The organism is Paenibacillus sp. CFBP13512 (genome assembly GCF_005233705.1).
In the GTDB taxonomy this organism is placed as follows: Bacteria; Bacillota; Bacilli; order Paenibacillales; family Paenibacillaceae; genus Saccharibacillus; species Saccharibacillus nuruki.
In genome coordinates this window covers 115,343-230,685 of sequence record NZ_QGAD01000006.1, presented here as the reverse complement: position 1 = coordinate 230,685, position 115,343 = coordinate 115,343, and the positions used below count along the sequence as shown (strand labels likewise).

109 protein-coding genes and 1 riboswitch (2 of these 110 running past the window's edge) are annotated in these 115,343 nt (G+C 40.2%); of the genes, 72 read left to right on the top strand and 37 right to left on the bottom strand.

Going from position 1 to position 115,343, the window contains the following annotated elements; genetic code table 11:
* Window positions 1–74, top strand: the end of a protein-coding gene (gene hcp, locus PaeCFBP13512_RS11450; RefSeq protein ID WP_137223168.1) for a hydroxylamine reductase. 1,213 nt of this gene lie to the left of the window's left edge; 74 of the gene's 1,287 nt are visible here — the last part of the coding sequence; the start codon falls outside the window, past its left edge; its stop codon occupies window positions 72–74.
* Here the strand turns inward: hcp and PaeCFBP13512_RS11445 are convergent.
* From PaeCFBP13512_RS11445 to PaeCFBP13512_RS11430, 4 genes are all read right to left on the bottom strand, one after another.
* Window positions 71–1,105, bottom strand: coding sequence for a methyltransferase domain-containing protein (locus tag PaeCFBP13512_RS11445; protein WP_137223166.1), 1,035 nt, complete (start codon window positions 1,103–1,105; stop codon window positions 71–73). The two genes, hcp and PaeCFBP13512_RS11445, sit on opposite strands and share 4 nt — an antisense overlap.
* A gap of 61 nt (window positions 1,106–1,166) precedes the next feature.
* Window positions 1,167–1,619 carry a DUF4385 domain-containing protein gene (locus PaeCFBP13512_RS11440; RefSeq protein WP_069328054.1) on the bottom strand — a complete coding sequence of 151 codons (453 nt, stop codon included), beginning with the start codon at window positions 1,617–1,619 and terminating at the stop codon, window positions 1,167–1,169.
* 141 nt (window positions 1,620–1,760) lie between these two features.
* Entirely contained in the window at window positions 1,761–3,263 is a 1,503-nt protein-coding gene (gene nagE / locus PaeCFBP13512_RS11435) for an N-acetylglucosamine-specific PTS transporter subunit IIBC (protein ID WP_137223164.1), read from the bottom strand.
* 124 nt (window positions 3,264–3,387) lie between these two features.
* The gene (locus PaeCFBP13512_RS11430) at window positions 3,388–4,248 is read right to left on the bottom strand and encodes a PRD domain-containing protein (RefSeq protein ID WP_069328057.1); all 861 of its coding nucleotides are present in this window, start codon (window positions 4,246–4,248) and stop codon (window positions 3,388–3,390) included.
* A 418-nt stretch (window positions 4,249–4,666) separates the two neighbouring features.
* Window positions 4,667–4,766, top strand: a riboswitch (purine riboswitch).
* 117 nt (window positions 4,767–4,883) lie between these two features.
* Between PaeCFBP13512_RS11430 and PaeCFBP13512_RS11425 the strand changes: the two genes are divergently transcribed.
* The 3 genes from PaeCFBP13512_RS11425 (at window position 4,884) to PaeCFBP13512_RS11415 (ending at window position 7,908) form a co-directional block, all read left to right on the top strand.
* Entirely contained in the window at window positions 4,884–6,062 is a 1,179-nt protein-coding gene (locus PaeCFBP13512_RS11425) for an MFS transporter (RefSeq protein WP_069328058.1), read from the top strand.
* Between the two features lie 200 nt (window positions 6,063–6,262).
* The gene (locus tag PaeCFBP13512_RS11420; protein ID WP_137223162.1) at window positions 6,263–6,868 is read left to right on the top strand and encodes a DUF1349 domain-containing protein; all 606 of its coding nucleotides are present in this window, start codon (window positions 6,263–6,265) and stop codon (window positions 6,866–6,868) included.
* A 260-nt stretch (window positions 6,869–7,128) separates the two neighbouring features.
* Window positions 7,129–7,908, top strand: coding sequence for a DUF2087 domain-containing protein (locus PaeCFBP13512_RS11415; RefSeq protein WP_137223160.1), 780 nt, complete (start codon window positions 7,129–7,131; stop codon window positions 7,906–7,908).
* 118 nt (window positions 7,909–8,026) lie between these two features.
* Here PaeCFBP13512_RS11415 and PaeCFBP13512_RS11410 read toward each other — a convergent pair whose 3' ends face one another.
* From PaeCFBP13512_RS11410 to PaeCFBP13512_RS11400, 3 genes are all read right to left on the bottom strand, one after another.
* Window positions 8,027–8,491 carry an AbrB/MazE/SpoVT family DNA-binding domain-containing protein gene (locus PaeCFBP13512_RS11410; RefSeq protein WP_069328061.1) on the bottom strand — a complete coding sequence of 155 codons (465 nt, stop codon included), beginning with the start codon at window positions 8,489–8,491 and terminating at the stop codon, window positions 8,027–8,029.
* Between the two features lie 515 nt (window positions 8,492–9,006).
* Entirely contained in the window at window positions 9,007–9,687 is a 681-nt protein-coding gene (locus PaeCFBP13512_RS11405) for a CidB/LrgB family autolysis modulator (protein ID WP_137223158.1), read from the bottom strand.
* The gene (locus PaeCFBP13512_RS11400) at window positions 9,684–10,055 is read right to left on the bottom strand and encodes a CidA/LrgA family protein (protein WP_137223156.1); all 372 of its coding nucleotides are present in this window, start codon (window positions 10,053–10,055) and stop codon (window positions 9,684–9,686) included. Before PaeCFBP13512_RS11400 ends, PaeCFBP13512_RS11405 begins: the two co-directional genes overlap by 4 nt.
* 130 nt (window positions 10,056–10,185) lie before the next feature.
* Between PaeCFBP13512_RS11400 and cidR the strand changes: the two genes are divergently transcribed.
* The 4 genes from cidR to PaeCFBP13512_RS11380 all read left to right on the top strand — a co-directional run bounded on the left by cidR (window position 10,186) and on the right by PaeCFBP13512_RS11380 (window position 14,899).
* Window positions 10,186–11,070 (top strand): cidABC operon transcriptional activator CidR, encoded by an 885-nt coding sequence (gene cidR, locus PaeCFBP13512_RS11395; RefSeq protein ID WP_069328064.1) that lies wholly within the window; start codon window positions 10,186–10,188, stop codon window positions 11,068–11,070.
* 239 nt (window positions 11,071–11,309) lie between these two features.
* Entirely contained in the window at window positions 11,310–11,696 is a 387-nt protein-coding gene (locus PaeCFBP13512_RS11390; protein WP_137223154.1) for a hypothetical protein, read from the top strand.
* Between the two features lie 262 nt (window positions 11,697–11,958).
* Window positions 11,959–12,306 carry a hypothetical protein gene (locus tag PaeCFBP13512_RS11385; RefSeq protein WP_137223152.1) on the top strand — a complete coding sequence of 116 codons (348 nt, stop codon included), beginning with the start codon at window positions 11,959–11,961 and terminating at the stop codon, window positions 12,304–12,306.
* Between the two features lie 298 nt (window positions 12,307–12,604).
* Window positions 12,605–14,899: an ATP-dependent DNA helicase gene (locus PaeCFBP13512_RS11380; protein ID WP_137223150.1), complete on the top strand. Its 2,295-nt coding sequence runs from the start codon at window positions 12,605–12,607 to the stop codon at window positions 14,897–14,899.
* A gap of 118 nt (window positions 14,900–15,017) precedes the next feature.
* Here the strand turns inward: PaeCFBP13512_RS11380 and PaeCFBP13512_RS11375 are convergent, their stop codons facing one another.
* The gene (locus PaeCFBP13512_RS11375; protein ID WP_137223148.1) at window positions 15,018–17,516 is read right to left on the bottom strand and encodes an S-layer homology domain-containing protein; all 2,499 of its coding nucleotides are present in this window, start codon (window positions 17,514–17,516) and stop codon (window positions 15,018–15,020) included.
* Window positions 17,517–17,656: 140 nt separating this feature from the next.
* Between PaeCFBP13512_RS11375 and PaeCFBP13512_RS11370 the strand changes: the two genes are divergently transcribed.
* The 4 genes from PaeCFBP13512_RS11370 to PaeCFBP13512_RS11355 all read left to right on the top strand — a co-directional run bounded on the left by PaeCFBP13512_RS11370 (window position 17,657) and on the right by PaeCFBP13512_RS11355 (window position 22,459).
* Window positions 17,657–18,175, top strand: coding sequence for a MarR family winged helix-turn-helix transcriptional regulator (locus PaeCFBP13512_RS11370; RefSeq protein ID WP_069327657.1), 519 nt, complete (start codon window positions 17,657–17,659; stop codon window positions 18,173–18,175).
* A gap of 194 nt (window positions 18,176–18,369) precedes the next feature.
* Window positions 18,370–18,873 (top strand): MarR family winged helix-turn-helix transcriptional regulator, encoded by a 504-nt coding sequence (locus PaeCFBP13512_RS11365; RefSeq protein WP_241669351.1) that lies wholly within the window; start codon window positions 18,370–18,372, stop codon window positions 18,871–18,873.
* Window positions 18,873–20,606 (top strand): ABC transporter ATP-binding protein, encoded by a 1,734-nt coding sequence (locus tag PaeCFBP13512_RS11360; RefSeq protein ID WP_137223146.1) that lies wholly within the window; start codon window positions 18,873–18,875, stop codon window positions 20,604–20,606. The genes PaeCFBP13512_RS11365 and PaeCFBP13512_RS11360 overlap by 1 nt, the downstream gene beginning before the upstream one ends.
* Window positions 20,603–22,459, top strand: a complete 1,857-nt coding sequence (locus PaeCFBP13512_RS11355) for an ABC transporter ATP-binding protein (protein ID WP_069327659.1) — start codon at window positions 20,603–20,605, stop codon at window positions 22,457–22,459. The genes PaeCFBP13512_RS11360 and PaeCFBP13512_RS11355 overlap by 4 nt, the downstream gene beginning before the upstream one ends.
* A 320-nt stretch (window positions 22,460–22,779) precedes the next feature.
* On the opposite strand, the gene PaeCFBP13512_RS11350 is transcribed toward PaeCFBP13512_RS11355, so the two are convergent.
* Entirely contained in the window at window positions 22,780–23,646 is an 867-nt protein-coding gene (locus tag PaeCFBP13512_RS11350; RefSeq protein WP_069327660.1) for a YitT family protein, read from the bottom strand.
* Window positions 23,647–24,005: 359 nt separating this feature from the next.
* On the opposite strand from PaeCFBP13512_RS11350, the gene PaeCFBP13512_RS11345 reads away from it, so the two are divergent.
* From PaeCFBP13512_RS11345 to PaeCFBP13512_RS11300, 10 genes are all read left to right on the top strand, one after another.
* Entirely contained in the window at window positions 24,006–24,908 is a 903-nt protein-coding gene (locus PaeCFBP13512_RS11345) for a diacylglycerol/lipid kinase family protein (RefSeq protein WP_137223144.1), read from the top strand.
* Window positions 24,909–25,072: 164 nt separating this feature from the next.
* Window positions 25,073–26,026, top strand: coding sequence for a nucleoside hydrolase (locus tag PaeCFBP13512_RS11340; RefSeq protein ID WP_137223142.1), 954 nt, complete (start codon window positions 25,073–25,075; stop codon window positions 26,024–26,026).
* A 327-nt stretch (window positions 26,027–26,353) separates the two neighbouring features.
* Complete coding sequence (locus PaeCFBP13512_RS11335) at window positions 26,354–26,701, top strand: DUF2294 domain-containing protein (protein ID WP_137223262.1); 348 nt, start codon at window positions 26,354–26,356, stop codon at window positions 26,699–26,701.
* A gap of 229 nt (window positions 26,702–26,930) precedes the next feature.
* Window positions 26,931–28,007, top strand: coding sequence for an ABC transporter substrate-binding protein (locus PaeCFBP13512_RS11330; protein WP_137223140.1), 1,077 nt, complete (start codon window positions 26,931–26,933; stop codon window positions 28,005–28,007).
* Window positions 28,008–28,091: 84 nt separating this feature from the next.
* The gene (locus tag PaeCFBP13512_RS11325; RefSeq protein ID WP_137223261.1) at window positions 28,092–29,084 is read left to right on the top strand and encodes a nucleoside hydrolase; all 993 of its coding nucleotides are present in this window, start codon (window positions 28,092–28,094) and stop codon (window positions 29,082–29,084) included.
* A 180-nt stretch (window positions 29,085–29,264) separates the two neighbouring features.
* The gene (locus PaeCFBP13512_RS11320; RefSeq protein ID WP_069327666.1) at window positions 29,265–30,086 is read left to right on the top strand and encodes an ABC transporter permease; all 822 of its coding nucleotides are present in this window, start codon (window positions 29,265–29,267) and stop codon (window positions 30,084–30,086) included.
* Window positions 30,087–30,093: 7 nt separating this feature from the next.
* A complete protein-coding gene (locus tag PaeCFBP13512_RS11315) occupies window positions 30,094–30,885 on the top strand; it encodes an ABC transporter permease (RefSeq protein WP_069327667.1) in 792 nt (263 codons plus the stop codon).
* Between the two features lie 16 nt (window positions 30,886–30,901).
* Entirely contained in the window at window positions 30,902–31,978 is a 1,077-nt protein-coding gene (locus PaeCFBP13512_RS11310) for an ABC transporter ATP-binding protein (RefSeq protein WP_137223138.1), read from the top strand.
* Window positions 31,975–33,747 carry an adenine deaminase gene (locus tag PaeCFBP13512_RS11305; RefSeq protein WP_441343329.1) on the top strand — a complete coding sequence of 591 codons (1,773 nt, stop codon included), beginning with the start codon at window positions 31,975–31,977 and terminating at the stop codon, window positions 33,745–33,747. Before PaeCFBP13512_RS11310 ends, PaeCFBP13512_RS11305 begins: the two co-directional genes overlap by 4 nt.
* A 211-nt stretch (window positions 33,748–33,958) precedes the next feature.
* Window positions 33,959–34,396, top strand: a complete 438-nt coding sequence (locus PaeCFBP13512_RS11300) for an Imm63 family immunity protein (protein ID WP_137223136.1) — start codon at window positions 33,959–33,961, stop codon at window positions 34,394–34,396.
* 11 nt (window positions 34,397–34,407) lie between these two features.
* On the opposite strand, the gene cobA is transcribed toward PaeCFBP13512_RS11300, so the two are convergent.
* From cobA to nirB, 3 genes are read right to left on the bottom strand one after another with little or no spacing between them, the layout of a single operon-like run.
* Window positions 34,408–35,232 (bottom strand): uroporphyrinogen-III C-methyltransferase, encoded by an 825-nt coding sequence (gene cobA, locus PaeCFBP13512_RS11295; protein ID WP_137223134.1) that lies wholly within the window; start codon window positions 35,230–35,232, stop codon window positions 34,408–34,410.
* Between the two features lie 17 nt (window positions 35,233–35,249).
* A complete protein-coding gene (gene nirD, locus PaeCFBP13512_RS11290) occupies window positions 35,250–35,561 on the bottom strand; it encodes a nitrite reductase small subunit NirD (RefSeq protein WP_069327780.1) in 312 nt (103 codons plus the stop codon).
* 18 nt (window positions 35,562–35,579) lie between these two features.
* Complete coding sequence (gene nirB, locus PaeCFBP13512_RS11285; RefSeq protein WP_137223132.1) at window positions 35,580–38,030, bottom strand: nitrite reductase large subunit NirB; 2,451 nt, start codon at window positions 38,028–38,030, stop codon at window positions 35,580–35,582.
* 449 nt (window positions 38,031–38,479) lie between these two features.
* On the opposite strand from nirB, the gene PaeCFBP13512_RS11280 reads away from it, so the two are divergent.
* Complete coding sequence (locus PaeCFBP13512_RS11280) at window positions 38,480–39,073, top strand: ANTAR domain-containing response regulator (protein WP_137223130.1); 594 nt, start codon at window positions 38,480–38,482, stop codon at window positions 39,071–39,073.
* A gap of 21 nt (window positions 39,074–39,094) precedes the next feature.
* Window positions 39,095–40,153 (top strand): anthranilate phosphoribosyltransferase, encoded by a 1,059-nt coding sequence (locus PaeCFBP13512_RS11275; RefSeq protein ID WP_137223128.1) that lies wholly within the window; start codon window positions 39,095–39,097, stop codon window positions 40,151–40,153.
* Between the two features lie 91 nt (window positions 40,154–40,244).
* Here PaeCFBP13512_RS11275 and PaeCFBP13512_RS11270 read toward each other — a convergent pair whose 3' ends face one another.
* The 3 genes from PaeCFBP13512_RS11270 to bacA form a co-directional block, all read right to left on the bottom strand.
* Entirely contained in the window at window positions 40,245–41,579 is a 1,335-nt protein-coding gene (locus tag PaeCFBP13512_RS11270) for a hemolysin family protein (protein ID WP_137223126.1), read from the bottom strand.
* A 102-nt stretch (window positions 41,580–41,681) separates the two neighbouring features.
* On the bottom strand, window positions 41,682–42,056 hold the full coding sequence (locus PaeCFBP13512_RS11265; RefSeq protein WP_137223124.1) for a hypothetical protein: 375 nt from the start codon (window positions 42,054–42,056) through the stop codon (window positions 41,682–41,684).
* A 136-nt stretch (window positions 42,057–42,192) separates the two neighbouring features.
* Window positions 42,193–43,029 carry an undecaprenyl-diphosphate phosphatase gene (bacA, locus tag PaeCFBP13512_RS11260; RefSeq protein ID WP_069327676.1) on the bottom strand — a complete coding sequence of 279 codons (837 nt, stop codon included), beginning with the start codon at window positions 43,027–43,029 and terminating at the stop codon, window positions 42,193–42,195.
* Window positions 43,030–43,386: 357 nt separating this feature from the next.
* Between bacA and PaeCFBP13512_RS11255 the strand changes: the two genes are divergently transcribed.
* The 3 genes from PaeCFBP13512_RS11255 to PaeCFBP13512_RS11245 all read left to right on the top strand — a co-directional run bounded on the left by PaeCFBP13512_RS11255 (window position 43,387) and on the right by PaeCFBP13512_RS11245 (window position 46,808).
* Window positions 43,387–43,869: a Dps family protein gene (locus PaeCFBP13512_RS11255; RefSeq protein ID WP_069327677.1), complete on the top strand. Its 483-nt coding sequence runs from the start codon at window positions 43,387–43,389 to the stop codon at window positions 43,867–43,869.
* A 440-nt stretch (window positions 43,870–44,309) separates the two neighbouring features.
* Complete coding sequence (locus PaeCFBP13512_RS11250; protein WP_137223122.1) at window positions 44,310–45,440, top strand: nitric oxide synthase oxygenase; 1,131 nt, start codon at window positions 44,310–44,312, stop codon at window positions 45,438–45,440.
* A gap of 39 nt (window positions 45,441–45,479) precedes the next feature.
* Window positions 45,480–46,808 (top strand): TrkH family potassium uptake protein, encoded by a 1,329-nt coding sequence (locus PaeCFBP13512_RS11245; protein ID WP_241669350.1) that lies wholly within the window; start codon window positions 45,480–45,482, stop codon window positions 46,806–46,808.
* Window positions 46,809–46,824: 16 nt separating this feature from the next.
* Here the strand turns inward: PaeCFBP13512_RS11245 and PaeCFBP13512_RS11240 are convergent, their stop codons facing one another.
* The 3 genes from PaeCFBP13512_RS11240 to PaeCFBP13512_RS11230 all read right to left on the bottom strand — a co-directional run bounded on the left by PaeCFBP13512_RS11240 (window position 46,825) and on the right by PaeCFBP13512_RS11230 (window position 49,147).
* On the bottom strand, window positions 46,825–47,478 hold the full coding sequence (locus PaeCFBP13512_RS11240) for an amino acid ABC transporter permease (RefSeq protein WP_069327679.1): 654 nt from the start codon (window positions 47,476–47,478) through the stop codon (window positions 46,825–46,827).
* A gap of 76 nt (window positions 47,479–47,554) precedes the next feature.
* Window positions 47,555–48,415: a basic amino acid ABC transporter substrate-binding protein gene (locus tag PaeCFBP13512_RS11235; RefSeq protein WP_137223118.1), complete on the bottom strand. Its 861-nt coding sequence runs from the start codon at window positions 48,413–48,415 to the stop codon at window positions 47,555–47,557.
* Between the two features lie 195 nt (window positions 48,416–48,610).
* Window positions 48,611–49,147 carry a cysteine hydrolase family protein gene (locus PaeCFBP13512_RS11230; protein ID WP_137223116.1) on the bottom strand — a complete coding sequence of 179 codons (537 nt, stop codon included), beginning with the start codon at window positions 49,145–49,147 and terminating at the stop codon, window positions 48,611–48,613.
* A 168-nt stretch (window positions 49,148–49,315) separates the two neighbouring features.
* Here PaeCFBP13512_RS11230 and PaeCFBP13512_RS11225 point away from each other — a divergent pair, with 168 nt between their 5' ends.
* From PaeCFBP13512_RS11225 to PaeCFBP13512_RS11200, 6 genes are all read left to right on the top strand, one after another.
* Window positions 49,316–50,263: an aminopeptidase gene (locus PaeCFBP13512_RS11225; RefSeq protein WP_137223114.1), complete on the top strand. Its 948-nt coding sequence runs from the start codon at window positions 49,316–49,318 to the stop codon at window positions 50,261–50,263.
* A 146-nt stretch (window positions 50,264–50,409) separates the two neighbouring features.
* Window positions 50,410–51,714 (top strand): ABC transporter substrate-binding protein, encoded by a 1,305-nt coding sequence (locus PaeCFBP13512_RS11220; protein WP_137223112.1) that lies wholly within the window; start codon window positions 50,410–50,412, stop codon window positions 51,712–51,714.
* 96 nt (window positions 51,715–51,810) lie between these two features.
* Window positions 51,811–52,743 (top strand): carbohydrate ABC transporter permease, encoded by a 933-nt coding sequence (locus tag PaeCFBP13512_RS11215; protein ID WP_069327684.1) that lies wholly within the window; start codon window positions 51,811–51,813, stop codon window positions 52,741–52,743.
* Window positions 52,743–53,615 carry a carbohydrate ABC transporter permease gene (locus tag PaeCFBP13512_RS11210; RefSeq protein ID WP_069327685.1) on the top strand — a complete coding sequence of 291 codons (873 nt, stop codon included), beginning with the start codon at window positions 52,743–52,745 and terminating at the stop codon, window positions 53,613–53,615. Before PaeCFBP13512_RS11215 ends, PaeCFBP13512_RS11210 begins: the two co-directional genes overlap by 1 nt.
* Before the next feature lie 136 nt (window positions 53,616–53,751).
* Window positions 53,752–55,290, top strand: a complete 1,539-nt coding sequence (locus PaeCFBP13512_RS11205; RefSeq protein ID WP_137223110.1) for a PucR family transcriptional regulator — start codon at window positions 53,752–53,754, stop codon at window positions 55,288–55,290.
* Window positions 55,291–55,515: 225 nt separating this feature from the next.
* Entirely contained in the window at window positions 55,516–57,222 is a 1,707-nt protein-coding gene (locus PaeCFBP13512_RS11200) for a methyl-accepting chemotaxis protein (protein ID WP_137223108.1), read from the top strand.
* A 104-nt stretch (window positions 57,223–57,326) separates the two neighbouring features.
* On the opposite strand, the gene PaeCFBP13512_RS11195 is transcribed toward PaeCFBP13512_RS11200, so the two are convergent.
* Entirely contained in the window at window positions 57,327–57,911 is a 585-nt protein-coding gene (locus tag PaeCFBP13512_RS11195) for a TIGR00730 family Rossman fold protein (RefSeq protein ID WP_069327688.1), read from the bottom strand.
* Window positions 57,912–58,052: 141 nt separating this feature from the next.
* A complete protein-coding gene (locus PaeCFBP13512_RS11190) occupies window positions 58,053–58,772 on the bottom strand; it encodes a 3-ketoacyl-ACP reductase (protein WP_069327689.1) in 720 nt (239 codons plus the stop codon).
* A gap of 183 nt (window positions 58,773–58,955) precedes the next feature.
* On the opposite strand from PaeCFBP13512_RS11190, the gene PaeCFBP13512_RS11185 reads away from it, so the two are divergent.
* Window positions 58,956–59,420, top strand: a complete 465-nt coding sequence (locus PaeCFBP13512_RS11185) for a hypothetical protein (protein ID WP_137223106.1) — start codon at window positions 58,956–58,958, stop codon at window positions 59,418–59,420.
* Window positions 59,421–59,535: 115 nt separating this feature from the next.
* A complete protein-coding gene (locus tag PaeCFBP13512_RS11180) occupies window positions 59,536–60,108 on the top strand; it encodes a dihydrofolate reductase family protein (protein WP_137223104.1) in 573 nt (190 codons plus the stop codon).
* Here PaeCFBP13512_RS11180 and PaeCFBP13512_RS11175 read toward each other — a convergent pair.
* A complete protein-coding gene (locus PaeCFBP13512_RS11175) occupies window positions 60,065–61,357 on the bottom strand; it encodes a homocysteine synthase (protein WP_137223102.1) in 1,293 nt (430 codons plus the stop codon). The two genes, PaeCFBP13512_RS11180 and PaeCFBP13512_RS11175, sit on opposite strands and share 44 nt — an antisense overlap.
* Window positions 61,358–61,624: 267 nt before the next feature.
* On the opposite strand from PaeCFBP13512_RS11175, the gene PaeCFBP13512_RS11170 reads away from it, so the two are divergent.
* Entirely contained in the window at window positions 61,625–61,972 is a 348-nt protein-coding gene (locus tag PaeCFBP13512_RS11170) for a YrhK family protein (RefSeq protein ID WP_069327693.1), read from the top strand.
* 172 nt (window positions 61,973–62,144) lie between these two features.
* Here PaeCFBP13512_RS11170 and PaeCFBP13512_RS11165 read toward each other — a convergent pair whose 3' ends face one another.
* On the bottom strand, window positions 62,145–63,713 hold the full coding sequence (locus PaeCFBP13512_RS11165) for an FAD-dependent oxidoreductase (protein WP_137223100.1): 1,569 nt from the start codon (window positions 63,711–63,713) through the stop codon (window positions 62,145–62,147).
* Between the two features lie 178 nt (window positions 63,714–63,891).
* On the opposite strand from PaeCFBP13512_RS11165, the gene PaeCFBP13512_RS11160 reads away from it, so the two are divergent.
* A complete protein-coding gene (locus PaeCFBP13512_RS11160) occupies window positions 63,892–64,548 on the top strand; it encodes a hypothetical protein (RefSeq protein ID WP_137223098.1) in 657 nt (218 codons plus the stop codon).
* A gap of 48 nt (window positions 64,549–64,596) precedes the next feature.
* Here the strand turns inward: PaeCFBP13512_RS11160 and PaeCFBP13512_RS11155 are convergent, their stop codons facing one another.
* Window positions 64,597–65,058: a pyridoxamine 5'-phosphate oxidase family protein gene (locus PaeCFBP13512_RS11155; RefSeq protein ID WP_137223096.1), complete on the bottom strand. Its 462-nt coding sequence runs from the start codon at window positions 65,056–65,058 to the stop codon at window positions 64,597–64,599.
* A gap of 156 nt (window positions 65,059–65,214) precedes the next feature.
* Here PaeCFBP13512_RS11155 and PaeCFBP13512_RS23210 point away from each other — a divergent pair, with 156 nt between their 5' ends.
* Both PaeCFBP13512_RS23210 and abc-f read left to right on the top strand, forming a co-directional pair.
* On the top strand, window positions 65,215–65,379 hold the full coding sequence (locus PaeCFBP13512_RS23210; RefSeq protein WP_161594256.1) for a hypothetical protein: 165 nt from the start codon (window positions 65,215–65,217) through the stop codon (window positions 65,377–65,379).
* Window positions 65,380–65,643: 264 nt separating this feature from the next.
* Window positions 65,644–67,281: a ribosomal protection-like ABC-F family protein gene (abc-f, locus tag PaeCFBP13512_RS11150; RefSeq protein WP_137223094.1), complete on the top strand. Its 1,638-nt coding sequence runs from the start codon at window positions 65,644–65,646 to the stop codon at window positions 67,279–67,281.
* Between the two features lie 116 nt (window positions 67,282–67,397).
* Here the strand turns inward: abc-f and PaeCFBP13512_RS11145 are convergent, their stop codons facing one another.
* The 4 genes from PaeCFBP13512_RS11145 to PaeCFBP13512_RS11130 all read right to left on the bottom strand — a co-directional run bounded on the left by PaeCFBP13512_RS11145 (window position 67,398) and on the right by PaeCFBP13512_RS11130 (window position 72,375).
* The gene (locus PaeCFBP13512_RS11145) at window positions 67,398–68,813 is read right to left on the bottom strand and encodes a DNA-binding protein (RefSeq protein WP_137223092.1); all 1,416 of its coding nucleotides are present in this window, start codon (window positions 68,811–68,813) and stop codon (window positions 67,398–67,400) included.
* A 386-nt stretch (window positions 68,814–69,199) separates the two neighbouring features.
* A complete protein-coding gene (locus PaeCFBP13512_RS11140) occupies window positions 69,200–70,561 on the bottom strand; it encodes a DNA-binding protein (RefSeq protein ID WP_161594255.1) in 1,362 nt (453 codons plus the stop codon).
* 30 nt (window positions 70,562–70,591) lie between these two features.
* Window positions 70,592–71,890, bottom strand: a complete 1,299-nt coding sequence (locus PaeCFBP13512_RS11135) for a DNA-binding protein (protein ID WP_137223088.1) — start codon at window positions 71,888–71,890, stop codon at window positions 70,592–70,594.
* A gap of 248 nt (window positions 71,891–72,138) precedes the next feature.
* Window positions 72,139–72,375, bottom strand: a complete 237-nt coding sequence (locus PaeCFBP13512_RS11130; RefSeq protein WP_137223086.1) for a helix-turn-helix domain-containing protein — start codon at window positions 72,373–72,375, stop codon at window positions 72,139–72,141.
* Window positions 72,376–73,066: 691 nt separating this feature from the next.
* Between PaeCFBP13512_RS11130 and PaeCFBP13512_RS11125 the strand changes: the two genes are divergently transcribed.
* From PaeCFBP13512_RS11125 to PaeCFBP13512_RS11055, 15 genes are all read left to right on the top strand, one after another.
* Entirely contained in the window at window positions 73,067–73,291 is a 225-nt protein-coding gene (locus PaeCFBP13512_RS11125) for a hypothetical protein (protein WP_137223084.1), read from the top strand.
* Window positions 73,292–73,774: 483 nt separating this feature from the next.
* The gene (locus tag PaeCFBP13512_RS11120; protein ID WP_069327704.1) at window positions 73,775–74,221 is read left to right on the top strand and encodes a tellurite resistance TerB family protein; all 447 of its coding nucleotides are present in this window, start codon (window positions 73,775–73,777) and stop codon (window positions 74,219–74,221) included.
* 97 nt (window positions 74,222–74,318) lie between these two features.
* Complete coding sequence (locus PaeCFBP13512_RS11115; protein ID WP_069327705.1) at window positions 74,319–74,918, top strand: TerD family protein; 600 nt, start codon at window positions 74,319–74,321, stop codon at window positions 74,916–74,918.
* A gap of 61 nt (window positions 74,919–74,979) precedes the next feature.
* Window positions 74,980–75,555 (top strand): TerD family protein, encoded by a 576-nt coding sequence (locus PaeCFBP13512_RS11110; protein WP_069327706.1) that lies wholly within the window; start codon window positions 74,980–74,982, stop codon window positions 75,553–75,555.
* Window positions 75,556–75,818: 263 nt separating this feature from the next.
* On the top strand, window positions 75,819–76,397 hold the full coding sequence (locus tag PaeCFBP13512_RS11105) for a TerD family protein (RefSeq protein ID WP_069327707.1): 579 nt from the start codon (window positions 75,819–75,821) through the stop codon (window positions 76,395–76,397).
* Window positions 76,398–76,551: 154 nt separating this feature from the next.
* Window positions 76,552–77,880 carry a TerD family protein gene (locus PaeCFBP13512_RS11100; RefSeq protein WP_137223082.1) on the top strand — a complete coding sequence of 443 codons (1,329 nt, stop codon included), beginning with the start codon at window positions 76,552–76,554 and terminating at the stop codon, window positions 77,878–77,880.
* A gap of 135 nt (window positions 77,881–78,015) precedes the next feature.
* Window positions 78,016–78,747, top strand: coding sequence for a TerC family protein (locus PaeCFBP13512_RS11095; RefSeq protein WP_137223080.1), 732 nt, complete (start codon window positions 78,016–78,018; stop codon window positions 78,745–78,747).
* 117 nt (window positions 78,748–78,864) lie between these two features.
* Entirely contained in the window at window positions 78,865–80,073 is a 1,209-nt protein-coding gene (locus tag PaeCFBP13512_RS11090; protein WP_137223078.1) for an HpcH/HpaI aldolase/citrate lyase family protein, read from the top strand.
* On the top strand, window positions 80,015–81,451 hold the full coding sequence (locus PaeCFBP13512_RS11085; RefSeq protein WP_241669349.1) for a phosphoribosyltransferase family protein: 1,437 nt from the start codon (window positions 80,015–80,017) through the stop codon (window positions 81,449–81,451). Before PaeCFBP13512_RS11090 ends, PaeCFBP13512_RS11085 begins: the two co-directional genes overlap by 59 nt.
* Window positions 81,438–82,589: a cysteine protease StiP family protein gene (locus tag PaeCFBP13512_RS11080; protein ID WP_137223076.1), complete on the top strand. Its 1,152-nt coding sequence runs from the start codon at window positions 81,438–81,440 to the stop codon at window positions 82,587–82,589. The genes PaeCFBP13512_RS11085 and PaeCFBP13512_RS11080 overlap by 14 nt, the downstream gene beginning before the upstream one ends.
* Window positions 82,586–83,416, top strand: coding sequence for an HAD family hydrolase (locus tag PaeCFBP13512_RS11075; protein WP_069327712.1), 831 nt, complete (start codon window positions 82,586–82,588; stop codon window positions 83,414–83,416). The genes PaeCFBP13512_RS11080 and PaeCFBP13512_RS11075 overlap by 4 nt, the downstream gene beginning before the upstream one ends.
* Window positions 83,406–84,446 carry an ATP-grasp domain-containing protein gene (locus tag PaeCFBP13512_RS11070; RefSeq protein ID WP_137223074.1) on the top strand — a complete coding sequence of 347 codons (1,041 nt, stop codon included), beginning with the start codon at window positions 83,406–83,408 and terminating at the stop codon, window positions 84,444–84,446. Before PaeCFBP13512_RS11075 ends, PaeCFBP13512_RS11070 begins: the two co-directional genes overlap by 11 nt.
* A 74-nt stretch (window positions 84,447–84,520) precedes the next feature.
* On the top strand, window positions 84,521–85,228 hold the full coding sequence (locus PaeCFBP13512_RS11065; protein ID WP_069327714.1) for a hypothetical protein: 708 nt from the start codon (window positions 84,521–84,523) through the stop codon (window positions 85,226–85,228).
* Between the two features lie 64 nt (window positions 85,229–85,292).
* Entirely contained in the window at window positions 85,293–86,444 is a 1,152-nt protein-coding gene (locus tag PaeCFBP13512_RS11060) for a toxic anion resistance protein (RefSeq protein WP_137223072.1), read from the top strand.
* A 233-nt stretch (window positions 86,445–86,677) separates the two neighbouring features.
* Window positions 86,678–89,590, top strand: a complete 2,913-nt coding sequence (locus PaeCFBP13512_RS11055) for a glycoside hydrolase family 3 protein (RefSeq protein WP_137223070.1) — start codon at window positions 86,678–86,680, stop codon at window positions 89,588–89,590.
* Window positions 89,591–89,840: 250 nt separating this feature from the next.
* On the opposite strand, the gene PaeCFBP13512_RS11050 is transcribed toward PaeCFBP13512_RS11055, so the two are convergent.
* The 5 genes from PaeCFBP13512_RS11050 to PaeCFBP13512_RS11030 all read right to left on the bottom strand — a co-directional run bounded on the left by PaeCFBP13512_RS11050 (window position 89,841) and on the right by PaeCFBP13512_RS11030 (window position 94,527).
* Window positions 89,841–90,647: a TraX family protein gene (locus tag PaeCFBP13512_RS11050; RefSeq protein WP_275094488.1), complete on the bottom strand. Its 807-nt coding sequence runs from the start codon at window positions 90,645–90,647 to the stop codon at window positions 89,841–89,843.
* 149 nt (window positions 90,648–90,796) lie between these two features.
* On the bottom strand, window positions 90,797–91,552 hold the full coding sequence (pstB, locus tag PaeCFBP13512_RS11045) for a phosphate ABC transporter ATP-binding protein PstB (protein WP_069327717.1): 756 nt from the start codon (window positions 91,550–91,552) through the stop codon (window positions 90,797–90,799).
* Between the two features lie 44 nt (window positions 91,553–91,596).
* Window positions 91,597–92,526 (bottom strand): phosphate ABC transporter permease PstA, encoded by a 930-nt coding sequence (pstA, locus tag PaeCFBP13512_RS11040; RefSeq protein ID WP_069327718.1) that lies wholly within the window; start codon window positions 92,524–92,526, stop codon window positions 91,597–91,599.
* Entirely contained in the window at window positions 92,523–93,449 is a 927-nt protein-coding gene (gene pstC / locus PaeCFBP13512_RS11035; RefSeq protein ID WP_069327719.1) for a phosphate ABC transporter permease subunit PstC, read from the bottom strand. Before pstC ends, pstA begins: the two co-directional genes overlap by 4 nt.
* Window positions 93,450–93,597: 148 nt before the next feature.
* Window positions 93,598–94,527, bottom strand: a complete 930-nt coding sequence (locus tag PaeCFBP13512_RS11030) for a phosphate ABC transporter substrate-binding protein (protein WP_069327720.1) — start codon at window positions 94,525–94,527, stop codon at window positions 93,598–93,600.
* A 220-nt stretch (window positions 94,528–94,747) separates the two neighbouring features.
* On the opposite strand from PaeCFBP13512_RS11030, the gene PaeCFBP13512_RS11025 reads away from it, so the two are divergent.
* Window positions 94,748–95,632 (top strand): DMT family transporter, encoded by an 885-nt coding sequence (locus PaeCFBP13512_RS11025; RefSeq protein WP_137223066.1) that lies wholly within the window; start codon window positions 94,748–94,750, stop codon window positions 95,630–95,632.
* 92 nt (window positions 95,633–95,724) lie between these two features.
* Here PaeCFBP13512_RS11025 and PaeCFBP13512_RS11020 read toward each other — a convergent pair whose 3' ends face one another.
* Together PaeCFBP13512_RS11020 and PaeCFBP13512_RS11015 are read right to left on the bottom strand one after the other, a co-directional pair.
* Window positions 95,725–96,405: an ArsR/SmtB family transcription factor gene (locus tag PaeCFBP13512_RS11020; RefSeq protein ID WP_137223064.1), complete on the bottom strand. Its 681-nt coding sequence runs from the start codon at window positions 96,403–96,405 to the stop codon at window positions 95,725–95,727.
* 74 nt (window positions 96,406–96,479) lie between these two features.
* Window positions 96,480–96,923: a MarR family winged helix-turn-helix transcriptional regulator gene (locus PaeCFBP13512_RS11015; RefSeq protein ID WP_137223062.1), complete on the bottom strand. Its 444-nt coding sequence runs from the start codon at window positions 96,921–96,923 to the stop codon at window positions 96,480–96,482.
* A gap of 106 nt (window positions 96,924–97,029) precedes the next feature.
* Here PaeCFBP13512_RS11015 and PaeCFBP13512_RS11010 point away from each other — a divergent pair, with 106 nt between their 5' ends.
* Together PaeCFBP13512_RS11010 and PaeCFBP13512_RS11005 are read left to right on the top strand one after the other, a co-directional pair.
* Window positions 97,030–97,779 (top strand): SDR family NAD(P)-dependent oxidoreductase, encoded by a 750-nt coding sequence (locus PaeCFBP13512_RS11010; RefSeq protein WP_137223060.1) that lies wholly within the window; start codon window positions 97,030–97,032, stop codon window positions 97,777–97,779.
* 51 nt (window positions 97,780–97,830) lie between these two features.
* Window positions 97,831–98,661 carry an SDR family oxidoreductase gene (locus PaeCFBP13512_RS11005; protein WP_137223058.1) on the top strand — a complete coding sequence of 277 codons (831 nt, stop codon included), beginning with the start codon at window positions 97,831–97,833 and terminating at the stop codon, window positions 98,659–98,661.
* A gap of 102 nt (window positions 98,662–98,763) precedes the next feature.
* On the opposite strand, the gene PaeCFBP13512_RS11000 is transcribed toward PaeCFBP13512_RS11005, so the two are convergent.
* Complete coding sequence (locus PaeCFBP13512_RS11000) at window positions 98,764–99,081, bottom strand: YtxH domain-containing protein (RefSeq protein WP_069327726.1); 318 nt, start codon at window positions 99,079–99,081, stop codon at window positions 98,764–98,766.
* A gap of 151 nt (window positions 99,082–99,232) precedes the next feature.
* Here PaeCFBP13512_RS11000 and PaeCFBP13512_RS10995 point away from each other — a divergent pair, with 151 nt between their 5' ends.
* Window positions 99,233–99,658 carry a MarR family winged helix-turn-helix transcriptional regulator gene (locus PaeCFBP13512_RS10995; protein ID WP_137223056.1) on the top strand — a complete coding sequence of 142 codons (426 nt, stop codon included), beginning with the start codon at window positions 99,233–99,235 and terminating at the stop codon, window positions 99,656–99,658.
* Window positions 99,659–99,721: 63 nt separating this feature from the next.
* Window positions 99,722–100,309 (top strand): NAD(P)H-dependent oxidoreductase, encoded by a 588-nt coding sequence (locus PaeCFBP13512_RS10990; protein WP_137223054.1) that lies wholly within the window; start codon window positions 99,722–99,724, stop codon window positions 100,307–100,309.
* 99 nt (window positions 100,310–100,408) lie between these two features.
* Here the strand turns inward: PaeCFBP13512_RS10990 and PaeCFBP13512_RS10985 are convergent, their stop codons facing one another.
* The gene (locus tag PaeCFBP13512_RS10985; RefSeq protein ID WP_137223052.1) at window positions 100,409–101,539 is read right to left on the bottom strand and encodes an AI-2E family transporter; all 1,131 of its coding nucleotides are present in this window, start codon (window positions 101,537–101,539) and stop codon (window positions 100,409–100,411) included.
* Window positions 101,540–101,790: 251 nt separating this feature from the next.
* Here PaeCFBP13512_RS10985 and PaeCFBP13512_RS10980 point away from each other — a divergent pair, with 251 nt between their 5' ends.
* The 5 genes from PaeCFBP13512_RS10980 (at window position 101,791) to PaeCFBP13512_RS10960 (ending at window position 106,968) form a co-directional block, all read left to right on the top strand.
* Complete coding sequence (locus tag PaeCFBP13512_RS10980; protein ID WP_137223255.1) at window positions 101,791–102,732, top strand: aldo/keto reductase family protein; 942 nt, start codon at window positions 101,791–101,793, stop codon at window positions 102,730–102,732.
* A 615-nt stretch (window positions 102,733–103,347) separates the two neighbouring features.
* Window positions 103,348–103,743: a Fur family transcriptional regulator gene (locus PaeCFBP13512_RS10975; RefSeq protein ID WP_069327730.1), complete on the top strand. Its 396-nt coding sequence runs from the start codon at window positions 103,348–103,350 to the stop codon at window positions 103,741–103,743.
* Window positions 103,719–104,543, top strand: a complete 825-nt coding sequence (locus tag PaeCFBP13512_RS10970) for a winged helix-turn-helix transcriptional regulator (RefSeq protein ID WP_137223050.1) — start codon at window positions 103,719–103,721, stop codon at window positions 104,541–104,543. The genes PaeCFBP13512_RS10975 and PaeCFBP13512_RS10970 overlap by 25 nt, the downstream gene beginning before the upstream one ends.
* 150 nt (window positions 104,544–104,693) lie before the next feature.
* A complete protein-coding gene (locus PaeCFBP13512_RS10965) occupies window positions 104,694–106,166 on the top strand; it encodes a catalase (protein ID WP_137223048.1) in 1,473 nt (490 codons plus the stop codon).
* A 337-nt stretch (window positions 106,167–106,503) separates the two neighbouring features.
* On the top strand, window positions 106,504–106,968 hold the full coding sequence (locus PaeCFBP13512_RS10960; RefSeq protein WP_137223046.1) for a hypothetical protein: 465 nt from the start codon (window positions 106,504–106,506) through the stop codon (window positions 106,966–106,968).
* Window positions 106,969–107,123: 155 nt separating this feature from the next.
* Here the strand turns inward: PaeCFBP13512_RS10960 and PaeCFBP13512_RS10955 are convergent, their stop codons facing one another.
* Window positions 107,124–107,756, bottom strand: a complete 633-nt coding sequence (locus PaeCFBP13512_RS10955) for a hypothetical protein (RefSeq protein WP_137223044.1) — start codon at window positions 107,754–107,756, stop codon at window positions 107,124–107,126.
* A gap of 319 nt (window positions 107,757–108,075) precedes the next feature.
* On the opposite strand from PaeCFBP13512_RS10955, the gene PaeCFBP13512_RS10950 reads away from it, so the two are divergent.
* From PaeCFBP13512_RS10950 to PaeCFBP13512_RS10915, 8 genes are all read left to right on the top strand, one after another.
* Window positions 108,076–108,492, top strand: coding sequence for a BlaI/MecI/CopY family transcriptional regulator (locus PaeCFBP13512_RS10950; RefSeq protein ID WP_137223042.1), 417 nt, complete (start codon window positions 108,076–108,078; stop codon window positions 108,490–108,492).
* A complete protein-coding gene (locus tag PaeCFBP13512_RS10945; RefSeq protein WP_137223040.1) occupies window positions 108,474–109,352 on the top strand; it encodes a M56 family metallopeptidase in 879 nt (292 codons plus the stop codon). Before PaeCFBP13512_RS10950 ends, PaeCFBP13512_RS10945 begins: the two co-directional genes overlap by 19 nt.
* 80 nt (window positions 109,353–109,432) lie before the next feature.
* The gene (locus tag PaeCFBP13512_RS10940) at window positions 109,433–109,849 is read left to right on the top strand and encodes a DoxX family protein (RefSeq protein ID WP_193555951.1); all 417 of its coding nucleotides are present in this window, start codon (window positions 109,433–109,435) and stop codon (window positions 109,847–109,849) included.
* Between the two features lie 199 nt (window positions 109,850–110,048).
* Entirely contained in the window at window positions 110,049–112,037 is a 1,989-nt protein-coding gene (locus PaeCFBP13512_RS10935) for a methyl-accepting chemotaxis protein (protein WP_161594254.1), read from the top strand.
* Window positions 112,038–112,201: 164 nt separating this feature from the next.
* Complete coding sequence (locus tag PaeCFBP13512_RS10930) at window positions 112,202–112,903, top strand: pirin family protein (RefSeq protein WP_069327739.1); 702 nt, start codon at window positions 112,202–112,204, stop codon at window positions 112,901–112,903.
* Window positions 112,904–112,917: 14 nt separating this feature from the next.
* Entirely contained in the window at window positions 112,918–113,247 is a 330-nt protein-coding gene (locus PaeCFBP13512_RS10925) for a hypothetical protein (RefSeq protein ID WP_137223036.1), read from the top strand.
* Window positions 113,248–113,389: 142 nt separating this feature from the next.
* Window positions 113,390–114,562 (top strand): TerD family protein, encoded by a 1,173-nt coding sequence (locus PaeCFBP13512_RS10920; RefSeq protein WP_137223034.1) that lies wholly within the window; start codon window positions 113,390–113,392, stop codon window positions 114,560–114,562.
* A gap of 60 nt (window positions 114,563–114,622) precedes the next feature.
* A protein-coding gene (locus PaeCFBP13512_RS10915; RefSeq protein ID WP_137223032.1) for an NAD-dependent epimerase/dehydratase family protein crosses the window boundary here: on the top strand, window positions 114,623–115,343 show its 5' portion. 35 nt of this gene lie beyond the right edge of the window; the window shows 721 of its 756 coding nt (coding positions 1–721); the start codon lies at window positions 114,623–114,625; its stop codon lies off the right edge, out of view.

Sequence of the window (115,343 nt, the reverse complement as noted above, 5' to 3'; positions counted from 1 at the left end):
ACGTTTTACAATCGACATTTGGATTAAAATTAATTGGTGATGCGGCAACCGATATGGCAGATATGCTTTCTTAATGTAAAGAAACCGCAAGCAGACAACCTACTTCTTGTTCTATCGTATAATAGTTGGTCATATAAAAGTGTTCTTCAAACCATTCCAGTACAGCAGGATGTTGTAATTCATGATATGTAGATTGCAGTCCAAGATCGCTTGCAGACGATGTACTTAATGAATCATCGGTAATCGCGGAATGCACAACAATACGGTCTGTCAGACAAAGCCGTCCATGTGGCTTGAGTACTCGATGAATCTCAGTCAATGCAAGCAATTGCTGTTGTGGATTCAAATGGTTAAAGGTAAAACTGGATACGACAAAATGGAAATGGTTATCTGGATAAGGGATGGCAAGCACATTACCTATTCGTGTATCGATCATAGGGAACTTGTTCTGGCACTGCTTCAACATTTCCTGCGATTGATCGACACCCGATAGATGAGCGCCTGAGGTTAATAATCGACCGGCAAGATTGCCTGTACCGATCCCTAGATCCAGTCCATGTTCACCTGAAGTCGCATGAATCAATTCTGCTGTATACGTTAGTGCTTGCTCATAATGCGGATAATCTTCGCTACGGGTCTGTACGTCTTCATCATGCGTCTGAGCACGCTGATCAAAGTTCCATTGGTCTTGCCAGTTCTGACGCAATTCACGCAAATGTTTGGCTTGATCCGCCAGATGATAAATCTCTTGAATCGGCAAAGTCTGCTGAGTCTGTAATAAATCAATCATCTGCTCGGTCGTTTCAGCCATACGTTTCATTTCTAACCACTGTGTTGTCAGCAGAGAACGTTGTAGTTCCAGATAATAACGTAATCGCTGACTATCCGGTACTCCTTGTGGTTCTAACGCTTGCTTAATCTCTTTGATCGCCATACCTGCTTCACGAAGCGCTATAATCGTCTGCAAGCGCCAGATATCTTCTTCGACAAAGATACGATACTGATTGTGTTCACGCTGTACAGAAGGCAACAGACCGTTTTGTTCGTAAAAGCGGATCGTACGTGTCGAGATACCCAGACGTTTGGAAAGTTCATTGATTTTCAAAAAATCATCGTCCTTTTGTGTGAAATTATACTCCATCATATCATGAACGATCAGAAGAACATCAACCGTATTTTTGCTGATGTTCTTTTTTCATGCGAATATAATCAGGATCGACTTTGGCTTCATCCCATTTTACTTTGAAAATACGAGCGGCTTCCGCTTTGATAGGATCGTCGGTATAAGGAAGAACTTCGCCATTTTCATCATATTTACGACCGCCTTTGTGATTGGTATAACGGCGTGCACGCGTATAACCCATTTGTAGAAATTTACGAGCCATATCCATCCCGATAAAATCTTCTTTTTCTTTATAGTCTAGAAACATCGCATAGATTTTCTCAGAAGATTCGGTAGCAATCTCTGGTGTTTTGAAGCGCCAGTGAGGTAAGATTTCGCCCTTATAAGGTTCAACCATTAACACACCTTGTTCCCCTTTACCGACTCGATATAATTCGGGTTGTTGGCGTAGATCTAGCTTTGTATAGTCTAAGGTATAATCAAATTTTTCAGGCATACTAAGAACTCCTTTGTATAGATAAGTAACTCTCTATTACCCGATTTGTCGTTTTTTATGTCAGTTTGCAAATAACAAAAAGCAGATACTCTATCAAAAGAGAATATCTGCTTTTTGTTGTACTGAATTAGGATCGCAACATTACGAATGATCACCCATAATATCTTTAATTTCATCTTTGAGTGCATCTGATTTGGTTCCGAAAATAACCTGTACAGCGCCTTGTCCTAGTCGCATCACACCTGCTGCTCCAAGCTTACGGAGTTCACTATCGTTGACTTGACGATCGTCTTTGACGACCAGACGTAGACGAGTGATACAAGCATCAATACTCTCGATATTTGGAGAACCTCCTAGTTGATGCAACACTTGAGCCGCTTGACTATCATTAGCGCTAATCGTTGGCTGTGCACTGATTGCCGCAGATGGTGTTAACGGATCAGAAGATGTTTTTTGGAGATCTACTACAGCTTCGTCATCTTCACGACCCGGCGTTTTGAGATTGAATTTCACGATCAAGAATCGGAATAGAGCATAGTAAACGACTGCAAAAGCAAGTCCCACTGGGATCATAATCAGTGGATGCGTAGCTAATTTCATATTCACAAGGTAATCGATTAGACCTGCTGAGAAACCGAATCCTAATTTAACATTCAATAGATACATTACCAGACCGGATAATCCTGTCAAAATAGCATGTACCAGATACAACCCTGGTGCTACGAACATAAATGCAAATTCTAAAGGTTCTGTAATCCCTGTTAAAAAGGACGCTATCGCAGAACCGATAAAGATTGAAGCTACGGCTTTACGTTTTTCAGGACGAGCGGTATGAATAATCGCAAATGCCGCCGCTGGTAAAGCAAACATCATAATCGGGAAGAAGCCAGACATAAACATTCCTGCTGACGGATCGCCTGCGAAAAAGCGTGTTAAATCGCCATGTACCACTTCACCAGCAGCATTGGTGTAATCACCAATTTGGAACCAAGCAATCGAGTTCAATACATGATGTAGTCCGATCGGAACGAGCAAGCGGTTCGCCATCCCGAATATAAAAGCACCAAGCCCGCCAAGCCCTACAACCCATGTACCAAAAATCGCAATCCCATCTTGAATAGGACTCCAGATCATACCGAACAATGTAGCAAGAATGATTGTAGTAAATGCAGTAATCATCGGTACAAAGCGTTTACCTGCAAAGAAACCTAACCAGTCTGGTAATTTAATATTGTAAAAGCGTTGGTATAGATATGCTGACCATAGTCCGACCAGTATCCCGCCGAGCACGCCCATATCTAATTTCACATCATCGCCAATATAGCCGAATATCGTAGGTACAATACTTAATATTTTGACTAAGATTAGATATGAAATGACTGCGGATAGCGCTGCTACTGCATCACGAGCAATACCGATCGCTACCCCGATCGCAAAGATCAAAGCCAGATTACCAAAGATCGCACCTGCGCCTGCTGTCAAAAATGGAGTAATATAATGATTAATAAATCCACCGACTGTTGATCCTAACGGAATATCAGTCTCATAATTTAACAATCCCAACCCTTGTAAAATAGCTGCGGCAGGAAGTGTAGCGACTGGAAGCATTAAAGAACGTCCAATCTTCTGCAAAAATCCTAACATAGATAATCCCCCTTAAATAGATGTAATGAGTGTACTTTGTATACATCATGCACAACCAAAATAGAAAGAAATTCTATATCTTGGCTGTGCAAGATAGCTGATTATACGGTCTTGCAGATACGGATTAGGGTTGATACGTTCGAAATAATCGGTATAAATGCATGGTCAAAAAGCAAACCTCATCTTCAGGTATTGAGACGTTAAGTTCTTTCTCCATCACAACTTTCATTTGATTGGCTAGTATATATTCTTCGGCATACTGTTCTCGTATCGGCTGAATCAACAGATTTTCAACCAGTGATCCTTGTACGATACGTTCTAAAGAAAAGCGTAAGTGAATCATTAAGCGTACTTGATTCATACTGCCTTGCTGAAAGGTAATCTGTTTCTCTTGCTCGATCATCTTTTGCAATTTGCCGAGTAATGTAGACATTTTCACCAATTGTCCAACAGGCACATGACTGACAGCTGAATGAATATGATACGTTAGAAACCCTGCTTCATCTTCAGGAATCGTAATATCAAAAGCACTACAGATCATCTGCAACGCTTGTAGAGCAACTTCATATTCTTGCGGAAAACAGACTTGAGTCTCATACAGAAAAGGATTCGTAATCTCCATATGGTGGCGTATCCGATAGACAGTGAACTGAATATGGCTCGGTAATGCCAAATAGATTTTGTTATGAAGCGTTTTGTTGAACCGCTTTTCGATCATTTGAATAATCTGATCCGAGACTTCCATCGCTTTATGATCAATATCTTCAAAAAAGCTAGGATGATTCATCAGTTGTTCACGATCTTCCAACCGAAATCGCTTTTCGATGCGATCATCGTCAGTGGAAAGGGTCGTTAGATTTTTAGCAGCAAAGCCCAGTCCTTTACCGAGCAAAACATATTCTATATCTGTTGTTTCATCAAAAGCCATCACGATGTTATTGCCAACTACCCTCTGCACAGATAGCCATATACTCTCTTTACTCATAGATGAAGCCCCCTTTAAATCCCGCTAAGCTTATAGATTCAATCCGGCAAATAATGAATACGCAAAAAAGAGCCAAGTCACGAATAATAAACGTGTAGAATGGTCTACAGCATCTGATATTCGTTGCTTGGCTCATGCCCATAATATGGTAACACGCCGATAGATTTTAAAGTTTTGAATGCGATTTCATCATGTAGCATATAACGATCGCAAATGATCGTCAAGGTTATATTTTACGGAAAATCTCGAATATTTTCCAAAAGTACAGGATTATTCAATAAAATAAAGTTTATTCATCATATTTTGCATAAAAACCTTAAAAAATGCCCAAATCTTGAAGAATAGGGGTTGAAATTTCTTCTATAATCAATTACAGTAGTAGACGTTGTTATATGTTCGTTAGCTTTACCCTAACTAAATAAAATTCATTGATGTATAATGTATAACCTCAATAATATGGTTTGAGGGTCTCTACCAGGAACCGAACAATCCTGATTACAAAATTAAGTGTGCTCGTCGCACCCATCTTTTGTAGTCAGGATTTTTTTGCGTCTTTACGAGCATAAACTTCTACGGACTATGATGGAATAGACGCAAGTCACTTGCTGACATCAAGAACAAAGGAGAAGATAGATATGAATTTCAAAGTATTAATATTGACGATTGCTACATTTACGGTCGGTCTGATTGAATTGATTATCGGTGGTGTATTGCCACAGATCGCATCCGACTTGAATGTATCTGTAAGTACAGCAGGGCAATTGATTATGATCTATGCCTTGGTCTACGCCATCTCTGGCCCAACACTACTTGCAGTAACGGCTAAGGTGGAGCGGAAAAAGTTATACCTATGGTCGATGCTTATCTTTACACTGGGTAGTCTGGTTGCGTTCTGGAGCCCAACGTATGGTATCTTATTCTTATCTCGTATTATCACAGCGGCAAGTGGTTCGCTGATTGTAACGTTATCATTGACGATTGCTGTCAAAATCGTAGCTCCAGAATATCGGGCACGCGTAATCGGTATTATTTCGATGGGTATCAGTTCTTCCATCGTACTTGGATTGCCTTTCGGCGTATTAGCGGAAGAAGCATTCGGCTGGCGTGTATTGTTCCTTGCGATTGCTGTATTGACACTGGTTGCTATGGTGGTTGTACATCTATTTATGGATCATGTTCCTTTAGAAAAGATGCAGACATTGAAGCAACAACTGGCTTCACTTAAAGATATCAAAATTATTAGTGCTCATCTAGTAACGATGCTTACTTTGGCAGGGCACTATACATTATATGCGTACCTTACGCCTTTCCTTGAAACCATGATGGGTCTAAATTCCAACTGGATCAGTATCGTATACTTCGTATTCGGTCTTGCAGCAGTAAGTGGCGGTATGATCGGTGGAGCATTATCAGATCGTCTAGGTAGTAAAAAGAGTATTTTGCTAGTAGTAAGTGTGTTCGCTGTTATTATGTTCACTTTGCCGATGGCTAGTCAGTACGTTTATATATTCCCAATTGCACTATTTATCTGGGGTGCACTAAGCTGGGCGCTTGCTCCGGCTCAACAAAGTTATTTGATCCAATATGCACCGGAATCTTCGGATATCCAACAAAGCTTTAACTTCTCAGCATTGCAAATTGGTATTGCTGTAGGTTCTGCTATGGGCGGTGTATTGATCAAAAATACAGGCAATATCGCTATTAATGCTTGGGTAGGTGGCGGAATTATCGTGGTTGCTTTTGGAATCGCCTTGTTCTACTTATTGTCCAAGCCTGTAAGATCTCGTAATGTAGCGAATACGATTACTCGCTAAAATAAATATCACTATGTATGGTTTTAATATAGGGTGAATTAAAAAACACGGATATGATCTGCGTCTAAGATCTTATCGGTGTTTTTTTGATTAGTACAGGTAATAAACAACTGCTATCTTGATGCAAAAATACAGTGACATGGACTATAGATCATGCTATCTTAGCAATGAAAAACCAATACATATCAGAGGAGACAATAATGTCAAAAACAGATTTCGCAAACTTTAATTGGCTTAATGAAAATGCTATACGTTTTGAAGAGGACAACGTTATTTTACATGCACCTGCTCAAAGTGATTTCTTTTGCAATCATGGGGGCGTATCAGAAGAAGGAATTACACCTGAATCGTTGACCAATGCTCCTTTCTTTTTTACAGAGGTAGCCGGTGACTTTGTGATGCGTGTACAAGTGAATCATGATTTCAAAGATGTCTATGATTCTGCTTCGATTATGGTGATGCAAGATGAAAAGCTATGGGCGAAATTATGTTTTGAATATACTGATTTTTATACACATTCGATTGTAAGCGTGATCACCAATACATTCTCAGATGATGCTAATGGCAACAATGTAGAAGGCAATACGGCATGGCTTCAAGTGGCACGTGTTGGGCAGTCATTTGCTTTTCATTATTCGTTAGATGGTGTTCGCTTTGATATGGTTCGATTCTTTTATTTACCTGTCGATCAACAAGTGAAAGTAGGATTACTACCCCAAGCCCCTACAGGTCAAGGTGGAGAACGAACATACTCGCATTTTTCGTTAGAACAAAGAACAGTCAAAAATATTAGAGTGGGCAAATAAGCAGTCGATTCCGTTCTATTGAAGTGTGTATGTTTTGGATGAGTTTTTTGATTGATTGTACAAGCTACCTGATTGTTATAAGGTAGCTTTTTTTGTTGTTCTAATTGGAGTGAATCATCATTTATCTCTAGATCGTTTTGTATATTCAATTATAAAATCATAGACAAAATCAAAAATCGTTTGCTTTTAAATAAACATAATTATATAATATCTATGAAATGAATAGATAAAATCAAATTTGTCTAGAAGGAGATAAAGATATGGAAAAAAATCAAGAAATATCAGATCGATTCTGGAAAGCAGCGTTATCCGATCTGAAGCGTGGTTATGTATTCGAAGAAGATACTCATTCATTAGGTCGTTTTATATGCTTGATTGATGGGAAGACGTGTGAAAAGGGAGTAATTTATCAAGAAGAAGGGGTCTTTTACGAAGCAGAACGTTATATGCAACATTATATTCAGCAACAGCACACATCTATGTTTTCTTATTTGTTGGAGCTAGATAAAAAGTGGACAGGGCTCACGGATATCCAAAGTGGAATGGTGCAATCTTTTTATCAAGGGCATTCAGATACGGAGATTGTGGCTGAAGTGGGCGGTAGCAAATCAACAATTCGTAATCACCGCTTTGCGTTACGAGAGAAGACCAAGCAAGCCAAAGTATTTCTAGCGATTATGGAATTATTAGAAGAACAGCAAAATGATCCAGCTCCATTAGTGTCTGTGCATCGTACAGCAACGATGGTGGATGAGCGTTATGCTGTGACTGAGAAAGAAAGTAAAGATATTTTAAATCAATATTTCCCGGATGGATTAGAAGGTTCACTAACCAATTTTCCGCGTAAAGAAAAGCGCAAAATTGTTATTTTACGCCATCTGATGAATGGCTTCGAACTTGGTAAAAAGTATACAGAAAAAGAAGTTAATGAGGTTCTGAAGCGTTCTTTTGCAGACTATGTTACCCTACGCCGCTATATGATCGAGTATGGATTTATGGATCGATTAGATGATGGAAGTCAGTACTGGGTAAAACAATAAGTGCTAGCAAGCATAAGTACACAGAATTTAATATTAAAAAGTGTGATATGTAAGTTAGTTATCAGAATAGATCAAAAACCTCTCTGACACTCAAAGCACAGAGAGGTTTTTGATCTATTTATTTAGCACGTAGTTCTTTTTGAATCTGACAGATACGACTTTGAGAAATACCTAGAATACGAGCCAATTCATTTTGCGTCGCTTCTGGATTAGCTTTCATCGTATCTTCTACTTTCGTCAGCATTTCCCCCCGTTTACTCCGTGATTTACGTAAAGATGATTGTAGGTTGCGATTAGGCGCGGGTGCACTAGGCATATCTTCTAAAGCGATATGTTGAGTCTCATCGCCCATCTGCTCGGTACAATCTCCACAAATAAATTGATCTTTATAATAGATTAGATTGTCAAATGTTCCGCAAAAGATACATTGAATTCCTTTATGTTTCCGAAAAATAATTTCTTTTTCTGTGATAAAGAATTCCATAGGATCGCTGACACCAATTTCCATCGTATCGCGTATTTCTTTCGGAATAACGATGCGTCCTAGACTGTCCAATTGACGGACCATACCGGTTTTTTTCATAAGAGTTCCTCCGCTTGGTCAAATTTATAAAAGAGAAAAATAAAAGTAACTAGAAAAGTAAGGTTATTTACTTTCTAATCCCTTATTTGCATAAATTCATAGTAACATCGAATATACAGATAAGGAACAAATTTAATGCAAAAAATATAACTTCTATATTTAGTTAACTACATAATTATGCATTAAAGCAATTGAAGATGCTTATTTTCTATCTTGAAAATATAAATTTTCATTATGATTTAGATCTAATTAGTATGATTTAAGCATGAAAATGGATAAATACAAAAAATATCAAATTTGAATAATTTGTATAAAAATTCATTTAAATATATAATTGTTTATTTCAATATTAGGAATCATTTAGCCGTAAAATCACCTGCTTATCGATTGACATTAAGCGTTTTAAAGCAATATGTAACATCTACTTTGTTATCATACACCCATCTGCGAATAGATTCAAATTTCAGATATACATACGATACTATAAACATATCTGAAATAAAAAAAGCTACCTGTTAAGGTAGCATAACCATCATCAATACAGGAGTAGCAGCGAGTGTGAATAACGCCGCCAAAATCATCGAAATACTGGAAATCGTACCGGTTAAAGAACTAAGCTCAAATGCTTTGGATGTACCTGTTCCGTGTGCCGCTGTACCAAATAAAATGCCTCGTGCAATCTCGCCGTCGATCCGTAACCATTTCACAATAAAAGGACCTACAATCGTACCGATCAGTCCGGTCATAATCACAAATACCGCTGTTACTGTAGGTACACCGCCAATCGCTTGAGAAACGTTCATAGCGATCGGTGTAGTAATCGAGCGCGGAATAATACTGCTCATCAGACCACTATCCAAATGCAAAAGCTTCGCTAATAATGCAGACGAAGTTACCGCTACAATCGAACCGAATAGAACACTGGATACAATCTCAACTGCATGCTTTTTGAGGGTTTGGATATTTTTGTACAATGGAATAGCAAAAGCAATCGTTGCCGGCTGTAGTAAGCGAGATAACCATTGTCCACCTTGATTATAAGCAGTGTAAGGCACATGAATAGTCAGCAAAAGAATCACTAGAATCAGTGGCGTAATCAGCAGTGGAGATAGATAGACACGCGGAAAGCGGCGATATATTCTTTTGGTGACCATATAGATTAACAATGTTAGTAGTAAGAATAATACAGTATTCATCCTGCGTGACGCTCCTTCCGCTTGGCCATCGTTCCAGCAAGTAATCCTGAACTGACCATCACTAATATCGTGCTGAGTATAACAATAACGACAATTCGTACCCCATCATGTTCTAACATCGGGATATAATTCATAATACCGACCGCTGAAGGAATAAAGAATAATAACAGTTCAGCCAGTAACCAGTTCGCTCCAAGCTCTACCCATTCAAGCTTGATCACTTTGGTCTGTAACAATATAAATACAAGAGCAATGCCGATAATACTACCCGGTACAGGTAGGTGTAACCAGCGCACCAATACATTTAACAGTTCAGAAAAGCCCATCAGTACAGCAACCTGAAGTATTCCTTTCATGATATTTCTCATCTATGTTAAACCTTCTCTCTTATTAACTCCGAATGATTGTCTATATGAAAATTTTACATCTGTTTCTTTCATAGGTAAAATTCATATATGGCATGAAATGTATTCCATCTGTCTATAGGAGGAAAGTGACATGGATATTCGGCATTTGCAGTATTTTATGGAAGTTGCGAGGTTAGGAAGCTTTACCAAAGCGGCAGAAGCGCTGTTTATTACACAACCTACGATCAGCAAAACGATCCGTTCATTAGAAGATGAATTAGGTGCCAAGCTGTTTAATCGAATCGGGCGTACCGTCGAATTAACCGATGCAGGCAAAGTGATCCAGCATCAAGCTCGCATTATTGTAAAGTCTTTTCAAAATTTATCCTCCGAGTTAGACGATCTACGGAATCTCAAAACAGGGCATTTACGTATCGGATTACCACCAATGATCGGTTCACGATTTTTCCCACAGATTATTGGAAAGTTCCATCAGTTGTATCCAGATGTAACGATTCAGCTTTTTGAAAATGGTGGGAAAAAGGTAGAACAAGATGTTGCAAACGGTGCGCTAGATATTGGAGTCACTGTATTACCTGTGACCGAGAATGTATTGAACCATTTCTCCTTTACCGAGGAAAAATTGAATCTACTTGTACCGAACCATCACCGATTCGCGCACCAAGATTGTGCTGAGTTAAGTACACTCGCAGAAGATTCATTTATTATTTTTAGCGAAGACTTTACCTTGCATGGTCGTATTATCGATGCGTGTATCCGAGCAGGATTTCAACCGAAAGTGATCTATGAAAGTTCGCAGTGGGACTTAATTAGTGAAATGGTTGGAGCAGGCTTGGGAGTAGCTCTTTTACCTGAGACCATCTGTCAGCAGATTAGCCGGGATCATGTGCATATCCTGCCACTGGTGAACCCGTCTATCCCTTGGCAACTGGGCATGATCTGGCATCAAGACCGCTATTTATCTTTCGCCGCTCGCGAATGGCTTCGATTTACAAGAGAGTTTTTGGGGAAATAAAGGCTGGCTGTGGAAGTCATTAGAGATTGGTGAATAAGGGTATGCCTATTTGAGGGTGTATCCTTTTTTTAGTAGTCTGAGTAGATATGTAATCTAATAAAACTTATATCAGTAATTTTTAAATTATATAGTATGAAATTAAAGCATGAGCATCTAAGATAAAGAGAATTAATATATAAATGTATATATTTAAAATTGCTTAAAGGTAGTATCAAAATAATATTAGAGGAGCTTTAGGTGTGGAAAGATATGAAGTAGAACAAGTAGTCAAAGAGCTAAATAAATATATTGAAAAAGAGCTATGGTTTGATTTTACAGTTATAAGTTTGCTTCAAGATGAAATGATTATCCATGGTGGACTTAGTCTTAGTTATCCAGACATCGAGATCAAATTCAAAGGGATTTTCTTTACTTCTTTATTAATGGACTGGCATACAAATACAAGTCACAGGTCTCTATTTCTACTAAATGCAGAAGAAGAAAGACAAATGAATTTGAAATTAAAAGTAGAACATTCACATTACATTTTTAAATTTTTAGCTGAAGAATATTCTGAAGAGGTCGAATTTTTGATTGTAGCAAAACAGATTTCATATCGTTTGTTAACAGCTAAGAAGAATATATGATGTACTAATAAGCGAACTGACTATTGATGGGATAGGTACGTTAGAAGGGTTCACAGAACCTCATAAAGTTGGTGATCATATTACAAATCCATGTCCTGACATGATCATCGCATATATTTTATATTGGATACCTGATCAAGCAGAAGATTTCTACAAAGTACTTGTAAACGACTATATCATCTTAGATTTAGCAGTCGCTATAGATTTATATCAAGAAAAGAGACGATATTATGATCTTGTATAACATAGGAGAGTATAGAGTATGAGAACATCAAAAGAACGTATAGCTGAATTTGGTCAACAACATAGAGCATTTCCTAATCTAGAATCTCTACATGCTTATCGTGATCTGAGCAAAGGAAATCGTTCAGAATACAATATAGAGGTTATTTTATGTAATACTTTTGTTGAAGGAAATAGTAAAATGCGAATCACCTTTCTACATGCAAGAGATATTAACATAGGTAGCTTGGAAGGAATACTAGCATTAATGATTAAAATAAATGATGTATCCAAAGACCAAATGGAAGATATCAATTACAGAATTGTTGAAGAAGAAAATCTTACCTTCTCATTTTATTGCAAAGATTTTGATTTCGAAATGATATAGTTTTAAATCAACACTAATTTTGTTACATATCAAAAAAATTGAGGGAACATATTATTATATCAGTAGCTATCTGTTATTTTATAGAATAATGGATAGCTTTCTTTATCATTTAACTGAAGTTAAACTTACTAATTAACTTTTTATTACATATAAAATGCTCACTTGTATAATCTACCCTTCTGTTTTATTAGATATGAATGCTTTTGGTAAAATAAAGAGATTACAGTACAATAGAAATGATGCTTACTCAACAAACTCAACAATCAAAGAAACAACCAATAGAGAGAAGGTGCGGAAGGTGACGACCGTTATCGATATTTCAGTACGGACTTTAGTGGAATATGTGTATCGGACAGGTAGTATCGAATCAGGCTTCCGTGTCGCCCAGTCGATGCAAGAAGGAACACGTATTCACAAACAGATTCAAGAAGGGTACGGCGAACACGGGGAAAAAGAAGTCCATCTCAAAACCGAAATCGCTTATCATGATCTGCTCTTTCGGATCGAAGGGCGCTGCGATGGATTATGGGTGGATGAACAAGGGCTACTCACTGTCGATGAGATCAAGTCCACTTCGATTTCAGCAGAGGATATTGGAGACGGGCGAGAGGTGCACTGGGCGCAAGCACAGATGTACGGTTATATCCTCGCACAAGATCGTCATCTGGAACAGGTGAGAATCCAATTAACGTATGTACACAAAAGCAGTGGCAAAGAGACCAAGCTTGAACGTATACAGACCCGTGCACAACTACAACAGTTTGCTAACGATACGGTAGCTGAATATGCACCTTATGCGGAAATGATCGCCAAGCACCGTCAGAAGCGTAACGATAGTATTGAGCAGTTAGCGTTTCCTTTTGCCGGTTACCGATCCGGTCAACGTAAATTTGCAGGAGCAGTCTACAAAACAATCGGTGAGAAACTGAATTTATTTGCCGAAGCACCGACAGGAACAGGTAAAACGATTTCGACGTTATTTCCAGCGATCAAATCGATCGGAAGCGAACAAGCAGAACGATTGATGTATGTGACTGCCAAAACGGTCACCAGAGCCAATGCGGAAGAAGCATTGCAACGGATGGAAAACAGTGGCTTGAATCTACATGGAGTGACGATTACTGCCAAAGACAAAGTCTGCTTCTGTTCGGCAAATAGTACAGGCGGACGTGATAATTGCGAATATACAGAAGGTTACTATGACCGTATTAATGGCGCTATTCTCGATATGATGAGTAATGAGACGCTAATGACCCGCACAGTGATCGAACAATATGCGCAAAAGCATCATCTATGTCCATTTGAATTATCAATTGATGCTTCGTATGCGTCAGATGCTGTGATTTGCGATTATAACTATGTATTTGATCCGAAAGTCTCTTTCAAGCGTCTATCCGATGATATGCGTAAAAAAACGATTTTATTAGTCGATGAAGCCCATAATCTGGTCGATCGTGGACGCAATATGTTTTCGGCAGCATTGAACAAATCTGCTTTTCTGGATTTGAAAAGAGATTATAAAGACTCGGCGGAATCGTTAGCCAAAATCTCCAGTGCGATCAATGCGTACTTTATTCGTTTACGGAAGCAAGGCGAAGATGGCAAGTTGATCCAGCGACAACAAGCACCAGAAGAGATTTTCCCACTGTTAGAAGAGTTTGTGATTCGAGCTGAAGTTACCTTGCTAGAGCAAGGAGATCAGGGGGATATCCAGTTGTTGCTGGAAACGTATTTTGCGGTGCAGGCTTTTCTACGAATTGGGCGATTGTATGATATGGAGAGTCATATGACGTATGCGGAAGTGCAGGGTAGTGATGTGCATTTATGGATGTTCTGTATTGATCCTTCGCTACAACTTCGACAGACGGCTAAAGGATATCGCTCAGTGATTCACTTCTCAGCGACATTATCTCCAATTCGGTATTACCGCGATATGTTAGGGGCAGAGGAAGAGGATTATAATATTTCGATTCCATCTCCTTTTTCACGAGAACAATTGGAGGTACAGATTGTACCGTTGTCTACACGTTATCGGGATCGGGAGCGTACACGAACAGAACTTGCGAATGTACTGGCTCAACTGATCAATAAGCGACCAGGCAATTATTTAGCTTTTTTCCCTTCTTATCAATATATGCAAGATGTGATTGATATTTTTGAGACATTAGATGTAGAAACAGATGTATTGATTCAGCAGTCTGGAATGGCAGAAGAAGAACGAGACCGTTTTCTAAATGCTTTTCAAAGTGATAATCCGCGTACCTTAACAGGGTTTGCGGTGATGGGTGGAATATTCAGTGAAGGGATTGATCTAGCGGGTGATCGCCTGACAGGTGTCATTATTGTCGGTGTAGGGCTACCACAAATTGGACCTGAGCGAGAATTGATTCGTGAGCATTTCAGTCAGGCTGGATTCAATGGATTCGATTATGCGTATGTCTATCCCGGAATGAACAAAGTCCTTCAAGCGGGAGGTCGCCTAATTCGTACCGAAGAAGATCGGGGACTATTGATGCTGGTGGATGATCGCTTTTTGCAACGTCCTTATTATCAGTTGTTACCAACAGAGTGGCGCAGTGATTCTCAGTCATAAGATTTTATAAAGTGATTTATAGATATAGATCACAGATTCAAAAAATACCCCTGTACAGTTCATATCGCAACTGTGCAGGGGTATTCGCGTACAATTCTATAGTGTAACCCTTAAATACTTATTTCTGTGAAGCTTTGGTAATTTCGCTATATGCCCAGTGTCCAGGAGTTACATCTTTCCAGCTACTTGCTGTAGTAGACATAGAAGAAGTATCCTCACCCAGTACACGATTCAATACAGTAACAATCTCAGCCCGACTGACTGCTTGATTCGGATAAAATTGACCGTCTGGATATCCTTTCATCCATCCGGATTGAATGACTTCACTGATCGTATCAGCTGCCCAGTGCCCTTGAACATCTGCTGGCAACAAAGCTGTAGATGTGCTGTTCAGTCCTTGCCAGCGAGTAATCAATGTAGCGAGTTCAGCGCGGGTCATCGGTTGAGCAGGCTTGAAGTTGCCACCCGGATACCCTTGTAACCAACCGCTTCCTTCGATACTTTGAATACTGGAAGCTGCCCAGTATGAAGTCGGTACATCTTTAAAATCGGTACTGCTAGTTCCAGTTGCCGGTAATCCTGCCTGTTGTAATATCAGAGCACGCTCCAACATCACTGATAATTCCGCACGAGTCACTTTCTGATCAGGACGGAATGTGCCATCTGGATAACCTTGAATATAACTGCTTGCTTTGACATTGGTTGTCGACTTTGGAGGTGCTTTGGTCGTTGCATCGGTATTTTTAGCTGGTGTAGTGGCAGTGCCGTTCGCTAATTCATTATACGTTGGATTATCATCCAGCGCAGATGCTCCAATAGCGCTTCCGCCTCCACCGCCAGTGACCACTTCAGTTGATGGTAATGGTTCAGTCGGTACAACAGGTACAAATGGTGCTGTTATGACCAGTGGTGGAGAGACTGGCAAGCCTGTATACGTGTCTGTTATTGGAGTCGTCTGTGTTGGCATTGCTGGTACGGAATCATTTGGAACAGGTTCTGTAGTCTCAACAGGTACTACAGGTGGAAGTGTCGAATTAGAAGATACCTGAACCTTATAAAATTTGGAAATTCCATTAGTACCACGCACTTCGAGCGTAATCGTTGTTAATCCAGATTGAAGTGTAATCGGTTCTTCCGCATATACACTATCTGCTACTGTTACATTATTAATGAGAAGTGATGCGTCTGGATTATAGACACTCGCTTTTACTGTTGTCTGTGTGGTTCCATCAGGTAATGTTACCGCATAGGCTGTATTTTCAGGTGAGAATGAAGGAGTTAAAGCTCCATTTTCAATAGATAAAGAAGCAAGATCTGTTCCCAAATCAGGTGCAGTGGCATGAATCACAAAGCTTTGTTCCAAATTACTGCCATTACTTCCTGTTGCTAATACACGAATTGGATAGCTGGTAACGCCTCGTGTCAGTGCTTTGGTGGTCTTCACCTGATTATCTTGAATCGTGAAATAATCGTTAGCACTGCTTCCCTCGCCACCAATCAATGTGTAGGTAAAGGAATCTTGTACTTTTGGATTTTGAGTAGAAGTGTTCAGTAAGCCTGCTGTTGTGCCAGCATCTACGTTCCATGCAATCGTATCGCCGGTTAACGTGATCTCGGAAGGGACAGCCAGTGTGCTCGCCGCATAATCTTCTCTAATTTTAGATAGCGCACCATTCATATTGGAATCTAGACTACTATAGAATACCAATTCGGTTGTGCCACCGGGTTCTAGATCGCCAGCATTAAATGTCAGTGTTAACCAATCATCGGTAAGATCAGCTGGAATATGCTGACCGCCATCTTTTTTAAAAGCAGGTTCGATATAAGGGTTACGACTGAATCCTACAGATGCTTGAGCACGTGGATCTTGTGCCACATACATGAAAATATTATCACTGGTATTCCCAATCGCCGCTGCAATCGCTTCGGCATCTTGAGGTGGATTGGAAGGAACCCAGTTGATCGTACTGTTATCTTCATGGAAATCAGCATCAATATCAGGATCAAGGAAGCGCATATAATGAACATCGTACACGGAATCTGTAACGCTGTTATTTTTGAGTGTGATAGTTGTTTTGAAAAAAGCATTTCCCGGCTTGAAGGAAATGTTCTGTTGGACAGCGAGTGCTTGATCAGATGTGTTGCCAGATGTTTGAGCGATTAATTGCTCATCCGTGGATAAATCCTGAGTGGTGCTTGGAATATCAATACTTCCACTTTGTTCTTCGTTCACAAATGTGAGTGGAGACTTAGAAGATACAGACGGTTTGTAACCGACCACAAAACCTTCTGAAGGGCTTCCCGGCAATACATAATCACCACTGGTCATGTCCTTACCAAAATCATAACCGTCTTTGTCCACATTCATACCAATATTGCGTCTCAAATCTCCGGGATGAAAACCGGATGGGCTGTCACTGTCTGTGCCGAGTGTTCCACTGCTGGAAATCCCAAGTTCAATATAGGTTCCACCCAGGAATGTATCCTGACCGTTCTGCACATGTCTTGCTAATTCTGATGCGTGTGTTGGAATCGGTGGTAGTAGTAACAAGACAGCCATCACACTACAGATACCTGTTTGTAGCAGACGGCGTGGGTAAAACGGATTACTGCTCATCAGTTATAGTCCTCCTTTATATATGAATAGTTCGCAAGAATTTGCAAACCTATATAACTGTTTATCGTAATCAAATGATTTAACTTTACATTTTTATGCAAAAAAGATTAAAAATTTGTTAAGAATCAGGAGTGATCGGTGTGAAGTTGGAGATTTCGGAGGTATTAAGTCAGACTTTTATGAAATTAACAGGGATACCTGAACATACACCAGCTGCGCAATCGGTGAAAACAACGATTCAATTTATCCGTACAGCTGAAGAGATTTTTAAAAGTATGGATGCCCGTTTTGCAGGGATGGGATTATCCCGGGGCAAAATTATGATGTTATGCATTTTGTATGCCGATACGAATCGTAGTCTGTTACCTTCTGAATTGGCAGATCGAGCACAAGTGACGAGAGGAACGATTACCGGTCTGGTGGATGGATTAGAAGCTGAAGGTTGGGTAAAACGAATTCATGATGCCAAAGACCGTCGTCGTACATCGGTGCAATTAACCGACAAAGGAATGCGATTTGTAGAGCAAAATGTAGAAGGCTATGTTGGCTTAATGATTGCTCTTACGTCCAAGTTCGATGAGGATGATTTTGTGAAAATGCAGGAACTGATATCCAAACTTCGAGAAGGTTTTGAAGTAAGCAGTCAGCTTGAGATATAACATTATTTACCATATAAATATAAATAAAACGGATTCTCTTAAAATAAAGAATTAAATGTAGGATTATTACGAAAAGTGTATATAATTAAAAGTATATGGTTATAAACATTGACAAGGTTTGCATACAGATTTAAAATTAGTTAACCTAATAATTAGTATGGCTAAATAATAGGATTTTACGTTGAGGTGAATAAATGGTGGAAGAAGATTTGAAGTTTGAAGGAATATCACCGATGGGTGAAGAGTTATTACGTGCGTTTCGTCTTTTTCGTAAAGCAGATTGGCGTCAAAAGCCAGTAGCGGGATATAAACCAAGTGAAATTATGGCTTTGATCTGTATCGGTAACAAAGCAGATTCGGTCAGTTGCGGGATGCAAGTCTCTGAACTTAGTCGTCTGCTTCGGGTTACGTCTCCAACCGTTACACAATTGATCAAAGGGATGGAAAACGATGGATTGGTTGAGCGCAATATGGATCAAAGCGATCGTCGTGCTGTTCGTGTCACATTGACTGATAAAGGTGCAGCGATTATGGAACAGTCATTAGCTGTATTCAAAACGTCATTTGAAGGTTTGGTTGATTATCTAGGAGAAGAAGATAGTCGCAAATTAACCGAATTATTGGGTCGCGTTTTTTCATATTTTCAAGAACGAGTGTTTGAACCTGCGGAGCCAGAACATAAAGGGGATGCAGAGTAATGACCAAACTGCTAGGACAGCTTCGACCGTATTACGGTGGAATCGGTCTGGTTCTGCTGTTGGTATTTTTGCAAACGATGTCAGAATTGTTCCTGCCTACATTAATGGCTGATATTGTAGATACAGGTATAGCGGCAGGGAATACAGCTTATATTGTGCGTATTGGCTTATATATGTTACTCTTTGCCGCAGGTGGAATGTTATGTTCCATCGCGGCTAGTTATTTTTCAGCCAAGATTGCGATCGGTTTTGGTCGTGATCTACGCAGTCGTGTATTTTCACATGTCGAAAATTTTTCGTTGCAAGAATTTGATCGTATCGGAACAGCTTCTTTAATTACGCGTACAACCAATGATATTACACAACTTCAACAAGTGCTAACGATGATGTTACGGATGATGGTAATGGCTCCGCTTATGATGCTTGGCGGTCTTATTATGGCGATCTCCAAAGATGCAGAGTTATCACTTATTTTCGTTGTTGTTATTCCATTGTTAGGATTTGCGATTTTTAGTATTGCTCGTAAAGGAATGCCACTATTCAAAGCATTGCAGAGCAAATTGGATCGCTTGAATATGGTCATGCGTGAAAATCTGACCGGGCTGCGCGTGATTCGTGCATTTAATCGGGATACGTATGAAAGTAAACGGTTTGATGGAGCCAGTCGTGATCTAGCGGATACAGCGATTTCGGTTAATAAATTGATGGCATTGATGATGCCTGTTATGATGCTGGTCTTGAACTTCTCGATTATTGCGATTATTGGATTCGGTAGCGTACGTATTAGTTATGGTGATATGCAAGTTGGTGATCTGATGGCATTTATTCAGTATGCGACTCAGATTCTATTCTCCTTCTTAATGTTATCTGTAATCTTCGTGATGGTGCCAAGAGCTTCGGCTTCTGCAACCCGTATTAATGAAGTCTTGCAAATGAAACCAGAGATTGAAGATCCTGAACAACCTGTGACTACAACACTTCAAGAGCGCCGTGGCAGTGTGATTTTTGATAATGTAACCTTCCGTTATCCAGGAGCAGAGCAACCTGCTTTGGAACAGATTTCGTTTCAAGCCAAAAGTGGTGAAGTGACTGCCATTATCGGTGGAACAGGATCAGGAAAATCGACACTGGTGAATCTGATCCCACGTTTTTACGATGTGGAAAGTGGGCAAATTCTGGTCGATGGTATTGATATTCGTGAACGTGATCAAGCGTCACTGCGTGCGAAAATCGGCTATGTACCGCAAAAAGCATTATTATTTACAGGCACAATAGCAGAAAATATTCGGTATGGATATGAACAAGCTACCGATGAAGAAATGAAGCATGCGGCTACGATTGCGCAAGCCTCTGAATTTATTAGTGAAATGAAAGAAGGATACAATTCAGTGATTGCTCAAGGCGGTTCGAATGTATCGGGTGGACAAAAGCAGCGGTTGTCGATAGCTCGTGCATTGGTACGCAAGCCAGAATTGTATATTTTTGATGATAGCTTCTCAGCACTTGATTTCAAAACTGATTCTAGATTGCGTGCAGCACTCAAAGAAGAAACAACAGACGCTGCTGTTTTGATGATTGCTCAGCGTGTCAGTACAGTAATGGATGCTGATCAGATTATTGTGTTAGAAGATGGCAAAATTGTGGGTCGAGGCACCCATCGTGAATTGCTAGAAAGTAGCGAAGTCTATCGTGAGATTGTATCTTCGCAACTGTCGGAGGAGGAAATCGCATGAGTGAAGAAGAAAAACCGAAACCTCCACAACGACCTCAAGCGGGACAAATGGGTGGACCACCACGGATGTCTTTACCGGGCGAAAAGCCTAAAGACTTTAAAGGCACATTACGAAGATTGCTAGCTTACTTGAAGCCTTATCGTATGCAATTACTTGTTGTGCTAATTGCTGCGGTGCTCAGTACATTATTCAGTATTGTGGCTCCCCGTATTATGGGAATGGCGACAGATGAATTGTTTAACAGTGTCACCGGAGGAACTGCTATTAACTTTAGATATATTATTGATCTGCTAATGATTCTGGCAGGATTGTATCTATTTAGTTCGTTGTTTGCTTATTTTCAGCAATACTTTATGTCTGGTGTTGCTCAGAATACCGTTTATGAAATGCGGAAAGATGTGAAAAGCAAATTGTCCCGTCTACCGTTGCGTTACTATGACAGGCAGTCTCATGGTGAAGTGCTGAGTCGGGTAACCAATGATGTGGACAATATTAGCAATACATTACAGCAAAGTCTGACCCAGTTGATTACATCGATCGTGACACTGGTGGGTGTAATCATTATGATGTTGACGATTAGCCCACTGTTGACACTAATTACGATCTTAACGATTCCACTGAGTCTGCTTGTCACGATTGTGGTTGCTAAGCGTTCACAAAAGCATTTTGCCGGACAACAAGCATCACTGGGTGATCTGAATGGACATGTGGAAGAAATGTATACCGGACACCGTGTTGTCAAAGCATTTGGACGGGAAAAGCAGTCTTTAGCCCAATTTGATGAGTTAAATGAAAAGCTGTATGAGTCGGGTTGGAAAGCACAGTACATTTCCGGTACGATTATGCCGTTAATGTCATTTATCAGTAATATTGGTTATGTATTAATCTGTGTAATTGGCGGTATTATGGTCACTCGTGGAACAGTAGGGATTGGTGGCGTACAAGCCTTTATCCAGTATGCTCGTCAATTCTCGCAACCGATCACACAGCTTGCCAATATCTCTAATATTATTCAATCCACGATTGCTTCAGCAGAGCGTGTTTTTGAAATTATGGATGAGCAGGAAGAAGAAGATCAAGCGACAGCTACGATTGCTCGTCCTGTACGTGGTCATGTCACGTTCGAACATGTAGCTTTTGGCTATAAAAAAGATGAATTATTAATTGAAGATATGAATATTGAGGTACGTGCCGGACAGACAGTTGCGATTGTAGGTCCGACTGGGGCAGGGAAAACGACATTGATCAATCTGTTAATGCGTTTCTATGAACTGAATAACGGACAGATCACGATAGACGGTCAAAATATCCGTGAATTGTCACGTGCTGAACTACACAGCTTATTCGGAATGGTATTGCAAGACACCTGGTTGTTCGGTGGAAGTATTCGCGATAATATTGCGTACGGACGTGAAGATGCGACAGAAGAAGAAATTATACGAGCTTCTGAAGCGGCGCGTGCGGATCATTTTATCCGTACATTACCAGATGGCTATGATACTGTTCTGAATGAAGAAGCTTCTAATATTTCACAAGGTCAAAAGCAGTTATTAACGATTGCGCGTGCGATCTTAGCGGATCCTGCGATTCTGATTCTGGATGAAGCGACCAGTAGTGTCGATACCCGTACCGAAGTATTGATCCAACAAGCGATGAATACGTTGATGGAAGGGCGTACTAACTTTGTGATCGCTCACCGTTTATCGACGATTCGTGAAGCTGATCTGATTCTAGTGATGAATCACGGTAAAGTGATTGAGACAGGTACGCATTTGGAATTGTTAGAGCAAGAAGGATTTTATGCGGATCTGTACAATAGTCAGTTTACTGGACAGGTGAAGATAGCAAATTAACGTCATATCAAAAAGAAAATATAATAAAAAGCACGATCTTTATCCTTAAAAGAGGAAAAAGATCGTGCTTTTTTTATTGAAAGTATTCTATATAGTATAAGAATTTTTGAAAATAAATAAGACCAGCACGAGGTAGCTCCTAGACCGAACTACAACACCAATCTTATTCGGATTTTAACAAAGAAATGATAGGTTATCATCTCAGTTTTATCTGTAAAACATAAAAAGCCTCTTCGCCATACAGCGAAGAGGCTTTGCTAGCTGAATAAATAGCTATGATCATTTTTTTAATACTACTCTAGCATAATTCACTAGAAATATTAATGAATATTTTTCTTCTCAAAGTTACCACCGATGACTTCAGACACATGCTCGATCGCAAGGAAAGCAGAAGGGTCGATATCTTGTACAATCGTCCGTAGCTTCGCAAGTTCCAGACGAGTCACGACACAATAGATCATTTGTGTATCTTCTTTGGAATAACCGCCTTTAGCATACATAAAAGTAGTACTACGTCCAAGGCGATCCACAATCGCTTGCGAGATTTCTTCGTATTCGGAAGAAATGATCGTAACCGATTTGGATTCTTCTAGACCTTCTACAACAATATCCATTACTTTGGCTGCTATATAATACGTAAAGATCGAGAACATCGCTGAATCCCAACCAAATACAAACCCGGCAACAGCAAAGATAAATACGTTGATAATCATAACGATTTGTCCTACAGGCATATGGAATCGTTTGGAAAGTAAAATCGCTACAATCTCTGTACCATCCAGTGATCCACCGAAGCGAATAACCAGACCAATCCCGAATCCAAGAATCACACCACCGAACATACTGGCTAGGATCTTATCATCTGTCAGTGCAGGTACATGATGCAAGTAAGCTGTCATCAACGACATGACTGTAATCCCGTATAATGTAGAAAAAGCAAACGTTTTACCGATCTGTTTATAACCGATAATCAGAAAGGGAACGTTGATAATAAAGATAAAGAGACCTAGCGGAATCGGAGTCACTTCCGATAAAATGATTGAAATACCTGTAATTCCTCCATCGATTACGCTGTTAGGAATAAGGAAAATTTCGAGGGCTACTGCCATCATTACAGCACCAGTTGTAATGAAAATGAATTTGGCGAGCAATTGGACGGGAGTTAATTTGCGGTGTTTTCTCGGCATACACAATCCTCTTTCTCAAATTATTAGGTAGGATTATTGATTAATTCCATAAGCGCTATACGTTATGGATATTCTTGCATAAACAAGCGAACCTATCGAACTATTCAACAATATCTAAAGAGCACAATCGTACTAAAAAAGATAAGCTACCTATATAAATAATATCATAAATTTCTTATCAATCCTAATAAAACGTAAAATTTAATCAATAAACCTCAAAAAAGGCAGAATTATTAAGCTTTTCGCATGTTCTCGTAGCCAAGCAAGAGAAATGTACGTATTTGTCTACTAATCGTTTAAAAATAGGGCAAAGAAGGGTATGAATAAGTATCTTATGCTCCAATCATGGGGGTACTTTTATGTATAATAAAGGGCTACTTATTTACAATGGAAATGCAGGTTCATTGACGACCGAATTACTAGGAACAGCTTTGGGCATTTTGTCATCACAATTACCTGAATTAAATGTACGGCGTACAGATCGACCCGGTGAAGCGAAGCAGTTATGTCATGAACGGGGTGAACAATACGATGTTGTCTATATTTTAGGTGGAGATGGAACAGTCCATGAATGTATTAATGGATTAGCACTATTAGAGCATCCTCCAGTGATCGGGGTATTGCCAGGCGGAACTTGTAATGATTTTTCGCGAGCATTGTTAATGCCTCAGCAGATGGAAAGAGCCGCACAAGTACTCAATGAACGTCATACCCGTACACTGGATATCGGAACGGTGAACGGGCAATATTTTACTAACTTTTACGGGATTGGATTAATTGCAGAGACTTCGCAAAATATTAATCCTGATCTCAAAGGTGCTTTGGGCAAAATCAGTTACTTTCTCAGTACATTACAGACGGTACGAACAGCCGAACCGTTTACTTTTCATTTGACTCATGATGAAGGAGAGATCGATGGGGAAGCGATTATGATCTATGTGGCAAATGGGCGCTTTTTGGGAACCAATCCATTACCTTTTCCAGCAAGTTCATTGGAAGATGGTCTATTAGACGTGCTGATTATCCGTGAGGCGGGATTGCCATTACTTCGTGAAATTGTCAGTCGCAAAACAGAAGAAATATGGAATCCGCAATATAGCAATATAGATTATATTCGAACCACACGAGCGACGTTAACTACTGCTCAACCGATGCCTGCTGATATGGATGGTGAAATCTATCTGGAGACACCCGCAGAGCTAGGCGTATTATCCGGTAAATTAACATTTCTGATCGGAGAACCTGTATCCAATATAGAATAAATCGTTATACGATAGCCTCCAAAGCCTATAATATCTTATGAAATATTGACGATAGGCGGGATTAGCACTGGCTGGTATTCTGGGGGGCATTATGATATGAATAGAGAGAACGTGAAATTCAAGCATCGTCAGTAAAAGATGCACTACAGGGGGAGCAAGTAATCATGTCACAAGTTCAATCGGTTTATTTTAACCATGATGCTGGAGTCGATGATCTAGTATCTCTATTTATGTTATTGCAGATGGACAATGTAAAATTAATAGGTGTATCCGTTATTCCAGCCGATGGCTATTTGGAGCCAGGAGCAGCAGCGAGTCGTAAAATTATCGACCGTTTTGGCAAATATGCACCTGAAGTGGCTCGTTCTAATTCACGGGGTAAAAATCCATTTCCTGCGGCTTGGCGGATGCATACCTTTTATGTAGATGCATTACCGATCTTAAATGAATCGGGTACGATGGAAGCACCACTGGCTGAATTGCCTGCTCACCGTCATATGATTCAACAATTGCTACAGGCGGAAGGTAAAACAACATTACTATTTACTGGCCCTCTTACCGATCTAGCGCGTGCTCTAGATGAAGCACCAGAAATCGAAGACAAAATTGAAAAATTAGTCTGGATGGGTGGCGGATTCGCACATGGCAATGTCGATGAACCTGAACATGATGGAAGTGCAGAATGGAATGTGTTCTGGGACCCGGAAGCGGCACACCGTGTATGGCAAAGTAATATTGTGATTGATCTTGTCGCTTTGGAAAGCACGATCAAAGTACCTTTAGACCTTAACATCCGTAAACGCTGGTCAACCGATCGTCGTTATGAAGGTGTTGATTTCTTAGGTAACTGCTATGCTTGTTGTCCGCCACTTGTACATATGGAGAACAATTCAACCTACTACTTCTGGGATGTACTGACTACGTTATCCATTGGTCGTCCAGATATTGTACAGAAAAAAGTCGTTCATTGCGTAGTGATTCCAGATGGTCCATCACAAGGTAGAACTGTAGAACAAGCAGATGGTCGTCCAGTGAATTTTGTCTATGATACGAATCCGACTGCGTTTTTTGATTATATGATAGAACTTGCGAAGAAATCAGCACCTGCTCGTTATTAATATATCAGATAACATACATTCCAAGCTGTATATGATCCGTCTGTCCAAACCTATATACTAGGTCAACTACAGGCGGATTTTTGACGATATCCCAAAAAGGTGTAGGATAGATAAGATATAGAATAATTACATTCATTTTCTAGACAAAATAGTAGAAATTGAAGCTCAATAAAACGGATGAATTGGAATATGCTTACACGTAATGTTCGCTTATAGAACAAAATTTATTTTAAATAGCCTAATTATGTTGCTCCACACTATTAATTTATGTATAATAACGAGGTCGGACGAACCAAACGTACGACATTTACCAGTGAAGGTGATAAGATGAATCTTCTGGATCATAATGAGTCCAAAAAGAAAATGGCACAGTTGTATAACGAAGTATCCAAAGAACTATTTGGTTACGGAACTACGTTATTACGAGTTACGGTTGAAGATCATATTATTACTTTTCAAGCCAGACATCGACGTTCTCCGCGGTCGGCTGCTCTTGAAGGCGAAGATCCTGCACTCAAGCAGGAAGTCGATTTTCGTTTATCGACTGTCTATAAGCGCAAATTTCGTGAGAAGTTAGAACAAGAATTACAATTGAATATTGAAGCTATATTGCGCGATTATGATGCGTCTACCCAATGGGCTTTTACCAATGTGGTACTGGCAGAGAATCAATAACGCAAGCTGGTTTCAACTGACACGCCAACCTGACTGGCGGATTTCCTTTTTTGATCTATCTTAAAAGGTGACCGGATGCAGATCAGTTTGTAACGGGTACCGCTTTGCTTTGTTTATCGAAGAAAAGTGTTCTTGTTCTTACAAGGATACTTTTCTTTTTTGTTTGTTTATAGGTAATTGTTGCAACATTGTTATTCAGAATCAACCATTTGAGAGGGGAAACCAAACAATGAGTAAAAAGTGGATGAGTGGATTGCTGGCATTAACATTAGCAGGTGTAGGGCTTGCAGGTTGTGGAACAACGATTGATCAGAACGGTAATGCAAGCACAGGTGGCAGTGCAGACGGACAAAAGGAATTGGTTATCTCGACATGGGGCTTTTCCGAAGATTTTCTACAAGAATCGGTATTCCAACCATTTGAAAAAGAACACAATGTCAAAATCGTACTCGAAACAGGTAATAATGCAGAACGATTAAACAAAATTCGTCAGGGCAGTACGAATGTGGATCTCATCTACCTCTCTGATTATTATGCCCAACAAGCGATTGACGATGATTTACTAGAACCGATTGATCGTACCCAATTAACGAATTTAGATCAGATTTATGATATTGCCAAAGCACCCAATGGCGAAAAATATGGACCTGCTTATACGGTAGCTCAGCTCGGTATCGCCTACAATCCAGCATTAGTGAGTGGTGAGGTAACTTCTTGGAGCGATCTATGGAAGCCTGAATTTGCTAATAACTTAACGATGCCAGCGATTACAGCAACCGCAGGCCCGATGATGATCGATGCTTCTTCACGTGTAGCAGGCAATAAAGAATTTAACGAAGATGCAGCATTTACTCAATTAAAAAAATTAGACCCGAGTGTGGTCAAATACTATAGCCAAACCTCGGAATACGTCAATATGATCGGACAAGAAGAGATTGCAGGTGGCCCGATTATGGAAATGTATTTCAAAGATATTCAAGCCGCTGTACCGGGTGCGAAGTTCGTCACTCCATCCGAAGGGGCTTATGCCGTTATCAATACAGTGAACATCGTCAAAGGTAGCGATAACAAAGAACTGGCTGAAGAATTTATCGACTGGCAGTTGAGCAAAGACGTACAAGAGAAATCTGCCAAAGCCAAAGTTGATTCTCCTGTCAATAAAGATGTGGTACTGACAGATGAAGAAGCACAAGGAATTACGTATGGTGCAGATATTATAGAGAATCTACGTAAGTTAGATATGGAATTTGTGAATAAAAGTATGCCGGTATGGACAGATCGTTGGAACCGCGAAATCGGAGGTTAAGCTCCAATAAAGTACGATCTTTACAACCACATATTAAAGATCAAAGGAGGATGTATTTTGAGTGCAGGGCAACGGAAAGTCATTATGGATGTCGACACAGGAATCGATGATGCGCTTGGAATCATGCTAGCTGTGGGTAGTGGAAGTTGTGACATTTTAGGGATTACGACGGTTAATGGGAATGTATCCATGCAGCAAGCGACGACGAACACATTCAAAATTCTACAGTTGATCGATCGTACGGATATTCCTGTTTTTGCAGGAGCAGATGCTCCTTTAGTTCGAGAGCCTAGATTCGAACATTCAGTTCATGGCAATGATGGGATCGGTGGCGCCTTAACGGAGATGCAAGTGGAGCAGCAGGTTCAACCTCAAGCCGCTCATGAATTTATGATTGAGCAAATTATGAGCCATCCCGGCGAGATCACGTTGATTCTCACGGCACCACTGACCAATGTAGCATTAGCGATTCAACAACAGCCGGAGATTGTCGCTAACGTCAAAGAAATCGTCATTATGGGTGGAGCCGTTAATGAATACGGTAATATCACACCAACAGCCGAATACAATATGTACGTCGATCCTGAAGCCGCCAAGCAAGTCCTAAATGCAGGCTTTGCCAATCTAGTCCTTGTACCGTTAGATGTGACACGCAAAGTATTGCTAAACAACAACCATCTCGGTGCGCTCAATCGTACCGCTCAACCTGAAATCGCAGTGTATGTAGGTCAGAGCACATCCGCTTATATGGAGCGCTACGAACAACGCAATGGAGTCAAAGCATGCGCTATGCATGACCCGCTTGCTGTAGCCGCCGCTCTGTATCCCGATGTGATTAGCACCACGTTATATCACGTCGATATCGAAACCAACAGCGATTTATGCGATGGACAAACGGTATGCGATTTTCAAAATCGTCTAGGCAAACAACCTAACGTCCAAGTCGCTCTAACGGTCAACCATATCGCCTTTTTCAAAATCTTTTTGGAATCCCTTAGCAATCTCAAAGCAACCGAGCCTGTAGCAAGTGTAGAACTAGAACTGATCGAAAATGCAGAGCAGATTTCTTTAAAATAGCAGTGTGCTTAGAGTGGACTAATCATTTAACTTTTGATGTGGTTAGGGTATCCGCTTCAGAAAAGACTTTGTTCTTATACTCCGTACCATTGAAGATAGGGTGGATTTTCTAAAAGTAAAACCAATTGCTCTATCCCTAAGAACCACCTTAATTCTGCTCAGATAGGAGCGTATCCACCTATGAAAATCAATAAGATGTACTGGCTGCTCCTACCCGGGCTGCTGTTCCTTACCGTATTTATGCTGATCCCGATTATATTGACGATTGGCTCAACGTTTGTGCAAGAAGGCAAGCCTACCTTGGAAGGGTATCTGTACTTTTTCAAAGATGCGTATTTCAATCGGATTCTACTGACAACTCTACGAGTGAGTGTATTTACAACTGTGATCTGTATCGCTCTCGGTTATCCGGTGGCTTACTATATTTCTCGCTTGGGTACACGAAAAAAAGGGATTTTACTAGCTTTATCTATTTTTCCGTTGTTGACCAGCCCTGTTGTGCGCTCGTTTAGCTGGATGATTATTCTAGGACGTAAAGGTCTAGTGAATAATGCTCTGGTCGCTACTGGGATTGTCGATAAACCGATCGAAATTTTGTATACACCAACAGCGATGATTATCGGACTGGTGCATCTATTTTTACCATTGATCATTATTACACTTGTAGGTGTGATGGAAAATGTAGATAGTGAACTGATTCGTGCCGCAGAAAGTCTGGGCGCTTCTCGGTTTACAGCATTGCGTAAAGTATTATTTCCGCTCACGATTCCGGGTCTGATCATCGGAAGTGTACTTGTATTTGTCGGTAGTCTAACCGCGTATACCACTCCAGCCTTGCTTGGAGGCAAAGAACGGGTAATCTCTACATTCCTATATCAGAATGCAATGACATTAAATGATTGGTATCTAGCTTCAGTGATCGCTACGATTATGATTGTGATTACACTGGTTGTTGTAGGATTGATGAACAAAGTAGCTACGAAATTGAATCCGAAGGGGTGAGACGAAGATGAAAGAAAAACATTACGGACTGGCGATATTTAGCACGTTAGTTTTTATTTTTCTGCTAGGACCACTGGTGATCATCTCGGTCACCTCATTCGGACCGGGCACAGTATTGAAATTTCCACCAGATGGATTTTCACTCAAATGGTATCAAAATATATGGGCAGTCGATATGTTTCCGAAGACGTTTGTCACCTCTATTATTATTTCGTTATTAGGGAATTTACTTGCTCTGATTCTGGGTGTACCTGCGGCATACGCGCTAAGTCGATATCACTTTCGCGGACGTGATTTGCTCAATGCGATCTTTTTATCACCGGTGTTGATTCCCGGTATTGTACTTGGTTTTACGATGCTCAAATATGTGCTAGTTATGTACCAATTGCCAATTTATGCAGGTCTCTTAGTCGGGCATACAGTCATTATGTTGCCGTTTATTATTCGAGTGATTGGTTCCAGTCTATCGAACTTTGATTTTTCGATCGAAGAAGCGGCAGTTAGTCTTGGTGCAGGACGTTTACAAGCTTTTTTCAGAGTGGTATTACCGAATATTCGCTCAGGCATTATGGCGGCGGTATTGATCGCTTTTCTGGAGTCATTCAATAATGTCGATATCTCGGTATTTATGACAGGACCGGGAATTAGTACATTGCCGATCCAAATGTTGACGTATGTACAGAATTATTTTGATCCAACGATAGCTGCGATTTCGGTCGTATTGATGATATTGACCGGTCTATTGATGTTCGTGATTGAGCGTCTGATGGGTGGACTGGCTTACTTTACCAAACGATAAGGGGAGGCATACGACGATGACATTACTCAGCTTAGAACAGGTATCGGTGGCGTATGATAACCACCTGATTTTGGAGAATTTCGATCTCAAATTAGAAGAAGGTAAATTACTTTCATTACTCGGACCAAGCGGTTGTGGCAAAACAACCACATTGCGTCTGATTGCAGGCTTTTTGGAGGCAAAAGGTGGCAAATTTATGTTCGACGGGCGTGATTATACCCACCTACCTGTGAACAAACGCAATTTTGGATTTGTTTTTCAAAGTTATGCGTTATTTCCACATTTGTCGGTCTATGATAATGTAGCGTTCGGCTTACGTCTGCGCAAAATGAAAGAAGCGCAAGTGAAAGAAAAAGTATTACGTATGCTTGATATCGTTAGTCTGAATGGCTTTGAAAAGCGGTTCCCGCAAGAATTGTCTGGTGGACAACGTCAACGTGTAGCTATTGCCCGCGCACTGGTGATTGAACCGGATCTGCTACTATTTGATGAACCGTTAAGTAATCTGGATGCTAATCTCCGAGTGACGATGCGTGTTGAGATTCGTCGTTTACAGCAAGAATTAGGAATGACTGCGGTCTACGTATCTCATGATCAGGAAGAATGTTTTTCGATCTCCGACCAAGTAGCAATAATGAATGCTGGCAAAATCGAGCAATTAGGTGCTCCTACCGATATCTACCAGTATCCCAAAACCGAATATGTCGCTCGTTTTATCGGGTTTAATAACTTTTTGGTGTTTGATGGGACTCGTCAAGGAAATACAGGGCTAGAGTGGACGATTGGAGATTACGGATTTGATGTGCAATTACAAGCCGGTCAATCGACAGCGAACACGTACAAAGGCGCGATCCGTCCGGAAGATTTACGTATTATACCTTTAGGTCAACTGACGGATCTACAAAAGTCTCTGTCCAATCAAGTACCAGGAACAGTCAAAGTCAGTACGTATCTAGGACGAAGTTATCAATTTGAAGTACAGACAGCGTTAGGCGCATTTACAGTTAATCAAGAAATGGATATCCCGATCGCACCCGGTCAACAGGTGATGATTACTTTTCCAGCGGATAAGATTGTGATGGTGGGACAATGAGTAGTGTAAATACATCTGCATCCTCTCCAATCGCTGTAGATCTGCTTATCACCAATGTTCAGGTTTACAATAGTTACTATAAAGAATTTCGTACAGGCGATGTAGCCGTTAAGGGAGACAAATTTCTATATATTGGTCAACAAAGCAGTGATCGTTTTGCCGCCGAGCAGATCATCGAAGGTCATAGACGATATATGATCCCCGGTCTAATCGATATCCATTTGCATATTGAAAGCTCGATGGTCACACCAGCGACCTTTTCTCACGGCATTTTACGTCGCGGAGTCACAACGATCGTACCTGAACCGCATGAGATGGCTAATGTATTCGGGCTTGAAGGGGTCAAAGAAATGATTGCCGCCAGTCAAGATGTGACGTGCGATATGATGTATAGTATTCCTAGCTCTGTACCCGCCACACCGCTGGAAACAACAGGCGGTTCTATCGAGATTGCGGATATTGACGAGTTGATGCGCACGGAGTCGATTATTTGTCTGGGTGAAATTATGAACTATGTCGATGTGATACGTGATCCAGAATGCAAAACGAATCAAATTTTACGTCATATGAAGACGCATTATCCGCATCTTGTTATCGAAGGGCATACGCCCAAGTTACTTGATCTAGATCTCCATCAATTGATCACAGCAGGAATCGATTCTGATCATACCCATCAGAGTATTGAAGGAATGACAGAGCGTATAGCAGCAGGGATGTTTATTGAACTGCAAGAGAAATCAATGACACCGGAAATTATGGATTATATGATTCATCATGATGTTGCAGAACATTTCTGCTTTGTGACAGATGATGTGATGACCGATAGTCTAGCGTGGCGTGGGCATCTGGATTATATCGTCCGTAAAGCGATTCAGATGGGAATGGCACCTGAAGCAGCAGTCTATGCAGCTACCTTTACACCTGCAAGAAGAATGAATATGAGTGATCGTGGAGCCATAGCACCCGGTAAATTAGCCGATTTTATTTTACTATCCGATATCGAGCAGTTCCAGATTGATGAAGTTTACAAAAAAGGATTGTGTGTGTATCAGCAGGATCAGCCGTATATACAGCCTTCTTCCCAACCACAATTCCCAGCTCACTTTTATCAGAGTGTGAAGTTAGAGCTACTGAACGAGCAACATTTTCAAGTTCCAGTTCATAACGATGACGGTCTGTATGAATGTCGGGTAATGATGGTCAAAGACGGATCAACCTTTACCGAAGAACGTCTAACTGATGTAAGTGTGCGTAATCAGCAGTTGATGTGGGAACAGAGCGGGTATGGATTGATCGCTACATTTGAGCGGTATGGAAAAAATGGTAATCATGCGTATGGTCTGATCGGTGGAGATACGATTACACGTGGTGCGATAGCAACAACCTATTCACATGACAATCATAATCTGCTTGTCGTCGGTCGTAATCCACAAGATATGGCAATAGCAGCCAATGAAGTGATTAGTAAGCAGGGTGGATTCTGTGTTGTATTAGATGGAGAAATCATCGCTTCCCTGCATTTACCTGTAGGTGGTATCTTAACAGAAGCCCCACTGGAAGAAACAGCTGTTGCTGTGGATCAACTGGTTACGGCTATGCGTGAACTAGGGTATAAGCATTATAATCCGATTATGTCGATTAGTACGCATTCTTTACCCGTTAGCCCTGCACTCAAAATTACTGATTATGGTCTTATTGATGTTAATCATGGGAAAGTAGTACCTTTATTAACAGGAGCTACTCGAAATAGTATGAATTCTTCCTATTAAGACTGCATCATCTTTTATGCTATCTCTACCTGAAATGATGAAAAGCATAATTATTCAAAATAGTCATACTAAAAAAGCCGTTGCTCCTCTACATAAAGGAAAACGGCTTTTTAGATTCGCTACTTTTTTGACGATATCCCAAAAACGTGTAGGATAGATTACATATAGCGAAAATAGAGCATAAGATGATAACTATTCAGGAGGTATCTGTATGAAAACACAAGCACAGTATATAGAACAATTACATTCGTTGTTACAACGTACTTCTTTACCGAAAGAAGAGTATATCAATTATATTACGAATCCGTTTATGTCATCTTTTCGAGAAGACTTTGCTCCTTTTGTCGAACTGACTGCCACAGGATACCGACTACAGATGTATGAACGTGGACAAAATGTGTTTACCAAAATGATATACGATGAGGATGCGATGTTGTACTGGATATTAGCGTATACGATTGAATTGGTGACTCATATTCGCTTATTACACAAATACAAAGTCGACAACAAAACCTCTTTTCTTACATATGATGAACAGCTAGTAGGAGAATGGCAACATGATCAGACGCAAATATTTGATGCGATTGGCGGCATATATGCACAATGGTGGCATGAGAAAGGTAAAAGAGCAGATATAGAATCAATCTAGCATCATAAAGGTTACCCGATCATTTGATGGGCTTGATGCTTCATCTGTATTAATTGTTCCCGGATATGAACCACTGCACCGATAATAATCATCGCTGGATTACTCACATGAGCGGCAGTGGCTATTTGATTTATATCCGCCAGTGTACCTGTAAATATGCGCTCGGCTTCGGTTGTTCCATTTTCGATAATAGCGACAGGGGTTGTAGAAGGTTTACCGCAAAAGATCAGTTCACTACAGATTTCTTCCAATTGACTGACACCCATATAGATTGCCAGTGTATCCACGCTGTGAGCGAGTAGATCCCACCGCACAGGGGACGGAGATAGCGGTGGAGCGGAAGAGAATATCGATTCTGTCGTGGTTGGCTCAATCGCTGGATTCGCCCTGCAGACCGTAATACAAGCAAATGATGTCGCTACACCACGATGAGTGAGCGGAATCGAAGCACTGGCGGCTGTTCCAATCGCTGATGTGATACCCGGTACAATCTCATAAGGAATATGATGTTCAGCTAGAAATAAAGCTTCTTCTGCACCCCGTCCAAAAACAAAGGGGTCGCCTCCTTTGAGTCGAACCACAGCATGACCTGCTGATGCATAAGAGAGTAGTGTACGATGAATAGTGGCTTGATTCATATGATGCAATCCAGGCGCTTTACCACAAAATAGCCTCTGTGCATCTGGACGGGCATAGGTTAACAACTCGTCATTCACCAGACGATCATACATAATCACATCGGCTTGCTGAATCCGCCGTAATGCTTTGACTGTAATCAATTCAGGATCACCTGGACCTGCCCCGATAATGCTTACTGTGCCATATGCTCTATTCATCTTCACCACTCCTTTGCTCAAAATGTGATATAGATCGCTCCACTATCAGGATCGACTTCTGTATTGTACGTATGCACACAACCTTCATCAGGTTCTTGTACTTTGCCACTTCGTAGATCGATTTTCCAATCATGTAAAGGACAATGAATCGCTGTCCCGCAGACCATCCCTTCAGATAATCGTCCTTTTTTGTGAGGGCAGCTATTTTCAACGGCATGAATACTACCATCACTAAGGTGAAACAAAGCAATCTCGGTCTCACCTAGTTGGAAAGTACGTGATCCTTTTTTATCGATGTCTTGAATATGCCCTACATGTAATTTGGTCATCGTCATCGCAGTTCCCCCTTAATGCATAGATGTGGTCGATCCGGTTAATGGTGCTGGGTTCAAAGGTTCAAAGTTTTTGCGTAATTCGTCTTTGGCAATAATTTCTTTCCACGGATCAGAAGTATAACTCAGCGTTTCTTCTATACGACTAACCAGCTCCAAGCGAGTCTGTTGATCGGCAAGTGCTTCTTTGACATGATCTAGACCTACACGTTCAATCCATGCGGCGGTGCGTTCATTAAAGCGAGCATGTTCACGATAATATTGTAAATACGCGCTGGACCATTCCATCACTTCTTCTTCCGTTTTGACTGTGCATAGCAGTTCGGCAGCCCGTACTTTAACACCACCATTGCCTCCCACATGCAGTTCCCAACCGCCATCGATAGCCACTAAGCCCAAATCTTTGATTGTCGCTTCTGCACAGTTACGTGGACATCCAGAGACCGCTAATTTTATTTTGGCAGGGCCAGTTAAGCGTTCATATGCTTTTTCCATTTTGATTCCCATTGCCATCGCATCTTGTGTCCCAAAGCGGCAGAATGTATTACCCACACATGTTTTGACTGTACGTAATGTTTTGCCATAAGCATGACCGGAAGGCATATCCAATTCTTCCCAGATTTTAGGCAGGTCTTCTTTTTGGATACCGAGTAAATCTAATCGTTGACCACCTGTAAATTTAACGAGTGGTACATTATATTTTTCAGCTACATTGGCTATTTTTTTGAGATCAGCAGGTGAGGTGACTCCGCCATAGATACGAGGAACGACTGAATACGTACCATCTTTTTGGATATTGGCATGATACCGTTCATTGGTGAAGCGAGATTCTTTTTCATCTTCATATTCTGCTGGAAATAACATGCCTAGATAATAGTTGAGTGCTGGACGACATTTGGAACAGCCTTCAGGTTCGCGCCATTCCAGTACATTCATCACTTCTTTGACTGTTTTGAGACCCATCGTTTTGATCTGCTCTACAATCTCGTCACGTTGTAGTGAAGTACAGCCGCACATGCCTTCTTTGACCGCTACCTGAGCTGAATCTCCAGCATAATATTGAAGCAATCCTTCTACAAGTGGAGCACAACCTCCGCAAGAAGCAGAAGCTTTGGTACAAGATTTGAGTGATCCCATCGTATGACAACCTTGATTCAGTACTGCATCACCGATCGCTGCTTTGCTAACACCGTTACAACCACATACGATTTCGTCATCAGCCATACTTTCTAATCGTTGCAAAGGAGATACTGCCGCCGCACCAGCTACATAACCAGTGAGCAATTCTTTTTCACGTCCGACAATCGACTCACCACTTTTGATTAAAGAGAACAATGAACTGCCTTCAGACGTATCTCCGAACAATACAGCTCCAATTAATTTACCATCTTGAATAACTAATTTTTTGTAAATATGATCGATATCATCTTGCATACGTAGCGACTTGGTCTGTTTTGTATCTGCAAATTGTCCTGCTGAAAATACATCTACACCGGCAACTTTGAGTTTGGTCGAAGTAACCGAGCCCTCGTACCCAGCAGTGTCTAGTCCTGCGAGACGTTTAGCAAGTACAGCACCTTGTTCATATAAGGGAGCAACTAACCCGTATCCAATGCCTCGATGTTCTGCACACTCACCGACGGCTGAAATATGAGGAATATTCGTATGCAGATGATCATTGACTACAATTCCGCGATTTATTTGAAGTGCAGAAGATAAAGCTACATCAATATTAGGACGAATCCCTACCGCCATCACCACAAGATCAGCATCTAATGATTCTCCATCTGTGAATCGAAGCCCTGTGACTCTGCGCTTGCCGGTTAATTCAACGGTACGCTTGCCCAGTAAGAACTTCATGCCCTGAGCTTCTAACTGTTCTTGAAGCATCAATCCTGCGGGAAGATCAAGCTGGCGATCCATCAAATGTTCATTAATATGAATAACGGTGACATCCATACCCAGATTCAGTAATCCGCGTGCCGCTTCAAGTCCAAGCAGTCCGCCCCCGACAACAGCTGCTTTATGATGAGTCTGAGCGGTTGAGATCATGGTCTCACAATCTTTAATATCTCGAAATCCAATCACTCCGTCTTTGTCTGAACCCGGAATAGGTGGGATAAAGGCTCTTGAACCTGTTGCGATAATCACTTCATCATAGTCAACATGCAAGCCAGAAGCAGCAATGACCTGACGGTTCTGCACATCTATACGTACGACTGGATCACCTGTATGTAGAGTGATCTGATTTTCACTGTACCAATCATGGTCATTGATAATGATATCGTTGATCGAAGCGCCACCTGCAAGCACGGTAGATAATAAGATACGATTATAGTTCGGATGAGGTTCTGCTCCAAAAATAGTGATCTCATATGCATGTGGTGCTAGCTTCAGTAAATGCTCTATCGTCCATACGCCTGCCATTCCGTTTCCGATCAGTACTAATTTTTTGGGTGTTGTCATGATGATCTCTCCTCCTATAATCTCTGTAAAATATAAAAAGCCTGTCTCATTCCAACCAGAGATAAGCGTGCGAAACGCTTGGTACTCTGATATAGGGTAGAGACAGGCTTCATTGCCGTCTATGATTTAGATACTCCATTGTATCTATGATATTCAAAAGAAATGTAGTTCAATATAATGATGGGACAAGCTGAATATGTTATTTTTCGATAAACCAACTATAAAAGATGTATAATTACATGTCAATATAAATAACATAAAAATTTTATTTGAAATTAGAAGTTAATTATGTTTACATGATAAATATCGAAATAACCTCATTTACCTTCTTTTTCTCAAAAAAGAGCTGAAATATATATATTTACTTTAAAATTTAGCTTTTCATGTGATATTTTCTATTATATATTTCATATAAAGTATTAAGTGATATGAGGAGGGAGTACCTCTCAATGCGTTCTTTACTGATTATCCGTATGAATAATATGATCTGTGGTCCGGATCAGTTAGAGTCTGTGGTATTACCTGAGACTTTGCTGGAAGATAACGGGTATCAGGCGTCGATTTCAGTTGGGGCTGATGATGTCAAATCTTTGTTAACCAAAGCCGATGCTGTAGTGCTTGATCTACCTATTGAAGAGATTGCTATCCTCGAACATATTCTGACGCATTCACGCAATATCCCGATGTTATGGTGGTGCAGTCCATATACCACCTCTTCTTCTGTCCAAGCCTGTGAAATGGAAAGTGCTATTGATGGGATTCTTACACCTACCATGAAAGAACAAGACCTTCACTGGGCACTTCATTTTGCAGCTAAGATCTGTATCGAAAGGCAACAATGGCATAGTGAACGTCAGCAATTGGTCTCCCGCTTAGAAGATCGAAAGTGGATCGATATGGCAAAAGGCATTTTAGCAGATATGAAAAAGATCTCTGAAGCAGAAGCCTATGACATTTTACGTAAAAAAGCGATGAACGATCGTAAACGCCTTGTAGATGTTGCCACAGCGATCGTTAAAGCCCATCAATTGTTACAATCTTAATAGTCAAAGGAGGAACCTGACGTGAACATGACGGACATACTGAAAGAAGTAGGTCGAGGCAAAAGAGGTTCCAGAGATCTTACTTATGATGAAGCGATAGCGGTAGGCGAAATGATTTTGAATCGAGAAGCTTCTGATGTACAGATCGGTGCTTTTTTGATGGCAGAACGGATGAAGATGGAAAATATAGAAGAAATGCATGCGTTCGTAGATATCTGTCGTAAATATGCATTACGTACTTCTTCGATCAATAGTCTAGATTGTGCAGCGCCTTATGATGGACGTACGGCTTCGTTTATCGCCAGCTTTGCGACTTCATTTGTGCTAGCGTCCACAGGTCAAAAAGTGACGTTACATGGCAGTGAGCCACTACCTCCTAAATGGGGAGTTACATTGCCTTTGTTATTGCGTGAAATGGGAGTCAATACCGATCACCTAACACGAGATCAATCTCTATATGCCGCCCAAGAAACAGGGTTATTATTTGTATCAGCAGAGCAGTGGTGTCCTCCTCTTGGCGCTTTGCGTACATTGCGTGAAGAAATAGGGGTACGTACGATCCTGAATAGCGCTGAGAAATTAATGAATTATAGTCATTCTCCTTATCTAGTATATGGCGTGTTCCATAATACGTTTTTTGAACGAATTGCTAAAGTATTGCAACGGCTGGATTATCAGCGTGCCGCTATTATTCAGGGAGCAGAGGGGTCGGAAGATTTATTTATTGATCGTCCTACACGTACGTATGTAGTAGAACATGGTGAAGCTCGTATGGAGATTATAGATCCTGAAGTGTATGGACTTGATATTTCGTTGCCTGAAATAAGCTGGACAGCCGCTACACAGATCGAAGTGACTGAACAGGTGTTACGCGGACAAGCCGATCTTGCATTTACTAATCAAGTACTACTCAATAGTGCTTACCGCTTAGCACTAACAGGCCAGACAGGCTCGATTGAAGAAGGCGTATATACCGCTAAGTCTATATTGGAAAGTGGCAAAGCTTATCAAGTCTACTGTCACTGGGGTCAGCTGATGCGTGGCGAACAGCCTAATATGTTATCGCTTGGGAAGATATAAACATACAAAAAACCGCTTCTCCTGTTGAGGAAAAAGCGGTTTTAATGTTTTTAGCCAATGATTGAATGAGGATCATCCAGATCAGATACCATTATGATTCGGTATCTTCATGTTCATCGGTTTCGACTACTTTTTTGACAATCTCTAGCTTGCGATAACGACGTGCGCTACGACGCAATACTTTGAACGTCAGATCTTCAAATTCATAGATTGCTCCAATGGCAAGATCAGGACGTTGACCGTATAACCAACCACTGATCGTATCCAATTCCTCATCATCCAGATCGGTACCTAACAGATCGTTGACACGGTTGATAAATACTTTACCATCGACAATCAGATGATGTGGAGCAATTTGTTGAATTTCATCTTCTTCATCGGCATCGAATTCATCGCGAATCTCGCCCACGATTTCTTCCAAAATATCTTCAATCGTAATCATCCCTGAAGTCCCGCCATATTCATCGACTAATATCGCAATATGTGTTCCTTCACGTTGCATTCGTTTGAGCAAATGCTTTACAGGTGTGGTCTCCGATAAAGACATCACCGGATGAATCAATGGAGCAACATTCAGATTCGGCGTTTCTTCCGCTGCTAAAAAGAACTGCTTGGTATTGATCATACCGATAATATTATCTTTACTTCCTTCCGCTACAGGAAAACGAGTGTATTGTTCTTTACGAATAATCATCCGATTTTCTTCCGGTGATTTCTCGGTAAATAAACACACCATGTCTGTACGGGGAACCATTAATTCTTTGGCTAGCATTTCATCAAAAGCAAAAATACGACTCACATAACCATATTCACTTTGATTGATTTTGCCACTTTCATAGCTTTCATTCAAAATAATATGCAATTCTTCTTCCGAGTGAGCTTCTTCATGTTCGCTTGCAGGTTGTAGACCAATCAAGCGTGTTAAGAAGATAGCCGATCCATTTAAAATAAAAATAAAAGGATACATCAAACGGTTAAACCAGATAATCGGACGAGCGGTATACAACGTCACTTGTTCTGCTTTGCGTAAAGCCACTGTCTTCGGCGTTAATTCACCAACAACCACATGGAAATAAGTTACTAATAATAAAGCAATCGCATACGATAAAATATGACTGAGTGATTCAGTAACACCCAAATTAGCAAAGATAGGAGATAACATATACTCTACAGTCGGTTCTCCTAACATACCCAGCCCTAACGCTGTAATGGTTATGCCTAATTGACAGGTAGACAGGTAACCATCCAGATTCGAGATGACTTCTTTCGCATAACGAGCATTTTTGTTTCCCTCGGTGATCAATTGATCGATACGACTACCTCTTACTTTTACAATCGCAAATTCCACAACGACGAAAAACGCAGTAAAGATAATTAAAATTACAAATAACGTTAAATTAAGTCCTATATTAATACTGTCAGACAACAAACTCTCTCCCTTCGTGCGTGCCGATCCTATCGGGTCAGCATCCGCGATCCATTAATGTGAATGAGTCACACTTACTATCAGCAAATGTGTTAGACATGATTAAGGTCGTACGGAAACTGTATCCATATAATTGGACCGGTACTTAAGCTCTGCAAGTAATAAGCGCTTGAGCAAGAGAGGGATGAAAGAAAGAAGATGAGTGGGACTGATCGATATACGCACATACCGAACCAGAATCGCAAAGTAAGCAGCCAGTGTCATCACTGGTGGTAAAGTAGGCACATTTGATCCGCCATCTACATTACCTGCATACCGTGCTGATCCGTATGTCATTTTGCCTGGATAAATTCCAGTTGTGACAGCAAAGTCATAGTCTTCTTCATCTGTTGATTGAAATGGCATACAGAACAACAGCATGATTAGACTCATCAGTACAGCACTCATCATTCGCCTTCGTGCGGGTAAAGTATCCAAGTAGCATCTCCCATTTGAATAGGACGGTAAAGTCGTCCTCATGTATAGTTATATATATTCATATTATTACAAATATATTAACTCTGAATATCGAATATTGAATCAGATTACGGATTAGCTCTATACTAACTTTTGCTTAACGAGTAAGTAAGATAAAGAAAATAATAGCTAATGCAAAGCGATAGTAAGCAAATACATACAATGGAAGACGTTTAAGCAGATTCAAGAATGTTTTGATTGCGACTAGAGCGACAAGGAAAGCCGCAATAAATCCAGCTGCAAAAAATCCGAAGTCATCCATACTTAAATACTGTGCACTTTTGACAAGATCCAATCCTGTTGCTCCGAACATTACCGGTACAGACACTAGAAATGTAAATTCAGCAGCAGCAGTGTGAGATATCCCGAGCAATAGTCCACCTGAGATGGTAGAACCGGAACGAGAAAAGCCTGGCCATAGAGCAAGACACTGGAATAAGCCTACACCAAAAGCCTGCTTGTATGTAATATCATCAACCGTCATATTACCCGCTGAGCGGCCTTTACGCCATTCGGCATAGATCATTAGCAAACCACCGACAACAAGGCTGTAGACGACAGTCATAGGTCCGAAAAGGTGTTCTTTAATGAAGTCATGCAAAATCAATCCAACCACAACAGCTGGCAACATCGCCAAAATAATATGCAAAATGTTTAGACGGCGTTGAGGAGCCATACCATTTTTACTTTTGAGACGACCATTAAATAGATCAGGAATCGTCATCAAAATATCAATAAACTTACGCCAGTACAGTACGACAACCGCAAGTACGGCTCCGAGTTGTACTACAATCTCAAATGTTTTGACCTGTTCTGCATTCTGATCTAGACCAAGTAAATAACTTGTCAAAATCATATGCCCGGTACTGGATACTGGCAAGAACTCTGTCAAGCCTTCAATAATACCCATAATAATCGCTGAAATAATATCCACGAACGGACCTCCTTTTAATGTGAGCATAGGTATAAATGTAATTTACGCTTACTCCATAGTATGAGATAAGACCGTACTCCGTCAATTTGCTAGATAGCCTATGTTATAAAGGTACATTCATGCTATCTTCAGAAAACTGAACGAAAAGAACTAGATATGTAAAGGTTATTGATAAAGTAAGCGTTTGCTTATTTAGAAATAGTTACGATTAGCAACATATAAACTCGCAATTTGTCGATCATAAAAAAATAATTTTTGCAGATAACACTAGCCAAATTCTATAGTATCTGTTATGATTAATTCAGGAATTAGAATAAGTCTAAATTTAAAAATATAAAACGAAAAGAGGAATTATCTATGACATCTCTACAAAACACTTCTACTACAACTGAGACTACACAAACAACTGCATTATATAACGCTTTGAATGTACAAATTGCAAACTGGTCTTTGCTTTATACTAAACTTCACAATTTCCACTGGTACGTCAAAGGTGAAAACTTCTTTACACTACATGCTAAATTCGAAGAATTGTACGATCAAGCAACGGTATACATGGACGATATTGCTGAGCGTTTGTTAGCCATCGGTGGTCAACCTGTAGCTACACTTCGTGAGCAGTTGGAATTGTCTACATTGCTTGAAGCAACAGGTACAGAGCAAGCGAACCAAATGGTCAGTTCACTTGTTGAAGATATCGCAACCGTATCGACAGAATTAACAGAAACAATCGTGCTTGCAGAGCAAGTCAGTGACCAACCGACTGCTGATCTATTGATCGGTATTCGTGGCGAGATTGAAAAAGCAGCATGGATGTTGAACGCTTATCTTGGTCGTTAAGATCATCTGTTATCGGTCACAATAATGAATGTATAGTATAGCCTTTATATAGAAGCCCTTCAGAGTATGATCTGGAGGGCTTTTGTTATCGATAAGATAGAAAGCGACGGTATAGTTTAAAGCTAATCATACTGTTCCTTTGAAACGATAAAATGGGCTATATCTTCTAGTCATCCAAATGCAGTATAGATGCGTATTTTAGAGTGAGTGTGCTATTTATGGAACGATATGGAAAGTCTCTCAGCCCTTATACAGCAAGGATGTGCACGTTCTGTGACAATTGTGTCATAACACTGCCGAAGCGTTGTTTTGTAACGTATAATATGGACAATCCGAATAATGATACACAGACCAATCAGGCGGCCTCCCACCAGAGCGTCGCCTGTTTTTATATGTTGTAGAAGCGATTCTAATTTATAAGATAAAATGAGGTGGAATACATGGCCGTTACACATCCGCTGATGCAAGAAGCTACATTGTTTTTGCATCAATGTTATCAAGAACTTGGCAAAAGTGATGTTGAACTAGAGGCACGTCTGCAACAAGTTGAACATGATATTCAAAACAATGGAAGTTATGAACATACATTTGAAGAATTAGAGCATGGGGCTAAGATGGCATGGCGTAACAGCAATCGCTGTATTGGACGTTTATTTTGGGATAATCTCAAAGTACGGGATCAACGTCATATTCAGGGAACGGAGCAGATTGCTGACTCTTTACTTGAGCATATCCGGTATGCTACAAATGGAGGGAAAGTGCGTCCAACGATCACTATTTTCAGGCCTCGTGCTATAGATGGCTCAGAAATGCGAATTTGGAACCATCAATTGATTCGGTATGCAGGTTATCAAACGAAAGAAGGCATAATCGGTGATCCTGCTTCGCTTGAGTTTACGCAATTTTGTGAACGTTTGGGTTGGACAGGGGCAGGAACTTCGTTTGATGTGCTTCCTTTAGTGATTAGTGAACACAATAGTAGTCCGCGTTGGTTTGAGATTCCGCAAGCCGATGTGATGGAAGTGCCGATGATCCATCCTGATTTTCCGGGATTTACAGAATTGGAATTAAAGTGGTACGCTGTTCCCATCGTTTCTGAAATGCGTCTAAATATTGGCGGTATTCATTATACAGCGGCTCCTTTTAACGGTTGGTATATGGGTACAGAGATTGGTGCACGTAACTTTGCAGATGAACATCGGTATAATTTGTTACCGCAGATGGCGAAGATTATGGGATTGGATACCAGCAGTAAAGCAACACTATGGAAAGATCGTGCATTAGTTGAATTGAATTTGGCTGTGTTATATTCGTTTAAAGAAGCAGGTGTGAGTATTGTGGATCATCACACAGCGGCTTCACAATTTCAGCGATTTGAAGAACGAGAAGCTGAAGCAGGACGTGCTGTAACCGGTAACTGGACATGGCTTATTCCGCCAATGTCACCTGCGACTACACATATTTTCCACCAATCGTATGATAATCGGGTAGTCACTCCCAATTTCTTTTATCAGGATAAACCATATGAACAGAAAGCTTCTGCTTCTCAAGGAGGCTGTCCGTTTCATTAACATGAGAGGAATATTATTTTGAATAAAATGGCAAGGCATATGAAAGGGTTTGTTCATCCGGCACGCTTGATCCCACTGGGTTTTGCAGGGATGATTTTTATTGGAACGATACTTCTGAGTCTTCCGCTAGCGGGTACTAATGGTCATAGTGTAGGGTTATTGAACGCATTTTTCACCGCCACTTCTGCTGTTTGTGTGACAGGGCTTGCTGTGATTGATACGGGAGCCAGCTTTTCATTATTTGGTGAACTGGTCATCATGGTATTGATTCAGATCGGTGGACTCGGATTTATGACGTTCGGGGTGCTGTTTGCTGTGTTATTAGGAAAGCAGATTGGACTCAAGCATCGTTTAATGATCCAGCAAGCGACCAATGCTTTTTCAACGCAGGGATTAGTGAAATTATCGCTTAACATTTTCCTGATCGCTTTTGTACTTGAATTTGTAGCAATGATCACTTTGACACTGCATTGGGGACCGACAATGGGATGGGCACCTGCGCTATATCAGGGCGCTTTTTACGCGATCTCTTCTTTTAATAATGCAGGCTTCTCCTTATCTCCAGATAGCTTGTCCAGTCATGTGGGCGATCCGGTCGTCAATACGGTCGTTATTTCACTATTTGTGATCGGTGGACTTGGATTCATTGTCGTAACCGATATATTGCAAAAGCGCAGATGGCGTCGATTTTCTTTAAATACCAAGTTGGTACTGATGACTTCAGCGATTGCGACCATATTTGGCGTATTGTTTGTACTGATAGTAGAATGGGGCAATCCAGCAACACTTGGGCATTTGAGTATCACCGAGAAAATCTGGGCATCGTTATTCCAGGGCGTTATGCCACGTTCATCCGGTTATAATACCGTCAATATCGGTGGTCTGATGGCGGCAACGCAATTTGTGTTTATTATTCTAATGTTTATTGGAGCTGCCAGTGGTTCCACCGGTGGGGGGATCAAAACCAATACGTTTGCGATTCTAATGCTAGCACTCTATAGTGTCGTACGGGGTCGTAGTGAGATTCGCGCATTTCACCGCAGAATTAGCTTTGATACAGCATTTCGTGCATTAGCAGTTATTATGATCTCGCTGGGTATTGTGTTTACAATGACGATCTTACTGACCATCACGGAAAGTGGAACAGATGCGCAATTTTTAAGTATTTTCTATGAAACGGTATCAGCTTTCGGTACAGTCGGTTCATCAATGGGCTTAACGCCTCATTTAACACCAGCAGGAAAAGTGATCATTATTATTACCATGTTTATCGGTCGTCTTGGTCCACTTGCTCTAGCGTATGCACTAGCACAGAAAAACAAAGAAGCCAAGTTCAGTTACCCGGAAGAAAAGGTACTGATTGGCTGATGTTCTCTGTTGCTTATTAATTGATTTTCTTTTCCCACCAGTTCAATAATTTACTTAGCGAATAGGTGAGGATAAAGTAGATGATCGAAGCTGTGATATAAGGTTCCCAGACCCGCATATATTGTCCTCGCATACTGTTAGCATAATACATCAGTTCCGGAGCGGCGATAATTGCGACTAGAGAAGAGTCTTTGATCAATACAATAAATTCATTACCAAAAGCAGGGATCATTCGCTTGATCGCTTGTGGCAAAATAATATAGCGCATCGTCTGGCGGCGTGTCATCCCGAGGGATAACGCCGCTTCTGTTTGCCCTTTTTCAACCGATTGAATACCAGCACGGAAAATTTCAGCAGTATAGGCGGCTGAATTGAGTGTTAAAGCGACGATTGCAGCTAGAATGGGATCACTTCGATCAAGCAGTAGTGGAATCAGACCAAAGTGAACCATAAGCACTTGCACGAGCAATGGAGTTCCACGAAAAAAGTTAATATAACAAGCTGTCGGTAAGTTGAAATACCATTTGGAAGACATTCGTCCAAATCCCATAATCAATCCAAGGATCGAGCCGAAAATAATACCTGCAAATGAAATACCAATCGTTAACAAAGTCCCTTTTAATAAGATCGGGAGGTAATAAGCGATAATATCGAATCTGAAGTCTGTCATGCAGAGTCCCTTTCTATGTTAAAAGGTTTTTGTAGTGACACAGATGATGAACAGAATAACAATAGACGCATTACGCTTATGAAGTCCCTGCTTTGGTGATTTCAGCTTTTAAATTCGTCAGATCAGGCGCTGTGCCGAACCATTTTTGATAGATTTCAGCATATTTCCCATTGTCGATCACGGTTTGAATGGCAGGATCGATTTTGGCTTTGAGATCGCTATCTTTAGGATAGATCAGTCCATAGTATTCTGAATTAAAATGAGTATTATCGGTGATACCGACTAATTTGTTGTTAGGATTGTTTTTGATATATTCGCTCACCACAGCGATATCTGCGACAACAGCATCTGCACCGCCATTATCCAGTTCCAGCAGTGCTAACGTATTGCTATCGAACTTTTTAAGATTGGTACTATTTTGACCCATAATTTTGGACATCAAGATATCCGCAGTCGTTCCGTTTTGGACAGCGACGGTTTTGTCTTTGAGATCGGTTGCGCTTTTGATGTTACTTCCTTCTTTGACCATAATCATATTGGTTGATTCGAAATAAGGGATTGAGAACGCATACGTTTCTTTACGCTCATCGGTGATCGAGACAGCAGAGATACCTGCTTTGTATTCGGTACCTTGTTTTACACTTTCCAGTAGAGTGTCCCATCCAATATTAGTAACCTCGTATTTCAAACCCGCTTCTTCCATAACAGCCGCTAGAAAATCAATATCAAATCCTGAGACTTTATCCAAATCCATAAATTCCATCGGAGCGTATGAAGCATCTGTAGCAACTTTGATCGTCTCATCACTGGTATTTGTGGTTGTACTTGAATCTGTAGAAGCAGCAGGAGCAGGGTCTTTGGCAGGCGGTGTACCACATGCAGAAAGTATAATTACCATAATTAATGTCATAAAAGTTAACAAATAAATCTTTTTCAAATCGTAACCCCCTATTAATTTACTTTATATGATATGTATATTACCAACTAAGTTCTAAAAGCTCAATAAATATTATTTATTTGTTAGATAAAGTTACATAAATACAAAAAACCTATTCTCTCTTTTGTAAAGTAGGTAGAGAACTACTTTACAAAAGAGAGAATAGGTAACGTCACGATAAGACTATATATTCAGTTAAGATTGAAACTGTACATCCTCAACCGCTAGGACTTGAGCGAAACGGCCATTCCATACATTTTCATGATGAGCAATAATCTGATCGGCACGCAATACAGAGCTATCCAGTGTGCTGGTGCCATCTTTAATCACAATATTTTGCTGATAACCTAGACTATAGGCAGCTCGCATAGAAGTATCGATACAGAATTCAGTCTGTGCACCTGCAAAAATGAGTTGCTGAATCTGATTTTTTTGAAGCCATGGTAGTAGTTCCGTCTGGTAAAAAGCATCCCATTTGGTTTTGCGGAACACAGGATCTTTATCCTGACGATCTAGCTTATGATAGATTTCCCATTCAGGCGTATCGACATATAGATCTTCGCCTGCGGTATAACTGGTGTGTTGAATAAAGATCACCGGACAATCTACAGTACGAGCTTGGGCAATCAGTTGATTGACTTTTGTAGTGAGTCGATCGCGTTGATACAACGCATTTTCAGGCAAATCAAAAAAGATTTCTTGCATATCAACAATAAGTAATGCCTGCTTCATCTTTATTCCTCCGATCACCTATGTATGATGTAAAAACATATTATATCTTAAAAAGCATCTGGATTATATAAATGCGATTGGTGTTTTATACAGAGTTATGGAACAATATAAGACATAAAGTACGCGATCAATCTTACTTATACTCTAGAATCAAAGGATGGATATACCATGAGCGAAGAACGTATCGAAATTAGTAAAAATGTATTGATTGATTGTCTTGGACTCCAAGCAGGAGAGTCTTTGGTTGTAGTGGCTGATGATAGTCGCCAACATCTAGCTGAATCTCTATATGAAGCAGGAAAGCGATTAGGAGCAGAATCGATGTTGATGGTCATGCAAGAGCGTAGCAAATCAGGAGAAGAACCACCTGCTTCGATTGCTACAGCGATGATGAACGCTTCGGTAGCAATCTGTGTAACACGTTATTCGTTAACTCATACCGCTGCACGTAAGCAAGCCGCAGCCGCAGGTACACGAGTAGCGACGATGCCAGGGATTACAGAAGATATGTTCACCCATGGTGCGATCACTGCTGAATATGCCAAAGTGAAAGAATTAACAGAACATGTAACTTCTTTACTGACCAAAGCATCGACAGTCCGTATTGAAAAAGAAGGATATAGCTTATCCTTTTCAATAGAAGAACGTGAAGGTGTTCCGAGTACAGGATTGTATTTGAACCCTGGAGAATCTGGTAATTTACCTTCAGGTGAAGCTTATATTGCTCCGATGGAAGGAACCGCTCAAGGTCAGATCGTGATTGATGGTTCTATTGCAGGGATCGGAGCACTGGATTCTCCATTATTACTGAATATTAGCGAAGGTCGTCTGGTCGCTGCCGAAGGGGATACAGGAGCCGAATTATTGCTGATGTTAGGTGACAGCGATGGACGGATGTTAGGTGAATTTGGAATTGGAACAAATGATAAAGCACGTATTACAGGAATTGTGTTGGAAGATGAGAAAGTCTACGGTACGATCCATGTTGCTTTTGGCAGTAATAATACATTTGGTGGAACAGTTGCAGCAGGTGTACATATTGACGCTGTTGTCCAGAAGCCAGACGTGTATCTGGATGATGTTCTGATTATGCGTGCAGGCGAATTGTTAGCATAAAAAAAGTAAAAAGAGCGACTTCTTGCTATTACAAGAAGTTGCTCTTTTTTTATTATAATAAGTGGATTCAAAGTAATACTTTGTCATTTATTGTAAATATAGAGCTTTTTTATTCTATTGTTAATTACACAGGGAGGAATTTGTTCATGCATCGTAAGTATACACGAAATGTATTATGGATTGTCCCAATGGTTATTTTATTGTTGATGACTGCCTGTACGCCAAGATCTGATTCATCGGAGCAACGAGCAGATGGCAAGGTAGAAATCGATTTTTGGACATTTTGGGGTTCGGAGACTCGTCGTCCGATTATCGAAAAGATTATCAGTGACTTCAATGCTTCGCAGGATCGCATTATTGTTAAGCATACATACCTCCCTTTTGGCGATATTTGGACAAAGAATCTTGCGGCAGTGGCGGCTGGTAATCCGGCGGATGTCATTATTAATGATTACGCCAACGTAAACCTCCGGGCGAGCAAAAATCAAAATACCAATCTAACCCCTTATTTGCAAAAAGATAATATTGAAGCCAATTTCTATCCAGAATTATGGAAAAATGTACTTTATAACAATGAAGCATATGCGTTACCGTTTAATACCGATACACGAATGCTGTATTATAACAAAACTGCTTTTAAAGAAGCAGGGCTTGATCCCAATCATCCTCCGCAAACATGGGCAGAATTGGAAGAATATGCTCAAAAATTAGATAAAAAAAGTGGCGATACCTATCAACAAGTTGGGTTCTATCCACTTTGGGGTGATTTTGGGATAGATAGTTGGTTGATCAACGGAGACAACGGTCAAGGGTACTTTGATGATAATAATCAGACCACGATCAATACTCCGGGCAAAGTAGACACGCTGAAATGGTTGCTGTCCTGGCAAGATCGTCTAGGTCGTCAGACGGTAGATGCGATGAAAGCCGAATTCGGTAATGGACAAAGCGATGCTTTTATTTCAGGTAAAGTCGCTATGTATATTCAGACAGGAACGTATAACACTCAACTTGAAGAGTTTGGCAAAGACCTCGATTTTGGTGTAGCTCCGATTCCAGAACGTGAAAGTGGTTCCGGTCATTGGAGTAGTGGTGGTGGATTCGTTGTAGAAATTCCTCGTGGAGCTAAGCATCCAGCGGAAGCTTGGGAATTTATGAAGTATCTAACAGGTGTAGAAGCTCAGAAATACTGGGCCATCAAAAATTTTGATAATGTCGCTAATATGGAAGCCGCACAAGATCCAGAAGCGAATCAGAATCCAGTCTACAAATCTTCAGTGGAAAATCTAGAAAGTACCAAATTATTCCCTATTCCATTAAGTGCTCCTGATTATAAAAATCTAATTAATCCACATATGGATGCTGTATTGCTGGGAAAAGAAACGCCCGAGCAAGCTTTAACAGCGGCGCAACAAGATATACAGAACTTGATGGCGCAAAATACAAAATAAATCAATCATTATGTAATTCAAGTGTAGAGGCGAGAGTGGACTCGGAGCTAATCCTTGTTAAACTCTCGCTTCCTACGTTCATAAAGGGGGTCAATCATGAAAGCAACGATCGGGCACAAACGTCCGAAACTGTCTAAATTAGCCCGTCAGGAAGAAAGACAAGGGTATATGTTTATACTGCCGTGGTTGATTGGATTATTTGGGATTACATTGTTTCCTATGTTATTTTCGCTGTATGCCAGTTTTACCAATTATGATGTGACCTCACGAATGGACTTTATCGGGATAGACAATTATAGACGGATGTTTTCCGATGATCCTTTGTTCTGGACGTCTTTAGGAAACACATTATATTATGTCGTATGGATGGTTCCTCTAACGACGATCGGTTCTGTGCTACTGGCTTTGTTATTAAATGAGAAGATCTTAGGGATGCGCTTTTTCCGCACGATCTATTATTTGCCTGCTGTACTATCTGGAGTCGGTGTCTATTTTCTATGGATGCAATTATTAAGTCCAACCAGTGGGTTAATCAATACCTTATTATCTTGGGTAGGTATATCAGGCCCTGCTTGGTTAAGTGATCCGGTATGGACTAAGCCGGCAATTATTTTGATGAAAATGTGGGCAGTAGGCGGAGGGATGTTATTATATCTAGCGAGCTTACAAGGTGTACCTTCACAACTCTATGAAGCGGCTAAGCTAGATGGAGCTTCTGTGTTTCGTCGATTCTGGCATATCACGTTGCCGATGATTTCGCCTGTCATTTTCTTTGATGTTGTAACCAGTTTTATCGGTGGATTTCAAGTATTTCAAGAAGGATATGTTATGACTGAAAGTGGTAACGGTGGACCTATGAATTCACTACTTTTTTATAATCTGCATATGTGGCACAAAGCGTTTACTGTGTTTGATATGGGCTATGCCATGGGTATGGCATGGGTGCTATTTGTGATCGTGCTTGTACTGACTTTAATCAATATGAAATTATCCAGACGCTGGGTGTATTATGAAGGAGATGATCAATAATGGGACGTGTACAGCCGTATATCTCACCGCAGATACATCACAAAAAGCGTCTATCTCCACGTCAAATCATTATTTTTATCATTCTGGCGTTAGGAAGTGTCTTATTCTTATTGCCCCTCTGGTGGATGATCGCAACATCGTTAAAGTCGATGCAAGAAATTGCTCAATATCCGCCTACGTTTATCCCGCAAGAATTTCATCTGGATAATTATATTCGTACATGGGCAGCAGCTCCATTTACTCAATATACGTTGAATACCTTATTGCTTTCCTTTTTTGCAGTCACTGGTAATGTGATTGTGAACGCATTTGTTGCGTATGGATTTGCACGTATTCGATTTCGTGGTAAAAAAATATGGTTTTCCATTTTGCTAGCGACTATGATGATTCCGGGATTTGTTACCCTTATTCCGCAATATGTGATGTTTTCCAAATTACATTTAGTAGGCACTTATTATCCGTTAATTATTCCGCAGTTTTTGGGAAGTGCTTTTTATATTTTTATGTTGCGACAGTTTTATTTAAGTATTCCTCGTGAACTGAGTGAAGCCGCGAAGATTGATGGAGCCAGTCACTTTTATACATGGTTAAGAGTGATTATTCCACTATCCAAGCCTGCACTAGCAACGATTGCGATTCTTTCATTTAACGGCGCATGGAATGACTTTTTGGGTCCACTGTTGTATGTAAATGATGAGTCGCTGTATACCTTGCAAATCGGTCTGCAATCTTTTCGAGGAAGTGTACAGACACAATGGAATTATCTGATGGCAGGTTCTGTACTGGTATTATTGCCTGTGATTGTGTTGTTCTTTATTTTTCAACGTTATTTTATCGAAGGGATGAATTTGACCGCAGGTACCAAAGGATAAGTCACTATAGTATTGCAACTCCATTAAGCGTTATCCTATTCTACCGAAGAAAGGGATACGCTTTTTTGGTGTGTTAGGATAGTATGATAGAGCAGAAGATAGATCTAGCAACAATGTGAATATGGTGGTGAACAAAATGAGAGTGCTAGAATTGACGATACAAGAGTTATTAAAGATTCCTTTGTTACATCAAACAAAGGTGATAAGCGGTGCACAAGGGCTGGATCGTGTAGTCAAAACGATTGATATTATTGAAGAACCTTATGAGATTGCAGGAGATAAGCAAGGAGTACTTATTCTGGTGACCGCATATGCGCTTCGAGATCGTCCAGCGTTATTACTGACAATGATTCAACAGTTACATCAAAGTGGAGCAGCAGGTCTGGTGATCAAATCGGTACAGGTGCTTGATCATATTTCAGCAGAAGCGAAAGAGCTAAGTGATCAGTATGGACTTCCCTTGATCGAATTACCAGAAGACATTTCATATAGTGATATCACTCATGCTGTTATCGAACAAGCACTTCATCGACAAGAAGTGTTACTGCAACGATCAGATGAAGCGTATCGTACATTAACCACCATGGTTCTTGAAAATATAGGTATCCAAGCGGTAAGCGATCATGTGGCAGGACTACTCAAAGCACCTGTCGCTGTGATCAACCATAGTGAAGAATTGATCGTCTCCTCACCCATCGGTTGGGATTTCCATCATGCTCAGTATCCTGTCCGGCGAAATATTAATGTCGATCAGCGTAGTGTCGCTTATCTGTTAGTCGATAAAGAGAATTTAGATGCAATGGAAGAAGTGGGGATTGAACAAGCACGATTAGTACTGGCGCTAGAACTGATGCGTAACAAAATTATCGAAGACACTGAAAACCGTTTACGGGGTAATTTTATAGATGAATTGATGACACCACCGGCTCCTCCTCGTCATGAAGTCGAAGAGCGTGGTCAACAATTAGGAATGAATCCTTCTCATTTGTGGGAAGTGGCTGTGATTGAAGGACGTGTAGCACCGGATGAAGAATGGCTGACACGCTTATTGTACCAAGAAGCCGCCAAGTATAATATTCGTCCACATATCGAGTTTCGTAGTAATCGTGCGATTCTATTTCTACCTACGCCTCAAGTGAATGCAGATCATGCGGGAGATCAGCGCCAACAGACTATTCCATGGGCAGATATTGTGTTGTCATGGTTAAATGATAAAGAAGGCAAATTAGCAGGCTATCGCTCGGGTATTGGTCGCCCCAAAGCGTTGTGGGATATCCATGAAGGATTTAGCGAAGCCCGTAATGCACTAACGATTTCTCGCCGATTGAGCGGGGAAACTTCTTTGACCGCTTACAAAGATATCGAAGTCTATCATTTACTACGTGGCACGATGGATGAGAAAGGGTTCGGTATACTATTTGACCGTAAGCTCGGTAAGCTCAAGCAATATGACGAAGAACATACGACCGATTTATTACGGACACTTTTCTTCTATCTGGAAAGTCGAAGTAGCTTGATTGATACTGCTCATTTGCTATCGATCCACCGCAATTCAGTAAAGTATCGGTTAGAACGTATTCGAGATATTACAGGATTTGATCTTAACGATCCTCATGAGCAATTTGTCTACCAGATGTGCTTGATCTACTATTACCTGTTAGAACGTCCCGAATAATGAAAGGATCCAAGTCGTTTTCTCATCAGAGAGAACGGCTTTTTATTTTAAATTTTAGTTACACAGAAGCTTAATCAATTAATGATTTTGACCGATAAATAATAAGCAAGATAGTTAGCAAATGATGTTGTACTGGGGATAACAACAGAGATTGCACATGAATAAGTACGAACAGAGTTACATTTTTACAGGTAAACAGCATAAATAGGGGGAGTACGAAAAGGTATGGCAAGATTAGGATTTCGAGAAAAGATGGTTATTTATATTAGTATCGTTATTATTATTGGAAGTGGATTATTGGGTTATTATGCAGTTCAACGTGCCAGTAGCCAAATGATTCAAGCTTCTCACCAAAAACTACTTGGCGATCTGGAAAGTGGTTATTTGTTAATGGATGCGATGTATCCCGGGGAATGGGAAGCACGTGATGGGAAATTGTATAAAGGCTCGCAGGTCATGAATGATCAATTTGCATGGATAGATCAATTTGGTCAAAAAACAGGGGATACCGCTACTTTATTTTTAAATGATACTCGAATTGCTACAAATGTGATCAAAGAAGATGGGCAACGTGCAACAGGTACCCAAATCTCAGATACAGTCGGTAATATCGTATTAAAACAAGGTCAATCCTATACAGGCGAAGCGAATGTAGTCGGGCAAGTCAATCAAGCCGCATATATGCCTCTTCAAAATGCTTCGGGTGAAGTGATTGGTATCTGGTATGTGGGTGTGCCTAATGCTCCTTATGAAGAAGCCAATGCTAGTTTTGAAAAAGGGATTATTTTATTCGTTGTATTAGAAATTGTTGCTGCAATGATTGTAGTGTGGTTAGTAACGAAGCGTCTGTTACGTCCTTTAATTATGATCACTCGGGCTGCTGAGCAAGTCGCAGGGGGCAGTCTACAAGTAGAGCTTCCTGTAGTACGTAGTCAAGATGAGATTGGACGTTTAAGTCTGTCGATTCGTGCCATGATGGATAATTTATCGCATCTAATGGCAGACATTCGCCAGAATATGTATTCTTCGGCAAGTCAGATCAGTGATTCGTCAGAGCACTTTTCCAGATCACTCGAACAGATGAGTCATTCGTATAGTGAGGTTGTACTTAGTAATAAAGAAATGAATAGCAACGCGTCTTCAGGCAACCAAGTGATTCACGAATCCAATGATATTATGCAGACACTCTCACATCTTATTACTCGTGCTGCGATTCGTATCAACGGAGCTGTGCAGGATTCAGAATATACACAAGAAACAGCGCAACGAGGCAAAGAAACGATGACACAAACGATTCAATCGTTAGAAGCATTTGCCCAAGCCGCTGTTGAAAATGGGAAAATCGTACAGGAGTTAGATAGCTATTCCAAAGAAATTCAATTGATTGCACATACGATCTCAGAGATTGCAGGATCGACAAATCTGCTAGCTCTGAATGCTTCGATAGAAGCTGCACGTGCAGGAGAAGCAGGGCGAGGATTCGCAGTAGTCGCTTCAGAAGTCAGACGACTGGCTGAACAAGCAAGTGAAGGAGCACAATCAGTAGAACAATTCACTTCCAAAATGAGTGTATCGATTACTCGTGCTGTAGAGACGTTGAATCAAGGCAGTCTCCATCTTGCATCCGGTCGTGCTGCGGCGCAATCATCTGAAGAAGCTTTGGAAGCGATCTGGCAAGCGGTAGGAACAACAGCGATCAGTATTGGTGAAGTATCTGTGATTGCTCAAGAAAAAATCGAGTGTTCTCAAAAGGTAAAAGCAAAATTAATTCAGTTAGAAGAAACGATTGAACACGCCCTTCAATCTTCTAATAAAGTATTGGTTGTATCAGAAACCGTAGGAACTGAGATTGAACAACTGGCGGCAAGCTCACAGCAGTTAGATGCGATGTCATCTCAATTGCAAGCAGCAGTATCTAAAGTTTTTTCGTAATCTAATCGGATAATGTCTTAGAAAATATCACAAATCAAATACCCGCTGAACCGACCATAGATGATCGATTCAGCGGGTATTTGTTGTACACATAGCCAATCTGTTCAAGTCCAAGCAGAAGGGTCCCAACGCAGATCAGAAGTGATCGGCATATCATGACTCACTTGTTCTAACAATGTATCTGCATCATCAGAATAGACCAATCGGCTTAACGAAGACGAACCTGAAAATCCTTCACGAACAGTATGTTGAATCAACTGTAACAGAGGTTCATAATACTGATTCACATTATATAATCCTAACGGCTTATGATGAATTCCAATCTGTGACCAGCATAATACCTCAAATAATTCTTCCAGTGTACCTAATCCACCGGGTAAAGCGATAAAAGCATCTGCCATTTCTTGCATCATTGCTTTACGTTCATGCATACTGTCGACTCGAATCAATTCACTTAATCCTTGATGGCCTCGTTCGCTATGTAGCAATCCAGCAGGCATAATTCCTGTGACTGTACCTCCTGCTTGTAAAGCGGCATCCGCGATAGCACCCATCAATCCCAGTCGTGAACCTCCATAAATCAAATGAATCTCATGTTCAGCAATACGTTGACCTAACAATGATGCGTATTGCAAATAATCACTATTATATCCTGTACCCGAGCCTGCAAATACACATATTGATCTCATACTATTCACTCCTTATGCAAGGTATATATCTGTATAGTATATATACCCTTTATCAGCGCAATATAAGAAAAAGCCTTGAATATATTCAAGGCTTGATCCCCTAATAGAACTTTAATAAAGAAATAGATAAGCAAAATTGAATTATTGCGGATTATTTGTCCATAGACCTGCGCTTTTCAGCAACACACGAGAAGGTAATTTAAGTGCAGCTACAACCAATTCAGCCAAATCTTCCGGTTGCATCATACGATCTTCTTCACCAATCGGTAGCCCTGCATTGACTGCAAGTGGCGTATTCACTGTACTTGGTGTTAGCGCAGTTACACGGATATTGAATTTGCGTACTTCTTGCATTAATGATTCAGTCATACCCATCACAGCAAATTTGGAAGCGCAATAAGCTGATCCTGTAGCGAATCCACGTTCACCCGCAGTAGAAGCGATATTGATAATATCTCCGCTTTCTTGTGCGATCATACCTGGTAACAATTCATGAGTCACATAGTATGTACCCATCAGGTTAACACGTAGAATTTGTTCCCATTCTGCCGGGTCCATATCAACCATTTTACCGAAGCTACCGATTCCAGCATTATTGATCAGAATATCTACACGTCCCAAAGAAGCCGCAAGTGAAGCAACTGCCTGACGTGCTTCTTCCGAGTTCCCGATATCTGCTGTCGCTGTAAATACTTGAATATCATAAGTAGAAGTCAATTCAGCCTTCAACTGTTCTAGATCTGAAGCAGTACGTGCTAGTAATCCTAATTGCACGCCTTCTTTCGCAAGAGCTTCAGCAATCGCTTTACCGATTCCTTTACCTGCTCCTGTGATAATAGCTGTTTTATGATGAATATCCATAGATGAAATCCTCCTAGTAATCGTGTGATAGATTGCGTACCTATTATACTCTTCCGAACTCATCGGGGCAAAATTAAAGCAATTACTTTTGAGAAAATGTAATAAAATCAGTTACAAATTCCGACAATTCCTATATACTGATATATTGTGGAATTTAATTCCTAGAAAGTGAAGGGATGCCTTTTGGATCAAGATTATGTTCAACCTATTATTGAAAAATTATTGCACCGCGCCAATAGTCATGTGCACGTGTTAACCAAACCGTATTTTCCAGGTGATCGTTCGATAGGTGGCAAGTTCGGTATGAACAGCCGTACGATTACTTTATATATTCAAGAAATTGAAGAACAATGTATCGAGCTATTTGGATCGTTACAACCTATCGAATCTTATATTCAGATCATTTTTGCTCATGAATTAGGTCATGCTCATGATCCGATGTTAGAAATGTTAGCTGATGAATTAGAGCAGTGTTCGGATTCTTTGCAATCTGCACGGATTGCTTTGCGAATTGAAGAAAATGCGTGGGAATATGCACGCGATTTATTGCCTGACGTAGAACTTTTTATTTTTGAAACGATTCTGGATCGTTCTTTAGAAGCGTATTATGATGCGTTAAATGCCCATCAGACAGGGAATATTGCATGATCTTACATCTAACGAACTACCAATATACAATGATAAAAAGATAGATTAGTCACACGAACATGTGTACTGATTTATCTTTTTTTGTTACAATAAATACAAACTAGGAGGTGTATTTATGAAATTCAAAGATTCATCCAAGCGTCGTGTTATTTTGTTTATAGCTATGTCTTTAGACGGGTATATAGCGGATGAACAAGGAAGTGTAGAGTGGTTAGAACAGATTGAAGGGGAAGGTGATAACGGGTATAACGATTTTATAGAGCAGGTTGATACGATTTTTATGGGTAGACATACATATGAAGTTATTCAGGGGTTTGATATGCCTTTTCCATATCAGGATAAGCAGTGTTATGTATTTTCTCGTTCATCTCAGCAGGCAGACGAACATGTTACTCCTATTCAAGAAGAATTAACATCGTGGGTACCACAGCAATTAGAACAATCAGGTAAGCATATCTGGTTAATGGGCGGCGGTCAGCTTGTTCATGAATTTTTGCAACATCATTGGATCGATGAAATGATCATTACGATAGCACCTGTGATGTTAGGTTCAGGAATCCCCCTTTTCCGAGAAGGATTCCCGACCTCATCATGGATTGCTCAAGAGACTCGTTCGTATGGACAACTCGTCACACTACATTATGTTAAGCCTGACTTGCTGCAATCGCCTGCTCCAGATCAGCAATAATATCCGAAATATGTTCTGTTCCTACCGATAAACGAATCAATTCTGGACGTACGCCCGCAGCCAGTTGTTGTTCTTCCGTTAACTGCTGATGGGTTGTACTGGCAGGATGAATAATAAGCGACTTGGAATCACCTACATTAGCAAGATGTGAAAATAATTGAACTTGCTCAATCAATTTCTTCCCGGCATCAGCGCCACCACGAATCCCAAATGTCAGAATCGCTCCTTGACCTTTAGGTAAATATTTCTGTGCCAAATCGTAAGAAGGGTGACTGGCTAGACCGGGATAGCTTACCCATTCGACTTGCGGATGTTGCTCTAGAAAAGCAGCCACTTGACTAGCATTTTCACTATGACGTTCCATTCGCAGATGGAGCGTCTCTAATCCTTGTAACAATAACCACGAGTTAAATGGAGCAATCGGCGCGCCTAGATCACGCATCAGTTGTACACGGGCTTTGATAATATAAGCAATAGCACCTACCGCTTCGGTATACACTAAGCCGTGATAACTCGGATCAGGCTCAGTTAAGCCTGGAAATTTACCATGGGCTGTCCAATCGAACTTCCCACTGTCTACAATCACACCACCTATAGATGTACCATGACCTCCGATAAACTTGGTCGCCGAATGCACTACAATATCCGCTCCATGTTCGATCGGACGAAGCAAGTAAGGACTTGGAAAAGTATTATCGACAATTAGCGGAATTCCATGCTCATGGGCAATCGCAGCAACAGCTTCGATATCCAGCACATTTCCTAGCGGATTACCTACCGTTTCTGCATAAAGCGCTTTCGTCTGATCTGTAATCGCTGCTCGGAACGTCTCCGGATCGTCTGAATTAACAAATGTAACTTCTATACCAAGCTTAGGCAATGTATTAGCAAATAAGTTGTATGTACCTCCATATATACTCGCCGCGGATACAATATGATCACTGCTACTGGCAATATTGAGAATCGAAAATGTGATCGCGGCTTGTCCTGATGCGGTAGCCAGTGCACCTGCGCCACCTTCCAAAGCAGCAATCCGTTGTTCAAATACATCCGTTGTCGGGTTCATCAGACGGGTATAGATATTACCAAATTCGTTGAGTGCAAATAAATTAGCCGCATGTTCACTATCACGGAATCCATATGAAGAAGTCTGATATAACGGTACAGCTCTTGAAAAAGTAGTCGGATCGATTTCTTGTCCTGCATGAATAGCTAACGTTTCGAATGAAAAAGGTTGATGTTCAGACATAAGCTCAAATCTCCTTTAACCAAATAGAATAGGTGAATAGAGGCTGTCGAATCAGAGGTGTTGTTCATTCTCAATTTTACCTATTTTCGCATGATCTGATGTAATATTCAATCTTAATTTTATAATTCCTATAAAAATAGTATGCTTTATAGCTGGAGTACATATAGTTTTGTGAATAAAGTGTTGATATTTAACACATAAAAGCTTCTCTTGAATGACTTTCACTCTTTGAAAATAAGGGTAATATCAGACGAGGAGGGTGATCTTATGCGAAAACGTGATGCAACGAGAAGAAAGAATCTACCACGAAAATCACGTCGGATGCGTATACGTAAACCAGATGAAACCAGTCTTGTTGTGGATCTAACACATCGGCGTATCTTTACCAACAATCGGTATGAACTATTCCGGCTATTGAATGATATTTTTACAACACTTTGTTTTTTGACAGGTAGTTATTTCTTTTTTACCAGTGAAACGAAAACAGGCACGATTATGTTTATTATCGGTAATGCGAATACATTGCTGCGAGCGATTATTTCTATTATTCAACGTGTTCATATGGAATGGATTGACGATGAAAAAGGAAAAGAGACTTTTTATCCTTCTAAATAAACAGCAGGATATAAAGATAATATAAAGCACACCGTTTGCATTCAGATTATAGATGATTATGAAAACAAAAAACGGCAACAAAAAACCTCAACGATAAGAGTTGAGGTTTTTTTATATTTAACTCTAACATACGCTCTATTTAATTCTAAGATAGGCTCTATAGAAATGCTGATTACCGATTTACTTTTTTCAACGCTTGAGTCGCTGGGCCTTCAATCACCTCACCATTATAGGCGAATCGTGCTCCGTGACAAGGACAATCCCACGAGCGTTCAGCTTCATTCCAACCGACTTCACAACCCATATGGGTACATGTCGTATCCACCATATGTAGAGCGCCCTCTGGATCACGATAAGCACCGGTGCGTTTCCCATGATGCCAGATGACTCCGCCTTCATCATTGTCCAGATCATCGGCTTTACGGCGGTTAAAGTCTAATTTACCTGTAATCATTTCTTTAGCCACGTTCGCATTTTGGACAACAGCTGTTTTGATCTTAGTCAATAACGGTTGCTTGCGAGAAGGGTTAAACAGTTCAGCATACCGATTATCACGGCCCATAATCATATCTGTCATCATATGAGCTGCAAGTGTACCTGAAGTCATCCCCCATTTGGCAAAAGCGGTACCGACTAGAATATTCGGCTCATCTTCTGTGATATAACCAATACATGGGATATCATCAAGCGAAAATAAATCTTGAGCTGACCAGCGGTACGGAATTTCTTTGATCCCCAGTAACATGCCTACAAAGTGTTCCAAACCTTCATAATGCGTAATCGTCTCATCTTCTTGACCTGTTTTGTGTCCATTACCGCCAACGATCAACATTTCTTGTCCATCAATCGTAGCCGAACGAAGAGAGTGTTTTGGTTCATCTACACTCAGATACATCCCACCGGCAAAAGTCGTCTCTGCGCGAACCGCTAATGTATAAGAACGTTGAGCACGTAGACGAGCAAAGTAAAATCCGTTCTGGTCAGTGACTGGATAATGCGATGCGGATACTACTTTGTCGCAAGTGATACCAAATTCCTGATCTTGTATCAACAGACGTGGACGATCTCCTGATTCCACTTCTTCAATCATCGTATCTTCATAGACTGTTCCACCAAGTAAAAGGAATTGTTGCAACAAGAACACAAGGTACTGTAACGGATGGAATCGTGCTTGATCCGGTAAAGCGATAGCTCCTTTGACGCTTAACGGAATAGGCAACGAATCAACCCATTCGCCAGGAATACCCAGCTTACGGTAAGCATCCATTTCTTTTTCCAACTTTTTGAGTGTAGCATCGTCTGACTCTACATAGATGTAAGATGTCTCTTGTTGCCAATCACAATCAATCTGATGTTCTTCAACCAGACGGCGCATATAATGGAGTGCTTCTTGGGCACCTTCATAATAAAGAATCGCTTCTTCTTCACTAAAATTGCTGATCAACTCATTATAGATCATGCCATGTTGCGAGCTGACTTTGGCAGTTGTATATCCTGTCGTTCCATCTAATACTTTGCCACTTTCTACTAAGACTACTTTTTTACCTTCTTGAGCCAGTAGATAAGCCGCTGTAATGCCTGTGATCCCTGCTCCTACAACAACAATCTCTGTATCCAATTCTCCTTGCACACTAGGAAAAGTAGGCAGATCTACCGTAGCTCTCCATAGCGAGGATGGATATTCAGGTAAATTTTGAGGCGATGTATTTTCAGACGTTTCTTCATGAGATGGTTCTTGCATCGTTGTCCTCCGTCCGGTTCTGTAATAAGAACGCTATAATTTGAAATTCATAGGTTTTCATTTTTATTATTACCACCGTATGGATAAGACTAAGCGCTTGGATATACGTGAAAAGATGTATATGCAGGAATTTCATGGTAAAATAGAACACTTCACCAACTACAAAGGAGAGATACATATGACCCAAGCAACGAAAAAACGCAAATCACGTCTGTTTATCATGGGAAGTGTCGTTTTACTTTTGGCTGTAATGACAGGATGCCAACGAAGTCAATCAGCGACGCCAGCGACTACGGAACAACCGTCTACAACGCCAACCCAGACTACTGAAAATGCAGCAAGTAATCAAGCAAATAGCATATCAACAAGTTCCAAAGCAGATTCAACTACATTCACAGAAGAGCAAGTAGAGCAAGCTATCCAATTCGCTGCTAATTACAAAAAAGATCAATATACAGTAGGAGAGGAATACAAGAAAAAAACTTCACTAGAAGAAATGATCGAACAAGAAATGACGAAAAATGAATCCTATCTTACAGAAAAACAATTACAATATCAGACTGTATCCAGACTGCTCACTTTACCTATGCAGTTAGCTGTTAAAAAGCAAAGTACGTTAAGCCCTGAAGATCTAGAAATACACAAAAAAGAACCCCAAACCAGACAAGGGGTTCTGCAACTTTCTTATACAATGAAGATCGCTTTTGCGAACGGAGAGCCAAGTATTCCTGTCGAGGGAGAATTACAATTACAGCCTACCGCAGATACATGGAAAGTTAGCTATGATGTGTTTAATCATAACGACTTATTTAACATCATCAATGCCAAATCGTAAAGTGTAAACTACATTTGTATAGAAATATGATCATGGTAATTATCGCAATTATCGAAGTAATTCTTGTAAAGTCTGTTGCCAGCGTTCCAATACTTCGTCTACTTGATGAAGCTCAATCGTGATACCGGAAGTAAGGGTAGCATATTTGGCGGTATCTTCGCGAATATGCTCGATGGTAGCGACAAATCGTGCTCTAGCATAGAGGGCATCTGGTAACGCTGGCAAAGGCGTAAGCGATACACGCAAAGCATAAGATACCTCTTGCCAGACAAACGTTAGTAACGCTTGCCCAGTACGTAAAATATTAGTGGTCGTTGTTGTACCTTCCCATAGAGCGAGTCGTAGATGCTCGCTATCTATGGCGATCACTTCACCGACACTGACCATGGCTTGATGCGGATACCCATCTTCATTAACCGTAAGAAGAGGCATCGCTAATTGCTGTTTTTCATGTAATTGCTGTCCATCGAATAACTCTAATAGGACAGGGGAAAGTGAGACAGTATTCATCAATGGACACATCCTTTTCTAAAAAAAATGTCTTGCTATACCCTAACCATCTATGTTAAAAATATATTAATTATACCCGAGTCTGTTGAACCTGTAATCTCTGGGATAGAAGCAGGAAGATTCAACGACTTGAATTGGAGAAGGAGGTGAGGCAGGATGTTGTATTTCCTATTATCTATTACGCTTGAGCGCAGACCGCTTGGTAGCTATAGTATTATTCATTCATTTGGCGAAGACGGGAGAAGTCTGTCCAAAAATGAATATCTTTATTATGGCGAAATGCCGCTCCTGCCTTTATCTCCAGACGGATACAGAGCGTAAGTTTGTCTAGATACGAAGCTACGATTGATCGGTGCAACGGAAAGCAATTCCGATATAATCAATTCGTACGTTCTAGCAAGCCACACGTAACACTCTATACCTGCTGGCATATAAAGCGTCTGCTCTGATGCAAGCAAAAACAGAGAAGTCGCAGGGACATTTCCCTGCGGCTTTTTTGTGTTCTTTACCCTATGCGCACAGATCAGATCGCAAGGCAGAAGCGCATTTCCCTCTACTTTATATACTCAGAGGAGAATGAACAATATGTCTATTATGATCGCCTGTCAGCAGGTTCAACAATATTATGGTGCCGAGCATGTGTTAACGAATGTTACTTTTGAAATTCACAGTGGTCACAAAGTCGGACTGATCGGAATGAATGGGGCAGGCAAAACAACGCTGTTTCGCATTTTGTCCGGTCAAGACAAACCGTTTCAAGGAGAAGTCCATATCCAAAAAGGCGCTAGAGTGGGTTATCTGCAACAGATGCCTGTCTATGCTCCAGATATAACGATCTTAGAAGTTCTGCAAGAAAGCTTTATTCATCTGACCCAATTGCAAGAACGAATGGAGCAACTAAGTATACAGATGTCAGACGAACATCTGGGAGAAGAACAGATGCAACGGGTACTTCAGCAGTATGGAGAAGCACTGGATACCTTTGAGCGTGGAGGCGGGTATGAAATGTCTGCTCGAATCGATCGAATCGCAAATGGTCTAGGGATTCCTGCTGAGCATTACGATCGGTCGTTCGAAGGGCTATCCGGTGGAGAAAAGACTAAAGTCGGTCTGGCCACACTATTACTCACCGATCCAGATATTCTGCTTTTAGATGAGCCGACCAACCATCTAGATATGGATGCAGTGGTCTGGTTAGAACAATTTATCAGTCAATCGACAGCAACGGTAGTCGTGATTTCGCATGATCGTTATTTTTTAGATAAAGTAGTCCATCAAATTGTAGAACTAGAGGACGGAGAAGCTACCACGTATCCGATGAGCTATTCGGCATATCGAGATGAGAAACAGCGCCGTCTGGTCAGACAATTCGAAGATTACAAAGATCAGCAAAAAGAAATTAAACGCATCAAAGAGTCGATCAAACGTCTGATCGAATGGGGGAATCGCTCTAATCCGCCTAACCCATCGTTCCACCGCAAAGCCGCTTCGATGCAGAAAGCATTAGATCGTATGGAAAAGGTTAAACGTCCAATTATGGATCGTGCACAGATTGAACTGGATTTGAGACAGAAAGATCGTTCCGGTGATCGTGTATTAGTACTGGATCGAGTCAATAAACGCTATGGAGATAAAGTCTTGTTAAACCAAGCCTCGGCTCTATTACGATATGGGGAAAATGCTGCGATTATCGGTGGCAATGGTGCAGGGAAAACGACCTTATTACGTATGATACTGCAACAAGAATCAATCGATGCCGGCACATTGTCACTCGGCTCACGTGCCGAAGTCGGCTATCTGGCGCAAGAAGCCGCTCCACCTGATCTGGGAGAAACAGTACTGCAATGGTTCAAGCTAGCGGCGAAGATGGAAGAAGGCGAAGCCAGAGGACAGTTGGCGAAGTTCTTATTTTACGGATCAGACGTGTTCAAAAAAGTCTCCGGTCTATCCGGTGGCGAATGGAGCCGTCTCCGTCTAGCCATCCTGATGCACGAACGCCCGAATCTGCTGATTCTGGATGAACCGACCAACCATCTGGATATTTCCGCCAGAGAAGCACTGGAAGAAGCATTAGAAGAATTTCCAGGAACGATTTTGACCGTTTCCCATGATCGCTATTTTATCAATCGAATTGCCGGTCAGATTTGGAGTCTGGATGGTGGAGTGTTGAGTGTGAATTTGGGGAATTATGAGGATTGGAGAGAGTGGCAGGAGAAGATTTGATTAAAAAAAAGAACCTTTACATTTAATGTAAAGGTTCTTTTTTTACTTAACTTCCAAGCCCATTACTAGTTGTAGTAATATTCACTGGAGAATGATTTGCTTGAAATGGAATAAAATTAGTTAGCCCCAAAACTAAAACTATCGGTAATATTAGCTTTTTCACTTTTGTTAGCCTCCTTAATCATATCATTATATAAATTCAAATGATCTTTGTTACTAAAATTTCTAAATTGCTCAAATAGCAAAATTCTTTCCAAAATTTTGTTTTTATTAGAAATTTCAAAAGCAATTTTTAAACTTTTAAGTGTAAAATCAAGCCCTTGAGCAGGATTGTTTTTTTGAAAATTGTATAATGCTAATTGATAATAAAGATCTACATAACGATTAATAGATTTTGTATTTTTATAGTAGTTTTTATCAGAAGTATCATTAGATGAAAGAGCATCCAGCAAAGTTTCAATAATATTATCTATAGAAAAATTATGTTTATTAGCAGATTCTAAAATAATACATATGCTGGGTAAAATTTCATGAGGATGCTCAAGCAAGAATGAAACATATTCATCTAGAGACGTATCATCTCCTAATAGCAGATTTAAATTATTCATATTTGCGATAGCAAAAAGCTTAAACTTCTCTACTTCTTTTTTTCCAACTTCATCCAAATTTTCAAACCAACTCAAATCAGAGTAGTATGAAATAAATGTTTTTGCTTCTTCGTATTTTTCTAAATATTCTAATGCTAAGGCTTTTATAAGATATCCTTGACCATAATAGAATACAAGTGCACGCTCAGTATCAACTTCCTGATAATTTCCAGTTTCATTCATTTTTCTTTTACATTCAGTGTATACAGCATTACTTAGTGTGATTAATTCGTCTCCGCATATCTCCAAGTGATACCAATTTTCTAAAGTGTAATATACATTAGCTAATGCGAGTAGACCATCCAACATAAAATTTTCAGGTAGTCGATCCCTAAACGGCTCGAAACGAATAGTAGCTCTAAAATTTTCTTCTGTATTCTCACCAATCGAAGCTCTAAAAACTCGATAATGCGAAATCGCTAATCTTTCAGAATGCTGATGCTTTTCGTTCTCAATCACACACTCATAAAAGGGCAACGACTCTTGTACCTTACCTTCAGCATACAATTCTTCAGCCAATCCAAAGATTGATATCGTATTGTTCAAATCCTCCATCAAACGATCAAGAACTTCTTTGATACAATCATATCTGCCAATCTCTGTACAACGCAATAAAAATGCCTTGATCCGACGCCAGTCTGCTTTTTCATTAATAAAACATTCGTCCACATAATACTCATACATCCAGCCTTCTGCATGACCCAAAGCTTCTGCCATCAAGTCTAACTGCCGAATAGAAATCGATTTTGGAGGATTACCATTCAAGATCCCGCTGATGATACCACGGTTGATTCCAGCCTGTTTACCGAAGCTGCTTAATGAATGACCTTTTTGTCGAATTCCTTTTTCAATCTCAAGCCGTATGGTTGTGGTGTTGGTAATCATAACCGAACACACCCCTTTATGTTGAAAGTTTCCCGTTGTTGCGCCCCAGTAAGCCCATGAAATTCAAATTTATTACATTATACATTACGCTTTGAACGGGGGTCAATTACTTTTAATCAAATCTTCAAAATTTAGGAATCACAAAAGACATAGTTACCATGCAAGGGAAGTCATGGTTTCTATGTCTTAGGGGTAACTTAATTTCCATTTTTAGAAATCAGTCGAAGTTTTTTTAACCGTTCAAGACAATCTAATGTGCTATTCATAAAATATATTGTATCTACAGATTATGAAACGCCCAAAAGGTAATAAAGTATCATACGATCAACTTATGCACTGATCTTACGTCAGGCAAATGAAGCTAAATAGTTAGCACAATAGATAGATTATTCTTTATGTTCTCTAGGCATTTCACGTAATTTTTTGAATAATGCTAGACAATCTATAATACGTCCACGGTTATACTTTTCGACTGATGTTTCTAGGGCAATTAGAATTTTTTCGAGCTTTTCATCATAGATATTACGATTGCATTGATACAGAGCCAGTTGGTAGTAAATGTTGATATAACGGCTAATTCCAATCGGAATATCTTTATAATGATCTCTTAAAAATTTGCCATGATGAATATAATCTAAAATATCATTTGGATAAATAATGTCGTCATAATCAGCAAGAATATCATCAATATTCATATTATATTTATTGGCTGCTTTTGAAATGATCACTAAACTAGGCAATGCTTCACCGGGATGAGCTTTTAGTAATTCAACATAATCGACTAATTTATCTGTATTCCCTGTTAATAAATCCAAATTCAATTCATTGAATACAGCATATAGTTTGAATTTTTCGACATCTTCTTTTCCGATGTCATCTAAACCTTCAAACCAGCTCAAATCGGCAAACTCTTTCAAATAAGGTCGAGCTTCATCGTACTTTTCCATATGTTCTAACGCCACAAATTTCATAAGATGGCTTTGTGCATAATAAGTCACCAGTGGTCTTTCTAAAAGAACCGTTGTAACAGGTAAGTTCTTTTTTCTTCTTTTACATTCTTGGGCGTAGATAATATTAGATAACACATTCAATTCATTGGCACAGTCTATAACCATATCCCAATCCTGAATAGTGTAATAGATATTGGAGAGTTGTAGTAAAGCTTCCAGTCTCAAATGATCGGGTAAGCGATTACGAAAAGGATGAAAAACCATAGCCAGTCTAAGATTATTTTCGATAATCGGACTGGTTCTTGCTCTAAATAGTCGATAATGACTGATGGCTAACCGCTCAGAATGATAATTACGCTCATTCTCGATCACACATTCATAAAAAGGCATCGCCACAATGGCTTGATTTTGCTCTACTAATTCTTCTGCGAGATCAAATACATGAGCGACATGGGCAGGATCTTCCATCAATGAGTTTAAAATATCACCGATTAGATCATCACGATTGAGTTCGATGCAACGGAGTAGAAGTGTACGAACACGTCGCCAATTCGCTTTATTTTCTTCTGAAAAGCATTGTTCTACAAATAATTCGTATAGCCAGCTTTCCGGTTTGCCCAGAGCTTTAGCCATAGCATCCAATTGAGTAATAGACATGATTTTGGGAGGATTTCCGTTCAATGTAGCACTCAAAATACCACGATTGATTCCAGAAACCTTACTAAAATGACTAAGCGAATAACCCTGCTTATGCATTTCGGACTCAAGTTCAGTAATTAGGGTTATTCGATGCTTCATGCAGATCACCTCGATGTAGTAGGGTATATGTTAAGGCATGGAACGAATGACATTTTGAAGCAAAGAAGTATAGTCTAGATTGAGATTCATATTGCATTTACGTAATGATGTATCAAATCGTTTAATCGTATTTTGAAGTTTAGTAGACTGACTCGCATGTTTCGATTGATAGACAGCTAACTGGTAACACATATTTGTATACTGATTGTCTGCCACAGATTTTTTTTTCGCTGAATGATCCATATATAAGTTCGTTGTAATATGCTCATGGAATTTTTCGATAATATGATCAACCACAATATTGTATTGATTTGCAGTACTTAGAATCGTCAGCAACCCCGGAATCGTTTCCTTCGGATAGTTTTCCAAAAAGGCAATATAACTATCCAGTACACTAAAATTCCCTTTATATAACTCGGTACAGTAGCTGTTGCCTTGAGCAAATATTTTGAAGCGGTCTACTTCTTGTTGTCCGCACTCATCTAAATCATCTAACCAACTCAGATCACTATATTTCCTAATGTATATGGTTGATTCTTCATATTGTCCTACTTTTTGATAAAATGTGGACTTCATAAGATACCCTTGTCCATAGTAAACAACGAAAGAACGCTCACTTTTGAGATTATGGTATTTCTTTTCTTTATAAAGTCGATTGGATAATTCGATTAAAGCATCTCCGCACTTTTCCATTAGTAACCATTCGTTAGCGGTATAGTACACATTTGCCAACTGCAACCAAGCATCTAATTGCATATAAGAAGGCAGACGATCACAGAAAGCTTGGAAAGTCACAGCCGCTATAAAGTTCTGTTTAATATCGCGTTTAATCGAATAGCGGAAAATACGATAATGACTGATCGCCAGCCGTTCTGCTTGGTAGTTGCGCTCATTACTCACGACACATTCATACAACTGCATAACACTGTCACTCGGATTATCTACAATGAGTTCTTCAGCCAATTCAAAAACGTGATTAAGATAGGATATGTCTTCAAGCAACAAGCACAAAATACGATCAATCAAAACGTTTCGATTCAGTTCAATACAACGGAATAAGAGTGCGCTCACACGTCGCCAATTCGTTTTACCTTGTTCGTCAAAGCATTGTTCTACAAACAGCTCATACAGCCAACCTTCTGGCTTGCCCAAAGCAGTATTCATTGTATCTAACTGATTAATCGACATCGGTTTGGGAGGGTTTCCATTCAATGTGGCACTTAAAATGCCACGATTGATTCCAGAAATTTGACTGAAACGACTAAGAGAATAACCTTGTCGGGAAATCTCATTTTCTAACTCCGTACATAAGGCTATTCGGTTGTCCATACAGCTCACCTCTTGACTGTTGTATTAAGGCATCGAACGAATAAAAAGTTGTAGCAAAGACGTATAGTCCATCGTACGGCTCATATTGTATCTACGTAATGACATATCAAATGTATTCAATGTATTTTTGAAAATAATAAATTTTTCTTAAAGTTTATCTATATGTCTTTCGGTTGACAGAGCAACATCATTCTTATCTAGCTAATTATAGTTTTAATTTATTTTCCTTATAACAAATATAAATTCTGCTAAATCAAAACGTTTCGATAAACATATTGCTCATATAACCAGCCTTCCGGTCGATCGAGAGCGGCTGCCATACGATCTAGCTGGTTGATCGATATTGATCGAGGTGGGTTGCTATTGAGCGTTGCACTCAATACGCCACGGTTAATCCCTGATATTTTTTCAAACTGCGTTAAATTGATTTTTTTGTCTTGCAGTTCTTGCTCAATATGAGAGCGTACTGTATCCAGTGGGCTCATAAACGGTAAGCACCTCCGAAAAATACAATAATCCTTATACGATTCCAGAAAATGATAGTTTTTATTATTCTATAAGTTACTTAAAATGTCAGAGTACCTTTTTTAGTAACTTAGTATAAGGGTTCTATTGACCTATAGAATTTGGGAGTAAACACTCACGGATTACAAAAAAAGGTTGTGATTACAAAATAAAAGAATCCGTTTTTTGAAAACTCCTGTAATAATAAGGATACAAGTTACTTCACTACTGACCTATAAACGGACACGTAGAAGTACAAATGTTGGCTGACAGGATCTCACTACAATCCTATATACCCTAAGCTCATAAGCACGCTAGAAATAACATTAGTAAAGTAGCTTGTAGATGTAAATAGCTGTCCTATAGCAATATAGAAACAACTAGCCATACCCTAGCAAGTAAACGTAGTGAGTCCGAAGAATTGTGTAGCAACATACCACATAAGTGTTAAATTAGTTGATATCATAGAACACCTAAACATTCCCTAAATGAATAGAGAAGACCAGAAAAGAGCATGATCGCCTACAGATCACGCTCTTTTCTGGCGTTTAATGACTGTTTTGTAGAATTTCAAAATATTTCCAAAATATATCTTCTGAAATGGTTTTAAATGGATATTTTTGTGGTATATTCTATAAGCTGTTATTTTATATCTAACATGGAGGCTTATGAATGAACAGAGTCAGCATAGCGTTTACCGATTGTGTTAAAAAGAAAATGATTTGGAATCTGATCCCAGCGATGATTATCTTTTTAGTGTGGATGTATGGTATTCATGTCAGTGTCTACGAAGCCATAGGATCTGCTGTTATTGCAGTCATCGTATTAACGATTGGTGATATGATTTCTAGTTATTTTTTTGGCGACACATTCAATACGAATCATCGTGCACACTAAGCGACTACTCTAACTTCTATTCTTTCTTCACACTATAAATGAACCTACCTTTCTTCCTATACTATGGAAAAGTTAAAATAAATCGTTGTTTACAAAAAACCAAAAAGCACTGTTTTAAAAACATGTGTCATACTCGGTGGCAAGAGTAACAAGGAGATACGTTATTCTGCCCGGTGATGCGCCCCACGTAGAACTGTGCAACGTCAATCTAGAACAGACAAATAGCTAAATGATAAAGAGCATCTTGATCTCGGAAATATACCGGATTAAGGTGCTTTTTGTTTCAGTAAGAGAGCTGTGGCTTATTATGAGAGAAGAGACTATTTCTTTGCTGAGATCAACTGACAAACTCAAAAGGGAAATTTGGTTTTTTTGATAACTTGTGGGAAAATATAGAGGCACAGTCGTTTCTATAAATACTGTAGATTTGCAAAACTAGAGGTCTGCTTCAAATTGGTTTATGATAAATAGGAGGTGATCGATATGAGTGCATTCAAATCATGGTTAAACAGTACGAAAAGCAACTTGAATGATCAGATGAAAAAGTTCAAAAATAAGGACTTTTTAGAAGCGATCGTAGCAGGTTGTGCTCTTGTAGCGGCAGCAGATGGTAATATCAGCGCAGATGAAAAGCAAAAAATGGCAGGTTATATCGGACGCAATGAGCAATTGAAAGTGTTTGATATGAGTTTGGTGATTGCTCGCTTTAATCATTATGTAGAAAATTTTGAATTTGATGCGATTATCGGTAAGCAAGAAGCGCTTAAAGCGATCAGTAAATTCAAAAGCAAACCTGAAGAAGGTCGATTGTTGATTGGTGTATGTAGTGCAATCGGTTCAGCTGATGGTGACTTTGATCCTCAAGAGCAAGCGGTTGTACGCGAAATCGCGACAGTTCTGGGCTTGAATGCTTCTGAATTTGGACTGTAAGTCGGGTAAGAATGAAGGCAGTTTCAAAAAAGTTGAAACGATTCTCCGGTAATAACAGTATTACATATCAGTATTACAAAGGAGGTCATATCATTTTATGAGTATCAGCTTAGTCAAAGGTCAAAAAATTGATTTAACCAAAGGCAATAGCGGTCTGAATCAACTGGTGGTTGGTTTGGGTTGGGATCCCGCAGAAACGCAATCTAAAGGATTCTTCGGTATGAAAAAAGCAAAAGCAGATATCGACTGTGATGCTTCAGCGATTCTGTTGGATGCAAATGATAAATTGACCAAAGCTACCAACTTGGTCTGCTTTCATAACTTGACGAGTGGTTGTGGTTCTGTCAAACACAGCGGCGATAACCTAACTGGTGAAGGTGCAGGAGACGATGAGCAAATCCATATCGATCTTTCTAAAGTACCTGCGGATGTGAATAAAGTGCTTGTTGTGGTTAATATTTATCAAGCAGAGCAACGCAAACAAGATTTCGGTATGATTTCGTCGGCTTATATTCGTATTATGAATGGACAGAATCAACAGGAATTGGTTCGCTTTAATCTGACAGATGATTATTCCGGTATGACAGCATTGATTACGGGTGAAATTTACCGTAACGGAGCAGAATGGAAATTCAACGCAATCGGTCAAGGAAAACAGGCCGCACATATCGATATTTTGGCTCGCCAATATTCGTAATCAGTAAGCGTTATCTTCAACAGCAACTCCAAATCATACACATGGAAAGAAGGAATTGAACATGGGAATTAACTTATCTAAAGGACAAAAAGTAGATTTAACGAAAAGTAATCCAGGATTGGCTAAGATCACTGTAGGTCTTGGTTGGGATACAAATAAATATGATGGCGGTGGAGAGTTCGATTTGGACGTATCTGTATTTTGCGCGAATACTGAAGGTAAAGTATCTAGCGAGAAAAACTTTATTTTCTTCAACAATCCTCAAAATGAAAATGGTTCTGTCGTACATACAGGCGACAACCGTACAGGCGCAGGCGATGGCGACGATGAGCAAATCAAAGTAGACATCCCGAACGTACCTGCTGATGTAGACAAAATTGCATTTACAATCACAATCTATGAAGCAGCAGCTCGTAACCAAAACTTTGGTCAAGTATCTAACGCTTACGTTCGTATCGTAAACGATGATAACAACGAAGAATTGATCCGCTTTGACCTTGGAGAAGATTTCTCTATCGAAGCAGGTGTAGTTGTTGGTGAATTGTACCGTCATGGCGCAGAGTGGAAATTTAACGCAATCGGTAACGGCTACAAAGACGGTCTTGCAGGATTGACACGCGACTACGGCTTACAATAAACGTTTGGTATCTAGCGTTTGGTAGTAAAAACGCAGCCCAGTTCAATGAAAAAATGATTTTTGCAAAGCAAAATATCTTACTTCCAGCGTTTGGCAGTATAAACGCGACCAAGTGCAATGAGAAAATGATTTTTGCAAAGCAAAATATCGTAACATTTTCTATCTTTTAAATAAGCTGTCAACGAGGCGGAGCGCATAGCTCCGTTTTGTTTCAGTCTCATACGTAGTATGACATTATAGTGATGGTAAGGAGTGGACAGAGGATGACCATTAATTTATCCAAGGGGCAACGGATCGACCTTACGAAAACAAATCCAGGATTAACACGTGTTGTGGTAGGTCTGGGCTGGGACACGAACAAATATAGCGGTGGTAGCGATTTTGACTTGGACGCTTCGGCATTTTTATTGCATGAAGATGGCAAAGCCAAAACAGAAACGGATTTTGTATTCTACAATAATCTAACGACCTATAATGGTGCTGTTACGCATACCGGAGATAACCGAACAGGTGAAGGTGACGGGGACGATGAGCAGATCGTTGTCGATTTCAGTAAAGTGCCTGCTAGCATTTCGCGTATCGGAATTACCGTTACGATTCATGATGCTGATGCACGTGGACAGAATTTTGGACAGGTAAGTGCTGCTTTTGTACGGGTAGTCAATGAAGACAACAATAGTGAAATTTTGCGCTTTGATCTAGGTGAAGAATTCTCTACAGAAACAGCAGTAGTGTTCTGTGAGTTCTACCGCCAAGCAACAGATTGGAAGTTCCAAGCGATCGGTAGTGGATTCTCAGGTGGACTGGCAGCATTGTGTCAGAACTACGGATTACCAGTATAATCCTGTTGTCTCAACAAATAAGGCAAAAGCATGAACTATACATGAATAGGGTGGGTTTCCTGCCCTATTTTTTTTAACTCGTCACTAGCATTTAATGCTAAAATAGGAAAGAACAATGGACCATTTACGTCATAAATTACGGGGTTAAACAATTATGAGTGTAGCTATTGTTAAAGGACAAAAAACAGACATAACCAAAACAACACCAGGGCTTCAACAGCTTATTATTTCGCTGGGTTGGGAAGCACCTGCTTCATTAGAATTAGATACTTCTGCTTTTCTGCTTCAACAAAATGGAAAAGTGAAAAGTGATAATGATCTTATTTTTTATGGTAACCCGGGCAATTCTTTTATTACTTATGTTGAAAATGCGACAGGCAGTGATGCTCGTCAATTTAAAGTAAATGTAGGAGCGATTCCGCAAGATATTCAAAAAATTGCGGTAACGCTGACCATTTACAATAGCGATAAACCGACAGAAAATTTTAGTCAGGTGAATCGTACGTATTTGCGTTGTACCCATGAAGCGACAGGTGCAGAGATTTTTCGCTATGATATCGATTCCCAATTTTCATCCGAAACTGCGATTGTGGTAGGGGAACTCTATCGTTATCAGACAGAATGGAAATTCGCAGCAGTAGGAGCAGGTTATTTTGGTGGACTTAAAGAATTATGTGGTAGTTATGGTGTTGAGGTAGAAGATACACCTGCTCCCACACCGCCACCAACACCACCAGTACCTCCTAAGCCTGTTTCGCCACCACCGCCGCCTCCTGCACCAGCTCCAATACCGGCGAAGCCGATGAATCTTAATCGACCATCGACTCCACCTCCTGCTCCTCCAGCGCCAACACCAGCTCCTACGCCTTCAGTAAACTTAAATCTATCCAAGATTGAGCTTAAGAAAAAAGGCGATGTGATTAATCTTCAGAAAAAATCGGGTGGTACCCTCGGGGAATTACTGATCAATCTGAACTGGAATCGTCAGGAGAAAAAAGGATTATTCAAACGTAGTTCAGGAGTCGATCTGGATCTAGGTTGCTTGTATGAATTACAAGATGGTGATAAAGGTGTAGTTCAAGCACTCGGTAATTCTTTTGGTTCTTTGACAAATTGGCCTTTTGTAGCGCTAGACGGTGATGATCGAACAGGTGCTATAGCAGGTGGCGAAAATATGCGGATTAACGGTAACAAAATATCCGAAATCAAGCGTATTCTGGTCTTTTCTTTTATCTATGAAGGCATTACACGTTGGACAGATGCCGATGGTGTCGTAACTATTTCTCAACAAAATGGACCTGATATTATTGTGCGTCTAGACGAGGCAGATAATCGCAGTCCGATGTGTGCGATTGCAATGATACAAAATGTGGGTAATGAAACTTTTAGTATCGAAAAGTTGGTTCAGTATTTCAAAGGTCATTCGGATATGGATCGTGCTTTCAATTGGGGCATGCGCTGGAAAGCCGGTAGCAAAGATTAGGCTATCGCTATAGATGATGATAATGAACATACACAGAATTTACACAAATCGGTATTACAAGTGTTGATACACCTCTAAAATAATTAGAATGTGGACATCACGCTTAACACACGAAGTGTATATGGAGGACGATGTATGGACTGGTTCAGTAATTTTTTTCAAAGTATTGCTGATAACTACGGTCACTTCTTCTCATGGAGTGAGATTGCTGCAACTCTATCCGATCCAGTGAGCTGGGGAGTTATTGCAAGTCTTGTACTATTAGAAGGATTATTGTCCGCTGACAATGCGCTTGTGTTAGCCGTTATGGTCAGACATTTGCCACCGAAACAGCAGAAAAAGGCTTTGTTCTATGGTATTCTCGGAGCCTATCTTTTCCGCTTTCTGGCGATTGGTCTTGGAACGTATCTGGTTACATTTACAGCAGTCAAAGTCATTGGCGGATTGTATCTGTTCTATATTGCGTACAAAGGATTATTCAAAGGCGGAGACGAAGACGAAGTACAGAACAAGCCAATGTCTTTCTGGAAAACCGTATTAATGGTTGAAATGATGGATATTGCATTCAGTATTGATAGCGTCGTGGCTGCTTTTGGTATCAGTAATGAAGTCTGGGTACTATTCCTGGGCGGTATTATTGGTATCTTGATGATGCGTGGCGTTGCTCAATTGTTCTTGAAACTGATTAATAAGTTCCCTGAACTTGAAAAAACCGCTTTTATTTTAATTGCGATTATTGCAGTCAAAATGATTGTAGGCGCATTTGGTTTTGAAATTTCTCAAGTATTGTTTTTTGCAATTCTTATTTTGGTGTTTGTAGGAACGATGGTCATCAGTTCGATTCGTCGTAAAAAAGAACAGTCTTAATCAGGATTGCTGCTACAACAGATTGGATGATCCCTCCTGCCTGCACAATAGGAGGGATTTATTTATTATACGGCGGCTTAACAAGCTCAAGTTTCGGTGCAACAAAGGAGGAGACTTATGCGTTACTTTAATTATTTATCGCTTGAAGAAGAACAGGAATTGTTCTATTCAGCACCGATTCATTATAATAACTCTTCCGAACAGGAACTATTGGCGTATGCCGTAGGCGCAGCACTATATTGTCCTGCAACACGTCCCACAATTGCTAGAGATATTTTGACAGAGCGGCATCAAGGATTGACTTCATGGGTGCTCGACCTAGAAGATGCTGTTGGAGATCATCAGGTAGCAATGGCTGAAGAATTATTAGTACAACAACTGACACAACTGTATATCCAATTACAGCAAGAACAGGTGCATAGAGATCGGTTACCTTTGTTATTTATTCGTGTACGCAGTATTGGGCAATTAGAGCGAATGATCGACCAGTTAGGCGAAATGATGAAGTTGATCACAGGCTTTATGTTACCCAAATTCGATCCAGAACAAGGATTGCAATATTTTCAAGCGATCGCACGTTATAATCAGGAGAAAGATATTTATGCTCCTGTATTATATGGATTACCTATCTTGGAGACAGCTGCTGTGATCTACCGTGAAAGTCGGGTCGAACATTTATTAGCGATCAAAAAAATATTAGATGCATATAAACCGTATGTACTGAATGTACGGATTGGTGCGACTGATTTCTCCAGTTTATTCGGATTACGTCGTAGTCCAGATATGACGATTTATGATATTGCGCCTATTCGTGATTGTATGTCTGATATTATTAACTTATTCGGTCGCATGGATTCGCCGTATGTAATCTCAGGGCCGGTATGGGAATACTTTGCCAATGGTGAACGTGTACTCAAACCGATGTTGCGTCAATCGCCTTTTGAAGAAGCGCTTGGTGATGATGGACGTAAGTTACGGAAAGAGTATATTAATCGTCATGTGGATGGATTGATTCGCGAAGTCATTATGGATAAAGAAAATGGAATTATAGGCAAAACGATTATTCATCCAACGCATATTGGTCTGGTACAATCACTATATACAGTGACCCGCGAAGAATTTGAAGATGCGGAAAGTATTATTCGTAACAATAATGGCGAACTCGGGGTATTCAAAAGCGGCTATGCTAACAAAATGAATGAAATCAAACCTCATTTAAATTGGGCGCAAAAAATTATAGCAAGATCACAAATTTATGGGGTGCTACATGAACAACAACATTTCATCTCTCTTCTCTCAGAGCAAGAACAACGTATATACGTATAAGATTCTAGAAGACTTAACGGTAAACGTAGAAGTGCAACATAATCCTTTTCAATTAGAGTTAGATCACTTATTTACGATGGCAGCACGTATTAATCCTAAGCGCTCGTTTTTATTTGTCAGCAAAGTATTGGGCAAACATCTGGCGGTTGATCCTTATTTGTCATTGCTGAGTGGAGCAGTACTATCATTGTTACTTTACAATGATATGCGGGAACAATCTGATCCGAAGATAACAGCGTTACTTCCTCGTATTCTACAAGCGATGTCATCCGGTGAAGGCTTGGCAGAAGCCTATCATGAATTGATGAACCTAAAGCTTGTTTTACCTGCGCCTGTATCGTTTATTGGCTTTGCTGAGACAGCGACAGCGTTAGGTCATAGTATGTATCAAGTGTTTGATCGGGGAGCTCAGTATGTACATACGACACGGCATGATATAGCCGGTCTATCCTCGGTAATTACATTTGAAGAAGAACATTCTCATGCAACAGCTCATCGCTGTTATGCCCAATCGGAAGGTATGATTACAGGCAACGATCCGATTATTTTGGTAGACGATGAGATTACGACAGGCAAAACAGCCCTTAATATTATTCGGGAAATTCATGCTGAATATCCACGTGATACGTATTATGTTGCTTCGTTACTGGATTGGCGAGAAGATGCTCATGTTCAGCGATTTGCTGATCTAGAACAAGAACTGAATATTACGATTACAGTGCTATCATTAATCAAAGGACAGATTACGGTGGATGGACAACCGAGTCTGACTCATGATCCGATGACACTGCATGAGCAATTAGCAGATATTCCGGTAGATATGATTTATCTGGATCATCTGTTTGCACAGCAAGAAGGATATGCCTCTATTGATGGACATGGTCATCAGAATCGTGCTTCATTGATGACAGGTACAGGACGATTCGGTATCGGTGCACATGATAATCTATGCAACACCATCAGTATAGAAAAAGCTGCACAATTACTTGTTGAGCACAGAACCGGTCAACGGACATTGTGTCTGGGAACCGAAGAGTTTATGTATATTCCGATGCGAATCAGTAGTGAAATGGGTGCTGGCATTAAGTTCCATTCCACAACACGTAGTCCGATTTATCGTTCACTCATGCCGCATTATAGTATTCAGACAGGAGATACCTTCCCCTCTCCCGAAGATAGTAGTGTAACCAACTTTGTATATAACATTCCGGAAGGGCATTATGATGATGTATTTGTCTTTCTAGAACGCGATGTCCCTCAAGAACGTATCCAACCATTAATCGATGTATTACGCTCCAAGCTGTTCCAGCAGATTCATATCGTGATCTGTGGTCCTCAAATGGTGCAAGAGAAAGGGATAGATCATGACCGAACATAAACAAGAGCAATTGCTAGCATTCCCCTTACCACATCCAGAACCTCTTGGAAGCTACAGTCCATCCGATGTGATTTTCCTATTGAAAGATTTAAGTAATGTAAATTTAGAGCGTGGTACCGAGGAACGTGAAGAAGCGATCCAGACGGGAACACACTATTCGGAAATGTTACCTGTAGAATATCAACCAACTCCTGAATATATTCAGTTATTTCATGAAACGTTAGCCGAATCGGCTGAAAAAGTAGCTTTGGCTGCGGGTGTAGTGAGTGAACTGATTTTGCATAAACGTGGTCAAAAACTGGTTCTAGCTTCGCTTGCTAGAGCAGGTACGCCTATCGGTATCTTGATGAAGCGCTATTTGATGCAACAATATGGATTGGATGTTCCGCATTATAGTATCTCTATTATTCGTGGTAAAGGGATCGACGAAAATGCGCTGAAATATATTTTCCAACAACATGGTGTAGAGCAAGAATTACAATTTGTCGATGGCTGGACAGGTAAGGGCGCTATTCGTCAGGTATTGATTCAGGCTTGTGATCAATTTGAAAAAGATTACGGGGTTCGTCTGAATGATGATCTCGCTGTACTGGCTGATCCTGGATTCTGCTCGGATACGTATGGCACACGCGAAGACTTTTTGATTCCAAGTGCTTGTCTGAACTCGACCGTATCTGGATTGATGAGTAGAACGGTACTACGTGACGATCTGATTGGTGAACATGATTTTCATGGTGCTAAATTTTATAAAGAATGGTTAGATAGCGATCTATCGAATGTATTTGTCGATCAGGTATCTTCTTATTTCCCTGCTATCGCTGAAGAAGCCAAAAAACAAGCCCAACAATTGCTTGATACGCCTGAACCGATCACATGGCAAGGGCTAAGTGATATTCGATCGATTCAAGATCAGTATGGGATCGAAGATATCAATCTAGTGAAACCGGGCGTAGGAGAGACGACACGTGTCTTGTTACGTCGTGTACCGTGGAAAATTCTTGTTGATCGTGAAGACAATCCGAATCTGCGTCATATTTTGCTGTTGGCTCAAGATCGTGGTGTGCCTGTCGAAGTCTATCCGAATCTAACGTATTCTTGCTGTGGCATTATTAAGCCAAGGCAGGGGGAAAGCGAATGATCTATGCTAGTGATCTGGATCAGACGTTAATCTATTCGGTACGCTCGATGGGAATGGATGTCGATCTATCGGTGATGCAACCTGCGGAGACGTACAAAGAACGGATTATTTCTTATATTTCCATAGCAACTCTTCAACAATTGCAACGTGTAGCTCAGCAGATCACTTTTGTACCAGTCACGACTCGTACACTTGATCAATATGCACGTATTCATATTTTTCAAAATAACGTGATTCCTCAATATGCGATTACCAGTAATGGAGCAAATATTCTAGTCAATGGAGTGGTTGATCAAGCATGGCACGAGCAGATTCTGGCGGATGTGTATGCCAAGTCGGCTCCTGCGGCAGAAGCATTAGCTATATTCCATAGCGTATCTGATCCCAGCTGGATCGTAGCTGAACATTTCTGGGAAAGTACATTTTATTCTATTGTGGTGGATCGTGAGCTGATGCCACTGGATACTGTGCTTGCTCTTCAACCGCAATTAGAATCGTTAGGCTGGGGGATGTCAGTGCAAGGACGCAAAGTGTATCTGGTTCCTTTTCCAGTCAGCAAAAATCGGGCGATTACTGAAGTGAAGCAAAGAGTAGGCGCTTCGAAAGTAATTGCTTCAGGCGATTCGATTTTGGATCGTGGCTTACTTGATATTGCAGACTATTCGATCGCTCCTGCTCATGGTGAATTGTATCGTGAATCGGTAGCTGAGCCTGCACTTCGTCATTATTCATTTACATCTAAAGCAGGCATTTTTGCCGCAGATGAGATTCTGCAATATGTAGTGGCTACATTAGATACAGAAGGGAAAGTCAGCTATGAGTCATAAAGTACGGGTCTGGTTCAATCGTTGGTTTGCTGTCGGATATCATTATATGAACAATATTCGTCATAACCCGGATGGACTGGAATTTGAAATTTACGGTACACATCGGGATGCAGAACATGTTTCGTTTCAAGCTTGTGATTATACAGAGATCGAACCGGCGCTACCGGGTGATGAGTATGTAGCTTATTGTCTGGATTTCTGTAAGCGTCATAAGATCGATGTCTTTGTGCCACGCTGGCGGATGATCAATATTGTGAGAGCGATTGATTCTTTTGAAGCGATTGGTGTCAAAGTAGTAGCTTGTACGAATCTAGAACTACTGGATGTGATCGAAGATAAAGGTAACTTTTATCGTTCAGTCGAGCAGAATGGTCTGATGGTTGTGCCTGAATATCATCTAGTGCATAATGTGGCAGAATTCAAGCAAGCGTATGATGATTTGACTAGTAAAGGGCTAGGGGTATGCTTTAAGCCTACTCGTTCAGAAGGTGGACTGGGATTCCGCATTATTCAACCGAATTATAATGCTTTAGAGGAATTGCTAGACGTTCCCAATGTTAATATTTCTTATGAGCAAACGGTTCAGATCTTATCTTCTATTGAGTCTTTCCCTGAGCTTATGGTTATGGAAGTACTAGAAGGGCATGAATATAGTATCGATTGTCTGGCTTCTCCAACAGGAGAATTGTTAGCGGCTGTCCCTCGCCGCAAAGCCGATGGCGGACGTGCACGTTTACTTGAGAATGTACCGGAATTGATTCGACTTGCGGAGGAAGTGGCGCAGTTCTATAAGATTCCGTATAATTATAATTTACAACTGAAGTACCAAGGCGATATTCCCAAAGTGTTAGAGATCAATCCTCGTATGTCTGGTGGATTGCATATCTCCTGTCTGAGTGGTGTCGACTTCCCTTATTTAGCTGTCAAATTAGCATTAGGTCATGCTGTAGAAAAGCAGAATCCAGAGTTTGGTATTCTGGCGAGCTATGTAGAGCAACCTGTATTAATTCGTAAATTGGAACAATCTTGACTATAAACCGTATGTTATTAGATATGTTATTCAATAGCGCATTGTGATTTTAGACGAAAGGCAGGCGAACCGTAATGACGTTTTGGAAAACGTTTGGTAAATCAACCGTAGGTGGTATCGTAGGTTATCTAGCAGGAATATTAGCAGGATTTTGGTTTACAGAAGACTATATTACATTAATCTTCCCGGTTGTAGGGACGTTAGCTGGTGTGGTCTGGGCGAAGCTAAGCAGTAATCCTACCGCTAATCTAGAGAAACCACTCGCAGAACCTGTTCATGTACAAGACACGCTCACAACCGATCAACCTCTTGTGCCGACCCTTACAGAAGAACGTCCTGCCAATCGTCTATCTTCCTCTAGCCCTACACCTGTTGTGGAACAAGAAGCCGTACCGCCGATTTTTCAACCGGTGCTAGAATATTTAGCGGTATTAGAAGATATGGTCATCTCTGAAGGGCAGAAAGACAATCTGGATAATGAGATTGTTGAAAAGTCCTGTTCGTTGTTTTTACGATTACAACGCGTATTGCCGATGCTAGGTGAGCTTCATAATGATGAGATCAACCATACGGTAAAACGACTGGTGCTGAAAGATTTAAACAGTATCATTAATCCCTTTTTGCGACTCAGTGGTGAAGCCAAGTCCAAAAATAGACGTGTATTACTCGATGGTATTCGAGATGTAGATAGCCGAATTACACATATCGTCAAAACGATAGAACATAAAGACTTGATGGAGTTACAGACAAGGGCAGAACTTCTTCACCAACGCTACTCCTGATTGACGGTACAATATCTATTTCAGTATGAAGAAGATGTTTATTGATAATAAGGAGGAAGAACTTATGGCAAGTCAACCTATTACTTTAAAAAAAGAAGACGAACACAAAGTCATGAAAGAAGCATCTATGATTATTCAGCGGGTATCGCAAGCGGATCAAATGCAGTTAGATACATTGATGGATGAAGTGGGCAAGCTCGGTATGCAGACGCAAGAGCGTGCAGGACAGACGCTACAGATGCTAGACCGTCCGGTCAATGATCTTATGAGCGGTAAGTCCAAAGAAGTGTCTAACTTGATCCTATCGCTTCGTAACGAGTGTGAAGAATTACAGCAAAGTAAAAATGTAGGATTATTCGGTAAATTGTTACGTAAATCTCCTATCAAAAATTATGTATACAAATACCAGTCTGTCAAAACAAATGTAGATGCGATCGTAATTGGACTTCGAGATGGTAAAGATAATCTGGAAGAAAATATGATCAGTATGCGTACACTCAAACGCAATTCATTAGAAGAGATTTATCAACTCCAATATAAGATTGAGATGGGTAACAAGCTTAAAGATTTATTTGAAGCTGAAATTCAGAAGCCTGAAAATGCTCCTCGCAAAGTATACTTAGAACGGGGTCTACGTAAAGTGGTCACTCGTATTCAATCCATGACTGAAAATATTATGTTGTTTAACCAAGCGATTGCTGCAACCGATATCGTGAATGATACCAACGACAAATTGATTGATTCGGTCAATGATTCGGTCTACAAAGCCGCGAACTTGATCAAAATTTCAGCGATGATTGCGCTGGCGATCGAAGATCAAGAACGTGTAGCGAATGCAGTAGAAAGTGTAAATCAGACGATCGAAGATCAATTCAAGCGCAATGCTGAAATGCTCAAAGTGAATAGTGAGCGTTCGGCTGAACTACTCAAAAAGCCTGCAATGTCATTGGATTCAGTCAATCAAGCGATCAATGATCTGATGTCTGCACTGGATAACTCGGAACAATCAAACCGTGATATTATTGCAAGCTGTAAAGATTATACGGTCAAATTATCCGGTATTAACGATATGATGACCAAGCGTCTAGGCTTAGATAGCGCAGATGTTAACAAAGATCCGATCGCTTCGATCACAGGCTCTCCATCCAATTCATTACCGTCTTCCCATACGACTTCATCGCCTGCACGTGATCCATTATCTGATTTGTTAAAATAAAAAAAGTCACTGAGAACAGTATTCCTTTACAGAGGAAACTGTTCTTTTTTTGTTTGTATGGCATCACTAATTATTACGCTAATTACTCATGGGTGATTTGGTATGTAAGGGCTTTCTTTTAGAAATAGTTTGTTTTAATATAACAATGAGGTACGAAAAGAAAAACAAAATAAAATGAAATAACCTTCCAATGTTCACTGAAATAACGATAAACTTAAAGGAGATATAATAATATGGAACAGATTCAGAAACACCCATTTCAAGATCATACGCTAGATATTGATACACGTGTACACGATTTGGTGTCTCGTTTGAACGATGAAGAAAAGATTGAATCCATGTTGCAATATCAGCCTGCTGTTGAACGTCTAGGTCTAGGCGGATATAAACACGGTACAGAAGCGGCACATGGAATCGCATGGCTAGGTGAAGCTACCTTTTTCCCGCAACCGACAGGATTAGCTTGTACTTGGGATGCTGAATTGATGAAAAAAATCGGTAATGTAATCTCAGATGAAGCGCGTGTAGTCTACAAACGCAATCCAGAAGTGAATGGTCTAACGTTGTGGGCACCGACGGTAGATATGGAACGTGATCCACGCTGGGGACGTAACGAAGAAGCTTATGGAGAAGATCCTAAGTTAACAGGAGAATTAACCAGTCATTTAGTGCAAGGTATTCAAGGAGATCATCCTACATATCTCAAAGCTGTAGCTACGTTAAAGCATTTTCTTGGCAATAATAATGAAGTGGAACGTGGCAGTGGTTCTTCCAGTATCGATCCACGGAATATGCGTGAATATTATCTAAAAGCATTTGAACAGCCTTTTGTAGAAGGCGGAGCAAAGTCGATGATGACGGCTTATAATTCGATCAATGGAACGCCAGCTATTTTACATCCACTGGTGAATGAAGTGGTTAAAGGCGAATGGGGAATGGACGGATTTATCGTTAGCGATGCAGGCGATGTGATGGGTATCAAAAATGATCATCATTATTATGACTCTCATACCCCGGGTGTTGCGGAATCGGTCAAAGCAGGAATAGATAGTATTACTGATGATCCTGAACTGTCCAAAACAGCTTTGTGTGAAGCTTTGGCGAATGGTCAGCTTACATTTGAAGATATCGATCAAGCATTATTTAACACATTCCGTGTTCGTTTTCTGCTTGGTGAATTCGATCCTGCGGAATTGAATCCGTATGCTCATATCGGCGAAGAAGCTATGATGACCGCAGAAGCCAAAGCATTATCCCTTGAAGCTTCACGCAAGTCGATAGTACTCCTCAAAAATGACAATCAGACATTACCATTATCCAAAACAGCAACTGGAAATGTAGCTGTGATCGGTGAACTGGGAAATGCAGTCTATCGTGATTGGTACTCTGGTACATTACCTTATGCCGTTACTGCACTTGAAGGTATTCAACAGAAAGTGAATAGCAAAGTATCATATCAAGATGGTAATGATCGAATTACTTTAACGTCGACAGCAACAAGAGCACCATTGTCGATCCAACCTGATCCTGTACAAGAGTCTGTAACAGCTTCAGTCACATCAGCTAATCCTAATGATATTCAATCGAACAAACCGATTACAGGTGTACTGAGTGCTGCTAGCGAGTCTACAACAGAGCAGACTGTATTCGAATTGTCTGATTGGGGATTCGGCAGTTATACGCTACGTGCGCCTAATCATAAATATTGGACAAGCAATGATGATCAAGGCATCGTGACAGCTTCTGCTGATGAAGCGTATGGTTGGTTTGTAAAAGAAGTATTTGGACTTCAACCTCAAGCGAATGGAACGACAGCTATAACAACCTGGAATGGTAAAACCGTTTCGGTCAATCCGACTTCCGGGCAATTAACGATCATAGACACACCGGAATCGCTAGAAGAACATGCTTCTTTTGAAAAGACAATCGTTGAAAATGGATTAGAGCAAGCAATCGCAGCAGCCAAAGAAGCAGAAACAGCTATCGTATTTGTCGGCAACAATCCATTGATTAATGGTAAAGAAGAGATTGATCGTCCAAGCTTAGAATTAGCGGCATCCCAACTCCACATGGTACAAGAAGTATACAAAGCGAATCCTAATACCATAGTCGTAGTGGTGGGAAGTTATCCATTTGCGATGGAGTGGGTAGAAGAACATATTCCTGCGATTATCTATTTATCTCATGTAGGGCAAGAATTAGGAAATGCGGTAGCTGATGTATTATACGGAGATTATGCTCCAGCAGGTCGCCTGAATATGACATGGTATCGTTCAGAAGAACAACTGAGTGATATTCGAGATTATGATATTATCCGCACAGGTAGAACATATCAGTATTTTGAAGGAGATGTATTGTATCCGTTCGGTCATGGGTTAACATATGCGACCTTCCAGTATAGTGATATTCAAGTGGTCTCGTCTGAATTAGAAGTGGACGAAGTGATCGAATTATCGGTACAGGTCAAAAATATCAGCGAGATGGATAGCGAAGAAGTGGTGCAATTGTATACACATGCTGATCATTCGCGTGTGAAGCGTCCAATCAAAACGTTGCAAGCCTTCCGCCGTATACATCTAGCAGCTGGAACATCACAGACCGTGCATTTTACGATACCTGTGAAAGAACTATCATTCTGGGATGTAACACGTGATCGGTATTGTGTAGAAGCAGGTACGTATACATTGATGATCGGACGTTCTTCAGCAGATATTGCTCAGCAAATGAGTATCAAAGTCAATGGAGAAGTGATTCCTGCGCGTGATCTCACGTTTACTACACAAGCTGTGAATTACGATAACTATCATCATGTACAGCTGGGCGAATCCAAAGAAGGCGGAGCAGTCATCGAAGCGATCACAGATGAGGCATGGATACTTTTTCAAGATGTCGATTTTGGTACAGGTGTAGAACACGTTGAGGTTCGAATGGCGACGACCCAAGATCAAGCGAAGATAGAGATTGCATTGGATCAGGTAGATCAAGCAAGTGTAGGCGCTATTGTGCTTGCGAGTGCATCTGGAGAACAGCATTGGAGTACAGAGCAGACATCTATCACAGGCGTGACTGGAAAGCATGATGTCTATCTCAAACTTTCAAAAGGTGTGCGCATCTTTACATTCCAATTCGGAGCATCCTCTGAATAATATTGTGAGCCATGATCGACACAAGTAGTTAACGTGGCATCTGATTAAATTGATAAATCGGTAGTTCAGCAACGACTACAAGTGCAATCACCACGACGACAATAATAACACCTGCAAAAATAAAGCGATCAGCCATAAGATCACCTCCACATAGTTAAGAAATAGATTAAAATTTATTAAATTTCATTACTCAGACGGATATCGTTCTTGATTATAAGACGAACGATATCCGTTATTTGTATCTTTGGGATCAACGCTGAATATAATAAGCCAGGATATAAAGGAAATAAATATGAGCAGGGTAGAATAGATAGAAGAAATATTTCATACTACGTCCTTTTTCACCGTTGTAGAGAGAAAGTGGAATGACAGCGAAGATCATTAACCATTGAAAATTAGTATCCAAATCTAGTAGAGAAGCACCGGATAGCAAGCCTATCATCAGCGAAAATAAAATGAAAAAAATCATTTGCCCGATACGATATTTGCGTAATACATAGAACATGACGCCAAGTAAAATAAAGAAGTACCCACCTTCAACCAATATAGGTATAGGTAATACATACATGATATAAAGACTCCATGACGAAATATGTTCTTGCGATAATAGACTAATCGCTACAAAACTCAAAAGAACAGGAATCATCATCAGTCCTATTGTACCTAGCATATTCCACCAGCGATGATGCCTGATACTTTGGATCAATCGATCAATCATCAGCATATAAAGCACCGCTAGAAATAACGTTCCAAAAATATTGTTGATCAGCATATGGTCTGAAGGGAAAGTAGTTTGCAATCCTTGACTTACGATATTCATCCCGACAAATCCAATATACAAATGCAGTAAATACTTGAACCGATTACGCGTATAATGAAATCCTTCTGCACTTAAAAATAAAAAAATAGGCGCAACAATTCGACCTAACCATGTAAACCACATTGGTATTCCATCGATATAGAAAAATTGATGCACATGATCAAAAACCATGAATAATATTCCCAGTAATTTAAGCTGAAAATGATTCAACGTTATTCCTTTACGAAGTATGAGCATAGACAATATCAGTCACCGTCCTTTAATAGATGGCTCAAGCATAAAGGATAGACGTAGATCCAAACTATCGATTTACCTTAAACTTTCCTTACATGCCGTTTAAGGTTCTGTTCGTATGTATAGGAGATATAGACATAAAAAAAGACGCTTCATCCGAAGCGTCCCATAATATAATCTTGAGTGGATTGTTGTGTTGGATTGGTGAAGATCGTATCCGTTTCTCCGTGTTCCATCAATTTACCTAAGTAGAAGTACGCTGTATAATTCGATACTCGTGCTGCTTGTTGCATATTGTGAGTTACGATAACGATACGCAATTCATCTTTGAGTTCACTGATCAATTCTTCTACTTTACCTGTTGATACAGGATCAAGTGCAGAAGCCGGTTCATCCAATAACAAAATCTGTGGTGTAACCGATAATGCACGTGCGATACAAAGACGTTGTTGCTGTCCACCGGACAACGATAACGCTGATTCTTTTAACCGATCTTTCACTTCATCCCATAGTGCAGCTTTGCGTAGGCTAGACTCTACGATTTCATCCAGTTGTTTACGGTTTTTGGTGCCATAATAACGTGGACCAAATGCAATATTTTCATAGATCGATTTGAAAAATGGGTTAGGACGTTGCCATACCATACCAATCCGTTGACGAAGCTTGATCACATCGGTAGAGGATGCAGTAAGATCAATCCCATCCATCCAGATATGCCCTGTTGTACGTGAACCTGCGATCTCATCATTCATTCGATTCAATGAACGAAGAAATGTAGATTTACCACAACCTGAAGGGCCGATCAGTGCAGTTACACTTTGTGCTGGGAACGACATGCTTATATTTTTAACAGCTTGATACTCGCCATAATAGATACTTAAATCTTCTGTACTAAAAGGTAATGCCATTGAGAAATTCCTCCTTTAATTCACCCTACAAACCAGATCACATATTAACTCATTCGTCTTGAAGCTGTCATATAACGATAAAGAGTACGTCCCAAGAAACGTGCTAACAGATTGAAGATTAACACCATGATTACAAGTACAGCCGAAGCACCTGCTGCGATCTGTGTAGCATCTGGAGCAATACCTTCACTGTTTACTTTCCAAATATATACCGCTAATGTCTCAGCTGGACGAAGAGGGTTAATTGGCGAACGTGGGCTAAATGGGTTCCAGTTCGTAAAGTCTAGTGGTGGAGTACTCATCCCTGCTGTGAAAAGCAAAGCTGCTGCTTCACCAAATACACGACCTGACGCTAAAATCGTACCTGTAATAAGAGACGGAATCGCTACAGGCAACATAATCGAAGTGATGATTTTCCACTTGGACAGACCCAGTGCAAGCCCTGCTTCTTTTTGCTCTTTCGGTACACCTGCAAAAGCTTGCTCCGTAATCCGTACCATCAACGGTAAATTAAAGATCGTTAATGCAAGTGCACCGGATAGTAAGGAGAAACCAAGATTGAATGTATTTACAAGTAATAATAATCCGAACAAACCGATAACGATCGAAGGGAATGAAGACAACACTTCAACCACTAGACGGATAAAGTTAGTTAGTTTACCCGGCTTTGCATATTCAGACATGTAAATACCTGCTCCAAGACCTAAAGGAACGGTAATTAGCATCGTTAAGAATAATAGGAATAATGAGTTAAATAATTGAGGCCCTATTCCGCCGCCAGCACGCATCGTCTGTGGAACAGAGGTTAAGAAGTTCCAACTGATATGCCCTAGGCCACGGAATAAAATAAAACCAAGTAATCCAAGAAGAATCGCTACAATCGCCATAGCAAAAGTAACGATGAGCACAGTAGCCAGTTTATCTGTAGCTTTCGCGCGTTTTCTAGCTTTTTGATTGACTTTTACTGTGCTCATAACCGGTTTCTCCTTTCAAGTAGACGAATAATCAAGACGAAGACAAATGTCATCAACATCAAGACAAGCGCCATACTCCACAACGCATTATTTTGAATAGATCCCATCGCTGTGTTACCCATACCCAGTGTAATTACGCTGGTTAGAGTTGAAGCAGATTCCAGTAAGGACGTAGGGATATGTGGTGAGTTACCGATAACCATCTGTACAGCCAAAGCTTCACCAAAAGCGCGAGCCATACCCAGTACAATACCAGTTAACAATGCAGGCATAACCGTTGGTAAAACAACACGGTAAATCGTTTGCCAGCGTGTAGCACCTAGTGCATAAGAAGCTTCACGTAATCCGCGTGGCAGAGAAGCGAGAGCATCCGCAGCAACACTCGTAATGGTTGGCAAAATCATAATCGACAATACCAGTGCTCCTGCGCCAATCCCAATTCCTTGCCCGCCTACATGTTCACGTAGAAACGGTACAATAACACTTAAACCGATAAATCCGTATACAACTGAAGGAATACCTGATAACAATTCGATCGCTGGCTGAAGGATACGTTTCCCAAAGCTAGGCACAATCTCTGTCATAAATAAAGCTGCCGAGATACTCAGTGGACTAGCGATCAATGCCGCTAACAGAGTAACCATAAATGAACCTGTAATAAACGGTAATGCTCCAAAAGAAGGAGTGTCTGCTTGAGGATTCCAATTCGTACCCAAGAAGAACTCTTTAAGACTTACGCCGTTGACTGCAAAGGTAGCCACACCTTTAGATGTTACAAAATAAACAATAGATATAATAACAGCAATCAGAAATACGACACAGATAGACGTGTAGATTCTACCGATCCAGTCTTCTACGCGATGCTTTTCCATAGGCCAGGCGCGCCTCCGTGCTTCTCTTGGAGTTGTGTTGGATTGCTCCATACGTTAAAACCTCTTTTCTTAAACTTAAATGGTAATGATTAGAAAATTTTGTGCTATATTAAACGTGAAAAGAGAGGCGGATAGTCCGCCTCTTCCAGCTATTGCCTTGGAAACGTAAGTTTCCTCTTTTCACAGAATGTTTCATTCATTACTTCGTGATCTTACCTTCAACATCACGTTTTACTTGCATACCAGAGATAGAGATATATCCAAGGTCTTTAACATCACCGTTTTGTACTTCGTCAGTCAACATGTAATCAAGCAAAGCTTTAGTTGCTGCATCAGGCTCGCCTTTTGTATACATGTGCTCGTAAGCCCAGACAGGATATTTACCACTTTCAACATTTTCAACACTAGCATCTACACCATCATATTGAATAGCTTTAAGGCTATCATCAAGGTAAGAAAGAGCTAGGTAACCAATTGCACCAGGTGTTTCAGTTACTAATTTCTTAACTGTACCTGAAGAATCTTCTTGAATCGAACCCGCTAAATCTTCTACTTTTTGACCCAAAGCAAATTTCTCATAAGTTGCACGAGTACCGGAGCTACTTGGACGGTTAACGATAACGATCGCTTGATCTTTACCACCAACATCTTTCCAGTTTTTCACTTTACCTGTGAAGATATCAACCAATTGTTGTTTTGTTAAGTTCGTTACACCAGCTGCTTCGTTAGCTACTGTTGCAATCGCTACAACTGCTACTTGGTGATCAACCAATTCTTTTGCTTTATCAGCATCTAATTTTTCTTCTGCAAATACATCAGAGTTACCAATGTTTGCTTGACCTTCGGATACTTGAGTTAAACCTGTACCACTACCGCCACCTTGTACTTGAACGGAGACGTTAGCATATTTTGAATCTGCCATGAATTTCTGAGCGACTTGATCAACCAATGGTTGCAATGCAGTCGATCCTACAGCAAGCACGGACCCGCTAAGTTCTGTACCTGTGGAAGCTTCTCCTGTAGTACCAGTTGTTGACCCTGACCCTGTAGTACCTGTGTTAGAACCACAAGCAGCAAGCACAAGAATCATCGTCAGTGTAAATAATAAAATTGGCAGTTTTCTAGACATCGTTTAAATCTCCTCCCCCTAATTAAAGGACCATACGTTTATGTTTTTTTTTGACTACTCACTTATTGTAGGGTGGCAATGTTAGGTGTAAGTCCGAGTTTTGTAAACTCTGTATTAAAATTATAATGAATAATGTATTCCATACTTCGATCATATTTGAAATGTTTTGCAATTATAATCAGCAGAGTAGAGAGAATAGAGCAAAGTCAGGAGAGTCGAGATGAATATTTGGAAATTTTCAGCGCTGATTGTGTTAACCACTTTTTTGATGGGTTCTTCATTTGCAGTCGGAAAAATAGGGCTACATTACGCTTCACCGCTTTTTTTGGCGGGTTTACGGTTTGTATTAGCAGGAATCATTATGGTAGTGATTGTGCTGGTATTGCGAAGACCTCATCCTCAAAGCCCTACGATTTGGCTGAAAATGGGGCTGATTGGTGCTTTGCAGACAGCAGGGGTAATGGGTTGTGTATTTATAAGTCTACGCACCATTACTGCGGGTGAGTCGTCGATCTTAACATTTACCAATCCATTATTAGTCGTTGTACTGGGTACGATCTTTATGGGTATGCGGTACAAATGGTATCAGTGGATCGGTGTTGTATTGGGCGTGATCGGTGTGAGCATTACTGTTGGCGCGCAGATTGAATGGAAAATAGGCATTGTATTCGGGTTGTGTTCAGCTGTATTCTGGGCGATGGCTACTTTGCTGGTGAAAAGGTGGGGGACGTTGTTCGATACATGGGTATTGTCTGCGTATCAGATGTTATGCGGAGGCATTATTTTACTACTACTGAGTCTACTATTAGAAGATCCTGTTTTTATCTGGAATAAAGAGTCGATCTTGATCTTGTTATGGTTGAGTATTTTCTCATCGATTGTTCAGTTTGCAGTCTGGTATTATGTCCTTCAACATGGCGATCCCGGTAAAACGAGTTCTTTTTTGTTTTTAGCTCCTTTTTTCGGTGTATTATCCGGTTGGTTATTGCTAGGAGAGATGTTGTATGTTTCCAGCATTGTGGGAGGATTATTTATTATAGTAGGCATTTATCTGGTGAATCGGCAATTTCAATCTAAAAAGAGATCAGCAACGCTTATAAAATAGACGTTATCTATAGGTCAGACTGTACGTTTTTTGGATAGAAATCGTGTAGGATAAGCATTTCTAACGTAAACGTACAGTAGTATATCTATGATTTACAGATCAAATACACTTTTAAAACCTTGAGCACCCTGCTCTGTAACTTGAACAGCACGAATAGAAGGGACACGTACAATCCATCCAAGATCAAACAGTTGATGCATCAATCCTTGTCCCAGAGCGCCTGCTAAATGATGTCGACGTTCGCTCCAATCCAGACAGGCATGAGAAAAAGCACGTCGTTTGCGCTTGAGCATATACAAATCCAGACCGAAATGTGCAAAAAAGACTTCACCTTTAGCGGTGACAATAAATTCTGTCTCGCCTGTAGTGATATATTGATTCGCAAGCATTGTATCAGTCAGATCTACACCTAATTTGCCAGCTAGATGATCATAACAAGTACGGGCTTCACGTAACGATTGCACTTGACTGGATTGACGCAGCGAACGGACTTCTGGCGGAGAAGATAGGGTTAGAAAGGACTCCAAAATAGAAGCAATATCCTGATTCGCTAACTGATAATACCGATGCCGTCCATGTTTTTCAAAAGTAATCAGTCGTCCTTCGATTAATTTGGATAAATGAAAACTAGCCGTCTGTGGCGTAATACCAGTCATCAATGCCAGTTCACTTGCTGTATGAAAACGTCCATCCATCAGACTGGTCAGTATCGTTGCTCGTGAAGGTTCTGCTAACAAAGAAGCGACTTCAGCGATATTGGGATTAATACTCATAACATCTTCCTTTCCGTATCAAAAAGGCAAAAAGAAGCGAATGTGCTAATGCTTCTTTTTGCCTTTTTTTATGCCTAAAGGTCTTCTTTAGTTCTTTCAGCTAACTTGGTAATAACCTCAATATCTTGATCTGTTAATTGTTCAAAAAAATGTTTGCGTATCGCTTTGGAGAGAAAAGGACGCGCATTATCCAGTGCTAATTTGCCTTCAGATGTAATCTCAACTTGCACACCACGATCGGTATCAAGCGGATTTCGTACCACTAACTCACGTTTTTCCATACGTTTTAGATGATGAGACAACCGACTTTTATCCCAATCCATAGAATCGGCAAGTTCTTGTTGGCGAAGTTTGCCTTCTCCCAAAAGAATCAATCGATCCAGTATTCCAAAGTCACTTTCTGATAGCCCGGTGTGATCCGACATTTCTTTAACGACACGTCCGAAAATGGTATGAAAAGTACCTTTCCACATATGCCATATTTTCATTTCTTCTTGATTGATCTCGTGATTATCCATAAAAGTATAATAGCATGGTTGACACGTCAACTTCAACGTGTTAAATTGTATTCAGGTTGACACGTCAACCTATAAAAATACATTTATCAGTACAAAGGAGATCCTCATGAATAATAAACAGGTTGCTTTGGTAAGTGGAGCGAATAAAGGAATTGGTCTTCAAATTGCAAAAGATCTGGTGGCTAAAGGGTTTACGGTACTGATCGGTTCACGTCAGTTGGAGAATGGTGAAACAGCTGCAAATAGCATAGGGAAGGATGCTCATGCGCTACAATTGGATGTAACAGATGCTAATTCCGTTACATCCGCTGCCGAGCATATCCAGCGTGAGTATGGTCGTCTTGATGTGTTGATTAACAATGCAGGTATCTCCCACCCGGGCAAAGCAGATGGGGCTTTTCCAGCAAGTGTGCAATCCGGTCTGTTGACGGTAGCACCGATTGAAGATATTCGGGTGGTATTTGAAACGAATGTATTCGGTGTGATTGCTCTGACGCAAGCGATGTTGCCACTTCTACATCAAGCACCAGCAGGACGGATTGTGAATATCGGTAGCTCTGGCGGATCGCTAACATGGAATTCCAATCCAGACAATCCGCATCGAGCTATGTTCGGTACGTATTCTGCTTCCAAATCAGCACTTCATGCGATCACCCTTGCTTTTGCTTTCGCTTTGGAATCGACTCCGATTAAAGTGAATATTGCTTGTCCTGGATTCACCTCAACAGCACTGAATAACTTTGCAGGTACACGTAGTGTAGAAGAAGGCGCTCGTGAAGCTGTTCGTCTTGCGCTTATTGGAGCAGATGGCCCCACAGGAACATTTTCAGATGAGAATGGTGTAGTAGCCTGGTAAATAGTCTAGGAATATTATTTCAATCGTTCATTAGATGAGGAGAATAAGATTATGCATGTTTTTGTCACAGGAGCTACAGGATATATCGGTTCTGCTGTTGTTCGTGAGCTTATTGCTGCCGGTCATACGGTCGTTGGTTTAGCTCGCTCAGATCGGAGTGCTCAATTATTAAAAGAAGCTGGTGCTGAAGCGTATCGAGGAGATATTGATCAGGCAGATCGTCTACAACAAGGAGTGGCTAGTGCAGACGGCGTCATTCATTTAGCGTTTAAACATGATTTTTCAGATTTTGAAGGTGCTCTTGCAACAGATCTACAAGTGATTGAAGCGATAGGAGCGGTACTTGAAGGCTCTGGCAAGCCATTTGTGACCACAGCTCATTTTAACGGAATTGCTTCTGAAAATGTCGCTTTATCATTAGCGAAACGTGGAGTGCGCACATCGATTATCGAACTTTGCCCTTCTGTTCATGGTGAAGGAGATACTGGCTTTATACCACAGCTTATTGAGATTGCTAGAACCAAAGGGGTTTCAGCCTATATCGCAGAAGGCAATAATCGCTGGCCTGCTGTACACAGATTGGATACTGCTCATTTATACCGGCTTGCTTTAGAACAGGCTGAAGCAGGTTCGCGGTTAGATGGGGTAGGCGACGAAGGAATAGCTTTTCGAGAGATAGCCACTATAATTGGCAAACATTTGGATTTGCCTGTAGTGAGTATTGCACAGGAAGAAGCACAAGATCACTTTGGTTTTCTTGGAGCGCTTGCGGGTTTGGATATTCCTCGCTCTAGTCAATCCACTCAAAAAACCTTAGGATGGCAACCGACACATCCTTCATTACTTGAAGATCTAGAACAAGGACATTACTTTACATCATAAAATAGGTAACCTGTATATACGATAAAACCCTTTTTGATAATCAAAAAAGCCCTTCTATTTAACATAGAGGGGCTTTTTGGTATTAAAATGTATAAATTGCAATTAGCTTGTATGTGAGTTTTTGAAGCCTTGAATTTCGCCTTTAACTTCTTGAGTTGCAGATTGAGCTTCATCTTTCAAATCTTTAACACCATCTAAAGATTCTTTAACCATACCCACAACTTCTTGACCTTTTTCAGCAAGAACATGTCCACGTTCGTTCAACATTGGAGCGTTCTCAACAACAAGATCAGTCAATTCTGCTACACGAGTACGAATTTTTTCACCTTGTGGAGTAGAGAATAGAAGTGCTGTTCCTGCACCAATTAATGCCCCAGCAATTGCACCTGTAATAATTGATTTTGTAGATTCGTTATCCATAATAGTCGACCCCTTATCTTAGCAATTTAGTATTTACTGTATTATTACCCAGTCAGAAGAATATTACACTCATTCTTCAGAATAATTCATAGAAATAAGATCATAATAAATAATACTTGCAAATACATAGATATCTATGTAATATAAAATTATGTTAAATTACAACGCATGTGCAATCATTTCTAAAATTCGCGACGACGTTAACAAGCTGATTATCACAGAGTTAGCAAAGAACAATATTACAGATGTTGTTCCTTCTCACGGAGATATCCTTTGCTTTTTGTACAGTGAAAAAGGTAGCTTATCTGTTAACACGCTAGCACAGAAAGTGCATCGTACTCAACCAACCGTTACCGTACTGGTCAACAAACTTGAGAAGTTAGGTTATGTAAAGCGTCTCAAAAATGATGAAGACCAGCGCATAACGATGGTTCATTTAACAGATAAAGGATGGGAATTAGAGCCTATCTTCAATCAAGTATCTGAAGCTATCAATCATAAAGTCTATAGTCGTCTAAGTGAACAGGAGCAAGAACAATTTGAGTATTTATTAGAACGCGTGTACTCAGGGCTTTGAGATGGTGAGAGCCTTTTTTTATAAAAATATATAGATATCTATCTAATAAGGAGAATGTCATTCATGAAACATTTAATCGTATTTGCTCATCCCCATCAAGAAGGTACTAATCAAGCTATTTTGAAAAGAATGGTACACACCTTAGAAACGCAAGGGCATAAAGTGGTTGTTCGTGATCTATATGCACTCAATTTCCAACCAGTATTAACAGAAGCAGACACAGAAGCGATGAAAGTTGGTAATACACCAGCAGATATCAAAACTGAGCAAGAATACATTACTGCGGCTGACGCAATTACCTTTATTTATCCGATCTGGTGGACAGGTCTTCCTGCAATTTTGAAAGGCTATGTAGATCGCGTATTTGCTTACGGATTTGCTTACGGTTACGGAGAAACAGGCGTTGCTCAATTGCTTACTGGTAAAAAAGGTCTTATTATTAACACACATGGTCAGACGAATGAAATCTATGATCAAGTGGGTATGACAGATGGTCTCAAAATCACATCAACAACAGGAATTTTTGGATTCGTAGGTATTGAAAGTGTAGGGCATTTGATCTTCGGTAGTGCGCCTTATGCGGATGAAGCTCAATTGGAAAATGTATTGCGTCAGGTTGAAGAAACAGTAACGACTGCGTTTAATTCATAAAATGCTTTCTATACTATAGTAGGAAAAAACAAGTAGGAAAAAACAAAAAACGAGCTCCTGATGCAACAGGATGCTCGTTTTTTGTCTTTTATGATGGGATTACAATTTAAAAATAGAATCGTTATTCGGTTTGTTCGGATTATCTTCGAAATTATGATTCATTTTATCTTTCAAATACATACCATAGATATGCACGATCCCAATCTTCACAACCATATACAATGGAATAACAAGCAACATTCCCAGAATACCACCCATATCGCCACCTACCAATAAGAGCACAACAATCGTAAACGGATGAATATCCAACTGCTTCCCGAAAATAATCGGCTCAAGCAAGTTATTTTGAACCATTTGTGCAATAATCACGATCACAATTGCCCAGATTCCCATAGCAGGGGATTCGATCAAACCCACAATCGCTACCGGAACAGCAGACAAAATGGCACCGATATAAGGAATAAAGTTTAAGAAGAAAGCTAAAAATACAAGTAATAATGAATATGGTAGATCAATAATCAAGAAACCAATATACAGAAGCACACATAGTGCCAAGTTAACCAGTACTCGACCTGCGATAAAGCTACTTAATGAATCATCCATTTCATCCAACATCGCTTTTCCATCTTCTTTATGTCCAGCTGGAAAAAGTTTGAGCAATTGAGGTGACAACCGTTTGTCATCTTTAAGCAAATAGTACAACATGATAGGAACAGTAGCCACAACAAGTACAAAGTTAGAAATAAACGAGAACATACTTGAAATATGAACAGATAACCAATCAAAGATCGTATTCAAATATTCTGTTAATTTAGCAATCAACTCTTGATTGTTTTCAGCAGGGATATATTGCTGAATCGTTGGATTCTGTTGTAATAGCTGGATCTGCGTAATAATACTTTGTGTAAATCTAGGCGCATTTTCGATAAAACTTGAGACCTGATCTCGTAATGTCGGCCAGCCGATAATAGAAAAGATGGCTAAAACGATAATAACCGCCAGATACATCAATAAAATAGATAAAGAACGTTTTAACTTCTTTTTTTCTAAATAATTAACGAGTGGACGTAGTGGATAGTATAGAAAAGCTGTGATCAACAGTGGAACGATGGTGAGGCTAATTAACGAAGCGATTGGGGTAAAAATAAAGTCAACCAGTGTTCCTAAATAGACAATCAAGAGTATAAGCGCAACCCCAGCACCTATACGGAAAAAGCGTCTTTGTAGCATAGATAAATCCTCCTTCAGAATCTTAAATGGCCAATATGTAGAATCTTTGTATATTCCCTATACACTCATACGTAAAAAGTAATGAGTTGGATGCATCAATGGAAGCTTTATGAAAGTTCTCATTTGGGTCTATCTTACTATATAAACCGCAATATGCTTGCTTAATCTCTGGAGAAAGGTAAAATAAAAAAGCAATCATTTGTAAGCGTTATTAATAACTACATATCCAAGGAGGCATATCTACAATGACAATGAATTATCGCAGATTAGGTGGTAGTGGCTTGAAAGTAAGTGAAATTAGCCTGGGCAGTTGGCTCACTTACGGAGGATATGTGGAAAAAGAAAATGCGGTTCAATCGATTCGTGAAGCTTATGATTTAGGGATTAACTTTTTTGATACTGCAAATGTCTATGAGCATGGAGAAGCTGAAAAAGTGGTAGGTGCTACACTTAAAGACTATCCTCGTGAATCGTATGTACTGGCAACCAAAGTATTTGGCGATATGGGCGATGGACCGAACGACAAAGGGTTATCCCGCAAACATATTACCGAACAATGTCATGCCAGTCTTAAACGTCTAGGGCATGATTATATTGATCTTTATTATTGCCACCGCTTTTCCCCAGAGACACCGATCGAAGAAACATTACGTGCACTCGATGATCTTGTTCGTCAGGGCAAAGTATTATATGTAGGTGTCAGTCAGTGGACAGCTGCTCAGATGCAAGCGGCGGTGGGTGTAGCAGATCGTTATTTGCTAGATCGTATTGTTGTCAATCAACCAGTCTATAATATGTTTAACCGTTATATAGAAGAAGAAGTCATTCCACTTGGTGAGAAATACGGTATCGGACAAGTCGTCTATTCACCGCTTGCCCAAGGATTATTGACAGGTAAATATACATCCAAAACCGATATTCCATCCGATAGCCGTGCCGCTAAACTCAAATGGGATGATGACCGCTTTAGCGACGAAAAACTATCTCAAATCGGACAATTGCAAAAAATCGCTGATGAAGCAGGGATACCTTTAACCCATCTAGCACTAGCATGGATCTTGCGTCAAAAAAATGTATCCAGCGCACTCGTTGGAGCCAGTCGCCCTGAACAAGTCAAACAAAACGCCAGCGCATCCGGCATCCAACTCACATCCGACGTCATCGAAGCCATCGAAAAAGTATTAACCGTCTAAAATAAACTCAATCTATAACCCTTTCAAGCCTTCCGCGTTATGGAAGGCTTTTTAGTTTAACTATATACATAACCACTACATTTTAATTTCAAATATCTCACCATTAAATAATTTCAAATATTCCTATATTCACCCGATAATATTAGTAAGAGGTAAGAGGTAAGAGGTAAGAGGTAAGAGGTAAGAGGTAAGAGGTAAGAGGTAAGAGGTAAGAGGTAAGAGTGATGAAGATAATTTAAACTAATATCATCTTTAAAATTCCTACCCTGCTCCCCTCCCACCCAAGATTTAAGGTTTTGCCCTACATTCATTTCAATATCCAACGTGATATCCCACGCCAGCGGAGGGAATCATTATTCTGAAAGAGCGGAGCGTTCGCCTTTAGAACGTAATCCCCACCGCAAAGCGGTACATCAAGGGATTCCGTTCTACCAGCGACGACAAGAATAACGATTGCCGTAGCGTCACTTACCTAATACCGTCTAAATGCACCTCTTTAAGCCTCAAATCCGCCCAATTTATGATAATGATTCTCAGAATTGTCTGCAAAACTATTGACCATAATTTTAAATGGATTTATACTTATTCTAAAATCAAATTAAGGGAATGATCCAAATGAAAACAATCAACTTGACGACACAGCGCAAAGCTGTATATGAAATCGTCTGCGAAGCTGCGGATCACCCGACTGCTGCTGATGTTATGAATCGGTTAGTAGAGCGTGGTCATAATTTTGCATATGGGACGGTATATAACTCTTTAAGATATTTATCAGATAAAGATTTGATTCGCGAATTAAAATTAGGTGAAGCCGCAAGTCGTTATGATGGCAAAATGGATGATCACCAACACATCGTATGTGAAAACTGTGGAGCTGTAGATGAAGTGATGACAGACGCACCTGTAGAATGGTATGCAGCCGTAGCCGAAGAAACAGGATATGATGTACACCATGCTCATGTCGTATTTAGAGGAGTGTGCACAGAATGTCGAAACAAATCACGAAAATAATTGATAATGATTATCATTTAGGAACAACAGATACATTAATGAACTGGTCTGTAGCTGAACGTAATATGCGTAATGTAGCCGATCTTATCGCACATTCTTGCCCGATTACAAGACGAGTAGTGATTATCAGTCCAGCACCAAGCCGTGTACATGAATTAACACGTACACTATCAGATAGTTGTTTTGATGTTATGGTTTTTCACCGTTGGGAAAGTAATGGTGCAGGCGCCATCAGTGCTGATTTGTTTATATTTGATCTGATTTCTTCATCAGGTGCTCAAGATATTGAGTCTGCTAAGTTGCAGTTTAGTGAGAAAAATTCTCATTTACCAACATTGTTCCTTGTGCGTGAAGATATGTTAACGACGGATTTGAACGAATGGGCAGAAGAAGAATTGTTGGTCTGGCCTGCACGTCCGCAAGAAGGACTGTATCATGTAGAACGTGTGATTCGTGCGGGAAGCAATCGCCCAGCGGCACCTGCAACAGGGGATACTGAACATCGTACTGTTTTCAAAGACCTATGGATCGATCGCAAAAAAATGACCGTTCATCGTGCACAACAGCGTATTGAACTTACCAAAACAGAGTATGATCTATTACTTATGCTGATCGAAAGCGAAGGCGGCGTATTGTCTCGTGAAGATTTGATGAGCGAAATTTGGGGCACTCAATTTTTTGGTGGTAGTAATGTTGTTGATGTTCATGTAAAAAGTCTACGTAAAAAAATCGGTGATAATGCTTCTGCACCGCAATATGTAGAAACTGTGCGTGGCGTAGGTTATCGATTGGCAGATTAAGGGAGCTCTTCATCATTTCTTCATCGAAGGCTCATAGGTAACTCATGAATGGTGGTAAGGGTAGATGTTAGAATGAATCTAATCTTTTGGAATGAGTCTAATTATAAATTAGATTGATGACCATTTATGATGAGAGGATGATTTCTAACAATGACAAACAACGACCACCGTCTAACGACCAACCAGGGTGCACCTGTAGGGGACAATCAGAATTCCCGTACCGCAGGTCGTCGAGGACCTACTTTACTAGAAGATTATCATTTGCTAGAAAAAATCGCTCACTTTGACCGTGAACGTATTCCAGAACGTGTTGTTCATGCTCGTGGAGCAGGCGCTCATGGAGTGTTCCGTGTCGATCAAAGTATGAAGGAATACACCAAAGCTGAATTTTTACAAGAAGTAGGCACAGAAACACCTGTTTTTGTACGCTTTTCAACGGTTATTCATGGTGTGGGTTCACCCGAAACAGCACGCGATCCGCGCGGATTTGCTGTTAAATTTTATACCAAAGAAGGCAACTACGATATTGTAGGTAACCATTTGCCTGTATTCTTTATCCGTGATGCAATGAAATTCCCGGATATGGTTCACTCACTCAAGCCTGATCCGCAGACCAATTTACAAACACCAGCACGTTATTGGGACTTTATGACACTCACGCCTGAATCGACGCATATGATGACATGGTTATTTTCAGATCATGGTACACCAGCGAATTATCGTGAAATGGATGGATTCAGTGTTCATGCGTTCAAATGGATTAATGCTGAGGGTAAAGTGACTTATATTAAATACAAATGGGAAACAGCGCAAGGTGTACGTACTTTCACGGCTGACGATGCTGAAAAGCAACAAGGTAAAGACTTCAATCATGCCACCCGTGATCTGTTTGAACATATTGAAAAAGGCGAGTTCCCGGAATGGACATTGAAAGTCCAATTTATTGAGCCCAAAGATATCGATAATTATGCATTTGATCCACTAGATCCAACGAAAGTATGGCCTGAAGATCAATTTCCTTTGCATACGGTCGGAACGATGACACTCAATCGCAATCCAGATAACTTTTTCGCTGAAGTCGAGCAATCTGCTTTTTCACCAAGTGCTTTGGTTCCAGGGATTGAGCCTTCTGAAGATAAATTACTTCAAGGTCGTCTGTTCTCTTATCCAGATACACAACGTCACCGTCTAGGAACCAATTATCTTCAAATTCCAATTAACTGTCCGTATGCACCTGTTCGTAACCAGCAACGAGATGGACAAATGAACATCAAGCAAGATACATCTACGTACAACTACGAGCCGAACAGCTATACCGATGGCCCTACAGAAGATCCGCATTACCGTGATTCTGAAGTAGAATTGGAACAAGGACATGTGACCCGTCAGAAAATTGCCAAAACCGATGATTTTGCTCAAGCAGGAGATCAATATCGTTCATATACTGCTCAAGAAAAAGAGAATTTATTGCAAAATTTGGTTAATGATTTAAAAGAGGTTAAAAAAGATACTCAATTGCTGGCAATCTGTAACTTTATCCGTGCTGACCGTGAATATGGTATGCGTCTAGCACAAGGATTAGGCATTGATATCAGTGAATTTATGGGGCAAATGAGATCGTAATCATCACTTGCAACAGATGACAAATGATTGACTTGAGATATTCAGCGTTCCGCTTTATATTAAAGGGGTATCGTTAGTTGAAATGAAGCAGAACGCTTTTATATATAAGCTGTGAATAGAGACCTTAATCGTTCTCAAAAAAAGATAGCTTAGTAGGATAAGGTCACTATTGACCGCAGTTATGACGAAGGAGCGCTACAAATTCATGTGTGCGCTCCTTTGTATACTCTAAAAAAGGGGTGATGAAAGGCAAAAGGGGTCTGTTCGTATGAATACAGTGTAGGAAGATCAACAGATGGGTGCTTACTATTCCAGAAGATTGAAGGAGATGTGAGTCATGAGAAAATCATGGAGCGTTGGCATGATAGGTGTGTTGTTCATCTTTGTTGTCGGAACGTCCAGTTCGTTCGTTGCACCTGCATTTGCTGCCACTGAAAATGGATCTTATACTGTTGTGACTCCTGATATTCTAACCAAGCGACCAACCACAGACATTTTACCTGCTGATTTCCCAATTCCCGATGATGCCGTGATCGATACGTCCCAACAAACGTATATTGAAGGACAACATAGTATTTTGCTTGTTTTTCATACAAAAAGCAGTATGGAGACCCTTGCCAAAACGTATGATGAATACTTCCGTATTGTGAATATGGATCAAGCGATTCAGACGTTAAATGAACAACAATTGAGTGTACAAGGAACAGAACCGGTTACAGCTCAACAATGGTCATTAACTGGTGCACCTACTGCCTCCAAAGATACAGTAGAAGTAACGGTGAAAGTGATGAAACATCAATAAAGATAGATGATCAATCGAAATGAAAACGATAGGAATGAATACAATCAAATGAATAGTATAAATAATAAAAAGATGTAACTTCCTTTTTGAGCGAAGTCACATCTTTTTGTTGTATAAGCGTATGTTGATTTGAAATACTTAAAATACGTATCTACTTAGTTCTCTGACCAGCTTACTGTCAATTCTACAACATCTTTGCCTGTTTTAGCGCCGCCAATAATCGACCAGACTTGTTTAGTTTTAGGATCGGTTCCTTGAATGATAAGGTTTTTCTCATCAATTGTGGATGTTGCATCAGTAAGAGATTTGGCATCAAAATATTGTTTGTACGTTTGGGACAGAGTCTCCATGCTTCCTTTAGTAGTAAAGATAAGCAAAACCGATTTTTTACCTTTGTTTTCTTCTTGATGAGATGTGGAGATGACCGCATCATCGGGAATCGGGAAGTCTGTCGGTAAGTAAGTAGGACGTTTTTCTACACTATCTGCTGCAATTGGTCCTTTTTCTGTCAGTGATCCTGAATTGGTTGTAGTATCATTACTTTCCGTCGCAGGCTCGGTTGCTTCAGTGGAAGAATCAGTCGTCGAAGTAGGTTCAGTGGTCATATCTGAAGATTCTGTATCTGTTGTCGCAGGTGTTGCCGGTTCTGTATTCGTCGTATCGGTTGTATTATTCGTTTCCGGAGTGCTCTCAGTTGAAGGATTAGCGGGTGCAGATGCGTTACTACAAGCACTTACGATGACGACAAGTAACATTCCAGTCAAGAATAGACTCCATATTTTTTTCATTCATCATGCCCTCATTTCTAAATAGATTATAGATCTACTCGCTTGTGGCTATACAGCTATTGCTTGTTATTCCAGTTCAATTATAACATGACCTTTACATAAAGAGTATTTATGACAGTGGCTTATCAGAAGGGCTATAGATAAGATCATGATTTCCAAAAAAATAGCTTCGCAAAACGATATTAATCTGGTATTATTTGTATAATGTATCCTTATATAGAGGAAATGCAGAAAAAAGAATCAATTCTACTCTAAAAGGTAGACGTTTGACGCGTGCTACAGAGATACACTACTATATGTAGTGAGGTGGCATAAGGATATGAAAATACAAAATTTTAAAGTAGGCGCAACAGGAATGGATCGCTTTTTCGGTCCACTGGAAGCTCAAGTCATGAATATTCTATGGGATATGGATCACCCCATGACGATTAAAGAAGTTCTAGCTTCACTTCAGACAACCAAACCACTTAGTTTTAATACCATTATGACGGTGATGAACCGCTTGGTTGAAAAAGGAGCTTTAACGAAAACGGGAGAAAGTCGAAGTTTTCATTATGAGCCTTCTGAAAGTCGAGAGCAATTTTTAAACAATCAGTCCAGGGAATTGACGCATGAATTGATGGAAGAATTCGGGTCACTCGCCGTAAATCATATGGTAGATGTGCTGGAGGAAGTAGATCCTCAACTTATTCGCGCCTTGGAGGATAAAATCAAACAATGGAAAAAAGAAACGTAAATCACTGGCAACGTCGTTCAAGAAGATTGCTTCATACCGGGCTATTGCTATCTTTATTTACGATAGGGCTTATGTTTATTTATGCGCTCCATGCGATATTTGGCTGGAATATTCCTTTTGATCTGCTACGCATCTGTAACCGTTGGATGGAAGCTCAAGGTTGGTTTTCAGTAGCGCATGTACTCAGAGGTCTTGTTCTTTGTACATTTGTCTTATATATCGGCTACGGGTTAGATCAATGGCTAGGATCGCACCGAGCATATCGTTATTTTCAGTCGCTACAAGATGAAGAGCAGTCAGCACAATATAATGAAGTCTACAGCCCTGCGAACAAATTATTTGTGATTATTCACTGTCCGCAACCATTGGCGTTAACGATGGGAATTTTTCGGCGTCGTATTATTTTATCAGATGGATTACTTCGCATGTTGGATCAACAAGAGCAACAAGCTGTTGCGCATCATGAGCTATTTCACTACCGACATCGTGATCCATTAACGACTTTTTTGTTGGGGCAGTTTGCTGTTGCATTATGGTTTTTGCCTGTATTGAGAAATATTACGTTACATTATAAAATATCGCGTGAAATTCTAGCAGATAGTTATGCTGTTCATCATTTGGGTACACCTGTTGGCTTAGGCGGTGCATTATTAAAGCTTGTTCACCGTCAGCAATACCATTCCCCTCAACCTTTTCGGATGATCTATTCTTCTTTTGCCGAGACATCACTCAATTACCGAATTCATCGTATTGTTGAACCTGATCAAGAGAAATCTTTGCGTTTGCCAATAGGAACTGTACTATTTTCTGTGGTTATATTGATATCACTCAGTATTTTGTTATTGTGGTCACTTCTATAATGATTGTATAAGTGGCTATTTTTATAGTAATACACTACGCCATGTAGTGAAGATTTTACTCATACTAAGGAGGAATAATAATGTTGCTTAAACGTAATGTAGAATTAGGACTGTTTATTGTTCGTGTATTAACAGGTGTTATCTTTTTATTGCATGGATTTTCTAAATTTCAAGGTGGTATTGGCGGTACAATGGGATTTTTCCAAAGTATAGGGTTACCTGGAGCTTTGGCTCCTGTTGTAGCGATTATTGAGATTCTAGGTGGACTACTGTTAATTCTGGGTCTACTAACACGTATTGCAGGTGTTGCTTTAACCGTAATTATGGTTGGCGTATTGCTTACAGCCAAAGCCGGACAGCCGTTTATGATGGGTACCGAATTTGATTATTTGTTGTTATTCACCTCACTTCAATTAGCATTTACAGGTAGTCTATTATTATCTGTGGATAGTCTTCTTTTCAAAAATAAATACAATAGTCGACTAGCCGAAAACTAAGTAACGCACAATATATTTGTGTGAAACCAAAGATAAATCAAACAAAAACCGACAAATATCATAACGATATTGTCGGTTTTTTGTTTTTTACCTAAAAAACTAACATCGTTTAGGCGATATATACAGTACCAGCAAATTGTAGATGATTAACATCAGGCATCAGAATCATCTGTATTCATTTATAGAAAGAGTGGGGTTCATGAAAAAAAGAAAAAAGTTGGCTAAATTACCTGCTTTTCGATGGTCTATTCGTAATCAATTAATTTTAGCTTTCGCTTTAATTTTATTGGGTCCAAGCTTAGTCATTGGTATCAGTATGTACAACAAAGCCAAAGTCGAAGCACAAGACAATCTAAATGCTAGTGCGACACAAAGTGTAGAAATGGCTAATTTATTTATCAGCAATGCGATTCAGGCGAAGTATAACGATGTGGAGTACTTATCAGGTATTTTTGATAAATCGCTTCTAGCTGAAAGTTCTAGCTCCCTTCTTAATCCCAAGTTAACTCAGTATTTAGGGCTTCATCCAGAAGCAACAGATATCTTTGTGGGTACTGAAGATGGAAGAATTATTCATGGAGCAACCAAAGAAAATAAAGCGGGCGATGATCCTCGAAAAAATGATTGGTATCAGTTGGCAGAAGCTTCTCCAGACAAATCTATTATTACTTCTGTGAAGCTCAATGCAGATAATCTGCCTGTTGTGCTGATTGCTCATCGTTTAAAAGATCAATCAGGTGTAGTCGGTATTACATTAAATTTGCAAAATGTTTCTAAATTAGTGGATATTGATGTAGGTACAGCAGGTTATGTGATTATTTTGGATGCCGAGAAAAAATATATTGTGACACGTAGTGGTGTACCCGGTGATCCCGCAACTGGTGAATATTTAGAAAAAATGTATGCTCAAGATACCGGTACGATTAACTATACATTTGAAAATAAACCGAAAAAAATGGTCTTTCTTACTAACAAAGATACCAACTGGAAAATTGCAGGTACGATGTACACCACTGAAATTGATGCAGCGGTCGAACCGATTCGTAATCAAGCATTCCTGATTATTATTATTGCAATTGTGATTGCAGCGATCATTGTGGCGTTCTGTATCAATATGATTATGAAGCCATTACTTGCATTGCGCAAAACCACCCATCAAATTAGTGAAGGTGATCTGACTATCCAAATAGATGATCGCAAAAACAATGAGATTGGTGATTTGGCGCATGACTTTGCAATTATGGTGAGCAGCCTGCGTGAAATGATCGAAAAAGTCAGAGATACAACAGATAATGTATCCGCAGCTTCGGAAGAACTTGCAGCAGGTGCAGAAGAAACCAGTCGCTCTGTAGAACATGTAACGATGGCGATTCAAGAAGTGTCTACAGGCAGTGAAAGACAAGTAGCGGGCGTACAGATCGGAGCAGATGCTATTCATCGTATGTCAGAACGTGTATCTGAAATTTCTGGTCATGTGGCAGAAGTGAGCCAAAGTATGACCGATGCGGCAACAGCTTCAGCTAAAGGAAATGAATCGGTTATTAATGTAACGCAACAAATTTTTGAAATTCAATTAACCGTCGATCGTTTGGCTGAAATTATCACCAGTCTCAATACTCAATCCAGTGAAATTGGTGGTATTGTCGATCTTATCCGTAATATTGCCAAGCAGACTAATTTGTTAGCGTTGAATGCTTCGATTGAAGCTGCTAGAGCAGGGGAACATGGTAAAGGGTTCGCTGTAGTTGCTGACGAAGTTCGCAAGCTTGCTTCCGAATCAGGAGAATCCGCAGAACGGATCGGTAGTCTGATTACAGGCATGCAAGGTATTGTTGCACAATCGATCGAAGTTATGGATCAAGCGAAAGAAAATGTAACTGGTGGGATTCTAGCAGTTGATACGTCTGGACGCTCATTCTCCAAAATTAATCGCGCGATCAAAGCCATTTCTCGCAAAATGAATGATGTAACCGGAACAACAGATCATTTGAACAGTGATGCGAATGCGGTTGTAGAATCGATTGAAGATATCGCTAGTATTTCAGAAGAAGCAGCAAGCAATACAGAGACGATCTCAGCAGCAGCAGAAGAACAACTGGCTTCGATGCAAGAAGTATCCAGTGCGGCTACCGATTTAACGCGTCTAGCAGAACAGTTACAACAATTGGTTTCTCGTTTTAAAGTATAACTATTGCGATAAACATGTTTCAATACTATAGCCGTTGTCTCATATTAAGTGACAACGGCTATTTCTTGTTTTATATTTTACATTATATTCGTAAGTTTGTTACAATAATTTAGTAATGATATAAACCAATGAACAGCAGATCATCTACTCAGGGAGGAATAGATATGTTTACACGATACCCGGCAGAAGAACGTTTTAGTTTTGATCGAGGTTGGCTACAAGGAAGTCATAGCTTTTCATTTAGTGAATATCAAGATCCGAATAATGTAAGCTTTGGTCCTCTTCGTGTATTTAACGATGATGTGATTGCACCTTCACGTGGATTCGGTGCGCATCCGCATAGTGATATGGAGATTGTATCGATTATTTTGGAAGGACAATTGCGCCATGAAGATAATATAGGGAATGTAGCTGTAAGTTCTTTTGGCGGTGTTCAGCGGATGTCTGCGGGTACTGGTGTTGTTCATACAGAGCATAATGCTTCAGATGAGACGCATTGTAATCTATTGCAGTTATGGTTTGAGCCAGAAGCACGTGGTCTTAAGCCTTCGTATATGAGTTCATCGTATAATCCAGCTTCGTTAAACGGTCAATTGTTACCGATCGTAAGTCGTCAGGGTGGCGAGAATCAAGCGACGATTCATCAAGATATGACCATCTATCTCAGTCGTCTGGAAAAAGGGCAAGAGATTCCATTCGTTCAGCATCCAGATCGCCGTACGTATGTATTTGTGATTCAAGGCAGTCTGACGATGAATCAAGAACATCTGTTATCCAAGCGAGATGCTGTGCGGATCGAACAAGAAACTCATTTACAGATGACAGCAGAAGAACCTGTCTTTTTCTTGCTGATCGACTTGCCTTAGGAGGAATATAGCTGATGAAAGAAACCGTAATGGTCAAGCATGCAGTGACAGGTCGAGAATTGTTAAATAATAATAAGCACACGTTCACTTATGAATTAAGCGATCTGCCAGCAGGTGGTTTCCGTATGACGCTTATGAATGTGCCTGAAGAGATTGTGCAAGATATTCTTACTTTGCAAAATGAGCTAAATCTATTCCGCTTTGAACTACCTGAAGATGCTCCACAGATCAAGCACTGGTACTATGTCAAAGAACAAGGTGTGCAGTATCAAGCAGATCAATACCAATTAATCATCGAAGCCGCATCAGAAATTGTTTATCTACCTTCAGAGTATTTAGAATAATATAAAATATAACCTGATTTTGGAATGATTCTTATAACCTCATTGTGCTATGCTCTGTATAGTTACTTTGAGGTTTTTTTGGTATGTATATTCAGTCTCAATGGGTTTATCCTAATCATTTGTACCCCGGGGAGGAAACAGCATGAACATCACTAAAGGACAAAAAGTTGATATTACTAAAGGACGCCAATTATCTAGTATCGCGATTGGGCTTAATTGGACAACTGCTCAAGCTAATTTGGATATTAATGCTTCTGCTTTTCTACTTAATTCAGCAGGAGTCTGTACGCAAGATGAAGATATGATCTTCTATAATCAACAAAGTAGCCGTCAACATGCGGTCACTCATTCCGATCAAAGTCCGCCAGATCGTGAAATGATTCAAATTACTCCGAGTCTGGTTCCTTCAGACATCTCCAAAATTGCCATCACATTAACCATTCATGAAGAAGGCGATCATCATCATTCCTTTCAACATGTTCAACAAGTGAACTGTCGTATTTACGATCCAGTGACTAACGAAGAATTGATCACGTTTGCTTTTGGCGAAGGATTAAGTAGTGAAACAGCGATTGTGGTAGGCGAAGTATATGTACATAACGGCGAATGGAAATTTAATGCGATCAGTAGTGGATTTAACGGTGGATTATCAGCATTGGTACAGAACTTTGGGCTATCCGTAGACGATGATGTATCTACACCTGATCCTATTCCAGAAGTGACTCCACCAGTTACGGTTGCGCCTGTATCACTCATGAAGATCGAACTGAAAAAGAAAGAAAGCATTAATATCCAAAAGTCGCCGACGATTACAGCTACATTAGAATGGGAAACCAAAAAAGATCTGGATCTATATTGCTTTTATGTCACCCAAGCCAATCAGGTAGGCAAAGTATATTATCGTAATCTAGGCTCGACTCATGAAACGCCGTACATCACCCTTGATGGAGATGCGTTAACACATGGCAAAGAAACAATTCAGATTCATCGACCGGATGCTTTGAAATATGTGTTATTTGCAGCCTATAGCGCTGTAAGCAATGGCACAGGTAGCTTCAAATCAATGAAAGTTCGTGCAGTTGTAGATAACAATCAAGGGCAAGTCATCACCTCTCCACTTCATGAAAAGAATAATTATGCGTATTGGGTAGCGATTGCTCATATTGATTTTACCGCTAATGATGCAACCAGTATTAGTCATGTAGAACAATATTCCGGTCGAGGGGTAGAAGCAAGCCCGTGGCTATATGAAGATGGCACATTCAAAATGGATGCAGGTCCAGAAGAATTTAAAGATAATGAAGATTATAAATAATAGTATCCAGATCATTGATCTATAAAAAATACTATCTTTAGACAGAATCGGAGCTGACTTATGAATATTCTTATCACTGGAGCCGCTGGCAAGATTGGCAGTGAACTGACCGCTTATTTACAAGATAAATTCCAACTGCGTCTGGCGGATCTGCATACCGATCGATTACAGACGTATGAGCATACCAAACATGAGATTATCGCTCTCAACGTTGCCGATCCAGAAGCTTGCCAGCAAGCCTGCAAAGAAATAGATACCGTCATTCACTTAGCAGGTGATCCTTTGCCAGATTCAGGATTCTATGAATCTTTATTAGATAACAATATCAAAGGTACATTTAATATCTTTCGTGCTGCCAAAGATCAAGGGGTACAGCGAGTGATTCTAGCAAGTAGCGCACAGACGATCGAAGGCTATCCGATTGATGCGCAGATTTATCCTGACACACCCACAAGACCACGTAATCTGTATGGCGTGAGCAAATGTTTTGGCGAATCATTAGCATCATATTTTGCGTATACCGAGGGATTGCAGAGTATTGCAATTCGTATCGGAGCTTATGATGATTTTAAGGCAGAAGGGCCGACACTTGAAGCGCGTGATATGAGTGCATATCTCAGCCCGGCAGATATGTGTGATCTATTTTATAAATCGATTATAGCTACGGATCTTGAACCGTTTACGATTCTGCATGGGATTTCAGATAATCGATTTAAGCGTCTCAATTTAGAAGATACGAAAAAGAAAGTAGGCTATACGCCTAAATCGGATGCTTTTGCTC

What these genes read in the sequence shown, in the direction of transcription:
- nirD (WP_069327780.1), bottom strand. Translation starts at nt 35,561, where the DNA reads ATGACCAAATTACATGTAGGGCATATTCAAGACATCGATAAAAAAGGA.
- PaeCFBP13512_RS11220 (WP_137223112.1), top strand. Translation starts at nt 50,410, where the DNA reads ATGCATCGTAAGTATACACGAAATGTATTATGGATTGTCCCAATGGTT.
- PaeCFBP13512_RS11050 (WP_275094488.1), bottom strand. Translation starts at nt 90,647, where the DNA reads ATGCTCATACTTCGTAAAGGAATAACGTTGAATCATTTTCAGCTTAAA.
- PaeCFBP13512_RS11200 (WP_137223108.1), top strand. Translation starts at nt 55,516, where the DNA reads ATGGCAAGATTAGGATTTCGAGAAAAGATGGTTATTTATATTAGTATC.
- PaeCFBP13512_RS10980 (WP_137223255.1), top strand. Translation starts at nt 101,791, where the DNA reads ATGAATTATCGCAGATTAGGTGGTAGTGGCTTGAAAGTAAGTGAAATT.
- PaeCFBP13512_RS11155 (WP_137223096.1), bottom strand. Translation starts at nt 65,058, where the DNA reads ATGAATACTGTCTCACTTTCCCCTGTCCTATTAGAGTTATTCGATGGA.
- PaeCFBP13512_RS11165 (WP_137223100.1), bottom strand. Translation starts at nt 63,713, where the DNA reads ATGCAAGAACCATCTCATGAAGAAACGTCTGAAAATACATCGCCTCAA.
- PaeCFBP13512_RS10950 (WP_137223042.1), top strand. Translation starts at nt 108,076, where the DNA reads ATGAAAATACAAAATTTTAAAGTAGGCGCAACAGGAATGGATCGCTTT.
- PaeCFBP13512_RS11130 (WP_137223086.1), bottom strand. Translation starts at nt 72,375, where the DNA reads ATGAGCCCACTGGATACAGTACGCTCTCATATTGAGCAAGAACTGCAA.
- PaeCFBP13512_RS10930 (WP_069327739.1), top strand. Translation starts at nt 112,202, where the DNA reads ATGTTTACACGATACCCGGCAGAAGAACGTTTTAGTTTTGATCGAGGT.
- PaeCFBP13512_RS11090 (WP_137223078.1), top strand. Translation starts at nt 78,865, where the DNA reads ATGCGTTACTTTAATTATTTATCGCTTGAAGAAGAACAGGAATTGTTC.
- PaeCFBP13512_RS11255 (WP_069327677.1), top strand. Translation starts at nt 43,387, where the DNA reads ATGACATCTCTACAAAACACTTCTACTACAACTGAGACTACACAAACA.
- PaeCFBP13512_RS11300 (WP_137223136.1), top strand. Translation starts at nt 33,959, where the DNA reads ATGAAAACACAAGCACAGTATATAGAACAATTACATTCGTTGTTACAA.
- PaeCFBP13512_RS11250 (WP_137223122.1), top strand. Translation starts at nt 44,310, where the DNA reads ATGGCCGTTACACATCCGCTGATGCAAGAAGCTACATTGTTTTTGCAT.
- PaeCFBP13512_RS11340 (WP_137223142.1), top strand. Translation starts at nt 25,073, where the DNA reads ATGTCACAAGTTCAATCGGTTTATTTTAACCATGATGCTGGAGTCGAT.
- PaeCFBP13512_RS10990 (WP_137223054.1), top strand. Translation starts at nt 99,722, where the DNA reads ATGAAACATTTAATCGTATTTGCTCATCCCCATCAAGAAGGTACTAAT.
- PaeCFBP13512_RS10955 (WP_137223044.1), bottom strand. Translation starts at nt 107,756, where the DNA reads ATGAAAAAAATATGGAGTCTATTCTTGACTGGAATGTTACTTGTCGTC.
- PaeCFBP13512_RS11325 (WP_137223261.1), top strand. Translation starts at nt 28,092, where the DNA reads ATGGATGTCGACACAGGAATCGATGATGCGCTTGGAATCATGCTAGCT.
- PaeCFBP13512_RS11440 (WP_069328054.1), bottom strand. Translation starts at nt 1,619, where the DNA reads ATGCCTGAAAAATTTGATTATACCTTAGACTATACAAAGCTAGATCTA.
- nirB (WP_137223132.1), bottom strand. Translation starts at nt 38,030, where the DNA reads ATGACAACACCCAAAAAATTAGTACTGATCGGAAACGGAATGGCAGGC.
- PaeCFBP13512_RS11230 (WP_137223116.1), bottom strand. Translation starts at nt 49,147, where the DNA reads ATGAAGCAGGCATTACTTATTGTTGATATGCAAGAAATCTTTTTTGAT.
- PaeCFBP13512_RS11030 (WP_069327720.1), bottom strand. Translation starts at nt 94,527, where the DNA reads ATGTCTAGAAAACTGCCAATTTTATTATTTACACTGACGATGATTCTT.
- PaeCFBP13512_RS11140 (WP_161594255.1), bottom strand. Translation starts at nt 70,561, where the DNA reads ATGAAGCATCGAATAACCCTAATTACTGAACTTGAGTCCGAAATGCAT.
- PaeCFBP13512_RS11385 (WP_137223152.1), top strand. Translation starts at nt 11,959, where the DNA reads ATGAGAACATCAAAAGAACGTATAGCTGAATTTGGTCAACAACATAGA.
- PaeCFBP13512_RS11110 (WP_069327706.1), top strand. Translation starts at nt 74,980, where the DNA reads ATGGGAATTAACTTATCTAAAGGACAAAAAGTAGATTTAACGAAAAGT.
- PaeCFBP13512_RS10945 (WP_137223040.1), top strand. Translation starts at nt 108,474, where the DNA reads ATGGAAAAAAGAAACGTAAATCACTGGCAACGTCGTTCAAGAAGATTG.
- PaeCFBP13512_RS11145 (WP_137223092.1), bottom strand. Translation starts at nt 68,813, where the DNA reads ATGATTACCAACACCACAACCATACGGCTTGAGATTGAAAAAGGAATT.
- PaeCFBP13512_RS11080 (WP_137223076.1), top strand. Translation starts at nt 81,438, where the DNA reads ATGACCGAACATAAACAAGAGCAATTGCTAGCATTCCCCTTACCACAT.
- PaeCFBP13512_RS11190 (WP_069327689.1), bottom strand. Translation starts at nt 58,772, where the DNA reads ATGGATATTCATCATAAAACAGCTATTATCACAGGAGCAGGTAAAGGA.
- PaeCFBP13512_RS23210 (WP_161594256.1), top strand. Translation starts at nt 65,215, where the DNA reads ATGTTGTATTTCCTATTATCTATTACGCTTGAGCGCAGACCGCTTGGT.
- PaeCFBP13512_RS11420 (WP_137223162.1), top strand. Translation starts at nt 6,263, where the DNA reads ATGTCAAAAACAGATTTCGCAAACTTTAATTGGCTTAATGAAAATGCT.
- PaeCFBP13512_RS11180 (WP_137223104.1), top strand. Translation starts at nt 59,536, where the DNA reads ATGAAATTCAAAGATTCATCCAAGCGTCGTGTTATTTTGTTTATAGCT.
- PaeCFBP13512_RS11400 (WP_137223156.1), bottom strand. Translation starts at nt 10,055, where the DNA reads ATGAGAAATATCATGAAAGGAATACTTCAGGTTGCTGTACTGATGGGC.
- PaeCFBP13512_RS11025 (WP_137223066.1), top strand. Translation starts at nt 94,748, where the DNA reads ATGAATATTTGGAAATTTTCAGCGCTGATTGTGTTAACCACTTTTTTG.
- PaeCFBP13512_RS10960 (WP_137223046.1), top strand. Translation starts at nt 106,504, where the DNA reads ATGAGAAAATCATGGAGCGTTGGCATGATAGGTGTGTTGTTCATCTTT.
- PaeCFBP13512_RS11240 (WP_069327679.1), bottom strand. Translation starts at nt 47,478, where the DNA reads ATGACAGACTTCAGATTCGATATTATCGCTTATTACCTCCCGATCTTA.
- PaeCFBP13512_RS11160 (WP_137223098.1), top strand. Translation starts at nt 63,892, where the DNA reads ATGACCCAAGCAACGAAAAAACGCAAATCACGTCTGTTTATCATGGGA.
- PaeCFBP13512_RS10970 (WP_137223050.1), top strand. Translation starts at nt 103,719, where the DNA reads ATGTCGAAACAAATCACGAAAATAATTGATAATGATTATCATTTAGGA.
- PaeCFBP13512_RS11305 (WP_441343329.1), top strand. Translation starts at nt 31,975, where the DNA reads ATGAGTAGTGTAAATACATCTGCATCCTCTCCAATCGCTGTAGATCTG.
- PaeCFBP13512_RS11405 (WP_137223158.1), bottom strand. Translation starts at nt 9,687, where the DNA reads ATGAATACTGTATTATTCTTACTACTAACATTGTTAATCTATATGGTC.
- abc-f (WP_137223094.1), top strand. Translation starts at nt 65,644, where the DNA reads ATGTCTATTATGATCGCCTGTCAGCAGGTTCAACAATATTATGGTGCC.
- PaeCFBP13512_RS10940 (WP_193555951.1), top strand. Translation starts at nt 109,433, where the DNA reads ATGTTGCTTAAACGTAATGTAGAATTAGGACTGTTTATTGTTCGTGTA.
- PaeCFBP13512_RS11020 (WP_137223064.1), bottom strand. Translation starts at nt 96,405, where the DNA reads ATGAGTATTAATCCCAATATCGCTGAAGTCGCTTCTTTGTTAGCAGAA.
- PaeCFBP13512_RS11335 (WP_137223262.1), top strand. Translation starts at nt 26,354, where the DNA reads ATGAATCTTCTGGATCATAATGAGTCCAAAAAGAAAATGGCACAGTTG.
- PaeCFBP13512_RS11055 (WP_137223070.1), top strand. Translation starts at nt 86,678, where the DNA reads ATGGAACAGATTCAGAAACACCCATTTCAAGATCATACGCTAGATATT.
- PaeCFBP13512_RS11120 (WP_069327704.1), top strand. Translation starts at nt 73,775, where the DNA reads ATGAGTGCATTCAAATCATGGTTAAACAGTACGAAAAGCAACTTGAAT.
- PaeCFBP13512_RS11280 (WP_137223130.1), top strand. Translation starts at nt 38,480, where the DNA reads ATGCGTTCTTTACTGATTATCCGTATGAATAATATGATCTGTGGTCCG.
- PaeCFBP13512_RS11085 (WP_241669349.1), top strand. Translation starts at nt 80,015, where the DNA reads ATGAACAACAACATTTCATCTCTCTTCTCTCAGAGCAAGAACAACGTA.
- PaeCFBP13512_RS11320 (WP_069327666.1), top strand. Translation starts at nt 29,265, where the DNA reads ATGAAAATCAATAAGATGTACTGGCTGCTCCTACCCGGGCTGCTGTTC.
- PaeCFBP13512_RS11375 (WP_137223148.1), bottom strand. Translation starts at nt 17,516, where the DNA reads ATGAGCAGTAATCCGTTTTACCCACGCCGTCTGCTACAAACAGGTATC.
- PaeCFBP13512_RS11075 (WP_069327712.1), top strand. Translation starts at nt 82,586, where the DNA reads ATGATCTATGCTAGTGATCTGGATCAGACGTTAATCTATTCGGTACGC.
- PaeCFBP13512_RS11225 (WP_137223114.1), top strand. Translation starts at nt 49,316, where the DNA reads ATGAGCGAAGAACGTATCGAAATTAGTAAAAATGTATTGATTGATTGT.
- pstA (WP_069327718.1), bottom strand. Translation starts at nt 92,526, where the DNA reads ATGAGCACAGTAAAAGTCAATCAAAAAGCTAGAAAACGCGCGAAAGCT.
- PaeCFBP13512_RS11415 (WP_137223160.1), top strand. Translation starts at nt 7,129, where the DNA reads ATGGAAAAAAATCAAGAAATATCAGATCGATTCTGGAAAGCAGCGTTA.
- PaeCFBP13512_RS11005 (WP_137223058.1), top strand. Translation starts at nt 97,831, where the DNA reads ATGCATGTTTTTGTCACAGGAGCTACAGGATATATCGGTTCTGCTGTT.
- cidR (WP_069328064.1), top strand. Translation starts at nt 10,186, where the DNA reads ATGGATATTCGGCATTTGCAGTATTTTATGGAAGTTGCGAGGTTAGGA.
- PaeCFBP13512_RS10995 (WP_137223056.1), top strand. Translation starts at nt 99,233, where the DNA reads ATGTTAAATTACAACGCATGTGCAATCATTTCTAAAATTCGCGACGAC.
- PaeCFBP13512_RS11065 (WP_069327714.1), top strand. Translation starts at nt 84,521, where the DNA reads ATGACGTTTTGGAAAACGTTTGGTAAATCAACCGTAGGTGGTATCGTA.
- PaeCFBP13512_RS10925 (WP_137223036.1), top strand. Translation starts at nt 112,918, where the DNA reads ATGAAAGAAACCGTAATGGTCAAGCATGCAGTGACAGGTCGAGAATTG.
- PaeCFBP13512_RS11205 (WP_137223110.1), top strand. Translation starts at nt 53,752, where the DNA reads ATGAGAGTGCTAGAATTGACGATACAAGAGTTATTAAAGATTCCTTTG.
- PaeCFBP13512_RS10920 (WP_137223034.1), top strand. Translation starts at nt 113,390, where the DNA reads ATGAACATCACTAAAGGACAAAAAGTTGATATTACTAAAGGACGCCAA.
- pstB (WP_069327717.1), bottom strand. Translation starts at nt 91,552, where the DNA reads ATGGCATTACCTTTTAGTACAGAAGATTTAAGTATCTATTATGGCGAG.
- PaeCFBP13512_RS11310 (WP_137223138.1), top strand. Translation starts at nt 30,902, where the DNA reads ATGACATTACTCAGCTTAGAACAGGTATCGGTGGCGTATGATAACCAC.
- PaeCFBP13512_RS11135 (WP_137223088.1), bottom strand. Translation starts at nt 71,890, where the DNA reads ATGGACAACCGAATAGCCTTATGTACGGAGTTAGAAAATGAGATTTCC.
- PaeCFBP13512_RS11115 (WP_069327705.1), top strand. Translation starts at nt 74,319, where the DNA reads ATGAGTATCAGCTTAGTCAAAGGTCAAAAAATTGATTTAACCAAAGGC.
- PaeCFBP13512_RS11350 (WP_069327660.1), bottom strand. Translation starts at nt 23,646, where the DNA reads ATGCCGAGAAAACACCGCAAATTAACTCCCGTCCAATTGCTCGCCAAA.
- PaeCFBP13512_RS10975 (WP_069327730.1), top strand. Translation starts at nt 103,348, where the DNA reads ATGAAAACAATCAACTTGACGACACAGCGCAAAGCTGTATATGAAATC.
- PaeCFBP13512_RS11215 (WP_069327684.1), top strand. Translation starts at nt 51,811, where the DNA reads ATGAAAGCAACGATCGGGCACAAACGTCCGAAACTGTCTAAATTAGCC.
- PaeCFBP13512_RS11425 (WP_069328058.1), top strand. Translation starts at nt 4,884, where the DNA reads ATGAATTTCAAAGTATTAATATTGACGATTGCTACATTTACGGTCGGT.
- cobA (WP_137223134.1), bottom strand. Translation starts at nt 35,232, where the DNA reads ATGAATAGAGCATATGGCACAGTAAGCATTATCGGGGCAGGTCCAGGT.
- PaeCFBP13512_RS10935 (WP_161594254.1), top strand. Translation starts at nt 110,049, where the DNA reads ATGAAAAAAAGAAAAAAGTTGGCTAAATTACCTGCTTTTCGATGGTCT.
- PaeCFBP13512_RS11125 (WP_137223084.1), top strand. Translation starts at nt 73,067, where the DNA reads ATGAACAGAGTCAGCATAGCGTTTACCGATTGTGTTAAAAAGAAAATG.
- PaeCFBP13512_RS11000 (WP_069327726.1), bottom strand. Translation starts at nt 99,081, where the DNA reads ATGGATAACGAATCTACAAAATCAATTATTACAGGTGCAATTGCTGGG.
- PaeCFBP13512_RS10985 (WP_137223052.1), bottom strand. Translation starts at nt 101,539, where the DNA reads ATGCTACAAAGACGCTTTTTCCGTATAGGTGCTGGGGTTGCGCTTATA.
- PaeCFBP13512_RS11175 (WP_137223102.1), bottom strand. Translation starts at nt 61,357, where the DNA reads ATGTCTGAACATCAACCTTTTTCATTCGAAACGTTAGCTATTCATGCA.
- PaeCFBP13512_RS11330 (WP_137223140.1), top strand. Translation starts at nt 26,931, where the DNA reads ATGAGTAAAAAGTGGATGAGTGGATTGCTGGCATTAACATTAGCAGGT.
- PaeCFBP13512_RS11410 (WP_069328061.1), bottom strand. Translation starts at nt 8,491, where the DNA reads ATGAAAAAAACCGGTATGGTCCGTCAATTGGACAGTCTAGGACGCATC.
- PaeCFBP13512_RS11015 (WP_137223062.1), bottom strand. Translation starts at nt 96,923, where the DNA reads ATGGATAATCACGAGATCAATCAAGAAGAAATGAAAATATGGCATATG.
- PaeCFBP13512_RS11095 (WP_137223080.1), top strand. Translation starts at nt 78,016, where the DNA reads ATGGACTGGTTCAGTAATTTTTTTCAAAGTATTGCTGATAACTACGGT.
- PaeCFBP13512_RS11355 (WP_069327659.1), top strand. Translation starts at nt 20,603, where the DNA reads ATGAGTGAAGAAGAAAAACCGAAACCTCCACAACGACCTCAAGCGGGA.
- pstC (WP_069327719.1), bottom strand. Translation starts at nt 93,449, where the DNA reads ATGGAGCAATCCAACACAACTCCAAGAGAAGCACGGAGGCGCGCCTGG.
- PaeCFBP13512_RS11010 (WP_137223060.1), top strand. Translation starts at nt 97,030, where the DNA reads ATGAATAATAAACAGGTTGCTTTGGTAAGTGGAGCGAATAAAGGAATT.
- nagE (WP_137223164.1), bottom strand. Translation starts at nt 3,263, where the DNA reads ATGTTAGGATTTTTGCAGAAGATTGGACGTTCTTTAATGCTTCCAGTC.
- PaeCFBP13512_RS11210 (WP_069327685.1), top strand. Translation starts at nt 52,743, where the DNA reads ATGGGACGTGTACAGCCGTATATCTCACCGCAGATACATCACAAAAAG.
- PaeCFBP13512_RS11170 (WP_069327693.1), top strand. Translation starts at nt 61,625, where the DNA reads ATGCGAAAACGTGATGCAACGAGAAGAAAGAATCTACCACGAAAATCA.
- PaeCFBP13512_RS10965 (WP_137223048.1), top strand. Translation starts at nt 104,694, where the DNA reads ATGACAAACAACGACCACCGTCTAACGACCAACCAGGGTGCACCTGTA.
- PaeCFBP13512_RS11365 (WP_241669351.1), top strand. Translation starts at nt 18,370, where the DNA reads ATGGTGGAAGAAGATTTGAAGTTTGAAGGAATATCACCGATGGGTGAA.
- PaeCFBP13512_RS11345 (WP_137223144.1), top strand. Translation starts at nt 24,006, where the DNA reads ATGTATAATAAAGGGCTACTTATTTACAATGGAAATGCAGGTTCATTG.
- PaeCFBP13512_RS11360 (WP_137223146.1), top strand. Translation starts at nt 18,873, where the DNA reads ATGACCAAACTGCTAGGACAGCTTCGACCGTATTACGGTGGAATCGGT.
- PaeCFBP13512_RS11060 (WP_137223072.1), top strand. Translation starts at nt 85,293, where the DNA reads ATGGCAAGTCAACCTATTACTTTAAAAAAAGAAGACGAACACAAAGTC.
- PaeCFBP13512_RS11245 (WP_241669350.1), top strand. Translation starts at nt 45,480, where the DNA reads ATGAAAGGGTTTGTTCATCCGGCACGCTTGATCCCACTGGGTTTTGCA.
- PaeCFBP13512_RS11105 (WP_069327707.1), top strand. Translation starts at nt 75,819, where the DNA reads ATGACCATTAATTTATCCAAGGGGCAACGGATCGACCTTACGAAAACA.
- PaeCFBP13512_RS11315 (WP_069327667.1), top strand. Translation starts at nt 30,094, where the DNA reads ATGAAAGAAAAACATTACGGACTGGCGATATTTAGCACGTTAGTTTTT.
- PaeCFBP13512_RS11430 (WP_069328057.1), bottom strand. Translation starts at nt 4,248, where the DNA reads ATGAGTAAAGAGAGTATATGGCTATCTGTGCAGAGGGTAGTTGGCAAT.
- PaeCFBP13512_RS11070 (WP_137223074.1), top strand. Translation starts at nt 83,406, where the DNA reads ATGAGTCATAAAGTACGGGTCTGGTTCAATCGTTGGTTTGCTGTCGGA.
- PaeCFBP13512_RS11195 (WP_069327688.1), bottom strand. Translation starts at nt 57,911, where the DNA reads ATGAGATCAATATGTGTATTTGCAGGCTCGGGTACAGGATATAATAGT.
- PaeCFBP13512_RS11100 (WP_137223082.1), top strand. Translation starts at nt 76,552, where the DNA reads ATGAGTGTAGCTATTGTTAAAGGACAAAAAACAGACATAACCAAAACA.